Annotated in this window: 81 protein-coding genes, 2 pseudogenes and 1 riboswitch; of the genes and pseudogenes, 57 read left to right on the forward strand and 26 right to left on the reverse strand. The window is 52.7% G+C overall.

Annotated elements, in window-relative coordinates:
* Positions 1–202 precede the first annotated feature (202 nt).
* A complete protein-coding gene (locus E1757_RS29580) occupies positions 203–808 on the reverse strand; it encodes a P-loop nucleotide/nucleoside kinase family protein (protein WP_133235059.1) in 606 nt (201 codons plus the stop codon).
* A gap of 232 nt (positions 809–1,040) precedes the next feature.
* Here E1757_RS29580 and E1757_RS29585 point away from each other — a divergent pair, with 232 nt between their 5' ends.
* The 14 genes and pseudogenes from E1757_RS29585 (at position 1,041) to dmpG (ending at position 15,054) form a co-directional block, all read left to right on the forward strand.
* Complete coding sequence (locus E1757_RS29585) at positions 1,041–2,792, forward strand: sensor histidine kinase (RefSeq protein WP_133235061.1); 1,752 nt, start codon at positions 1,041–1,043, stop codon at positions 2,790–2,792.
* Position 2,793: 1 nt separating this feature from the next.
* Positions 2,794–4,371 (forward strand): response regulator transcription factor, encoded by a 1,578-nt coding sequence (locus E1757_RS29590; protein ID WP_165972348.1) that lies wholly within the window; start codon positions 2,794–2,796, stop codon positions 4,369–4,371.
* A 96-nt stretch (positions 4,372–4,467) separates the two neighbouring features.
* Positions 4,468–5,757, forward strand: a complete 1,290-nt coding sequence (locus E1757_RS29595) for an ABC transporter substrate-binding protein (protein ID WP_133235065.1) — start codon at positions 4,468–4,470, stop codon at positions 5,755–5,757.
* Between the two features lie 96 nt (positions 5,758–5,853).
* On the forward strand, positions 5,854–6,732 hold the full coding sequence (locus tag E1757_RS29600; RefSeq protein WP_133235067.1) for a carbohydrate ABC transporter permease: 879 nt from the start codon (positions 5,854–5,856) through the stop codon (positions 6,730–6,732).
* Positions 6,732–7,565, forward strand: a complete 834-nt coding sequence (locus E1757_RS29605) for a carbohydrate ABC transporter permease (RefSeq protein ID WP_133235069.1) — start codon at positions 6,732–6,734, stop codon at positions 7,563–7,565. The genes E1757_RS29600 and E1757_RS29605 overlap by 1 nt, the downstream gene beginning before the upstream one ends.
* An 82-nt stretch (positions 7,566–7,647) precedes the next feature.
* Positions 7,648–8,640: a 4-hydroxythreonine-4-phosphate dehydrogenase PdxA gene (locus E1757_RS29610; RefSeq protein WP_133235071.1), complete on the forward strand. Its 993-nt coding sequence runs from the start codon at positions 7,648–7,650 to the stop codon at positions 8,638–8,640.
* A 20-nt stretch (positions 8,641–8,660) separates the two neighbouring features.
* The gene (locus E1757_RS29615; RefSeq protein WP_246079634.1) at positions 8,661–9,530 is read left to right on the forward strand and encodes a lactate racemase domain-containing protein; all 870 of its coding nucleotides are present in this window, start codon (positions 8,661–8,663) and stop codon (positions 9,528–9,530) included.
* A complete protein-coding gene (locus E1757_RS36725) occupies positions 9,455–9,916 on the forward strand; it encodes a hypothetical protein (RefSeq protein ID WP_246079635.1) in 462 nt (153 codons plus the stop codon). Before E1757_RS29615 ends, E1757_RS36725 begins: the two co-directional genes overlap by 76 nt.
* Positions 9,917–9,955: 39 nt before the next feature.
* Positions 9,956–10,984: a Gfo/Idh/MocA family protein gene (locus tag E1757_RS29620; protein ID WP_133235073.1), complete on the forward strand. Its 1,029-nt coding sequence runs from the start codon at positions 9,956–9,958 to the stop codon at positions 10,982–10,984.
* Positions 10,981–11,593 (forward strand): annotated as a pseudogene (locus tag E1757_RS29625) (sugar phosphate isomerase/epimerase family protein). Before E1757_RS29620 ends, E1757_RS29625 begins: the two are co-directional and overlap by 4 nt.
* 59 nt (positions 11,594–11,652) lie before the next feature.
* A complete protein-coding gene (locus tag E1757_RS29630; protein WP_246079636.1) occupies positions 11,653–11,955 on the forward strand; it encodes a UxaA family hydrolase in 303 nt (100 codons plus the stop codon).
* Positions 11,945–13,117 (forward strand): UxaA family hydrolase, encoded by a 1,173-nt coding sequence (locus E1757_RS29635; RefSeq protein WP_133235075.1) that lies wholly within the window; start codon positions 11,945–11,947, stop codon positions 13,115–13,117. The genes E1757_RS29630 and E1757_RS29635 overlap by 11 nt, the downstream gene beginning before the upstream one ends.
* 24 nt (positions 13,118–13,141) lie before the next feature.
* Positions 13,142–14,041 (forward strand): acetaldehyde dehydrogenase (acetylating), encoded by a 900-nt coding sequence (locus E1757_RS29640; protein ID WP_133235077.1) that lies wholly within the window; start codon positions 13,142–13,144, stop codon positions 14,039–14,041.
* Positions 14,038–15,054, forward strand: a complete 1,017-nt coding sequence (dmpG, locus tag E1757_RS29645; protein WP_133235079.1) for a 4-hydroxy-2-oxovalerate aldolase — start codon at positions 14,038–14,040, stop codon at positions 15,052–15,054. Before E1757_RS29640 ends, dmpG begins: the two co-directional genes overlap by 4 nt.
* Positions 15,055–15,123: 69 nt before the next feature.
* Here dmpG and E1757_RS29650 read toward each other — a convergent pair whose 3' ends face one another.
* Both E1757_RS29650 and E1757_RS36265 read right to left on the reverse strand, forming a co-directional pair.
* The gene (locus E1757_RS29650; RefSeq protein WP_133235081.1) at positions 15,124–16,224 is read right to left on the reverse strand and encodes a CotH kinase family protein; all 1,101 of its coding nucleotides are present in this window, start codon (positions 16,222–16,224) and stop codon (positions 15,124–15,126) included.
* A 195-nt stretch (positions 16,225–16,419) separates the two neighbouring features.
* A complete protein-coding gene (locus E1757_RS36265; RefSeq protein WP_220446553.1) occupies positions 16,420–17,121 on the reverse strand; it encodes a hypothetical protein in 702 nt (233 codons plus the stop codon).
* Positions 17,122–17,124: 3 nt separating this feature from the next.
* Between E1757_RS36265 and E1757_RS36270 the strand changes: the two genes are divergently transcribed.
* Positions 17,125–17,664 (forward strand): hypothetical protein, encoded by a 540-nt coding sequence (locus E1757_RS36270; RefSeq protein ID WP_220446554.1) that lies wholly within the window; start codon positions 17,125–17,127, stop codon positions 17,662–17,664.
* A gap of 464 nt (positions 17,665–18,128) precedes the next feature.
* Here the strand turns inward: E1757_RS36270 and E1757_RS29660 are convergent, their stop codons facing one another.
* Complete coding sequence (locus E1757_RS29660; RefSeq protein WP_133235083.1) at positions 18,129–18,992, reverse strand: glycosyltransferase family 2 protein; 864 nt, start codon at positions 18,990–18,992, stop codon at positions 18,129–18,131.
* A gap of 215 nt (positions 18,993–19,207) precedes the next feature.
* On the opposite strand from E1757_RS29660, the gene E1757_RS29665 reads away from it, so the two are divergent.
* From E1757_RS29665 to E1757_RS29675, 3 genes are all read left to right on the forward strand, one after another.
* Positions 19,208–20,734 carry a glycosyltransferase gene (locus E1757_RS29665; protein WP_133235085.1) on the forward strand — a complete coding sequence of 509 codons (1,527 nt, stop codon included), beginning with the start codon at positions 19,208–19,210 and terminating at the stop codon, positions 20,732–20,734.
* A 929-nt stretch (positions 20,735–21,663) separates the two neighbouring features.
* Positions 21,664–24,972 (forward strand): hypothetical protein, encoded by a 3,309-nt coding sequence (locus E1757_RS29670; protein ID WP_220446555.1) that lies wholly within the window; start codon positions 21,664–21,666, stop codon positions 24,970–24,972.
* A 499-nt stretch (positions 24,973–25,471) separates the two neighbouring features.
* Complete coding sequence (locus E1757_RS29675; protein ID WP_133235087.1) at positions 25,472–26,548, forward strand: glycosyltransferase; 1,077 nt, start codon at positions 25,472–25,474, stop codon at positions 26,546–26,548.
* A 189-nt stretch (positions 26,549–26,737) separates the two neighbouring features.
* On the opposite strand, the gene E1757_RS29680 is transcribed toward E1757_RS29675, so the two are convergent.
* From E1757_RS29680 to E1757_RS29705, 6 genes are all read right to left on the reverse strand, one after another.
* Positions 26,738–27,697, reverse strand: a complete 960-nt coding sequence (locus tag E1757_RS29680; RefSeq protein WP_133235089.1) for a glycosyltransferase family 4 protein — start codon at positions 27,695–27,697, stop codon at positions 26,738–26,740.
* Positions 27,694–28,557, reverse strand: a complete 864-nt coding sequence (locus E1757_RS29685) for a glycosyltransferase family 2 protein (protein ID WP_133235091.1) — start codon at positions 28,555–28,557, stop codon at positions 27,694–27,696. The genes E1757_RS29680 and E1757_RS29685 overlap by 4 nt, the downstream gene beginning before the upstream one ends.
* Before the next feature lie 53 nt (positions 28,558–28,610).
* Entirely contained in the window at positions 28,611–29,312 is a 702-nt protein-coding gene (locus E1757_RS29690) for a class I SAM-dependent methyltransferase (RefSeq protein WP_133235093.1), read from the reverse strand.
* Positions 29,313–29,432: 120 nt separating this feature from the next.
* Positions 29,433–30,392, reverse strand: coding sequence for an NAD-dependent epimerase/dehydratase family protein (locus tag E1757_RS29695; protein WP_133235095.1), 960 nt, complete (start codon positions 30,390–30,392; stop codon positions 29,433–29,435).
* A gap of 14 nt (positions 30,393–30,406) precedes the next feature.
* Positions 30,407–31,699 (reverse strand): UDP-glucose dehydrogenase family protein, encoded by a 1,293-nt coding sequence (locus E1757_RS29700; protein WP_133235097.1) that lies wholly within the window; start codon positions 31,697–31,699, stop codon positions 30,407–30,409.
* Positions 31,696–32,676 carry a sugar phosphate nucleotidyltransferase gene (locus E1757_RS29705; RefSeq protein ID WP_133235099.1) on the reverse strand — a complete coding sequence of 327 codons (981 nt, stop codon included), beginning with the start codon at positions 32,674–32,676 and terminating at the stop codon, positions 31,696–31,698. Before E1757_RS29705 ends, E1757_RS29700 begins: the two co-directional genes overlap by 4 nt.
* Positions 32,677–32,908: 232 nt before the next feature.
* Between E1757_RS29705 and E1757_RS29710 the strand changes: the two genes are divergently transcribed.
* Positions 32,909–33,229 carry a hypothetical protein gene (locus tag E1757_RS29710; RefSeq protein ID WP_133235101.1) on the forward strand — a complete coding sequence of 107 codons (321 nt, stop codon included), beginning with the start codon at positions 32,909–32,911 and terminating at the stop codon, positions 33,227–33,229.
* A 244-nt stretch (positions 33,230–33,473) separates the two neighbouring features.
* Here E1757_RS29710 and E1757_RS29715 read toward each other — a convergent pair whose 3' ends face one another.
* Genes E1757_RS29715 through E1757_RS29725 form a run of 3 tightly spaced genes read right to left on the reverse strand, consistent with a single transcriptional unit; the run spans position 33,474 to position 37,593 of the window.
* Positions 33,474–34,619, reverse strand: a complete 1,146-nt coding sequence (locus E1757_RS29715; protein WP_133235103.1) for a glycosyltransferase family 4 protein — start codon at positions 34,617–34,619, stop codon at positions 33,474–33,476.
* A 21-nt stretch (positions 34,620–34,640) separates the two neighbouring features.
* Complete coding sequence (locus tag E1757_RS29720; RefSeq protein WP_246079637.1) at positions 34,641–36,251, reverse strand: CotS family spore coat protein; 1,611 nt, start codon at positions 36,249–36,251, stop codon at positions 34,641–34,643.
* 28 nt (positions 36,252–36,279) lie between these two features.
* A complete protein-coding gene (locus E1757_RS29725; protein ID WP_133235105.1) occupies positions 36,280–37,593 on the reverse strand; it encodes a glycosyltransferase in 1,314 nt (437 codons plus the stop codon).
* A gap of 178 nt (positions 37,594–37,771) precedes the next feature.
* Here E1757_RS29725 and E1757_RS29730 point away from each other — a divergent pair, with 178 nt between their 5' ends.
* Both E1757_RS29730 and E1757_RS29735 read left to right on the forward strand, forming a co-directional pair.
* Entirely contained in the window at positions 37,772–38,353 is a 582-nt protein-coding gene (locus tag E1757_RS29730) for a serine/threonine-protein kinase (protein WP_133235107.1), read from the forward strand.
* Positions 38,325–39,338 carry a phosphotransferase gene (locus E1757_RS29735; RefSeq protein WP_133235109.1) on the forward strand — a complete coding sequence of 338 codons (1,014 nt, stop codon included), beginning with the start codon at positions 38,325–38,327 and terminating at the stop codon, positions 39,336–39,338. The genes E1757_RS29730 and E1757_RS29735 overlap by 29 nt, the downstream gene beginning before the upstream one ends.
* A gap of 56 nt (positions 39,339–39,394) precedes the next feature.
* On the opposite strand, the gene E1757_RS29740 is transcribed toward E1757_RS29735, so the two are convergent.
* The gene (locus E1757_RS29740) at positions 39,395–40,243 is read right to left on the reverse strand and encodes an AraC family transcriptional regulator (RefSeq protein ID WP_133235111.1); all 849 of its coding nucleotides are present in this window, start codon (positions 40,241–40,243) and stop codon (positions 39,395–39,397) included.
* 234 nt (positions 40,244–40,477) lie between these two features.
* On the opposite strand from E1757_RS29740, the gene E1757_RS29745 reads away from it, so the two are divergent.
* The 15 genes from E1757_RS29745 (at position 40,478) to wrbA (ending at position 57,158) form a co-directional block, all read left to right on the forward strand.
* A complete protein-coding gene (locus E1757_RS29745; RefSeq protein WP_165972349.1) occupies positions 40,478–41,956 on the forward strand; it encodes a response regulator transcription factor in 1,479 nt (492 codons plus the stop codon).
* Positions 41,953–43,755, forward strand: coding sequence for a sensor histidine kinase (locus E1757_RS29750; RefSeq protein ID WP_165972350.1), 1,803 nt, complete (start codon positions 41,953–41,955; stop codon positions 43,753–43,755). Before E1757_RS29745 ends, E1757_RS29750 begins: the two co-directional genes overlap by 4 nt.
* A 134-nt stretch (positions 43,756–43,889) precedes the next feature.
* Entirely contained in the window at positions 43,890–45,668 is a 1,779-nt protein-coding gene (locus tag E1757_RS29755) for a type 2 periplasmic-binding domain-containing protein (protein ID WP_165972351.1), read from the forward strand.
* Positions 45,669–45,750: 82 nt separating this feature from the next.
* A complete protein-coding gene (locus tag E1757_RS29760) occupies positions 45,751–46,524 on the forward strand; it encodes a helix-turn-helix transcriptional regulator (RefSeq protein ID WP_165972352.1) in 774 nt (257 codons plus the stop codon).
* Positions 46,525–46,689: 165 nt separating this feature from the next.
* The gene (locus E1757_RS29765) at positions 46,690–47,523 is read left to right on the forward strand and encodes a phytanoyl-CoA dioxygenase family protein (protein ID WP_133235121.1); all 834 of its coding nucleotides are present in this window, start codon (positions 46,690–46,692) and stop codon (positions 47,521–47,523) included.
* A gap of 21 nt (positions 47,524–47,544) precedes the next feature.
* Positions 47,545–48,660 carry an amidohydrolase family protein gene (locus E1757_RS29770; RefSeq protein WP_133235123.1) on the forward strand — a complete coding sequence of 372 codons (1,116 nt, stop codon included), beginning with the start codon at positions 47,545–47,547 and terminating at the stop codon, positions 48,658–48,660.
* A 44-nt stretch (positions 48,661–48,704) separates the two neighbouring features.
* Entirely contained in the window at positions 48,705–49,115 is a 411-nt protein-coding gene (locus E1757_RS29775; RefSeq protein ID WP_133235125.1) for a Rieske (2Fe-2S) protein, read from the forward strand.
* Positions 49,116–49,131: 16 nt separating this feature from the next.
* Positions 49,132–50,184 carry an amidohydrolase family protein gene (locus E1757_RS29780; RefSeq protein ID WP_133235127.1) on the forward strand — a complete coding sequence of 351 codons (1,053 nt, stop codon included), beginning with the start codon at positions 49,132–49,134 and terminating at the stop codon, positions 50,182–50,184.
* A 37-nt stretch (positions 50,185–50,221) separates the two neighbouring features.
* Positions 50,222–51,505 carry a hypothetical protein gene (locus tag E1757_RS29785; protein ID WP_133235129.1) on the forward strand — a complete coding sequence of 428 codons (1,284 nt, stop codon included), beginning with the start codon at positions 50,222–50,224 and terminating at the stop codon, positions 51,503–51,505.
* Positions 51,506–51,529: 24 nt separating this feature from the next.
* Positions 51,530–52,561, forward strand: a complete 1,032-nt coding sequence (locus E1757_RS29790; RefSeq protein WP_165972353.1) for an Ldh family oxidoreductase — start codon at positions 51,530–51,532, stop codon at positions 52,559–52,561.
* 27 nt (positions 52,562–52,588) lie between these two features.
* Positions 52,589–54,094: an extracellular solute-binding protein gene (locus E1757_RS29795; RefSeq protein ID WP_165972354.1), complete on the forward strand. Its 1,506-nt coding sequence runs from the start codon at positions 52,589–52,591 to the stop codon at positions 54,092–54,094.
* 117 nt (positions 54,095–54,211) lie between these two features.
* A complete protein-coding gene (locus tag E1757_RS29800) occupies positions 54,212–55,171 on the forward strand; it encodes an ABC transporter permease (protein WP_133235135.1) in 960 nt (319 codons plus the stop codon).
* A gap of 71 nt (positions 55,172–55,242) precedes the next feature.
* Positions 55,243–56,121: a carbohydrate ABC transporter permease gene (locus E1757_RS29805; RefSeq protein ID WP_133235137.1), complete on the forward strand. Its 879-nt coding sequence runs from the start codon at positions 55,243–55,245 to the stop codon at positions 56,119–56,121.
* 84 nt (positions 56,122–56,205) lie between these two features.
* Positions 56,206–56,370 carry a hypothetical protein gene (locus E1757_RS36030; RefSeq protein WP_165972355.1) on the forward strand — a complete coding sequence of 55 codons (165 nt, stop codon included), beginning with the start codon at positions 56,206–56,208 and terminating at the stop codon, positions 56,368–56,370.
* Positions 56,371–56,543: 173 nt separating this feature from the next.
* Positions 56,544–57,158, forward strand: coding sequence for an NAD(P)H:quinone oxidoreductase (gene wrbA / locus E1757_RS29810; RefSeq protein WP_133235139.1), 615 nt, complete (start codon positions 56,544–56,546; stop codon positions 57,156–57,158).
* 174 nt (positions 57,159–57,332) lie between these two features.
* Here wrbA and E1757_RS29815 read toward each other — a convergent pair whose 3' ends face one another.
* On the reverse strand, positions 57,333–58,190 hold the full coding sequence (locus E1757_RS29815) for a LysR family transcriptional regulator (RefSeq protein ID WP_133235141.1): 858 nt from the start codon (positions 58,188–58,190) through the stop codon (positions 57,333–57,335).
* A gap of 132 nt (positions 58,191–58,322) precedes the next feature.
* Here E1757_RS29815 and E1757_RS29820 point away from each other — a divergent pair, with 132 nt between their 5' ends.
* The gene (locus E1757_RS29820; RefSeq protein ID WP_133235143.1) at positions 58,323–58,844 is read left to right on the forward strand and encodes a GNAT family N-acetyltransferase; all 522 of its coding nucleotides are present in this window, start codon (positions 58,323–58,325) and stop codon (positions 58,842–58,844) included.
* Between the two features lie 226 nt (positions 58,845–59,070).
* Here the strand turns inward: E1757_RS29820 and E1757_RS29825 are convergent, their stop codons facing one another.
* On the reverse strand, positions 59,071–59,517 hold the full coding sequence (locus E1757_RS29825; protein WP_133235145.1) for a hypothetical protein: 447 nt from the start codon (positions 59,515–59,517) through the stop codon (positions 59,071–59,073).
* Positions 59,518–59,786: 269 nt separating this feature from the next.
* Here E1757_RS29825 and E1757_RS29830 point away from each other — a divergent pair, with 269 nt between their 5' ends.
* From E1757_RS29830 to E1757_RS29840, 3 genes are all read left to right on the forward strand, one after another.
* On the forward strand, positions 59,787–60,203 hold the full coding sequence (locus E1757_RS29830) for a VOC family protein (protein WP_133235147.1): 417 nt from the start codon (positions 59,787–59,789) through the stop codon (positions 60,201–60,203).
* Between the two features lie 217 nt (positions 60,204–60,420).
* Positions 60,421–60,756: a hypothetical protein gene (locus E1757_RS29835; RefSeq protein WP_133235149.1), complete on the forward strand. Its 336-nt coding sequence runs from the start codon at positions 60,421–60,423 to the stop codon at positions 60,754–60,756.
* Complete coding sequence (locus E1757_RS29840) at positions 60,753–61,169, forward strand: hypothetical protein (RefSeq protein ID WP_165972356.1); 417 nt, start codon at positions 60,753–60,755, stop codon at positions 61,167–61,169. The genes E1757_RS29835 and E1757_RS29840 overlap by 4 nt, the downstream gene beginning before the upstream one ends.
* A 199-nt stretch (positions 61,170–61,368) precedes the next feature.
* Here the strand turns inward: E1757_RS29840 and E1757_RS29845 are convergent, their stop codons facing one another.
* From E1757_RS29845 to E1757_RS29870, 5 genes and pseudogenes are all read right to left on the reverse strand, one after another.
* Positions 61,369–61,794: an SRPBCC family protein gene (locus E1757_RS29845; RefSeq protein ID WP_133235153.1), complete on the reverse strand. Its 426-nt coding sequence runs from the start codon at positions 61,792–61,794 to the stop codon at positions 61,369–61,371.
* A 76-nt stretch (positions 61,795–61,870) separates the two neighbouring features.
* On the reverse strand, positions 61,871–62,827 hold the full coding sequence (locus E1757_RS29850; RefSeq protein WP_133235155.1) for a sigma-70 family RNA polymerase sigma factor: 957 nt from the start codon (positions 62,825–62,827) through the stop codon (positions 61,871–61,873).
* Between the two features lie 993 nt (positions 62,828–63,820).
* Positions 63,821–64,749: pseudogene (locus E1757_RS37350) on the reverse strand (transposase); the annotation flags it as partial.
* Positions 64,750–65,425: 676 nt separating this feature from the next.
* The gene (locus E1757_RS29865) at positions 65,426–66,919 is read right to left on the reverse strand and encodes an oligosaccharide flippase family protein (protein ID WP_133235159.1); all 1,494 of its coding nucleotides are present in this window, start codon (positions 66,917–66,919) and stop codon (positions 65,426–65,428) included.
* A 272-nt stretch (positions 66,920–67,191) separates the two neighbouring features.
* Positions 67,192–68,070, reverse strand: coding sequence for a TetR/AcrR family transcriptional regulator (locus tag E1757_RS29870; RefSeq protein ID WP_133235161.1), 879 nt, complete (start codon positions 68,068–68,070; stop codon positions 67,192–67,194).
* Between the two features lie 231 nt (positions 68,071–68,301).
* On the opposite strand from E1757_RS29870, the gene E1757_RS29875 reads away from it, so the two are divergent.
* Genes E1757_RS29875 through E1757_RS29885 form a run of 3 tightly spaced genes read left to right on the forward strand, consistent with a single transcriptional unit; the run spans position 68,302 to position 73,317 of the window.
* Entirely contained in the window at positions 68,302–68,844 is a 543-nt protein-coding gene (locus tag E1757_RS29875; RefSeq protein ID WP_133235163.1) for a GbsR/MarR family transcriptional regulator, read from the forward strand.
* Between the two features lie 58 nt (positions 68,845–68,902).
* Positions 68,903–72,016 (forward strand): efflux RND transporter permease subunit, encoded by a 3,114-nt coding sequence (locus E1757_RS29880; protein ID WP_133235165.1) that lies wholly within the window; start codon positions 68,903–68,905, stop codon positions 72,014–72,016.
* Positions 72,017–72,066: 50 nt separating this feature from the next.
* Positions 72,067–73,317, forward strand: coding sequence for an efflux RND transporter periplasmic adaptor subunit (locus E1757_RS29885; RefSeq protein ID WP_133235167.1), 1,251 nt, complete (start codon positions 72,067–72,069; stop codon positions 73,315–73,317).
* A 318-nt stretch (positions 73,318–73,635) separates the two neighbouring features.
* Here E1757_RS29885 and E1757_RS29890 read toward each other — a convergent pair whose 3' ends face one another.
* Positions 73,636–74,910 carry an MFS transporter gene (locus E1757_RS29890; RefSeq protein ID WP_133235169.1) on the reverse strand — a complete coding sequence of 425 codons (1,275 nt, stop codon included), beginning with the start codon at positions 74,908–74,910 and terminating at the stop codon, positions 73,636–73,638.
* A gap of 51 nt (positions 74,911–74,961) precedes the next feature.
* Positions 74,962–75,387 (reverse strand): MarR family winged helix-turn-helix transcriptional regulator, encoded by a 426-nt coding sequence (locus tag E1757_RS29895; protein WP_133235171.1) that lies wholly within the window; start codon positions 75,385–75,387, stop codon positions 74,962–74,964.
* Positions 75,388–75,686: 299 nt separating this feature from the next.
* Here E1757_RS29895 and E1757_RS29900 point away from each other — a divergent pair, with 299 nt between their 5' ends.
* The 9 genes from E1757_RS29900 (at position 75,687) to E1757_RS29935 (ending at position 84,002) form a co-directional block, all read left to right on the forward strand.
* A complete protein-coding gene (locus E1757_RS29900; protein WP_133235173.1) occupies positions 75,687–76,490 on the forward strand; it encodes a DeoR/GlpR family DNA-binding transcription regulator in 804 nt (267 codons plus the stop codon).
* The gene (locus E1757_RS36035; protein ID WP_165972357.1) at positions 76,487–76,660 is read left to right on the forward strand and encodes a hypothetical protein; all 174 of its coding nucleotides are present in this window, start codon (positions 76,487–76,489) and stop codon (positions 76,658–76,660) included. The genes E1757_RS29900 and E1757_RS36035 overlap by 4 nt, the downstream gene beginning before the upstream one ends.
* Before the next feature lie 164 nt (positions 76,661–76,824).
* A complete protein-coding gene (locus tag E1757_RS29905; RefSeq protein ID WP_133235175.1) occupies positions 76,825–77,886 on the forward strand; it encodes an SIS domain-containing protein in 1,062 nt (353 codons plus the stop codon).
* A 23-nt stretch (positions 77,887–77,909) separates the two neighbouring features.
* Complete coding sequence (gene fba, locus E1757_RS29910) at positions 77,910–78,770, forward strand: class II fructose-1,6-bisphosphate aldolase (RefSeq protein ID WP_133235177.1); 861 nt, start codon at positions 77,910–77,912, stop codon at positions 78,768–78,770.
* Between the two features lie 54 nt (positions 78,771–78,824).
* The gene (gene pfkB / locus E1757_RS29915) at positions 78,825–79,766 is read left to right on the forward strand and encodes a 1-phosphofructokinase (protein WP_133235179.1); all 942 of its coding nucleotides are present in this window, start codon (positions 78,825–78,827) and stop codon (positions 79,764–79,766) included.
* A 132-nt stretch (positions 79,767–79,898) separates the two neighbouring features.
* The gene (locus tag E1757_RS29920) at positions 79,899–80,345 is read left to right on the forward strand and encodes a DUF1579 family protein (RefSeq protein ID WP_246079639.1); all 447 of its coding nucleotides are present in this window, start codon (positions 79,899–79,901) and stop codon (positions 80,343–80,345) included.
* Between the two features lie 463 nt (positions 80,346–80,808).
* Positions 80,809–82,170, forward strand: coding sequence for an ABC transporter substrate-binding protein (locus E1757_RS29925; protein WP_133235183.1), 1,362 nt, complete (start codon positions 80,809–80,811; stop codon positions 82,168–82,170).
* Positions 82,171–82,276: 106 nt separating this feature from the next.
* Positions 82,277–83,158 carry a carbohydrate ABC transporter permease gene (locus E1757_RS29930; RefSeq protein ID WP_133235185.1) on the forward strand — a complete coding sequence of 294 codons (882 nt, stop codon included), beginning with the start codon at positions 82,277–82,279 and terminating at the stop codon, positions 83,156–83,158.
* Between the two features lie 16 nt (positions 83,159–83,174).
* A complete protein-coding gene (locus E1757_RS29935) occupies positions 83,175–84,002 on the forward strand; it encodes a carbohydrate ABC transporter permease (RefSeq protein WP_133235187.1) in 828 nt (275 codons plus the stop codon).
* Between the two features lie 281 nt (positions 84,003–84,283).
* Here the strand turns inward: E1757_RS29935 and E1757_RS29940 are convergent, their stop codons facing one another.
* A complete protein-coding gene (locus tag E1757_RS29940; protein WP_133235189.1) occupies positions 84,284–85,111 on the reverse strand; it encodes a helix-turn-helix domain-containing protein in 828 nt (275 codons plus the stop codon).
* A 52-nt stretch (positions 85,112–85,163) separates the two neighbouring features.
* Positions 85,164–85,922 carry a phytanoyl-CoA dioxygenase family protein gene (locus tag E1757_RS29945; protein WP_133235191.1) on the reverse strand — a complete coding sequence of 253 codons (759 nt, stop codon included), beginning with the start codon at positions 85,920–85,922 and terminating at the stop codon, positions 85,164–85,166.
* Positions 85,923–86,211: 289 nt separating this feature from the next.
* Positions 86,212–86,372: riboswitch (guanidine-I (ykkC/yxkD leader) on the forward strand.
* A gap of 132 nt (positions 86,373–86,504) precedes the next feature.
* On the opposite strand from E1757_RS29945, the gene E1757_RS29950 reads away from it, so the two are divergent.
* The 4 genes from E1757_RS29950 to E1757_RS29965 all read left to right on the forward strand — a co-directional run bounded on the left by E1757_RS29950 (position 86,505) and on the right by E1757_RS29965 (position 93,727).
* Positions 86,505–87,224: an urea amidolyase associated protein UAAP1 gene (locus E1757_RS29950; RefSeq protein WP_133235193.1), complete on the forward strand. Its 720-nt coding sequence runs from the start codon at positions 86,505–86,507 to the stop codon at positions 87,222–87,224.
* 90 nt (positions 87,225–87,314) lie between these two features.
* On the forward strand, positions 87,315–87,965 hold the full coding sequence (locus E1757_RS29955) for an urea amidolyase associated protein UAAP2 (RefSeq protein ID WP_133235195.1): 651 nt from the start codon (positions 87,315–87,317) through the stop codon (positions 87,963–87,965).
* Between the two features lie 38 nt (positions 87,966–88,003).
* Positions 88,004–91,711, forward strand: coding sequence for an urea carboxylase (uca, locus tag E1757_RS29960; RefSeq protein WP_133235197.1), 3,708 nt, complete (start codon positions 88,004–88,006; stop codon positions 91,709–91,711).
* A 24-nt stretch (positions 91,712–91,735) separates the two neighbouring features.
* Positions 91,736–93,727: an allophanate hydrolase gene (locus tag E1757_RS29965; protein ID WP_133235199.1), complete on the forward strand. Its 1,992-nt coding sequence runs from the start codon at positions 91,736–91,738 to the stop codon at positions 93,725–93,727.
* Positions 93,728–93,892: 165 nt separating this feature from the next.
* Here the strand turns inward: E1757_RS29965 and E1757_RS29970 are convergent, their stop codons facing one another.
* On the reverse strand, positions 93,893–94,312 hold the full coding sequence (locus E1757_RS29970; protein ID WP_133235201.1) for an APC family permease: 420 nt from the start codon (positions 94,310–94,312) through the stop codon (positions 93,893–93,895).
* A gap of 241 nt (positions 94,313–94,553) precedes the next feature.
* On the opposite strand from E1757_RS29970, the gene E1757_RS29975 reads away from it, so the two are divergent.
* Positions 94,554–94,739 (forward strand): transposase (locus tag E1757_RS29975; RefSeq protein ID WP_484217467.1); only part of this gene is annotated, 186 nt, incomplete at its 3' end.

Consider the following 94,739-nt stretch of genomic DNA (forward strand, 5'->3'; position numbering starts at 1 on the left):
CACAGACAGAGCCGAGCAGTAAGCAGCAGTCAGATGCTTTACTTTCTCAATCGGGAAAAATTTACCACACGTAACCCTCCTTTCGGTTGAATCAAGTCTAGCACGGACGACTACTGATTGCAACCGATGAACTTTCGCCCGCTGCCGTTCACGCCTTTCACACCGCACTCCCTCGGGCTCAGACCCCCTGTCCACGATAAGCTTATACCGGCTCCGGTATATCGCCCCCGTACACAAATTGCTCCAGCCGCCCCAGCTTGTCGTTGGACAGCGGTCCCGAGTTGTCGAAATAAACCATCGAGGCCGTGGGAAGCTTCCATTTAATGTCCCGACGAGCAAGCGTTTTGCGGAATACGCTCCAATTGTCCAGCTTCCACACATCCATCTCAAAGCCGCGTTTCCGGATGCGCTGGCGATAAAGCTCCTCCTCGGGCAAATAGACGAAAGCCGCTTTGACATCGACATTGTCGACCGATGCGCCGATTCGCGCAAGCTCCCTTTCGAGCCATGCCGGGTCGGCCGATTCCTTCGTAAACGGCCCGACCACGACGGCGTCGTTGCCCAGCTCCACGTTTTCCAGCGCGGCGTCCATCGTGACCCGGTATCCCAGATCGCGGCAGCGCGTTTTGTATACCGGCGAATCGCGGTCGTTCGGATCGAGCCCGGAGAGCGTCATGATCGCTTCCGCCGCCGGCCTCAGCAGCGTATCCATATCGAAGAAAGCGGCACGGCGCTTGTGGGCCAGCGCTTTGGCGAGTGTCGTTTTGCCGGCTCCGGCGGGACCTATGAAAAATACAAGCTTGCGCATGTCGAACCTCCAATCAATCGTGTCTTTATATGATGCGGGATACAACCATTTACCCCATTGTAGCAAATCGGAAGGAAAATATTCCACTTTTGGCTTGCGTTCGCCGGCAGCAGCTCCCAACAGATTAAAAAAATCCTTATATGCTTATAGATTTTTCATTATCTCCGCCATGGAAATTTGATATAATGATCAAACTTTCAACATTATCATTTTTCGGGGCGTGTGAACTTACATGTATAAGCGAAGCTTATTCGTAAAATTGCTGGTTTGGATGCTGTTGGCGACTGCGATTCCTTTTCTAAGCTCCAACCTGATCGCATACCGGTCGACCTCGGCCACATTGCAGTCGAATATGATTGAAATGAACCGCAATACGATGAACATCGGGATGGAAAACATGAAGAAATATTTGCAGGAGCTTAATCAATTGTCGGTGTCCTGGTATTACGACCAAAATCTGATCGGCAATCTTTGGCTGGACAAGCCTAATTTTGACCAGGACAACTATATTGACCGTCAATTGGCTTATTTGTATTACAGCAGACCCGACATAAGATTAGTCAACTTTTACAGCGGAATGAGCGGTCAAAAGTATGTGAAATTCAACTACTCGGTGTTGAACAATCCGCAGCAGCTGCACCTTCCTCCGGAGCGCAAAGAACAATGGAACAGCGTGCCGGGCTATGAAATGAATTCGTTTAACGGCAGCCGGTTTTTAACGATCCACAAGAAGGTCATCGATTATCCGAAGCCTAATGTTTTGGGACTGCTGTCGATGTATTTTTCAACGGATGAGATTGAGCGCTTGTGCAGGCAGCTGTTTAATCCCGCCCATGAAACCGTTTTTATGTATATGAATGCGGATCGCCAGCTGATGTATGCGTCTAGCGGAGCCGCGGAGAGCCTTTCCGTCCAACATTTGAAAAAGCCTGATCCGGATAAGGGTGCGGGGCAGCAGGAATATGTGTTCGGCGAATATAACGGGAAACAAGGGGTTTTCATCATAGTCAACGACCGATTTAATGAGACGCCTTTGACGATGGTCAAATTCATCCCGTCTGACTTCATTAATCAAGCGGCCAAGCAGACGCTGGACCGATCGTTGGTCATCCAGTTTATCGCGCTGGCCTTCATCCTATTGTTTACGTTTGCGCTTTCCTTTTCCACTATCGCTCCTATCAAAAGGCTTATCCGCAATATGACGCGGGTCGAGATCGGCCAGTTTGACGTAGAGCAGTTTAAAACCCGGGAGGATGAGATCGGCATTTTGGAGCTGCGTTTTCAAACGATGGTCCGGAATTTGAAGGATATGATTATCCGGGAATACGAGCAGCGCATCGAGCTGTCGACGGCCCAGTTAAAAATGCTGCAGGCGCAGATCAACCCGCATTTTTTATATAATACCTTGCAATCGATCGGGACTATAGCGCTTCGCCACCGGGTCGAGGAAATCAGCGATAAAATATCGCAGCTCGGCGCGATTTTAAGATACAGCATGGATTTGGACACGGAAACCGTTTATTTGCAAAAAGAGATCGAGCATATCGAACATTACTTGTCGCTTCAAGAAAACCGGTTCAAGCACAAGCTGTCGTACACGATCAATTGCGAGCCGGAAGCGTTAAAGGTAATGGTGCCCAAAATGATTTTGCAGCCGCTGGTGGAAAACAGTATTATTCACGGCATTGAAAGCGGAACGGGCACGGGCGCCATTTATCTGGATATTGCCAAGGTTCAGGATACGCTGCACTTATGTATATCGGATAACGGAAAAGGGATGGATTATAACGAAATCGAGCAGGTGAGCCTCCGGTTTAACGAGCCGAACATTCATAGGCAGGATGAAGGCGGCATTGGACTTATCAATGTGCTGCAGCGTCTGCGCCTCAAATACGGGGACCGGTTCAGCTGGGAAATCAGCAGTACGCCCTATGAGAAGACTGCCATTCGATTCATTATACCGATCCGGGAGGAGGAGCTTTAGTATGAACGTACTTATTGTTGACGATGAAGAGCATGTGAGAGAAGGAATCGATTTATCGATCGACTGGGAGACGTTCGGCGTCACCGGCAGATATATGGCTGAAAACGGCCTGGAGGCGCTCGAAATGATGAAGACTCACAGGCCGGCTGTCATGTTCTGCGACATGAAGATGCCGGTCATGAACGGAATCGAGCTGCTTCAGAAAATTAGGGAGGAAGGCTTCGATACGCATGTTATCGTGATCAGCGGCTACGACGATTTCGAATATACCCGCGCTACGATCAAGGCCAATGGCGTCGATTATATATTGAAGCCGTTTCGCCGCAAGGACGTCGAAGAAGCGCTGCATAAAGCGCTGCAGGTCTGGAAGCAGCGGTCGGATTCGAAGCAATCCGAAGCGGAGCGCGAATATGTAGTCCGTAAAGCGGATGCGCTGCTGGATGGAAAAAAGCTCGCTTCCTATGTTCAGGGGGATATTCCGTTAACGGCAGCCGTGCGAAAAATATTCGACAAAATCGGATTATCCGGCCAAATGCTTAAAATCGCGCTGATTCTCCCGAAAAACCGGATCAACATAGTCGAGCGGCGCTTTATGATGGATGACGATCTATTTTCGTTTTCGGTTGAAAATATCGCTCAGTACGCGCTTGGCAATCAATTTTCCCACTATTTCTGCAAGCTGGACGATTACCAATGGCTGCTGCTCATGGGAAGCGGTCATTCCGGGATGAACGGCGGCAATTACAATTTTCATCTGGAGCGGTTGAAGCGCGCTTGGCAGCAAACGCTCCAGCTTGACGTCCTGATCGGGGAAAGCAAAGCGCTTTCCGATCTGGCGCATATTCACGACGTTATCGGAGAAGCGAAGAATGCGCTGCTTAACGGCAATGTCATCGCCGGGGCGCCCGAAAGGGCCGGCAGCGTCGTATCCGATTTGCCTGCGTTAACGGATCAGCAGTTTCTGCTGAAGAAGGCGATTGAGGCGGGCAATAAATCGTTCGCAGCGGAAATTTTGCGGAAGCATGTGAATGCGATTCGGCAGAGAGGCACATTGCAGCTGAAGGAGCTCCAGGTTTGCACGATGGAAGCTAATTTGCTGCTCAGCCGCTGGAAGCAGTCGGCAGCGAGTCCGGCAGGCGACGCGCAAGCGCCGTCTCTCCCGCTATGGATTAACAATATTGATGAATGGGAGCAGGTGCTGGTAAACCAGGTTCAATTATTGATCGAGAGCTTGAACCCGCAAGCATCGGCCGGCCGCGGCATGGAGGAGATTAAAGATTATTTGGACAACCATTTTCACGAGGAGATTTCGCTGACGTTGTTGGCGGAGCATTTTCATTTCAGTCCGCAATATATTTCCAAAAAATTTAAGGATACGTACCAAATTACGATCGTCGCTTATTTGACGGATATCCGGATGGAAAGGGCCAAAGCGCTGCTTGCCAATACGACACAATCCGTATCGGATATTGCGAACCAGCTTGGATATGAGGACGAAAATTATTTCAGCAAAGTATTCAAAAAACAGTTCGGCGTATCCCCGTATCCGTACCGTAAACAAGTACATGAGATTAAATAATTCCTTGTTTCGGCGAATTTATTCCATGCCAATGAAAGCGAATTATAACTAAAATAAGGCTATCAAACCAGTATATATCAATTAGGAGGAGTCGAAATGAAGAAATGGTTGTCAACGGTAACTGCAGCAGCGCTAACCGTGTCTCTTATGGCCGGATGCGCCGGCGGACCCGAAGCTCCAAAGTCGGGCAGTGCCCCAGCGCCTCAAGGAAGCGGCACTAAAGCCGCACCCCCGATTACTTTAAAGCTGATCCAAAACAAAGTCGAGGTCACCGAGCAGGTCAAGCAAATGGCCGCCGACTATACGAAGGAAAATCCGAATGTGACGATCGACGCCCAAGTGGTACGGGATCTGGATACGCTGCTCAAAACGAGATTTGCCTCCGGGGATGAGCCGGATATCTTTTTCGCCAAAAGCTACAGCGGGGTTAAAGATTGGAGCGAGCGGCTGCTCGATCTGTCCAATGAGCCGTGGATGAGCCAGGTCGTTGCTTCCGCAGTGCCCGGCATGACCGTCAACGGCAAAAAATACGGCTTCCCTTCGGCGTTGGAAGGATATGGGTTTATTTACAACAAAGATTTGTTCGCCAAAGCGGGCATCGACAAAGTTCCGACTACATTGACCGAATTGAAGCAGCTGAATGAAAAGCTGAAAGCCGCCGGCATCGCTTCTTACGCCGAAGGCTATAAAGAAGGCTTTATATTGGGACGCAATCTGTTCAATCTGCCCTTCGCCTACTCGCCGAATCCGGACGAGCTGATCGGTAAAATCAGCGGCGGTACCGCCAAGGTTCAGGACATCGCACATATGAAAAGCTTCTTTGAAGTGCTTGATATGACCGTCAAATACGGAAAAGGCGTTGAGTCCGTCGGCATCAGCTACGATAATCAGGTTGCCGAGTTCTCGTCGGGCAAAACGGCGATGATGCAGCAAGGGGTTTGGACGATCGATCTGATCAAGAAGGTCAACCCGAATATCAAGATCGGCATGTTCGCAATTCCATTAACCGACAATCCGGACGATACGAAACTTCCGGTAGGGATTCCGGCTTACTATGTCATCAACAAAAATTCCAAAAATGTCGAGGAAGCGAAGAAATTCCTTGCCTGGATGCATAAGAACGGACAAAAATATTTGGTCGATTCGATGCATTTGATTCCGGGCTTTAAAGATTTGAAAGCGACCGACGATTTGGGACCGCTGGCTGCCGATATGAACACATACCTGGAAAAAAACAAGACGATACCATGGGCTTACCTGTTATGGCCGGCCGGTATGGACGTACAATTCACGAAACCGCTGCAGGCTTACATCGGCGGGCAAATCAACAAAGACCAGGCGCTTGAAGAAGTACAGAAGCTGTGGAACACCGCTGTAAAAAAATAAAGGTTTTGTTTGGATCAGCCATTGCGTCGATTCCGCCATATACCGGGGGTTGCGTACTGGCTGATCGTTTATAACGGGAGAAGAGGAGAAGTCTTCATGCTGACCAACAGATCCAGAAAAATATTGATTTACATCGTCTTCGTCTCCCCGGCTGTTCTTTTTTTCACTCTGTTCATTTTGTTGCCTTTTTTCAGAGCGATCGTCTTTTCATTTCAAGATTGGAACGGGATCAGCAGCGAAATCAAGTGGGCCGGTTGGAGCAATTACAAGCGTCTCTTGCATGATACGGAACATATGAAATCTTTTGCTTTTACGTTGAAATATGTGGTTGTCACGACCGTATTCGTTAATTTGGCAGGCTTTGGCCTCGCTTTTGTATTGAATATGGCACTGAAAACGAGAAATGCGTTAAGAACGGCGTTCTTTCTTCCGCATGTCATCGGATCGCTCGTCATCGGATTTATTTGGCAGTTCATTATTACGCAGGGCTTTCCCCAAATTGCGAGCTTGACGGGCCTTGCGGTTTTTTCGAAAAATTGGCTCAGCATTCCCGGCTACGCTTTCTGGTCGCTTGTTCTGGTGAGCGTCTGGCATTATGCGGGTTATTTGATGGTCATCTATCTTGCGGCGCTTCAAGGCATTCCGAAAGATTTGCTGGAGGCTGCCCAGATTGACGGCGCGAACCGTTGGAACCGGATGCGGACGATTATTATTCCGCTAATCATGCCGGCCATTACCGTCTGTTTGTTTTTGGCCATTTCACACGGCTTTAAGCTGTTCGATCTGAATTTCGCGCTGACGAAGGGAGGGCCCTTCGGAACAACGGAGTCGCTGGCTCTGCATATTTATTTGGATGCTTTTACGAAGAATGAGTATACTTACGCGTCGGCCAAATCCGTTGTGTTCTTTCTGGTATTGGCCTCCGTTACGGTCGTCCAGGTGTTCGTGCTGAAGCGCAAGGAGGTGGAAATGTAATGAATGATGACCGTTATAGTTCCGGTAAGCTCGTGATCGAGCTGATCATGATCGTTTTGGCCGTATTATTCTTTTTCCCGCTGTATTTGACGTTTATCAATGCTTTTAAACGATATGACGAGGTACTGGCATCCACATCGTCGCTCCCGCAAGTATGGCAGCTCGCCAATTTCGCAACGGTGTGGCAGCAAATTCAGTTTCCCGGCGTATTCGCGAATTCATTGATTATTACGGTAGGCAGCGTGGTCGGCATCCTGCTGATCAGCTCGGCTGCAGCTTACCAGCTGGTGCGCAATCCGGGCGTGTGGAGCAACATCATTTTTATGACGATCCTGTCTTCGCTCGTGATCCCTTTTCAGACGATGATGATTCCGCTCGTGAAGGTCGCCAAAGATTTTCACCTGATCAATACACTGCACGGGATGATTATTATGTACTGGGGATTCGGTATTCCGCTGGCGTTGTTCCTATATCACGGCTTTGTGAAAGGGATACCGGTTGAGCTGGAGGAAGCGGCAACCATCGACGGAAGCGGTACAGTCGGTGTTTATTTCCGGATCCTGCTGCCGCTGCTTGCTCCGATCACAACAACGATTGCTATTTTGCACACCTTATGGATTTGGAACGACTTTCTGCTGCCGTTTATTATGCTGAGCGCGAAAGCGAACCGGACGATCCCGTTGGCCACCTTCGTGTACTTCGGCGAATATATGAATCAGTGGCATTTGGCGCTGGCCGCATTGACGCTGGCGGTTATTCCGATCATTGTGTTTTTTTTGCTCATGCAAAGATATATTATTCAAGGCATTACGGCCGGCGCTGTAAAAGGTTAACAAGGCGCGGCGGTATAGCCCGGCTGTGTCCAAGCATACATCTAATAGAAGATAAAATGAAAATTGAAAAGGAGCAACTACAATGACAACAAAACCGTTAATGGGTTTAACGCTCGGCGATGCGGCGGGCATCGGCTCCGAGCTGGTGGTAAAGGCGCTGCAAGCTGCGGATATCCGCCAATTGGCGACCTGGGTGCTGATTGGAGACGAGCGCGTCCTGAAGCAGGGAGAATCCGCTGCAGGCCAAACACTGTCTTACCGTAAGGTGCAGAACGTCGACGAGATCAACGGCGAGGACGGGCTTTACTTCATCGACCTGCACAATTTATCGCCGGACGATTACACGCTCGGCCAAGTGTCAAGCAAGTCCGGCAAGGCGACGGCCGAAACGTTTACCTACGCGCTCGGGCTGGCTAATCAGAAAAAGCTCGCCGGCGTCGTATTCGCGCCGATTAATAAGGAAGCGCTGCATAGCGGTGGCGTGCCTCACCGGGATGAGCTGCATTTCTTTGCAGATTTGCTCGATTGCAAGGAAGGCTTCAGCGAAATTAATGTGATGGGCGATCTTTGGGTCACACGGGTAACTTCCCACATCCCTTTGAAGGAAGTCAGTGAGCTTATTACCAAGGAGCGCGTCGGCGGCATCATCCGCTTTGCCCATCGGACATTAACGAAAGTCGGTATCGCCAACCCGAAAATCGCGGTAGCTGCGCTCAATCCGCATGCAGGCGACGGCGGCCTTATGGGAATGGAAGAAATCGACGAAATCCGACCGGCGGTTCAGGAAGCTTTAACGCAGGGCATTAACGTGGAAGGACCTTATCCGGCCGATACGATTTTCCTGAGGTTAAAAACAAATCCGTTCGATTGCTTGGTCGGCATGTATCACGATCAGGCGCAAACCGGGATGAAGCTGATGGGCTTCAACCGAGGCGTCACAGTCAGCGGCGGGCTGCCTGTTGTCATTACGACGCCGGCGCACGGCACTGCTTTTGACATCGCAGGACAAGGCGTCGCCGATCCGGGGGCAACGGAGCAAGCGATGAAGCTGGCCGTCAAATTGGCGGGGATCTGATCCGGAGAGGAGTTTGGGTTATGAAACTGCCACGGTTGGCATTGGTGCGCCAGCGTTTTACCGGGCCCGCGGTAACCGATATTGAAGCGGAAGTAGCGGAGCAGCTGACCCTGCTCGGGCTGGCGGGATCGGTCAAGCCGGGCATGCGGATCGCATTGACGGCCGGAAGCCGGGGTATCGCCAATATCGCCGCGATTATCAAGGCGGCGGTTAAGCAGCTTAAGGCGCTGGGTGCGGAACCTTACATTATTCCCGCCATGGGCAGCCACGGCGGGGCTACGGCAGAGGGCCAGATCAAGGTGCTGGAAAGCCTGGGCGTGACCGAATCGTACTGCGGAGCGCCGGTGCTCTCCTCGATGGAAGCGGTGCAGATCGGCGCCACGGAGCGGGGTATCCCGGTCTATGTGGATCGTCACGCCTGCGAAGGCGACGGGATCATCCTGATCGGGCGGGTCAAGGTGCATACCGATTTCAAATCCCCGATCGGGATAGAAAGCGGCATTATGAAAATGGCCGCTATCGGCTTGGGCAAGCATAAGCAGGCGTTGGCGCTGCACAACTACGGCATTCAGGGAATCCGCGATTTCATGCCGGAGGTTTCGCGCGTCGTGTTTGAAAAAGCCAAAATTTTGTGCGGGATCGCCATTGTCGAAAACGCTTATGAACAAACCGCCAAAATCGAGGCGATCCCGGTACCGCATATTGAGGAGCGTGAGCGCGAGCTGCTCAAGCTGTCGGCGTCCTTGATGCCCAAGCTGCCCGTTCAGACGCTTGACGTGCTTCATGTCGATCAAATAATTTTAGCGGTACCGGGATGGATACGAACATCATCGGCAGAATGCGGATCATCGGCGTCGACGAGCCGGCGACTCCGAATATCCGTTATGTGATTGCCGGGGATTTAAGCGACGATTGCCAGGGCAATGCGCTTGGCATCGGCTTGGCCGATTTAACGACGAGACGATTGTTTGACAAAATCGATTTTCATAAAACGAACGAGAATGTGATCACCAGCACATTTCTTCACCGCGCGATGATTCCGATCATATTAGACAACGATTTGGAGGCAATGCGGACTGCGCTGCGCTGCAGCTGGGGAGTCGTCCCGGAGCAGGCTCGCATCATCCGCATCGCCAATACGCTTCATTTGGAGTATTTGTATGTTTCAGAGTCGCTGCTGCCGGAAATTCGGACGCTCGATGATGTGGAAGTGGTTGGAAGGCCGGAAGCGATGCAGTTTGACTCGCAAGGTGTTCTTCATCCGTTTCATAAATAAATGCAATAAGAAGCCAGATTATGATTGGAGGCAGGCGGAATGGAAAAAATCAGGGTGATTCAGATTGGTGCCGGGAGATTCGGGGCGTCCTGGATGAAGGTAGTGTGTGAATCGGATCAGGCGGAACTGGCGGCGGTTGTCGATGTCGTTCCGGAAAATTTACAGAATGCAAGCTCAATCGCCAATTTACCGGCAAGTAAGCTGTTCACCAGTTTGGAAAGTGCGGTTCAAGCGGTGGACGCAGATATGGTGTTGATCGTTACGCCTCCCAAAACCCACAAATCGATCGCGCTGCAGGCGCTGCGGACAGGCTTGCACGTTGTTCTGGAAAAACCGGTAACCCACTCCCTCGAGGAAGCGGTTGAGCTGCGGCAAGCCGGTATCCAATACGGTAAAAAAGTGATGGTCAGCCAAAATTACCGGTGGAGGCCTTCGATCCAGACGTTAAAGCGGCTATTGCGCGAGGAAGCTGTAGGCCGAATCGGCTACATCGAATACGCCTTTCGAAGAGCGGTCAAAATCGGCGGTTGGCGGGACGAGATGAACGAAGTGCTGCTGGAGGACATGTCGCTTCATCATTTTGATCTATTGAGATATTTGCTGGACAAAGAGGCCGTCGAGGTGTATGCCCAAAGCTTCCGGCCTCACTGGAGCTGGTTCAGCGGCAACCCGACGGCCAGTGTAAATATCCGGTTTGAAGACGATATCCGCGTTCATTATTTCGGCAGCTGGGTGAACAAAGGAGCGGAAACGACCTGGAACGGCGATATCCGGATTGTCGGAGATCAGGGGACGATCGAGATGAGTCAGGATCAAATTAGGATCTGGAAGGACGAGGAGAATGCCGCGCCGATAGCGGTGAAGCTGGACGAGCTCCCGTATGGGGGCGACCGGCTGGCTTCTCTGCACGACTTTGTACAAGCGATCCGCGAAGACCGGACGCCGCTGACCTCGATATCGGATAATATCCATACGTTCGGACTTACCTGTGCGGCCATTCACTCGGCGCAATCCGACGAAAAGATCAGGCTGAACGATTTTTACGGAAAAATGGGAGTGACACTATGAAATTGGGCGTCTTCATTAAACTATTCCGTACGCAACCGTTGGATCAGGCTATCGCTTTTGCGGCTTCGCAAGGGATTCAAACGATTGAGATTGCGACGGGCGGATATGTGGGCAACCATCATTTGAAGCCGAAGGAAGCGCTGGGCAACCCGCAGGCAATCGATAAAATCAAGCAAGTATTGGAGCAGAATGAGGTTGCCATCAGCGCGCTGAGCTGTCATGGCAATCCGCTTCATCCGAATCGGACTATCGCAGGTCAGCATCATGAAGATTTTATCGATACGATCTTGCTGGCGAAGGAACTGGGCGTCGATACGGTCGTCAATTTTTCCGGATGTCCCGGGGAATCCGAGGGGCGTGCTGGATACGAAGTCGTACCGCGATATCGCGAATCGTTCGTGGACCTTCCGCACCGTGGGCTACGGCAACGGACCGGATGTTTGGAAGGATATAATTAGCGCGCTGCGCACGGTAGGCTACACCGGAGCTATAAGCATTGAGCATGAGGATGGGCTTATGTCCACGCAGGAAGGCTTCGGCAAGGCGGTTCATTTTCTAAAAGAAATATTGATCACTGAAACTTCGGGCGAGATGTATTGGGCCACCTAAGCTGCCTTGATCGCTGCGGTTGACGGATAAATGCTCGTTTAACGGGAGGATGAGAAGGTTTGAAAGCGGATTTTCGCGCGCTTATCATGAAGGATAAAGATAATGTGGCCACGGCATTGGACGATATTCCTGCAGGTGCAGCGGTCGTTTTGCGTACCGAAGGAGCCGATTTGACAGTTATTTTGCGCGAAGCGATTGCTTTCGGTCACAAATTTGCGGTTCGGCCGATAGCTTCATCCGAAGACATTATCAAGTACGGCGAAGTCATCGGCATGGCCAATCAGCCCATTGAGGCCGGCCGGCATGTTCATGTGCATAATTTAGACGGAAAACGGGGCCGGGGGGATCAATTTGGAGCATAGTACGAAATTTTGGGGATACCGTCGTAAAGACGGAAGAGTGGGCGTCCGAAATCATGTGTTGATTTTACCTACGATCGTGTGCGCTACTCAAACCGCTAACCGCATTACCGAGCTGGTGCAAGGTACCGTTTCGTTCATTCACCAGCACGGCTGCGCTCAGGTCGGCGTAGATTATGAGCAGACGTTCCGCACTTACGTAGGGATCGGCAGCAATCCGAACGTATATGGTGTTGTCGTTCTCGGCCTCGGCTGCGAGACGCATCAAGGCCGCAGCGTTGCCGACGAAATTGCCAGGCAGACGGGGAAGCCGGTCGAGCTTGTCTCGATACAGGACCATGGCGGGACCTTAATGACAATAGCTATAGGGGCGCAAATCGCAGCGCGAATGGTCCAGGAGGCGACGATGCAGCGCAGGGTAGAGTGCGATGTCAGGGAGTTGATTGTAGCGACGGAATGCGGCGGCTCGGATGCTTGCTCGGGCTTGTCCGCCAATCCGGCCGTGGGCGTCGTCAGCGATATGCTCGTCGATCGGGGCGGAACGGCGATGCTGGCCGAAACGTCGGAAATTATCGGGGCGGAGCATCTGCTGGCGAACCGCGCGGTGGATGACAGAGTAGCCAAGCGGGTATATGAAGTCATCGAAGCGATGGAGAAAAAAGCGATCCTGATGGGCGTCGATATCCGTACGGGCAATCCTACTCCCGGCAACATTAAGGGAGGCCTCAGCTCGCTGGAGGAAAAATCGCTCGGCGCCGCTGCCAAAGCGGGTACGCGGCCGCTGCAGGAGCTTATTAATTATGCCGAGCGCCCGACCAAGAACGGCCTTGTCTGGATGGATACGCCGGGACAAGATATTGAACAGCTGACGGGTATGGTCGCCGGCGGGGCTCAGATCGTGCTGTTCACCAGCGGCCGCGGAACGCCGACAGGCTCTCCGATTGCTCCGGTCATTAAGATTGCGACAAATACGCGGATGTTTGAAAACATGTCCGATAACATCGACATGAATGCCGGGACGATCATCGAAGGCAAAGAAACGATCCAGCAGGTCGGCAGCCGCATGTACGACGAAGTGCTGCAGGTGGCGGACGGAAAATGGACGAAATCGGAAATTTTGAAGCAGTACGATTTCGGGATTAATCGAATCGGGCCAACGTTTTAATGACGGTTGAAGAGGAGTGATGTCATGAATAAAATCAAGGCGGCCATCCTCGGCTCAGGTAACATCGGTACGGACTTGATGTATAAGCTGGAGCGAAGCGAAGTGCTGGAGCTGACCGCTATGATCGGCATCGATCCGGCGTCGGAAGGCTTGCAGCGAGCTCGATCGAGAGGTTATGCAGCTTACGATAACGGTATTCAGGCTTTCGCCGATCATTCGGACATCGCGGATATTGTGTTCGATGCAACTTCGGCCAAAGCGCATGTCAGGCATGCCAAGCTGTTTAAGGAATTGGGCATAACCGCAATCGATCTGACGCCGGCGGCTCGCGGGCCGTTTGTATGCCCCGTCGTGAATCTCGGCGAGCATATGGATACTTCGAATGTAAATCTGATCACCTGCGGCGGTCAAGCGACAATTCCTATCGTTCACGCCGTGAACCGTACAGCCGACGTATACTATGCGGAAATCGTAGCGACGGTGTCCAGCCGAAGCGCCGGACCCGGCACGCGCGCCAACATCGACGAATTTACAAGCACAACCCGCCGCGGGCTTGAGGAAGTGGGAGGAGCCGACCGCGGCAAGGCCATCATCATTTTAAATCCGGCAGACCCGCCCATTATGATACGGAACACAGTCTACTGCCAAGTGAGAAACATGAATCGGCAGGCGATAGATCTTGCAGTCCGCGATATGGTTGCTCAAGTGCAGGCCTACGTCCCAGGTTACAAGCTGAGACAAGAATTGCTGTTCGATGGCGATCAAGTTACGGTCTTTCTCGAAGTCGAAGGCGCCGGCGATTATTTCGAGCCTTATGCCGGCAACCTGGATATTATGACCGCTGCAGCGGTACGGACCGGTGAAGCGTTCGCCCGTTATCGGCTGTCGGCAGCCCGGACAGGGAAAGGGGGGAGCGCAATTTGAAGCGGAACAGTACGGAACCGATCCAAATCACGGAGGTTTGCCTTAGAGACGGAAGCCATGCGGTCGCGCATCAATTCACGGTCGAGCAGGTTCGTGCGGTGACGCGCGCATTGGATGAAGCGGGAATGCACTACATTGAAGTGAGCCACGGCGACGGGCTCGGCGGCTCTACGCTGCAGTACGGCCGCTCGCTCGTTGACGAGATGAAGCTGATTGAGGCGGCCGTGGAGCAGTGCAGCCAATCGCGTATTGCGGTGCTGCTAATTCCCGGAATCGGTACCGTCCATGAGCTGAAGCAGGCGCATTCGCTCGGGGCGAAGCTCGTAAGGGTGGCCACGCACGTTACCGAGGCCGACGTTTCCGCGCAGCATATTCATTTTGCCCGGGAGCTCGGGATGGAAGCATTGGGCTTTCTGATGATGGCGCATTCCGCCCCTATCGATGTGCTTGTGGAGCAGGCGAAGCTGATGGAAAGCTATGGCGCCCAGGCGGTTTACGTGACCGATTCGGCCGGAACGCTGCTTCCTGAAGAAGTTCGCGCGCGAGTGAGGGCGCTGAGAAGCTCCTTATCGTGCGAAATCGGCTTCCATGCTCACAACAATCTCTCGCTCGCTATGGCCAATACGCTCGTCGCCATCGAGGAAGGCGCTACCCGGATCGACGGCAGCGTCCGCTGCCTCGGTGCGGGTGCCGGCAATACCCAGACCGAGGCGCTGATTGCCGTGCTGCAGCGAATGGATATGCACCTCGGCATCGATCTATACAAGCTGATGGATTTGGCTGAAGAGGTTGTGGCGCCGATTATGCATCGCGTGCCGGAGATCAACAAAGGAAGCTTATCCATGGGCTATGCCGGCGTGTACTCCAGCTTTCTTCTGCATGCGGAAAGAGCCGGCAAACGCTTCGGCATCGATCCGAGGGACATCCTGATGGAGCTGGGCCGCCGCAAAGCGGTTGGCGGGCAAGAGGACATGATTCTCGACGTGGCTGCCAGCTTGCACAAAAATCAGTAAATTGTCCATATAACAAAGAGAGCACCGGGATTGCGATTGCCCCCGGTGCTTTTTTGCGTTTTGATGCGGTTAATTGATTTTTTTAAACGACTCCAGCTGCTCCTGCAAAAACGCATTCCGTTTGCCGATGAACGATAAAATAAACGCAGGTTCCGAGGCAAATTCTTCGGCAAGCGCTTTTTTATAAGGGTCAAGCCCGATGAAAGGCTCCAGACACTCATGCAGGGCAGTTATCATCGGTTCCAATTTATGCTCGGTAAATTGAGTTTGAAGAATGTTTTCCAATATTTCGCAATAATACTGACGGAATTTGGGAATGTCTAAAATCCGGGCGGACAGCGTGTTACGGCCGTCGATCGCCAAGCGGTTGGGATGCAGTATGCGTCCGTTCACATTTCTTCCCCAGGTTGCGTCGTAATCCCACGGAATAATTGCAAAGCAGCCGGTCTGGCTGTTTTGATATAAGGCGTAGTTATGAATAAAGCCGTCCAAGTTTTGTGTGCAGACAGCTCCGGCCAGCCAGCGTAGATAGCTGTCGACATCCAGCAGCTTTTCGATTGCTTCTTCAAATTGCGCGACGGGAGTTATATTGATCGTGTAAATGAATGCCCGCAACCGTTGATCGTCGTCATCCGTGCCGTATTTCCGTACATACCCCGCCTCCAAAGCATCCTTAACCTCATCGGTTCTGGACTGAAGCAGCGAGAAATTCGCATCCGAATTGACTGCATAGTAGATCGGCCCGACCGGCAGCTCCCTCCTTTGCAAAAAAAGCTCGTCTACCGCTTCCAGCTTCAAGTAAATGCCGGCAAACGCCTCATTTATATACAGCAGCACGTAATGGGTTTGCGGCGACAATACGCCGATACCGGCAAAAAACTCAAAAGACAGCTTGTTTCGGATTAGCGACGGGTCCGCATATTCAGCGTTTAAATGGATTTCCCGTTGTCCTTCATATAATTCGGGATAAGTGAATTGAATCTGGAACGATTTTTTTGGAAATTTACGCGTATGAGCACCTCTAAAGGCAAGCTTGATTTGATATTCATCCCGGTCAAGTCTTAAAACCGCAGGTATCCACAGCTCGGCGCTCACATTCACGTTTAAACTCGCAAATGGCTCCGGATCAACCGTAATATAGTATGTCGTGATGCTGCTACAATCGTACATGCGGTCGGTCACCTCTTGATGGTTGTTTATTATTATTTATATTAGTAACTCATAGAGTTTGACACAGGTTAGGGACAGATTGAACCCGCCTGCGGAGGCTTGCAGCTAGAAGCCGTAAATCGGTACTGTTCGCCGCTGGGGATTCGTTGATTTTGCTAGCTGCCTATAGCAGAAGTTGTTCAAGCTCATATCCTATTAAAAGCTGGATAAGGAGGTGTATAAAAGTGAAGCATTTAAATAAGAATGAGCTGAAAGATGTGGTAGAGTCGATATCTGATCCGAAGCTTCATATTTATATGAAAAACCATCATAAGAAACATTCCAGTCATCATTCGTGTCACGATCATTCAACGTCTTCTTCATCCTCGACGTCATCAACGACCACAACAACGACCACAACAACGACCACAACAACGACCACAGGCGTGCAAGGCCCGCAAGGTCCGCAAGGCCCGCAAGGCCCTCAAGGCCCGCAAGGTCCGCAAGGTCCGCAAGGCCCGCAAGGTCCGCAAGGCCCGCAAGGCCCGCAAGGTCCGCAAGGTCCGCAAGGCCCGCAAGGCCCGCAAGGTCCGCAAGGTCCGCAAGGCCCGCAAGGTCCGCAAGGCCCGCAAGGTCCGCAAGGCCCGCAAGGCCCGCAAGGCCCGCAAGGCCCGCAAGGCCCGCAAGGCCCGCAAGGCCCGCAAGGTCCGCAAGGCCCGCAAGGTCCGCAAGGCCCGCAAGGCCCGCAAGGCCCGCAAGGTCCGCAAGGCCCGCAAGGCCCGCAAGGTCCGCAAGGCCCGCAAGGCCCGCAAGGTCCGCAAGGTCCGCAAGGCCCGCAAGGTCCGCAAGGTCCGCAAGGCCCGCAAGGTCCGCAAGGCCCGCAAGGTCCGCAAGGTCCGCAAGGTCCGCAAGGCCCACAAGGTGACCAAGGCCCGCAAGGTCCGCAAGGCCCGCAAGGTCCKCAAGGCCCGCAAGGTGMCCAAGGCCCGCAAGGCCCACAAGGCCCGCAAGGTCCGCAAGGCCCACAAGGTCCKCAAGGTCCGCAAGGCCCACAAGGTCCGCAAGGCCCGCAAGGTCCKCAAGGCCCGCAAGGTGACCAAGGCCCGCAAGGTCCTCAAGGCCCGCAAGGTGACCAAGGCCCGCAAGGCCCGCAAGGCCCGCAAGGTGACCAAGGCCCCCAAGGTCCGCAAGGCCCACAAGGTCCGCAAGGCCCGCAAGGTCCTCAAGGCCCGCAAGGCCCGCAAGGTGACCAAGGCCCGCAAGGCCCGCAAGGTCCGCAAGGTCCGCAAGGCCCACAAGGCCCACAAGGCCCGCAAGGCCCGCAAGGTGACCAAGGCCCGCAAGGCCCGCAAGGCCCACAAGGTCCGCAAGGTCCGCAAGGTCCGCAAGGACCCGAAGGACCGGATACTGGCACTATTGCTCTCTTTATTGCTACAAACCCGGCAGCACAAGCTGGTTTAACTGCGGGTACTCCAGTCACTTTTCCACTTAATGTAGTTCCGGATGGAAGTGCTATTACACGTACCGGGATTAGTACTTCTAGTTTCGACCTGAATACTGTTGGAACCTATGAAGTAACAATAAACTTATCAACTACGGCTGGCAGCACAGGTGATGCAGCTGTAGTAGTTAACGGCGCCCCAGTAGCAGTGTTTGCACCGCTTGGCGCTCCTCCTAACCCTATAGTCGGTACAATTATTTTTTCGATAGTTGCTGCTTCCACCTTGGAAATACAAGCTATAAACGGTACTTTGGAGCTTGGTCCGGCCGCAAGTATCGTGATACAACTATTGGCATAATCACTGGCAGAAATAAGCCATTCAATTAACTGCACAAGAGAATGAAGGCCGCAAAGTATTTCTAACGAGATGCTTTGCGGCTCTTTTCTTGTTTCTAAATTTTTGTCATTTTACAAATCCGGATGCTTACTCCAATGATGTTAGTATCCTATCAATCCGCATGATATCTTCTACAAATTGATGATAATTCCTTACACGTTCACGGTAAGAGTGAAGAGCTGTTTTGAATAACGCGTTCGTATCAAGAAATCCATCTTCCCGTGAGGCAATCATAATATCTAACCATTCACTAAATGCTTTTAGACCGAGTGTATTGTTATTTTGATTCGGATGTCTTCGAAAATAACTAAGAGCTTCCGGAATATAGACAGCTTTGCCTTTGGATAGCAAAGACAACCAGGCAGCTAGATCATTGATGAGAGAATACTGTTTCCCTTTGTATACTCCATATAGTTCGGTAAGATCTTTTTTTCTAAATAACACAGTTGTCGGTTCACCGATGACATTGAGACAACGGGTTAAAGCAACGTTCCCCAGCATTTTGCCGTCTAGGATCCTTGTTTCTTCATATAACCTGGCTGTAGCACCGATAGGCGGGAGAAACTGACCTGATTCATCGATGGTTTGTCGATAAGAAGTGACAAGCGTAATATTTTCAAATTCATTAAAAAAAAAGATCATTTTCGCGATTTTTTCTTTATGAAGAGTATCATCATCCATCAAGTAATTGATATATTCCCCTGTTGCCAGATCAAAGCATTTGTGCCAATTTTCAAGAAATAAATTCCGTTCGTTTTTATGATACTTGATCTGAGGAAATGAATGTAAATAAGGAACAAGCATTTCTTGTACTCGATCATCTGTACTATCATCACATATGATGATTTCGATATTCGGGTAGGTTTGTTCCAATACACTGTCGATGGCTATTTCTAGAGTATGCGGCCGGTTATACGCAGGTATGACTATACTAACTAATGGAAGTCCCACTTTAACTCCTCCTATCTCCAGTATCTACATTAGACTCCAACTGAGTTGTTCAACATGAACGTCCGGGATTGTCTTTGAGATTGCATGAAGTAACATTTGCTGCTTTTCCCCATATATATGTATATGTCGATGTAAAAGATTGTGATGATTAAGAGTAAATTTACTTATGGATCATCACGAATCTATTTTGTCGGATATCATAAAGGGGGATGGATATGCCATCAGATCATACTCCACTATTGACAACTCATTTATTTGTTTCCACGAAGATTTCACGGGATGGATTAGAAGAAATGTTTAAGATGTTGGCTGAAAGTGGCATCACAGTGAAGTTGTATGGATCTGATGATGCATTGGATATAAATCCTAAAGATCCTCGCGTCTATGTTTCACTGGGAGCGGGATGGGAAGAATTTAGAACACTGAATACATTACCTGCTCACGAGAGAAAGAGGTGGTTACATTTCAATTCTCCAACAGAAATTCAACCATCCAAATTATTTTACTGCTGGCTCAACCGGACCGATCCTCTCCCTGAAAATAAAACCGTACTTTCGGCCCGTTTTTCTTCAGATACTCCGCTAGTGTCCGTGTTCACAGCTAGTTACAAGTCCAAAGAAAAAATTCAGCGGCCTTATCACTCCCTACTAAATCAGACATACTCGAATTGGGAATGGGTTATTGTAGATGACTCCGGTGATGAGGATGAGACATACAACCAAGACTTGCTCCCTCTAGACGACCCCCGTGTGAGGAGGTATCGCCAAGATTCCCGCAATGGCTACATAGGGGCAATCAAACGGTATGCAGCAGGTCTATGTACAGGGGAAATTTTAGTAGAAGTAGATCATGATGATGAGCTAACTCCTTACTGTCTAGAGAAGATGGTTGATACATTTCAACAAAACCCCGAATGTGGCTTTGCTTATGGGGATTGTGCAGAGGTGTACGTAGGGAGCCACCATGCTCATTGGTATGGTTGGGATTGTGGTTTTGGATACAGTATGTATTATCGAGTTTGGGTACATGCGATGAATCGATGGCAAAATGTGCAGAAGCACACTACCATCAATGGGAATACCATCCGTCACTTGGTAGGTTTACCGAATCATCCTCGTGCGTGGACGAAGGATATTTATCATCTGATTGGGGGCCACCGCGAAGAGCTATTGGTTGCAGACGATTATGATATGCTGGTTCGGACGTTTCTTTATACTAAATATGCAGCAATTCCCGATTTACTCTATATTCAATATCGGAATGAAAATGGAGATAACTCTACTTTTCATAGAAATAAGCAGATTCAGATTCTCGTAAAAGAACTTAACAGTTATTATCATCCGAGAATCCTCACAAGATTGCAAGAACTGGGTTTACCCGAGGATTTGCCATATAGTCGTATATGGGATACTAATACAGATAACCCTGCGCGGAAATCTGCTCATATCATTCATGAAAAATTATCCGGAGTTTCAATCCTGTTTCCTATTCCCCACTCCTGTCCTACAAATGAGCATTCAGAATTATTTAAAACTATTCAAAAGGGCATAGAATCTAACTTTAAAGAGATCGAAGTAGTTGTTGTAGGTCGTATTCCTGCTGAAATCGAGACCTTTGCGTCGAAGGCGCCCATGGGAGCCATACGATGGTGGCCAATGGAGCCGAATGATTCATTAGAAACGTGTATCCAATATGCCAAGTTCTGCTCTTCATGTACAGAGAAAATAGTAGTGTTGCCGTGAGCCTCTACAGAGCCAGGTTATGCTAACGTAATAGCCGTTTCCCGGATGAATTAAATGTTGGACAACTGTATTATTATGCCAACGAGCTGTTCGAACATCAAAAGTATGCGAAAGCGATAACCTACTACAACAAATTTTTGGCAACCGGCAAAGGCTGGGTCGAGAGGATGAAATCTCGTCCTGCAGCAAGCTGGCCGAATGCTACCATGCAGCTATGCGTCTGCTACGACCGGTTGGGGCAGCATGAAGCGGCGTATGACGACCAAATAGTTAAAAAGCCAGACGATTGCTCCATTATGCCTATTGAAAGAACTCAATAGGCCTTTTTTGTTTTTCTGCATGCCATCTATAAGAAATTTCAACAAATGATTTCTTTCATTCGTCCAAGCGCATTAATGTTCGAAATCATAAGCTACAAAATGAGACTTTAATAGTTTCAAATTTACTATGAGACTGAGGTGAAATCATTTAATAGCTTTAGAAAGAATTGAAAGTCTCTCTTTTAAGGCTTTGAGTTTGCAAAATCGAATCTTGGTTTGAACTCAATAATAATGATACACATCACGTTCCTAGTAAGAAATGAAACATAATGTTCAAATGCGTACAGGTTCGAAAGCAGCGGAAGCGGTCGAATTTGACGGCTGAAAGAGAGTGAAGCTTTTGAAAGAAAGAGTTTGAACAGGGTCATTTACTCAAGTAAAACGGAGGTGTCTAATTCCTTGGAAGAAGAAAAAGCTACGATATCTCATCACCCCAAACCACCTAAACCGCCTAAACCGCCTAAACCGCCTGATCCGCCAAAACCAGGACCACCGGGGCCTCCAGGACCAAGAGGCGCAACAGGACCAACAGGACCAACAGGACCAACAGGAGCGACAGGTGCCACGGGTCCTGCAGGAGGTCCTCCAGGAGAAACCGGTGCCACAGGTGTGACCGGAGCCACAGGAGCCACGGGAGCGATAGGAGCGACAGGAGCCACAGGAGCGACAGGAGCAACGGGAGCGACAGGAGCACCGGGAGCCACAGGTGCCACAGGAGCAACGGGAGCCACAGGTGCCACGGGAGCGACAGGCGACCCAGGAGCAACGGGAGCCACAGGGGCGACAGGAGCAACTGGAGCAACTGGAGCAGCTGGAGCGACAGGGGCGACAGGAGCAACAGGCGATCCAGGAGCCACAGGAGCGACCGGAGCAGCTGGAGCAGCTGGAGCGACAGGAGCAACAGGCGATCCAGGAGCCACGGGGGCCACGGGAGCGACAGGAGCAACGGGAGCCACGGGAGCCACGGGAGAGACAGGAGCGACAGGAGCCACAGGAGCAACTGGAGCCACAGGTGCCACGGGAGCGACTGGAGCAGTTGGAGCGACAGGGGCTACAGGAGCAACAGGCGATCCAGGAGCCACGGGGGCCACGGGAGCGACAGGAGCAACGGGAGCAACGGGAGCCACGGGAGCCAGGGGAGCGACAGGCGACCCAGGAGCAACGGGAGCCACAGGGGCGACAGGAGCAACTGGAGCCACGGGAGCGACAGGCGACCCAGGTGCCACGGGAGCCACCGGAGCGACAGGCGCGACAGGCGACCCAGGAGCCACAGGAGCACCGGGAGCCACGGGAGCCACAGGCGCGACAGGAGCCACCGGAGCAACAGGCGACCCAGGAGCCACAGGAGCTACCGGAGCGACAGGCGACACAGGTGCCACGGGAGCTACCGGAGCCACGGGAGCCACAGGAGCGACAGGTGCTACAGGAGCCACGGGAGCGACAGGAGCCACGGGAGCGTCAGGAGCCACGGGAGCGACAGGAGCAACGGGAGCGACAGGTGCTACAGGAGCAACAGGTGCCACAGGAGCCACAGGTGTGACCGGAGCCACAGGAGCCACGGGAGCGATAGGAGCGACAGGGGCTACAGGAGCTACGGGAGCGACTGGAGCAGCTGGAGCGACAGGGGCGACAGGAGCAACAGGCGATCCAGGAGCCACGGGGGCCACGGGAGCAGCTGGAGCAGCTGGAGCGACAGGGGCGACAGGAGCAACAGGCGATCCAGGAGCAACGGGAGCGACAGGAGCACCGGGAGCCACAGGTGCCACGGGAGCGACTGGAGCCACGGGAGCCACGGGAGCCACGGGAGCGACAGGCGACCCAGGAGCAACGGGAGCCACAGGAGCAACGGGAGCCACAGGAGCAACAGGAGCGACAGGAGCACCGGGAGCCACAGGTGCCACAGGAGCAACGGGAGCCACAGGTGCCACGGGAGCGACAGGCGACCCAGGAGCAACGGGAGCCACAGGGGCTACAGGAGCAACAGGCGATCCAGGAGCCACAGGAGCGACCGGAGCAGCTGGAGCAGCTGGAGCAGCTGGAGCGACAGGGGCGACAGGAGCAACAGGCGATCCAGGAGCCACAGGTGCCACAGGAGCCACAGGAGCACCGGGAGCCACAGGTGCCACAGGTGCCACAGGAGCCACAGGAGCAACGGGAGCGACAGGAGCGACAGGGGCTACAGGAGCAACAGGCGATCCAGGAGCCACGGGGGCCACGGGAGCAGCTGGAGCAGCTGGAGCGACAGGGGCGACAGGAGCAACAGGAGCAACAGGCGATCCAGGAGCAACGGGAGCGACAGGAGCACCGGGAGCCACAGGTGCCACGGGAGCCACTGGAGCCACGGGAGCCACGGGGGCCACGGGAGCGACAGGAGCAACGGGAGCCACGGGAGCCACGGGAGCCACGGGAGCGACAGGCGACCCAGGAGCACCGGGAGCCACAGGGGCGACAGGTGAAACCGGAGCGCCAGGAGCCACAGGAGCGACAGGAACGACAGGAGCGACCGGAGCCACGGGAGCCACGGGAACGACAGGAGCAACTGGAGCCACAGGAGCTACGGGAGCTACGGGAGCGACAGGCGACCCAGGAGCACCGGGAGCCACAGGGGCGACAGGTGAAACCGGAGCGCCAGGAGCCACAGGAGCGCCAGGAGTAACGGGAGCCACAGGAGCAGCGGGAGCCACAGGGGCGACAGGTGAAACCGGAGCGAYCGGAGYCACGGGAGCGACAGGAGCAACTGGAGCGACTGGCGACCCGGGAGCCACAGGAGCGACAGGAGTAACGGGAGCCACAGGAGCTACAGGAGCAACGGGAGCCACAGGAGCTACAGGAGCAACGGGAGCCACAGGAGCAACTGGAGCGACAGGCGACCCGGGAGCCACGGGAGCCACCGGAGCGACAGGAGCGACAGGAACGACAGGAGCCACGGGGGCCACAGGTGAAACTGGAGCGAYAGGAGCCACGGGGGCCACAGGTGAAACTGGAGCGACAGGAGCCACGGGAGCCACCGGAGCAACGGGAGCCACCGGAGCTACGGGAGCGACAGGCGACCCAGGAACAACGGGAGCCACAGGGGCGACAGGGGAAACCGGAGCGCCAGGGGCGACAGGGGAAACCGGAGCGCCAGGAGCCACAGGAGCCACGGGGGCCACGGGAGCCACAGGAGCAACTGGAGCAACAGGCGATCCAGGAGCCACAGGAGCGACCGGAGCCACGGGAGCCACCGGAACGACAGGAGCGACAGGAGCGACAGGAGCCACGGGTGCCACAGGTGAAACTGGAGCGACAGGAGCGACAGGAGCCACGGGTGCCACAGGTGAAACTGGAGCGACAGGAGCGACAGGAGCCACGGGGGCCACAGGTGAAACTGGAGCGACAGGAGCCACGGGAGCCACAGGAGCCACGGGAGCCACCGGAGCCACAGGAGCGACAGGAGCCACGGGTGCCACAGGTGAAACTGGAGCTACAGGAGTGACAGGAGCCACAGGAGCCACAGGAGCAACGGGAGCAACGGGAGCCACGGGAGCAGGAGCTGCAGGTGTTCTATCTTCTTTGGCTGCTACGAATCCTGCCGCTCAAACTGTTGCAGTGGGTAGTCCAATTGCATTTCCAACGACCATTTCTGCATTAGGTACTGATATTACCCCGAATGGTACTGGTACAGTCTTTACATTAACTGCAGCGGATGATTATCGTGTACGGTTTAATTTACCTACAACAGTAGCCAATACGGGTAGCGCACAAGTATTTCTTAATGCAGCAGCTGTCGGACCGGTATTTAGTTCCACACCTGGTACTCCGATAATTGGCGATGTAACAATTTCAGCACCAGCGGCATCTACATTGGAAATACGAGCTGTTACTGCAGCATTGGATCTAGATACGGGCGCCATAATATTAATTGAACGATTATTATAATTTATACCATTAAACATGTGGAGTCAGTCTATTCAAATGTCGTAAGGATTTTCCCTGATGAACTACATTTAACAACAGTCCCTTTCTACTCATTTGTAGAAAGGGAAGCATCAGGTCTTCCAATTTTGCCAGCAACCATTGCAGGTGTTCAGGTTTGGTAGCTCGGGTCTTACTGTTACGCTAAAAGGTTGAGTATCTCGCTCAACCTTTTTTTAACGATAAAGAAAATATAATTTTCAGCGGATCTGAATAGTTGCTTTATCACAAGAAAACCTACCACGAAGCTGTTTGGAGCTTGGAGCGACAGCTAAGAATCCTACGGCATATGGCGTTCGACAGACCTTCACTCTAGCTGTCAGTGGCAATCTGCAGTACCGTACGCTTCGTCTACGGAGAAACAAGTGGAATAGCGTACGTTCACACAAGACGTTTCGCCGCCATATCATATCATAATAGAAGGCTTGAAACGTATACCCGAAACGTTGGGAGTGACCATCTGGTGGTAACTGTCAGTTTGTGTATGATCGTCAAAAATGAGGAGGATACGATCGGCCAATGCCTTTCCTCGGTTGCCGAAGCGGTCGATGAAATCGTCATCGTTGACACCGGATCGACGGATCGGACGGAATCGATTGTCAGAACGTTCACCGACAACGTGTTCCATTTTAAATGGATCGACCATTTTGCCGCTGCTCGCAACTTCGCATTCCGGCAGGCGACGAAGGATTATATCTTATGGCTTGATGCGGACGATATTTTGAAAGAAGAAGACTGCAGCAAGCTGATTGCCCTGAAGCAGGAGCTCGACCCGAGCGTCGATTCGGTATCGATGTTTTACAATTATGCATTTGACGAGTTCGGCAATCCGATTACGAGATTCAGGCGCAACCGGCTTGTGAAAAGAGAGAAGCAGTTTCAGTGGTTCGGGGCTATCCATGAATATTTGGACGTCAGCGGCCATATTATCAATAGCGATATTACTGTTACCCACTGCCGGATTCATAATAAGAGCGACAGGAATTTAAAAATATTCCAAAGCATGCTTTTGCGCGGAGAAAAATTTTCGCCCCGGGACCTGTATTATTATGCCAACGAGCTGTTCGACCATCAAAAGTATGCGAAAGCGATAACCTACTACAACAAATTTTTGGCGACCGGCAAAGGCTGGGTCGAGGATGAAATCTCGTCCTGCAGCAAGCTGGCCGAATGCTACCATTGTCTGGGCAATCCGGATATGGAGCTCGACTCGATATTCCGCTCGTTTCGATACGATAGCCCGCGCGCCGAGTTTTGCTGTCGGCTCGGTTATTATTTCCTTAATCGCAGCCAGTACGAAGCGGCCGTGTTCTGGTACAAATTGGCCACGCAGCTGCACCGTTCCGATGATCAGTGGGGATTTACGAATCCCACCTGTTCGACCTGGCTGCCGCATCTTCAGCTATGCGTCTGCTACGATCGGTTAGGTCAGCATGAAGTGGCCTATGAGCATAACGAGAAAGCCCGCAGCTATCGACCGAACGACCCTAGCATACTGCAAAACAAAGCGTATTTGGAATCGGTGCTGAACAAGTCCTAACAGGACACAGATTCTTAATAAAACAACTAAGCTTCCGCATCCACAGAAAGTAGTGGGCGCGGAAGCTTGTTTTAGTTGTGAAAATATAAGTTTTAATCTTTGCTGTGCAACCGTGACAAACTCACTCGTCCTTTAAGGACGGCGAAGCCGTTTATCCTGCGATCCGGGAAAGGGGCGGCAGCCGTAAATTTACAGTTTGTCTTCGATCACGCTTTTATAAATAGTCAAGTAGTTATCAGCCATGATGCTTGTCGTAAAATGACGCAGTACATAGTCGCGCAGCTCTTGAGGCTGCGGCAGCGGCTCATGCATGGCTTTATCGGCCATTTGGTCGACGGAGTGGCAAATAAGTCCGGGGAATCCGCTCATAACCTCCGGAACCGAGCCGTTAGCCAAGCCCAGCACCGGGGTGCCGCAGGCAAAAGCTTCAATCATGACGAGGCCGAACGGTTCCTCGCATAGTGTCGGAAACAGCATGCACCGGGCATGCTTCAGCAAATTTTGACGTTCCTGCCCGCCGACCTCCCCGACATATTGGATTTGCGGGTTCAGCATCACTTTGGCTACGATCTCTTTGTGAAAATAAGACTGGTCATAGACAGGACCGGCAATAATTAATTTTTGTTTCGTCCGCTCCGCCACTTCAATTGCGTGGTGAACCCCTTTGTAGTCAAGAATTGCCCCGATGTAGAGCAAATAGTCGCCCTTCTGATCGGAAAATTGATATTCCTCAGGGTTCAAACCGTTGTACACGAACGTACCGCGGTTGCCGCCGAATAATTCCAGATGGCGTTGGCTTAAATAAACCGCATTCTCCACCGGATTGGTCAACGGATTATGAATCGTGCAGACGGTCGGCACGGATAACCGTTTCCGGCCGACGACGGAAAGCTGTGTATGATCATGGATCACATCGACGCCCTTCGGCAGCGTCAGCTTGACGAAACCGGGAATTTGCCACATATCGTACCCATGGTGCAAATAAGGAATCAGCCTTGCGCTTGTTTGGCTCCCGATCGGGGCATACAAAATAACGTCATGCCCTCTGGAAACAAGCTCTTCCGTCAACGTATGGACGACGCGCTCGATGCCGCCGTATTTGACAGGGGGGACAGGAAGATAATCCGGGCTGATCAAGGCAATTCTCATTCGGACAGTCCTCCTTTGCTTGAGCTTGGCTGAGTCGGGATATAGTGCCGACGCGGCCGGAACGGCTTTTCGCGTTCAACCAGGTCTGACGGGTTATAGCCGTAATGGTCAAGCTCGAATCCGGAAATGCCCAGCGACCATTTTTTGGCGAACCGCTCCGCATTACCCAAGGCGCTGGCCGAGTAATTCGTCCGATTGGCGACAAAGGTGCTCCCGCCGTAGTGATGAATGTACACATCATTGGCGACCCAAAGAATGTGGCCGTATATGCGGGCGCGCAAACAGAAATCGTCATCCTCGTAGTTGCCGGGGAAAAATCGTTCGTCCAGCCCGCCGATCTGTTCAACCAACCGCTTCGAAAAAAGCATGCAGTGGCCGATCAGCTTATGCGGGAAAAAGCCTTGCCCTTGATGCAGCAGCGACCAATTCATCGCAAATGCTTGCAATCCTTCGGCAGACTGATAGTGAATAGGGGAAACCCGCTGCGACCAGGCGACATTATTGGAGCGCGGACCGACGATGCCGATTGAAGGATCCTTGTTCAACCAGGCAAGCAGACGGGCAAGCCAGCCCTCGGTAACTACCGTATCGTTGTTCAGCAGGCAAATATAATCGCCGCCGGAAGCGGCGATGCCTTGATTGTTGCCGCCTGCAAAGCCGCGGTTGACCTGATTGCAAATCAGCTTTGACGAAGGGATCGTCCGCAAAAAGTCCAGCGTACCGTCGGTCGAGCCGTTATCGACAAACACCAGTTCGAGCTCGATGTCTTCGTGGGCATGCTTTAGTATGCTTTCAACGCATTCCTGCGTATACTTCAAGCCGTTCAATGTCAGTATGACAATAGAAACGAGTGAGGGCATATCGATTCCCCTTCAGTTCGATTGTTCGGGATCGCTCATCCAATCCCGCTGCGTTACAAACCGGACGTGTCAACGATATACTCCATGACGGCAAGCTCGTCGCCGCTGGCCGGACATACGATGCCGAGCCCGTTATTCGAATCGAGGCGATAAAGGCGAAGCTCGAACGCCGATTCTTGCAAAAAATCTTCAATCGCCGTAAGCACCCCGTTCTGCTCGCCGTTTTCATAGAGCGCATTATTCTGGTCGACATTCAGTCCGCCGGATTCGACCAGCTCAATGGAATCAGGTGCGATCCCTTTTTTGGCATAAGGCTTCAGGAATGGCTGCGGAATCAGCTGCGGGTCGTAATACGAATCGCGCCGGCCGTACGGCCACTCGGTATCGTGAACGATAACAATCGGGAAGCTGCCGGTCCGTGCCGCAAGCTGCTCGATAAACAACAGTTCGTGGTAGACGGTATACCAGTTATGATCGCCGTCCAGCAAAACGATATCAGCCGAGCGGATATCCGGCAGCGCCTGCAAGCTGTTGTTCCGGCGGATAACCAATTCCTCGGGAAAAACAGCCTCGAATGCGGATGTATCGAAATCCGGCGCAGGATCGATGACCGTCAGCTTGCTGTCCATCATTTTACAGTATTCCAGCAATTTAATGGTGGTGCGCCCGTTCAGCCGTATACCGACTTCAATAATTTGCTTTGGATTCTGCTTAATGAGGATCGGTTTGATCACATTATCCCAAAATCGAATCATAAGGGCCTCCTTTTGTTGAAATGATGCCGCTCCACAAAGGAATGAAGCGCATTTCAGGCATGCGGCCGGCCGGGCAGCCGTGCAGGCAGAAATGCGCTTTGCAAGCGGATCGGATGAGTTCTAAGGCTGCCGCAGGAACGGATTGCAGAGGATCGAGGCGATTTCCGCCTGCAGCCCTTGAGTCAAATCAGTTTTGGGCGCATAGCCCAGCAGCCGCCCGGCTTTACGGATGTCGGCCCAAGTATGTCTGGGCTCGCCGTACGTTTTGCCGATGAACTGCCGCTCTACGGGGCTTCCGAACAACTGCTCGAGAATCGAGATGCATTCCAGCACCGTGGCTCTCTCTTTGCCGCCGATATTGATCGTTTCTCCAATGACGCCTTCGGCGTGCAAGGTCGCCGCTATGGCGGCCACGCAATCGTCCACATACGTAAAGTCCCGGGATTGATGGCCGTCGCCGTATATCGGAATCGGTTTATGTTGAAGAATATGTTGAATAAACCGGTGAAATGCCATATCCGGGCGCTGTCTTGGACCGTAGACGGTAAAAAATCGCAGGATGACGATAGGAACGCCGTCGTTATGGGCGTATACGCTGCACAGCTGCTCGCCGGTCAATTTGCTGACGCCATATGGCGAGAGCGGTTGTGTGCGGGCGTCTTCGTTTACTTGTCCCGTTTGCTCCCCATAGACCGAAGAGGTGGAGGCATAGACGAACTTCTGCACCGGAAACCGGCGGCAGCCCTCCAGCAGCCGTTGGGTCGCCTCGATATTGTGGGCGATGTAAGCTTTAAAGTCATCCCCCCAGCTTGACCGCACGCCGGGCATTCCGGCCAGATGATAGACGGCATCGACATGCGGCAGCAGATGCTCCCACGCAACGCCGAGCAAATTTTGAACAAGCAGAGTGAAGCGCGGATGGCCGAGAAGCGGATGAATATTGAACTTTCTCGCATGGACCGGTGTTGATGACGGAACAAACCCGTCCAGACCGATCACCTCGACGCCTTCATCCTGCAGCAGCCGTTCGCAAAGATGGGAGCCGATAAAGCCGGCTGCGCCTGTAACCAATATTCTCAATGATGGAGCACCTCCTAGTGATTGCCGGTACCATGATAGAAGTAGCCAAGCTCTGCCATTCGATTGCCGTCCAGCACATTTCTGCCGTCAAAGACGGTACAGCCGCTCATGAGCGTTTTCAGCCGGGCCCAGTCTGCGGCTCGATACTGTTCCCACTCCGAACAGAGAATGACGGCATCACAGCCGTACACCGCTTCCTCCAACGTATTAACCTGCTGCAGCCGCTCGGACTGCATGCCGGCGGGCAGCTTGGCAATCGGGTCATGCACCTTGAGTTCGGCTTCCTTGTCCAGCAGCGTTTTCATAATCGCAATCGAAGGCGCCTCCCGGATATCATCCGTTTCCGGCTTAAATGAAATGCCCAGAATGGCCACTTTTTTTCCAAAAAACGATGAAAGCTTGTGTTCCCATATCCCGATAAAATGCGGAATTTGGGTTTGATTCACTTGGTTGACCTGTTCAAGAATCGACAGCGACGTTTCGTACTCCGAGGCCATATGCAGCAGCGCATGAATATCTTTGGGAAAGCAGGAACCGCCATAGCCGATGCCCGCCTTTAAAAAATGATGCCCGATCCGGCGGTCCATTCCCATACCCTCGGTAACATCGCTAATGTTCACGCCGATTTTATCGCACAGTCTGGCAAGCTCGTTGACGTAAGAAATTTTGGTCGCGAGAAAAGCGTTGGACGCATATTTGATCAATTCCGCCGTTTTTGGCTCGGTAATGAAATACGGGCTGTTCAATTGGGCATACAAAGCTTTCATCTGTTTAATCGCAAGGCTGTTATGGCCGCCGATAATGATCCGGTCCGGATGCAGAGCATCCTGAAGCGCGCTGCCCTCTCTTAGAAATTCGGGATTGGATACGAGATCGAACGAGACGGGAGACGGCTGTGCGGCTTGAATCCATTGGGCTAATTTTTGGTTCGTCTCGACGGGAACCGTGCTTTTGACTGCGATCAGCTTGTACTCCCGCATCAGCTTGCCGATGTTTTCCGCCGCCTGCCGGATATACTGAAGATTGGCACTGCCGTCTTCGTTGGAAGGAGTGCCCACACAAAGAAATATGACCCGGTTTTCGCGTATGGCTATCCCGGGTTTGGCCGTGAAACGGATGTTCCCGGCAGCCAGATGTTTGTCTAATAAAGTGTCCAATCCCGGTTCGTAGAAAGTAAGCGCTCCTTGTGACAACGATTCCACCTTCTGACGGTCGGGATCGTAACCGGTCACCTTCCATCCCAATTCGGCAAATACGAGTCCGGTCGTGACGCCGACATAGCCTAATCCCATGATTAAAATATTCATTCATACAACCCTCCGGTCTTAAGAACGAAAACGGATTGAGTGCTCATGATCGAGTTCATCACGGTGTATGGACCTGATTGCAGGTTGACGCTTTCGAGCAGAATGCTGTTTTCGATTGTACATTGTTGCAGCTTGACGTTAGGGCCGATGGATACGTAAGGCCCGATAACGCAGTCTTTAAGCTCACTGCTCGGATCGATGAGAACAGGAGGAATAAGAGTGCATCCATCAAGCTTGCGGCCGTCGGGCAATCCTGTCTTCTCCATCAGCTGGAGCATCCAGCAGTTCGCTTCCAGCCACCGTTCCATGGTACCGACATCGGAGAAATGTTCTGCGGTCTCAAGATACACAACGCTGCAGCCTGTATCAATCAGCCATTGGATAGCGTCGGTAATTTCATATTCGCCTCTGGGGGACGGGGCAATGGCATGAATCGCTTTAAATATGACGGAAGTAAATGCATACGCACCCAGGACAGCCAGATTGGATTTGGGAAAAGCGGGTTTTTCCTCCAGGCCGACGATCCGATTCCCGGCTACCTCGGCAATGCCAAAATCCGCAGGATTGGATACTTGACCTAATAGAATTGCGGCTTCATGCTTCTCTTGAATTACGGCATGGCATAAAGGTTTCAAAGATTGCATCATTAAATTATCTCCGAGCAGCAGCATAAACGGGTCATTGTCGATAAAAGCTTCGGCCTGCCCGACAGCATCGGCGATCCCCAGCGCATGATATTGGAAAATGAAGGTGATTTGGGCCCCCCATTGTTCCCCGGTGCCGACTTCTTCCATAAACAGGGCCAGATGGTCCGGGCGGATGACGATGCCAATCTCGTAAATGTCCAGCTCGACCAGTTTTTCGATACAATAGTAAATAATAGGTTTATTCGCTACGGGAAGCAGCACTTTCGGTTTGGCATTGGAAAAGGGTTGCAGCCGGGTGCCCTTGCCAGCACAGAGAATTAATCCCTTCATAAGACGTTAACCTCCTGTCTGAAGACATTATTAATTTATGATGAACTTGACAAGGAGGTAAGGGCGATTACCAGCTAATAGAGAAATAATCCATAGATATACAATTCTACCAGGACATTTATATTTCCGCTGCTATACTCTATCAAATGCCTATAGCAGGATGCTTTGAAGCTAATAAGATAAAGAGAACCGCCGCATTTCAAAACTATAACAGGGAAAGGAATGGTATGAATTGAGTATTATGGGCAAGGTTAAAAATATGCTGAAAAGCCATGACGTGGAGGAAATGCAAATCGAATACGCCAATGGGGATAAGAAGGATTATGTTTTGGAGGAAGAAGACGTCGACAGCCTGCTGGACGAAATCGATTGGGATAAAGTGGAGGAGATTGAGGTTGAGTTAGTGGATGGCTCCAAAGCCGAACTCGATCTGGAAGGCGATGGAGGTCTTGTATTTGATGACGACGATGAAGATGACAATGACGATGACGATGATGACGACGATGACAATGACGACGATGATGATGACGATGATGACGACGACAATAGCTAAAAGGAATGGGATGTTTTAAACCGGCATCTAGATTAACCGCCGGTAAGCTGAATCCGGTATCCGGGTAACCGGTAACCGGTTCAGCCACAACCGGGCGGCCGAAAGCGGCCGTCACATTTTTCAATGGGACAAGCCCTGCACAAGCTTCGGCGTGCCCGCGAACATGCAAGCAAGGGTCTGACAAGCGGCGGAACTGCTTGCAGACCCATGACTTGAAAGCTGATGAGAGTACCGCAACGATAAATTAAGCTCTTTGCTCCCACACGGCTACGATATCGTTGGCTACGCGCGGCCAGGTGAAATTGAGCTCGGCGATTCGCCGTCCGTTCAGACCCATCTGGCGGGCAAGCTTCAGATTTGACAGCAATTCGTTCAGCCGCTTCGCATATTCCGAAGGATTTTCCGGATCGTTGATTAAGATGCCGTTATTGCCCGTCACGATTTCCGGATTGCCGCCTCTGGCTGTTGTCAAAAACGGCAGACCGGCAGCCATTGCTTCGTAGTGAACCCGGGCCAACGGCTCCTGCCAAATGGACGTGCAGACAAAAATATCGCCGGCGCAGAACCAATGGTGCACCTCATGGGCCTGCACATACCCGGTTGTGATCACCGGAATCGGAGCGCGGTTGGCCATCGCGCGAACGTAGGCCATGTAGTCGCTGATGGAATTGTCGCTGAACCAGGCGCCGCCGACAATGACGAGTACCGCGTCCGGATGGCGCAGCTCGGACATCGCCCGGACGAGGACATGCGGCCCTTTATTGCGCGATAACCGGCCGACGAACAGGATGACTTTTTTGGAAGCGATATTATATTGCGCCCGGATGCTATCCCGCGACTGTCGTGCGCTTTTCGACTCCGTCCAGGGGGCGAATCGGGACAAATCGACCCCCGAATAAATCGTACGCAGCTTCCCGGCAGCCTGCGGGAAAAAATCGCAGATTCTTCTGCCGATATAATTGCTGATAGTAATGATCCGCTCGGTCTGTTCCATGACCGCATTGCCTTCCGCCTGGCTGATTTTCTCGGGGTTGAACATGTCGTTATGCATCGATAACATGATCCTCGAGGAAGGGGCCGCTCGCCGTACGGGAAGCACCAGCTTGGGGCGGTTGAAAATATGAATGATATCATACTGCGCCCGGGAATGCTGCAAAAATTCGACGACGCCGCGGGTATAGACGTCCAGCAGGCCGTCCGAATCGACACGCACATACCGGATACCGTTAGCCATATTTTCCAGCGGCAGATCCGGGTCGGTCCGGCCGAGAATCGTAAGCTTATGATGTTGGCTTAATAACGTATCGACTCCGGATATATAGGTTTGTATTGCGCCACCCCTAATATTGGGGACCGGCAGCTTTTCGGTGCAAATCATTAAAATATTCATGGTTTACCTCCTCCCTTACTGTCAGGCTGTTTTTTTCCTGAGGCCAAGCGGCCTTTTCTTTGTAAGGCGTGCCGCCTTTTTGACAAGCTTTCTTTTTCGCAGCTTGAAGGACGCTTCGGACGTTTTCTTCAGGCGCGTTTTTTTAGAAGAGCGTACAATCCGCAAGCGCGTTTTTTTAGAAGAGCGTACAATCCGCAAGCGCGTTTTTTTAGAGGAGCCTACAATCCGCAAGCCCGATCGGGTTTTCCTCCGGGAAACGGCTTTGGAGCTTCTTTTTTTTCGTTTGCTTCGCTTTTTCGGAATGCGCATGAAGATTTTATCGCCGGCTCGCGGCAGCGGAATAACTGTGGCAGGAGCCTTCTGCGGCGCTCTTGGCGGATCGGCGATAACCGGGGCTGTAACGGGCTGAGTCGGTTGTCCCGGGTCCGGTAAAATGAGAGGCGGAACGATCAGCTTATCGCCCGGCAGCGCATCCGACAGCGGGAAGCTGAAAGGCACATCGGACAGCTCTTTGGTATAGTTGCCTGATTTGTAATTCCATTTGTCCTCTTCAAGATCGCTTAAAGCTGCCCACTTGCTGGATTCCGTAGCCGTCACTCTGGCCAGAATCGGATCCAGCTGGTTCTGCATAAACGTTTGCGGGTCGAATACAATTTCTTTCACATGCTTATAAAATTCATTGGGGAATGCCATATCCAGCCATAAAATTTCAAATGTTTCCTGATCGATCGGGTTGGCGTGGTGATAAGCTTCGATCATGCCGCGAATCCAGGTCGTATCCCAGACGCCTCTGTCATCCATCGTGCTTGTAATTAATTTGCGCAAATCCCGGATAGGCAGGTCATATGCGACACCGTCCAGGTCGATAACCCAGATGCCTTCGGGTCCCATCTGGCCGTTCGACCAGCCGTAATCCTGGTGGACCAGACCCCAGAAGGGCTCGCCCTCGGCGATCATGCGCGAGTATGGCGAATCGTGAAAGCGGGATGCAATATCGCGGGCTTGCTTTTCGAACAGCTCGACGGCCGACAGCAGGTTTGCACTTGACGGCATGTGGGAGTAAAGCTTGGCGATATCGCGAAACCAGCCGATTTTGGCAATGATTTTCTCATAATATTTGGGCCAGCGGAACAAGCGCGACGATTTGCTTGCGCCGTACGGCGGCACGTAGCCTTTGGAATGGCGGTGGAATTCACCCAACCCGTAGCAAAGCGCTATGGCGCCTTCCAGATCGATCTTGGATACCGGCACCATCGGCTCGACCCACTCGGTTACGATCCATGATTTGTCTCCGGCCTCGACATACAGATTGCCGTCTTTCGTAGGAATCAATGCGGGGACTCTGGCGCCTGCGTTGACGAGATAGTCCTGGGCGCCGATGCTGTAGAGGCTTCTTTGCGGCGTGCGGTGCAGCACTTTAAGGCTCCGGTTGCCTTTATTGGTGCCGATTTTCCAAATGGCACCGCCTTTGTCGGGCTTGGAGGTGATAAGCGTCTTATCATAGACTTCCATATCATACTGCGCTATGACCTGTTGGGCGATCGCGTCCACCTCAGGCGGGACATACTGCTCATGAACGACGCCGGCCGGCAATATCTGGTCCGCCCAAGGAACTATTCGAACATCACTCACTTTTATTCACCCCATAACATGTTAATAGTTAATCACTGCTTTTACGTAACGCATCCTGGCCGTTTTGCGCTGTTCTATGGCTCATGGAACTGTAATAAACGTCCAATAGCGGCTCAACAGTGTCATGAATCGGAAACCGGTTTATGATGAATTTTTTTCCTTTCCTAACGAGCTTTAGCCTGGCCTGCGGGTCCATGAGCAACACTGCTTTCAAATGGTCGGCCAGCAGGGCGCGGGTCAGCTTCTGGTCTGCATCATGGTCGGCGAACCAGCTGTCCCATGCTTTCTCGTAGTTGTCGGGATTCACGATTCCGAGAAATCCTCTGCTCCCTACCGCAATCAGCGGCCGTTCGCACGACATCGCTTCCAGCGCGACCCTTCCGGTGCCGATCACACAATCGCTCACCGAATAGTATAAGGCCATATTCAGTACTTCGCCCGTACAGTGAATGAACGGCGCATCCGACAACAGCCGCTTCTCTTGAGCCAATTGGAACAGGGCGGCCTGTTTGCTGCCTCCTCCCGCAATGATCAAATGCAGCTTCGCATAACCGCTGCTGCGCATGGCCGATACGGTATGAATGATTTCCTCGCAGATGTCCCCCTTTTCCCACGAAAGCCGGCCTGCATATAATACAACGGCCGCATCCGCGGGAATTCCGAGTTTTGAACGGAAATGATCGAGATAAGCTTGATCGTAAGCATGATATTCCCGGTCATCAAGCCCGTTGGCGATCAGCTTGGCGTTGATTCCCTTTGCTTGCAGCAGCCGTTGGATGGATGGACTTACACAAGTGAGAGCGGCTCCCGCCTGCAGCAGCTGCTGCAAAAAATCCCGGTCGTAGTAAGTGCCGTGAGCCGTAAACACGAAGGGAACGTGCAATTGCGCGGCAGCTCGCAGAGCCAGGCGTCCGGACGGAATTTGATGGCAGTGGACAAGATCGATGCGTTCGGTCAACATCACGGATGTCAACAAATTCAAATGGGGAATCAAATTTTTGTGATCGGCTTGATGATTATCAAGCACAAAATCGATCTCGTAGTAAGGACAGCCGAGTCCAAGAAAATGGTCGAGCAGCTTGCCTCTTTTACCGGCGATTACAACGGTGGCGCCCTTTCTGACGAGCTCTCTGGCTATGGAAAGTGAATAGGTTTCCGTACCGCCAATATTGAATTGGTCTATAACCATCAAGATACGCATAGGAACGGAACGGCTTATAATAATAGGGGCTTCCAAATGGATGGGGGTAAGGTCGTGGAGCTTGTTCAGCATCATCGAGGCGGGCTTTTTCTTTACGGGCAATGAGCCGCTTTTCGATGTGTTCCGTTTTTTTTTCGGCACGGAATCACCTCCATTCGTTTGCATCTCATTGTTAAGCATATGTGATTAGGTGAATGGATGATATGTACATTCGTGGAATTTCGCCAAATGACGATGAAATCCCGTAATACCCCGTATTCTTTTCGGTTTTGATCGAATAAGGTATAAGATAGGACGAAGCGAAGAGGTGGTGGCTTGCTTGGATATGCATCATGTACCTTCAGACGCTGATTTGATAGGGCGCGGCAAGCAGGGAGCGGTATACAAGCTTTCCTCGGACCGCTGTTTAAAATGGTACGTCAACGAGCGCCACGCGCGGTTGGAATGCCGTTCGTACCATATGGCCGCTGGCTCGCCGCTGATTCCGAAGCTGTACGGCTGCGGGCCGCAATATATCGTCATGGAATATATTCAGGGGGAGTGCCTGCAAAAGGTGCTGCGCCAAAAACGAGCCTTGACTATGCAGCAGTCCGGACATATTTTATATATAATTGATGAAATGACTCGTTTGGGGTTTACGCGGATTGATATTGCGCTGGCTCACATTTTTATTCAGGAGACGCAAACGAAGCAGGTATGCAAAATCATCGATTTGGTTCATGCCTACAGCAGAGTGTACGATATTCCGAAGGTGCTGTTCAAAGGCTTGTTCAAGCTTGGCTTGCTGGCCGTGTTTCTGGAGCATGCGAAGGAGCTGGACCGTGAAAAGTATGAGAAGTGGATCGACCATGTGAGGACAAGGAGCGATCGGTATGGCAGCTTTCGGACATATATCGACTGATGTTCTGTATGTTGTACAACATGTCTGCGAAAGCTTTCCGATCGGCAAGCTTAAAGGCTTGAGTCGCAAGCTCGGAGGCTCCTTCAATCTGAATGTCAAAATTGAGACGACCGAAGGCGAATTTGCCGTCCGGATTTTGGGCCGAGCGAATACGGAGGAGCATTTGCGATATGTTCAACTTGCGCTTGCGGCGCTGAACCGGTATGGCGTCCCGGCGTTAACGCCCATATTGGCTGTCGACGGCGAGCCGTATTGCCGGATTTACGAGAAGCTGGTGCAGGTAACGCCGTTTATTCATGGGGGGGATTTCAAAAATTTCCCAAATCAGGCATATAGCAGCGCGGCTATGCTCAGCCGGTTTCATCGAACGTTGCAAGCGGCCGGACGGGAACTGGTGCAGAGGCCGGGACAAGGTCCGATGCCGGCATGGTCGTTTTATGCTGCGCCCGATTATTACGCGAGGGCATTGGACCGGCTGAAAGAGCTGCCGGAAATTCCGGTCTATGAGCTTTACAAAGCGGAGAAGCTGGCCTTGCGGATCGGCGAGCTGTGGGAGCAGTCGCAGGACAGGCTGCCGGATGCGATTTTGCACGGCGACTGGCATCTGTGGAACCAATTGTATGCGCCGGAAACCGGTGATGTGGCGTGCGTGCTGGATTTCGACTGTATTCAGACGGGCAAGCGCATTCTTGATATCGCCTATACATTGTGGTCCGTTTATATACTGCTGCCCCGGCACGCCAGCCGATTGGAGCGGCCGATCGTCAACGGGTATTCGGGTATGACGGATGAGGAGCTCCGGATGCTTCCCGTCGCTATTGCCAAGATCTCATTATTTTTTCTGTGTCATGCCGCATACGCGGAGAAGCCGGATGAGAAATGGCGTAGGCAGTACCGGAAACAGCTGCCTTTGATCGAATGGCTGCTTGCGGATGGGGAACGCAGGTTTGCGGAGCTGGCTACCGCGGACGAAGCAGGGACCTGACTGCAGCAATTGCTTGCGGGCAAACGATCAACCTTATGTCACGGGTGCCGCCGCCTCTACGGCTTTTGTACCTGAAGCCGGTACTGGTGCGGCGTCGTTCCCATCGCTTCGCGGAATACTTTGCAAAAATACGACGGGTTGGCAATGCCGGTCCTTGCGCCGATTTCCGGGATCGTCAAGGAGGTCCGGGTAAGCAGTACGCATGCATGACGGATGCGGGTCGCCTGGACGTAAGCCAAAATGGTCGTCCCCGTCGCTTCCTTGAACAAATGGGCGATATGGTAGCGGGACAGGTGCAACTCGTCGGCCATTTGCTCCAGCCGGAAAGGCTCGTGATAATGGCGCTCGATCCATTGCATCGCTTCTTCCGCCCGATGGCGGTATCTCAAAGGCTCCGAAAGCTGTTCATGGGCCGCCTGACCGATGCGCCGGAATTGGCGCAAAAAGCTCAGCAGAAAAAACATGTATTCCTCATGAATTTCATTCGAAACGTGGTGCTGCCGGGCATCGTCAAATTGCTCCAGCAGCGCCAGGATCGGATCGCCCTCGGCTACGGAACGGACGGGCCTGCTGCTGCCGGGCTGCTGCTTGAGCGTCTGGAAAAAGCCCTTTAATGCCGGGAAGCTGTCCCAATAAGGCTTAAGCATAGCGGGATCGAACATGATCAGGCTTCTTACAAAACCGGATGCGGCCCGGATCTGTACGCGGTGCAGCTGAAACGGCTGAAACATCAGCAGCGCGCCGGGCTCTATGGAATAGGTGGTCCCATCGATAATCAGCAGTCCTTCGCCTTCGTGAATGTAAGTGAACTCCATCTCAAGATGTGCATGAAACACTTCGCGGAAGGCGCCGGCAGCAGATGTGCGCCGGTAATCGAATAAGAAAGGAGCACAGCCTTGACGCATCGTTCCTCCACCACATTTCCTCGTTAATGCCATACCCGTCCATTATACCATCTCCTTGCCCATAAACTGAACCGCGCAGCGTCAGGCGTTTGTACGCTTGTCTTTGCAAAATAACCGGTAATCGCTATAATCTATACACGACGGGACTTGCTGATACATACTGGAATGTGAAACGCCCGAAGTGAACAGGCGCACTAATCATCAAATCATTCATACATGAAATGGGGATGCGGCATGTATCGTGTATTGATCGTCGATGACGAGCCTTGGGTCTTGAAAGGAATTCGCAGCACGTTCAAATGGGAGGAGCTCGGATTCCAGGTTGTGGCGGAAACGACGGATTCGCTGGAGGCGTACGAAATCATTATCCGGGACAAGCCGGATGTCGTAATGACCGATATACGCATGCCGGAATGCTCGGGTATCGACTTGATGAAACGCTGCAGAGAGCGGGGCATTCAATCGGAATTCGTCATCATAAGCGGCGCATCCGATTTTCATTATGCGCAGGAATCGATCCGGCTCGGCTGCTTCGATTATTTATTGAAACCGCTTCAATTCGAAGAAGCGGACGCTTTGCTGGAGCGGCTTCTGCGTCATCTGAACAGGGGCGGCCACCAGCAGGAACTGGATCTGCTGGAATCGCTTCAGCATGCGGATGCCGCTGCAATCCGGCAGCTGCTCCGGAGCAGGGGGATAACGGCGGAGCGCTATCAGGCTGTCTACATGTCGGGACGGGAAGGGGAACAGCTTGCCGAGGCGTCCGAGTGGTTCGGCGGGATGGAGCACATTGTCATCCACGCCGATCCCAACAAGCGGATCGTAATATTAGGCTGTACGGACAGCCGGTACCCGCTGCTTGCCGCCTCTTACGAACAGGCCGCGCCGCAGACGAAGGAAGGACTGCACATCGGCGTGAGCGAAGTGTCCGCCTCCTGCGATTACATCCCGAAGCTGATCGGCGAGGCGCATACGGCGATGCATGATTCGTTTGTTTATCCGGCTGGCGGGACGTTTTTGCAGAGCAAGGAAATGCCCGCCGCCGTACGCAAGACGGTACAAGCCGTTTGCACCGCAATCCATCAACGTTCGGACGAGCAGGTCGGCGCATTGCTCGGCGGGCTGCCGGAGCTGTTCCGGGCGGAGAGGGCCGGGATGAAGGATGTGGTCTTTTTGTGGAACCAGATCGTTTCCACGATTAACCATACGTATAACGGCGGATCGGTTCATTCGAACGAGGAGCTCAGCTTCATGGATTACGGCGCGCTTGTTCATAAATTCAGCAATCTGGAGGAGCTGTGTTCATGTCTGAGCCATTTTATACGGACGGAGGCAGGCGCCGCTGCGCCGGAGCCGGATCCTTTCGTCAATGAAAATTTCAAGGAACTGCTGGAATATGTGAACGACCATTTCGAGCAGGAGCTGCATTTGAGAGAGCTGTCCGCCAAATTTTTCATCAATTACACGTACTGCTGCGACTTGTTCCAGAAGACGGCGAAGGTTACTTTCACCGACTATGTCACCAGGCTGCGGCTGAATAAAGCGGGTCGGCTGCTGAAGGACAGCGACATGTCGATTTCGGAAATATGCCGGGAGGCCGGCTACAAGGATTATCACTATTTCAACAAGGTGTTCAAGAAGTGGTACGGCGTTACGCCATCGCATTACCGGAAGAGCCAGACGGCCCCATATTATGGAGAAGGCAGAGGATGAGAAGGATGCGAATTATCGCCCGTTTGAACCTGCGAAAGCAGCTGCTGCTGTTGATCGGTATTTCCACCCTCATGATCTTTTCGCTGCAGCTCTATTATTATAGTAAATTTTACGGTTTGGCTGAAGACAAGGAAAACGTACATACCGCAAAAATGATTCGGCAGGTAGAAGAAAATGTGACCTCCTTTTCCCAGGACATTAAAGACGCCGCTCTGGCCGCCTCCTACAACACTGTGATCCACGACTATATGGGCTCGGACGATCCGATTTACAGGCTGAAGCTGAACAAAAATGTGCTGGAAATTACATCCGGAATCAAGTCGTCCAACAAAAATATCGAATCGATCGTACTGGTCGATAAGGAGCGCAATATTACAGGCGCATCGAGTCCGTTCGATTACATGATTTTGGAGGAGCTGGAGAAAAAGTACCGTCCCGATATGCGTCGCCCCGAATCGCAGTTTTTCGGCAAAATTTACAATTCGGAGAAAATGGAGAAGGCGGCCTATCTGTACGCCCATCCCGTCTTCTCATCGTTGAACGATACGGCCGATTTTGCTGAGCTGGGCATGGTGATCGTCGTATACAAAACGGAAATTTTGGACCGCATTTTAACCGACATTAAAGCGACGCCCAGCTCGCTCCTGCTTATTTTGGATAACGAGCAAAGGATCGTGGCGGCGGACGAACGCGCGATGAAGGGCAGCTTGTTCGATACCGCCCTGCTGGACGGAATCGGCAGCGACAGCAAGGATCACAAGATCGATTACAATCAAAAGCTGACCCATGTTCAGGTGAAAGAGATGGCGCTGCTCAACTGGAAGATCGTCAGCCTCATTCCGGTGAACGAAATGACGGATGAGCTTCGCTGGATCCGCAACGTCGGGCTGATGATCGGAGCTGCAATGACGCTGCTTATTTTCATCATGGGGCTGCTGTTTATCCGCAGTGTCACCATTCCGTTTGGCCGGATCGTGCGGTTCGTCAATTTCATCGGCAACAACGGGGGCAAGCAGCGGCTGAAGCTTCCGGTTCAAAACGAAATGGGCATTTTGTCTGCGGAAATCAATAAAATGCTCGACAAGCTCGATGAGACGAACGAAAAATTTATTCAAGCCAAAACCTCGCTGTACCAGATGGAAATTGCCAAAAAGCAGGCCGAGCTGTCGTTTCTGCAAAGCCAGATCAATCCTCATTTTTTGTACAATACGTTGGAATGCATCCGCAGCATCGGGCTGGCGAGCCGGGTGATGGAGATTGTTGAAATATCGACGTCCATGGCCCAAATATTCAGGTACAGCATAAAGGAGGATAATTTTGTCCGCATTCGCAACGAGCTGGAGTGCATCCAGGACTACTTGCGCATCATGTCGATCCGGTTTATGGATAAATTCAGCGTGAACATCCGTATCGACGAGCAAATATTGGATAAGCGGATGCCTAAAATGATTCTACAGCCGGTCGTCGAAAACGCCGTCTATCACGGACTTGAACGGAAAAACGGGAAGGGCGTCCTGACCGTGACCGGAATCATAACCGAAAGCCGGACGATCCGTTTCGAAATTGCCGACAGCGGCAAAGGCATGAAGGCGGAGGAGCTGATGCAGCTGCGCCAATCGCTTCAGGCGTCCGATCCGAATGAAGGCGACATGGCCTCGCGGGGACTCGGCCTGCTGAATATACATCAGCGAATTCGGCTGGCCTTCGGAGAGCCTTACGGCATCGAAATCAACAGCATCGACAATGAGGGGACGCAGGTTTTCGTGCACATTCCGATCCTGGAGAACGGTGCGGAATAATTTCCGAAAATAGTACCACATGTTCCGAAACGAGGCAGTAGCACAATTTCGGAAAGCGGTTACAATTAAAATATACGCATTTCGCAATTCTTTTGTAAAAAGCTTTCTCGGTATCAAAAGGAGGGGTTATGTGTATGGAAGACAAGCGAGGTAATTGCGGACAAAGCGATATGACCGGCGAATGTGTCGAGCGGTCCGGGTACGGTCAAAGCTTCAGGCGAAGCGAGCACGGTTCAAGCGTCCAGCGATACCGGTACGGTCAAGCCGGTGAAAGCATCAGTCCAGGTGAACGGAGTGAAGCCGACTATTGCAGCGTATGCGGTGACCGCATCAAGCCGGGCGGAAGCATCAGGTCCGGCGCGAGCAGGAAGCCGGGCAAACGCACCATGCCCGGCCGGCTGGCCGCCGTGTCGCTCGCCTTGATGCTTGCCGCCATGGCGGGCTGCAGTTCGACCGGACAGCCGTACGTACAGCAGACGGTTCCCGCCGCCCAACTCGAGGCGAACCCGGATGAAGCCGACAATCCGGCTGCGGCAAGCGCGAATGAGCCGTTTACGCTGCGCGTCTTGTCCAACACGCCGCTGGAGGTGCCGGATTTGAACAACCGGTTCTGGACCCGCATCCAGCAAATGTTCAAGGTCAGGCTGCAGGCCGAATTCGTTCCGCTGGATGACTATGACCGGAGATTGCGGCTGGTGCTCGCCTCAGGCGATTTGCCGGAAGCGATGGTGCTGAACTCGGTCAATGACAGTGTGTTCAACAAGGCGGTCAAGCAGGGGATGTTCTGGGACTTGAACGAGTTGGCGGGAGATTTGAGCCAGTTTCCGAATTTGAAGTATAACATCTCTGCAACCGCCTGGAACTATACGAAAATCGAGGGCAGACATTACGTCATTCCCCGGGCTCGTCCGCTGCTCGACGGAGGGCTCCATTGGCGGCCCGATTTGTTCCTCAAGCACGGGCTGTCCCAGCCCGGAACACTGGATGAATACGTCGGAGCTTTGAAGCAAATCGTCGACGCCAATCCGAATAAGCATTATATCGGACTTCATTTTGAGGAATCGTTTTACACCGCATTCGGCGGGTTCGAGCCTGTGTATAACAGCGAAGGCGGACTCGTCCACAAATATTTGACCGACAGCTATACCGAATTTGTCAGATGGTACCGTCATGTATACGGCATGGGCTTGATGTCCAAGGAGTTTGCCATATTGAAAGGCAGCGACAAAGAAAATATGTTCCGTTCGGATAAGGCGCTTACCTATGAGCGGAATATGTACCACAGCTATACATACGATCAGGAATTGAAAAAAATCGACCCCGGCTACGAGGCCGGCGTGATCACTTATTTGACCGGCCCCAGGGGACACTCCGGCGAATACGGAATTGCATTCACGGGGGGCTTTGTCATTGCCCGGAGCGTCCCGAAGGACAAAGCGCTGCGCATTCTCCACATGTACGACCAGGCTGCGGATCCGCGCGTGACCGACCAGCTGCTGCGAGGCTTTGAAGGCATTCATTTCGACATGGTGAACGGAAAAAGGGTGCCGACGCAGCTTGCCGGAAAGGAAATCAGCAACGCGGTCATGCAAATTTTTCCGAACGCCGATGACGAATGGCAGAAGGTTGTGAACTTTGCCGCACCCGCAGCGTGGAACGAGAAGATGAAAGCAACCGCCTCCACGCTGTATGAAGCGGAGCGTGCGGTCGACCCGTTCCGCGTCATTCGCTCGGCGGCATGGCTGAAGGAATGGCCGAAGGTGGAGGACGATTATATCGCCATTCGCACCCAGGCGGTCATGGGTTTGATTCCGATGAGCGAGTATGAGGAATTTGTCAGGAAGTACAGGGAAAAGCCCGAATTCAAGCTTGCTTTCAAACAGTTTGCGGACAGCTATAAGCTCATGTTTTAGACGGTGCCGGCGGACATTCGGCAGTGGTTGCTGCGGGGATACGGCCGGCGAAAACGATCAAGCCTGGAAGGGACGGTTGCATATGTTGGAGCTTCAAACAAGCTATGTAAAAGACTTGGACAGCAAGTGGACCATCAGCCATTTGTCCAGCCCGTACCATCTGCTGGTGCTCATCACAAGCGGACGGCTGATTTATTGGGTGGACGGCAGGACCATCCCGCTGCAAAAAGGCGATGTGCTGTTTGTGCCGGCGGGCTCCGTGCGCAGCGCAAGCGCCATTGAGGTTCATCAGCGGTATGCGACGTTTTTCGGCGTGCGCGGCGACGATCCGGTTCCGCTGCCGATTCTGGAAAAAAAGCAGACGTTCAAGCTGAAAATCCAAAACTTCCCTTACTTTAAACAACGATTTTCGCTGCTTAATCACCACTGGCTGATGAAAGGCGCTTATCTCGACACGATGTGCCACGCCATCCTGTTGGAAATGCTCGGCATGGTCAATTACGATCTCGACGCCGAGGAGGTCGGCTCTAAAAAAATGAAGCTCGTGAAGGAAATGAAAAACTACATTCTCAAGCATTACAACCGGCCGATCAAGCTGCAGGAGCTGTCCGAATATGCGGGAAAAACGCCGAACTACATCTCCAGCATTTTTAAAGAGGTGACAGGCTTTACGCCGATCGAATATTTGCATGACGTGCGAATTTCGATGGCCAAGGACATGATGTTGTCCAAAGGCATGTCGATCCGTGAAATATCCGAGGAAACAGGCTTTTGCGATCAGGCCTATTTCAACCGGGTGTTCCGCAAGCTGAGCGGCTGCTCTCCTACCGACTTTTTAAGCGAGCAATCGGGCTGAAACGCAAGAGAGCCCAAAAATGTTCCGATTTTTCGTAGGATTATACAAATGGCCGGAGATCGTTAATGGCTGCGAGCGGAAAATTCAATTATGCTAAGGCTGCAGGGATGAACAAGGGATCCCCGGCCGGGCCCGCTGCCATTTTGATAACGGAGGGAATGCCGTATGGAACAAACATGCTTGCAATACGCTTTGACTGAGGAAGAACGCAAAGCTTTTGACGAAACCGGATATTTAATTATGGAAAATGTGTTGTCTCCCGAGCATGTCGCGGCTTTAACGGCGGAGGTCGACCGAATTTTCGGCGAACATGTAAAAGCGGGACACGATCCGAGCAAGGCGATGTTTCACCCGAACTTTATTCCGGATCACGAGCTGTTTCTCGATCTGGTCGATTATGAAAAAGTACTGCCGAAGGTGTGGGGCATTCTCGGCTGGAATATTTATTTGTACCATGCTCACATGATTGTGACCCCGCCGAGCGGCCAACAGCCGTCGGATAAAACGTTCGGTTGGCATCAGGACAGCGGCCGGATGAACGTGGAGATGGAGACCGAGCCACGTCCGCGGATGTCGCTCAAGGTAGCTTATTTCCTGTCGGACTTGGCTGAGCCGGGACGCGGCAACTTCTGGATCGTGCCGAACAGCCACTTGAACAATACGATGCAGCGTCCGGAAGGCGGCTTCGGCCAGCTGGAAGGGGCCATCCCGGTATGCGTGAAGCCCGGCACCGTCGTATTTTTCGACCGCCGTCTCTGGCATGCGGCCAGCCCGAACTGGTCGGAGCTTACGTGCAAGGTGCTGTTTTACGGCTATGGCTATCGCTGGATTCGGACGAAGGACGATATGACGGTGCAGAGCCTCTGGTCCAAATCCGACCCGATCCGCCGCCAGCTGCTCGGAGCGGGAACGAATTGCAACGGCTATTATACGCCGACGGACGAGGATGTGCCGCTGCGCGAATGGCTGAAAGAATATGCTGCGGCAGAAGTGAAATAACTGAAGGGAGGTCCAAGCGGTATGTCCGTTAACGAAGAAGCGGTGATGCAGACTTCGGCCGGCGGGAAGCCGGAACGGAAACGGGTGAAGCCGGGCATCATCGATTGCGATGTACATCCGATTCCGAAAAGTCTGGATCAAATCAAGCAGTATATGCCCAAATATTGGCGGGACCGGTTCCGCGGAGGCGGGCGCGGGTTGTTCTACAACAACCCGTTCCACGGCATGCGTCAGGATTCGCATCCGCCCGGCGGCGGACCGGCGGGGTCCGATCCGGATTTTGTACGGAAACAGCTGATCGAACCGAACAACATTAAAACCGCGATTCTTATTCCGCGCGAAAACAGCTGCCAGTTCCCGGATCTCGATTATGGCAACGCGATTGCCTCCGCTCATAACGAGTGGATCGCGGATACGTGGATCGGCCCGGATAATCCGGACGGGGTTTTTAAGTCCTCGATCGTGATCAATCACAGCGATCCGGTTTATGCGGCCCAGGAGATCGACCGCTGGGCGCATCATAAACACAACATCCAGGTGACGACGGATTCGGGAGCGAGATTTTTGCTCGGGCACCGCAATTTCCATCCGATCTATGAGGCGTGCTGCCGTCATAATCTGCCGCTCGCGATTCATCCCGGCCTCGACGGGATCGGCATCAACATTTTGCCGTCGCCCGGCAATCCGAGCCATTATATCGAATGGCATACGTGCATGTCGCTCAGCTTCCAGGCGCATCTGGTCAGCCTCTTGACGGAAGGCACGTTCGAGCGTTACCCCGACCTGCGGATAGTGCTGGTCGAGGGCAGCTCCACCTGGCTCGTTCCTTTAATGTGGCGGCTCGATATGGAATACAAGGCGCTGCGGGTCGAGATTCCGTGGGTGAAGAAACGGCCGAGCGAATATTTGCGCGACCATGTACGCCTCACGTCGCAGCCGCTCGAACGGCCGGAAAACGACGAAGACCTGCTGCAAATGCTGCGGATGATGGATGCCGAGCATCTGCTGATGTTTTCGAGCGACTACCCGCATTGGGATTTCGACAATCCGAAGCTCGCTTTTCCGAAGCTTCCGGAGAAGCTGTACAACCGCATCTTTTTTGAAAATGCGGAGCAATTTTACGGCTTGCAGCAATAATTGCAGATCAAAAGCCGATCCGGCGTTCGGAAGGAGTTTGCAAAATGGCTAAACATATCATTGGAAGCACACGGGAGCTTATACCCGGGCAAAAAAAGATTGTGTCGTTGGAAGGAATTTCCATAGGGGTCTTTAATGTGAACGGCAGCTACTATGCCGTCAAAAACAGCTGCCCGCATCAGCAGGCGCCGTTATGCGTGGGCAAGGTGTCGGGAACGACGCTTCCGACCAAGCCCGGCGAATTCAAGTACGGTCGGGAAGGCGAAATTATACGCTGCCCGTGGCATGGCTGGGAGTTCGATCTGACGAACGGGCATTCGCTGTTCGACCCGAACCGCTGCTGGGTGAAAACGTACGAGGTGGAGGTAGGTCAGGCAGAGGAGGAAGCGCCCAAGCTGGAGACGTTTCCGGTCGACGTGGAGGAAGAGCGCGTCATTGTAACGATCAACCGATAAAGGAGGGCGACAACCATTGGCACGGTCAAAACCGGGAATTATCGATTGCGACGTACATCCGTATCCGAAATCGAAAGATGAAATCAAAGCTTATTTGGAGCAGCCGTGGAAGGACCGTTACAACGGAAGCGGCAGAGGCTTCTACGGAAACCCGGTACACGGCGAACGGCTGGATTCGAGTCCGCCCGGAGGTGGTCCCGGCGGCTCCGACCCCGATTTTTTAAGAGAGCAGCACATCGACAAATACGGGATCGATCACTGCATTTTAATGCCCCGCGCCTTTTGCAATCTGCTGCCCGATCCTGATTTCGGGACGGCCGTAGCGGCGGCTTACAACGAATGGCTGGCCGCCACCTGGCTCGGCGAATACAACCGCGACGGCGTCTTCAAAGGCTCGATTACGATCGCCCACCAGGACCCGTCGGCGGCTGCGGCCGAGATCGATCGTTGGGCAGGTCATCCCCATTTTGTCCAGGTGATGACGGACTCCGGCGCGCGGGCGCCGTTCGGTCAGCGCCAATATTACCCGATTTATGCCGCCTGCGAGCGGCATGGGCTGCCGTTTGCGATTCATCCGGGCACGGACGGGATGGGGATCAACGTCCAGCCTACGCCCGGTTACCCGACGCATTATATTGAATGGCATACATGCTTGTCGCTGAGCTTTCAGGCGCATCTGGTCAGCTTGTTGACCGAGGGTGTATTCGAACGGTTTCCCGGGCTGAAAATCGTGCTCGTCGAGGGCGGCGTCGCTTGGCTGCCGGCTTTGATGTGGCGGCTGGATGCCGAGTACAAGGCGCTTCGCTTCGAGGTGCCGTGGCTGAAAAAGCGGCCGAGCGAATATTTGCGCGACCATGTGCGCATCACCTCCCAGCCGTTGGAGCGTCCGGACCAGGACAAATTTTTGCTCCACACGCTGGAGGCGATGGATGCGGAGCATATTTTGATGTTTTCCAGCGATTATCCGCATTGGGATTTCGATTCGCCGCAATTTGCGTTTCCGAAATTGCCGGAAGAGCTGCATCGGCGCATTTTTTCCGGCAATGCGAGAGAGCTGTACGGGCTGTAGCCTTCGGTTCAGAGCTGACAGGAAAGGAGCGGAAAATATGTTGATTAAAGAAGTAGCGGCCAGCTTATATCCGTGGGATCTTCACGACGAGGGCGTCGACCATTGCGTGGATACGTTGGCGGAGCATGCGAATGTGAACAGCGTTTATTTGGTCGGGATCATGCACAAGGAGAAGCGGCCGCTCAGGGAATTGTATTACCCGCATAATCCGAAGCGCAAGTTTTACATGCCGGAAGACAGCTGCGTATATTACAGGCTGGATCAGGCCGATTTTACGAATACGCCGCTCAAGCCGATTTACAGCTCGGTCGATTTTTTGAAAGAAACGGATTGGCTCGATACGCTGATCGCCAGCGCTCGCAGCAGGAAGAAGAAGGTCGGCGTCGAGATTTCCCATACGATTTTCGATGCGAAGATTGCCCGGCGGGATTTTCCGTATTTGATGCAGCGCAAAATCGACGGCACGATGCTGAGCCTGCTTTGTCCGAATCACGACCATGTCCGCGAATACATCCGTGGGCTGTTCCACAGCTCGGTCAAGACGCATGATGTCGATTTTATCCAGAGCTGTCTCATCCTGTTTGCCGAAGGCGGTAAAATGGGCTGGCATAATCATGCCGTAGCCGACGAGAAAGAGCTGCACGTGCTGCTGAACACGGTTGACGGCGGCTGCTTCTGCGAAGCGTGCAGGGCAAAAGCGATAGCGATGGGATATGATTGGGAGCGGATCGTCTCCGATCTGCGGCAGTTGAACCAAATCCGCAGCGGCGCGGAATTAACCGACGCGATGGGGAAAAAGCTGCTGGAGCAAAGCAGCCTGCCGGCGACCGCATTGCTGCTGCGGGTGCCGTCGTTGTACCAGTGGCTTGAATTCCGGCAAAAGAGCATCACCTCGTTGTTCCGCGACATTTACGAGGCGGTGAAATCGGCCAACCCGCTGGCGGAATTCCGCTATAACACCTATTTAAAGTATCCGGAGCTGTCCGGTCTCGATTTTGCCGCCATCCGCCCGTATATCGATTCGATCCGCGAATCCGACTATTCGGAAATGTGGGGAAATCCGGATCAGCTTGCCGCCAAGAGACAGAAAATTCTGAAAATACGCAGCGGCATCGGCTACGAAAAAGATGTGATAGCCGCGATCGACGTCAGGCCGAACGTGAGAGGCGAAAGCAACGAGGACATTATTAAGCAAAGCGTCAAGCTGATCAGCAATCTGGGGGTCGACGGTTTATCGTTAGGGCATTATGACGAGGCTACGCTTTCCCGCTTGCAAGCGGTCAAATCAGCGATGGAACAATCCGAAATGAGGCTGTACTGAGTCATATTTGAAGGAGGGCTGGACTTGTCTGGTGCTGCTGTACGCGTCGCGTTGCCGGAGCTGCAACGATTGACGAATGAACTGCTGCGGGCTTCCGGTTTACAGGTTGACCATGCCGCGATTGTAACCGACGTTTTCATGAGGGCCACCTATCGTGGCGTCAGTCATCACGATATTTACGAGCTTCCGGGAAGACTTGCCGCGCTTGCCGCCGGCAAAGTGAATCCGAATCCGAACATGACGATAATCAACAAGTATGCGGCGTTGGAAAATTATGAAGGGGATAACGGTCTGGGCGAGCTGGGCGGCATGTTCATCATGAGACGGGCGGAGCAGCTTGCCGACGAGCACGGGATCGGGCTTTGCGCGATCCGCAATTCAAACCATATTTTAGCCTCGACACCGTATGTAGAGACAGCTGCGGAGCGCGGCTATATCGGCTATATCGTGACGCGGGGCGCGCCTACGATGGGGGCGCCCGGCCGAAAGGAAAAAGTGATCGGTACGAGTCCGATGGGCTATGCGGTGCCGACCGAAAACGATTGCCACATTATGTTCGACGCCTGTCTTGCGTACGCCTCGAACGGCGTACTCGCCGAAAAGGCGGAAGCCGGCGAAAGCGTCCCCGCCCACTGGGGACTGGACTCGGAAGGAAGGCCGACCGGCGACCCGGCCGCTATTGCCAAAGGAACCCGGCAGCCGATCGGCGCCCACAAAGGATTCGGATTGACGATCCTGGGCGAGATCATCACCGGCATATTGGCCGACGGCCAAATCATCGACGAGCCGCAGGACGGCACCGGACTTGTCGGCATGCCGTCGCATACCGCCATCTGCATCAAGGCGGACGGCCTGCTCGGAGCGCGGCGGTTCCGGCGCCGGACGACCGAGCTGGCGGAGCGGATGGAAGCGAGAGCATCCGGCCTGCAGCTGCCCGGTCAACGTTCGGCGCGCAGCCGGAACGAAATGATCGGCGCCGGAGCCATCGAGCTGAAGGAGCCGCTGCTCGCCCGGCTGAACGAATGGTCCGCCAAGCTTGGGGTTCAGCCGCTCTAATTCGATAATGAGAAGGGGATGAAGAGGATGAAGCGTTACGGGTTTCGCAAAGCGGCTCCATTGCTGGCGGTTGCGTTCATGACATCCGCCCTGTCCGCCTGTTCCGGCTCGCAGCCGGCCAGCGACGGGAAAGTCAGCGGAGATTCGCCGGCTGCGGCCAACAAGCCTTTTAAATACAGTACGATGGTGTCTACCTTCGCCGAAGTGCCGGATATGAAAAATCAATTTTGGACGCGCTTTCAAAAGGAAAACAACCTGGAAATGGACGTTCAATGGATTCCCGATCCGGAGTTCCAGACAAAGCTGAATTTGGCGCTGGCTTCCGGGCAGCTGCCTGACGTCGTATCGGCTCAAAACCCGCATGACGTGAATACGATGAATGCCGTGGACAAAGGGGTTTTCTGGGATTTGGGCCCGTTCCTGGGCGATCTGAGCAAATATCCGAACCTGAAAAAAAATGTGCCGGAAGCGGCCTGGAAATTCGCCAAGTACAAAGGCACATATTACTTTATTCCGCGCTCGAGAGCCCAGATCAATACCGGCTACTTGATCCGCAAAGATTTGCTGGACGAGGTCGGACTGCCGCTGCCGAAGACGACGGATGAGCTGTACAACGCCCTGAAGCAGATCAAAGCGAAGGATACAAGCGGCAAGCTGATCGGCACGCTGTTTTTCGATAATATGGCTTCGGCGTTCGGCTCCTCCAACCCGCAGTATAACGCGGAGGGCGGGCTTTACCGCAATATTTTGTCCGATGCGTATACCGACATGGTGGATTGGTACCGCAAATTGTTTAAAGACGGTCTGATGTCGCCCGAGTTTTCCGCTGTCAAAGGCGCGGAGCCGGACAATTTCTTTTCAGCCGGCAAAACCGTACTCCATACGAAAAACTTCTGGCATCAATACCGGATGGATCAGGAAAACAAAAAGCTGAAGCCGACGGCGCAGGTGGAAATCGTGCCTTACATAAAAGGACCGGGGGGCGCCGCAGCTTATTTGGAGCCGGGATTTACCGGCGGCCTGTTTATACCGAAAAGCGTGCCTGAAGAAAAAGTGAAGAAAATTTTGGACGTGTTCAACACCGCCGCGAGCGACGAAAATTCCAAAGCGCTGTTTTACGGCTACGAAGGGGTCCACCATAAAGTCGAGAACGGCAAATACGTGATGACCGACGTCGGCTTGAAGGAAATCCAGAGCTTTACGAACGATCCGTTCACGATCAAGCGCAACGAATGGGATAAAGTCGACAGCCCGCTGGCGCCGATCGAGGTCGATTTGGCGAACCGCGAAAAAGTCAAGGTCACCTACGATGCGCTGATGGTCGACCCGTTCCGGATTATCCGCTCCTCCACCTGGACGGCGGAATGGCCAAAGTATGCGGATGAATTCGAGAAGAAAAGAACGGAAGCGATCATGGGCAAAATCAGTATGGACGATTACAAAAAATATATCGACGGGCTGAGAAACAATCCGGCTTTGAAAAAAGCGTTCATAGAGCAAGCGCAAAGCTACAAGGAATACTTCGGCAAATAGACCGAATGCGAGATTGCCAGCGCCAGTCAACCGGTTCGAGCGCCGCTGCGCCATGCCGGTTGACCGTCGCTGTTTGGCATAGCATGCCGAGAGCCGTGTATGGGAAGGAGCATCGGAATGAAAACACAGGAGGCCGTATTGGATAGCAATGTCGTAAAAGCGCGTGTCCGCCCGCGCTCAATCTGGTCCGATTATGTCAAGTACCGCTATATGTACCTGCTGGTCGTGCCGGGATTTTTATTTTTCGTCGTTTTTAAGCTTGTGCCGATGTGGGGATTGCTGGTCGCCTTTAAGGACTATAACCCGGTCGTCGGATTTTTCGACAGCCCTTGGGTCGGCTTGAAATTTTTTAACGAGATGTTCGCCGACGAGCATTTCTATATTATGCTGCGAAATACGCTGCTGATCAATATTTTCGGACTCGTGTTCTTTTTCCCGCTGCCGATTTTGCTGGCGATTATGCTTAATGAGGTGCGCCATGAAGTTTTCAAACGGATCAACCAGTCGCTGGTTTATATGCCGCATTTTTTATCGTGGGTCGTCATTGCCAGCTTGACGTTTTTTATGCTGTCGGTCGATGTCGGGCTGGTCAACAAGCTCGTCCGGCTTGTCGGTCTGGAGCCGTATTCGTTTTTAAACGATGTCAATTTGTTCTGGGCGATGCTGACGGCGCAGAGCATCTGGAAAGATGCGGGCTGGGGAACGATTATTTTCCTGGCGGCGATTGCCGGAGTCAATACGGAGCGCTATGAGGCTGCAGTGGTGGACGGAGCGAACCGTTTCAGGCAAATATGGCATGTTACGCTGCCGGCGATCCGGCCGACGATTGTCATCCTGCTTATACTCCGGCTCGGGCACATGACCGACGTTAACTTCGAGCAGGTACTGCTGATGATGAATCCGCTGGTGCGCGATGTCGGAGACGTGTTCGATACGTATGTGTATAACAACGGCATACTCCGCGGGATGTACAGCGTCGGCGTAGCTGTCGGCTTCTTCAAAGGGCTCGTCGGCTTGGCGCTCGTGATGGCGTCGAATTATGTGGTCAAAAAGATGGGCCACGAGGGCATCTATTGAGAGCTTGCGAAACGGAGTAAGTGCTTACGAAGTAAGTTTCGCTAAAGCGAAACTCTGAGGAGTGAATTCAAATGAGCTTTATCCACAGGAAAAAATTAACCGTCTTCGACGCGGTCAATTATACGCTGCTGACGATCATTTCGGCCATGTGCCTGTTTCCGTTTCTGTATGTGCTGAGCGTGTCGTTGACGCACCGGTCCGTTTACGTTCCTTACGCGCTGCAGCTCATTCCCGCAAAATGGTCGCTTGGCGCCTACTCGTACATTTTGTCCTCCAACAGCTTTGAAAACGCGCTGCAGAGCACCATTTTCATTACGGCCGCAGGCACGCTGCTGAATATTGTATTCACGTTCACAATGGCTTACGGGCTGACGGAGCGGAGACTGCCCCATCGCAGATGGATTTACGGGCTTGTCGTATTTTCGCTCGTGTTCAGTGCGGGCATCATTCCGAGCTTCATGCTCGTCAAGCAGCTTGGGCTGATGAACTCATACTGGGCGCTTATCCTTCCCTCGCTTACGAATGCCTGGAGCTTGATCGTCGTAAAAAGCTTTATGGATTCGCTGCCCACCGAAGTGATCGAGTCGGCCAAAATCGACGGCTGTACCGATCTCGGCGTCTTTTTCAAAATCATTATTCCGCTGTCCAAGCCGGCGCTGGCCGCTTTTGTGCTGTTTTTTGCGGTATCGCATTGGAATACGTATTTTAATGCGCTGCTGTATTTGACGGACTCTAAAAAATGGACGCTCCAGGTGCTCGTCAAATCGCTGGTGCTAGACAATAGCGCTAAAACCGCGGGGATGGAGGCGTCGCTCGGGGATGCTTCGCCCCCGTCCGAAACGGTTCGTTCGGCTTCCATCATCTTGTCGATCCTGCCGATCCTCGTCGTTTATCCGTTTTTACAAAAGCATTTTGCCAAAGGCGTCATGATCGGCTCGGTCAAAGGCTAGCAAGCCTCCGACGGCCCGGTACATAAATATGGCAGCCGGGGCTGAAACTAACCGGGTAACGAAATACGGGCAGGAGGTAAAATCATGGTCGCAAAACGTAAAAAGCCCGATCGGGCTCCGGTCAACGCCGAGATGACCGATGTCGAACAGTGGATGCAGCAGCAGGCGCATGCCGCCGATTTCGTCCGGACCTTGTTTCCGGATCAGATGGACGGACTCGAAGACCGCAAAGATCTCGATACGAAATGAACGATAAGCAGCGGACTCCCGCTGTTTATTTTTTTTATTATTTCTCGGGAAATGATGCGCGGCTCATATATGAGGATCACGTTGACTTTTATATATGCATAATTGTGGAATTGCTCTCAAATAATAAAGCGGAATGAAAATTATGGGATACGTTCCCGATAGGAGAGCCAACAATGTCCAACGTTAATTTGGCAATTATTTATTACAGCGCCACGGGCTCCAATTACCAGCTTGCCCAATGGGCGGCCGAGGGCGGAAAAAACGCCGGTGCGCAGGTTAGATTACTTAAGGTTCCGGAGCATGCGCCCCAGGCGGCGATCGATTCCAACCCGGTATGGAAGGCGCATGTAGAGGCGACCCAAAACGTTCCGGTTGTGTCTTTGGCGGATGTGGAGTGGGCCGATGCGATCATTTTCAGCGTGCCGACCCGTTTCGGCAATATGGCCGCACAAATGAAGCAGTTTTTCGATACGACCGGGGGGTTGTGGTTCCAGGGTAAGCTGGTCGATAAAGTGGTCAGTGCCATGACATCGGCGCAAAATCCGCATGGCGGACAAGAACAAACGATCCTTTCGCTCTATACTACGATGTATCATTGGGGAGCCATCATTGCATCTCCGGGCTATACGGATCCGGTCACCTTCGCAGCCGGCGGCAATCCGTACGGTACGAGCGTTACGATCGGGCAGGACGGCAAGATGATCGAGGACGTGAAGGGCGCGGTTATGCACCAGGCCAAGCGCACGGTAACCGTAGCCGGATGGGTGAAGAGCGGAAAGGGCAGCTGACGGAACACGTCCGCCCCACAAAGAATAAGTTTCAGAGTGTCACGATAAAAGTAGCGGCGATAGGCCAGAATCGTAAGTCTTAAACTGCCGCTGCTTTTGTTGTATTGTGTTATCCGTTGCCAACGCAATACAGAATAATCTAATAACAATTGAAATGATATCACCAAGTCGAGATCAAGTTGCATCGGCCCCGAGCAGTTCCAACGCCATCCTAACGTGGAGTTGCTCGCGCTTCTCGGTCAAATAACAGGCATATCCCTTGATAATTGGTGACTCGACAGGCAGCGGGATTCGATGCAGCCTGTTCGATTGGAGATACGGATCGGCAATCGATTTTGGCAAAAAACCGAAAACAGCGTTGCTCAACAGCATCGTCAGCATAATGGACGAATGGTCGGTTTGAAGAGCTGGAATAAAACCCGGCTTAACAAGGGAGGCGAACCATTCCGTGAAGGGTTTGCCCCAATCGATGTGACAATAGGTCGGCTCGGAAAAATCGGGCTCGCGAAGCTCGGTCGATCCGTCAGCAGATACAAGGATAAATTCGTCTTCGAAAAGCAACCGTTTCGAGATACCTGGATGATCGGACGGATCAAGCTTGATCGCAAGGTTGACAGTCCCGTCAAGCAGCAAATCACGAATCATATAACTTGGGTCGAGATAGCTTAAAAATTTGACGGCGACATGCGGATTTTTGCTTCTGAAGTCAAGAATCCGATTCAAGTAACGGTAGTGCCATACGGAGCCAGGGCCGCTCACCACGATATGTTCCCGATATTGTTCGGACAGCGACAGTTTACTCTCCTGAAAGAGCTGGAGCATACGTTCAGCGTAGGGTAGAAAAGCGATGCCAGATCGCGTCAGCCTGACGGTTCGATTGTCGCGATCAAACAGTCGCTTACCAACGGTTTGTTCCAACGCCTGAATTCTCGCCGTCATAGCGGATTGGGAGATGTGCATATGTTTGGCGGCCGTGGTGAAGTTGAGGGTTTGGCAAACCGCAATAAACGCCTCCAAATGAGACAGGTCCATTCGCATTCCTCGATTCGATTTATTTATTACTGTAACGCTTAAGATTTGTTATACAAATCATTCTAGGCAAACTATACTATTCTTGCAATATATTTATTGCCAGGGAAACTTGGGTATGGGGGGTCATAATTAATGAAGGATGAGTTGTTACAAATTGAACAAGTGAACACCATTGACGATTATATCGAGGATCTTGCAGACCTACTCGTACAGCTGGTAGAAGACGAAGCTTCACTCGGCTTCTTACCGCCGCTCTTGCATCGTGAGGCTCAGGACTATTGGGCTAACCTCTTGAATCCGGACATAAGGTTATGGATTGCCGTGCTGCATGAACGCGTGGTAGGTACTGTGCAGCTCCATCTCTGCGGTAAGCCGAACGGCAGCCATCGCGCGGAAATTGCCAAATTGATGACGCGGCCACAAAACAGGAGAACGGGAGTTGGTCGTGTGCTTATGCATACGGCGGAAGCGGCAGCATGGAGCGAAGGCCGTACATTGCTCGTGCTCGATACGCGGGAAGGAGACCCGTCAAACTCGTTGTATCGTTCTATCGGATATCAACAGGCGGGAACAATCCCGTTCTACGCGAGATCGGCAAACGGAAATCTGGATGCGACGGTTCTTTATTACAAGCTACTTGAACCGAACGGCTGAGGATGGACGAAGAACTAAGCTACCCGGGAACGATAGTGGAACAAGAAAAAGGGGATTCACATATCAGTCATGACTAATACGCGAATCCCCTTTTTTTATCTGATTTTTATATTTAGATCTTGATATCCAGTCTACAATGTAGTGTAGTTCTTAAGATCAAAGATAACAAATGCTAGCATGCCGTTTAAAGCTATATGATTTCCAATTTTTCAAATAAACGTTCTAATTAAAACATACATAAGAACATGTAAAGTTTCTTAGAATTTCCGAAATCAACAATGCATGCTGCCACTAATTTTGCGGCAGCATGCATTGTTGTTAAACTATCGATTTCCGTTAGCTGAACAGCCTGCAGGATCTCGCCAGCAGGCTGTGTAATTAACCGGGTTGTCGCGATCTGATCGAGAATGGCTTGCTGCGCGGTGAGCTTCATGTCGCCGACGATCCGGCTCATGCTGTCGACTTGATAGGATTTATAACCGTTAAGCCCCCGCATCTCCTTCTGATACATCAACTCGATTCCGTCGTAGCCGACCTCCTCGGAATCCAAATACTTAAGCGTGGGATCCGATTGTCCGCGTTGATTTCTATGTAAAAGTCCAGATTCTCCTTCTGAAATGGCGACGGTTTCGAACTTTTTCTTTCGTACTTCGGTTTTACCATTAATTTCCATACCGTTCCCTCATTCCGTCACTCGATACCCACCCTTTAATTGTCATATATTCAGACGAATTCCTTTTTAGAGAGGTTCAATCTTTATCCCTGCGCAATAAGAATAAGCAACCTTACGGGAATGGCGGGTATCCGAACTCAATACCAAGTTATTTTTCAAAATTTACGCTTCCGAATCCATGAGACCGATGAACTCCCGGATCGGCTGTCGTCTATATAAACGAAGGCATAAATGAACACAAACTAATTTGACGAAGAGGTGTTTTGAAAATGGCATTAACGTCCGCATTCACGAGCTTCAACCTGCCTGTAAAAAACGTAGAACAATCGAAAGCGTTCTTCACCGGACTCGGATTCGAGCTCAACCCGCAATTCCCCGAGAACGAGAATTCGGTAGCCATCGTGATCGGCGACAACCTGCAGGTCATGCTGATTAATCAAGCATTCTTTAATACGCTCACGGAGAAGGAATCCGTCGATACGAGCAAGTATGCGCAGATGACGATCGCATTGGCCTTCGAGAGCCGGGAAAAGGTCGATGAAATCGTGAATACCGCGGTCTCCTTGGGCGGGAAATTGCACGCAGAACCTGAATATCATGGGTTCATGTATCATTGGGGCTTCGTGGACTTGGACGGCCATCTGTGGGCCATTAACTACATGAACATGGATGCGGCACAAGGTTAGGGCTAACGGAGAGCACGCTCGTACTAGGGTTCAAAAAGAAAGACGCCGGGCATCTTCCCCAATGTCATTAAGTTAAGGTGCGTGGCTTAAAATCAAGTACAAGAGCAGGTTATCGAAAAGATAGCCCGCTCTTTTTTTGTGCGAAAAAGTGAAAAAGACTTGACAAGTAGGTGGAAATGTGTGGTGAAGCCCCTTGAAAAACGAGGAGGTTTTGCCAATGAATGAATTCGCAAGCTCACTAAAACAAAAGCTGACATCCCTCATACGAGAAATGTCAGCCGAACCAGCTCATTATGTTAAAAACCCGGGGAAAGATTTTACCCGGGAGAGAAAACTGCCCTTTGAAACAGTTATGCAACTCCTGGTCTCGATGGGCGGCAACAGCATATTCAAGGAGCTCCTGGACTCGCAGGGCTATGACGTAAACACCGCAACCACGTCTGCTTTTATCCAACAAACGGTTCGGATTTGCATTTCGCAACTGACCCTGCGGACACGGATACCTATTTTCAAACGCAACCGAACACAAAAGGATATAACCTTACGCATTTGAACGCAGCTTATGATTTGTGCAATAGAATTTACGTGGATGCCATGGTTCAGCCACTAAGGTTATGCAGCGAGGGAAGGGCACTGGCAGCAATGGTTGACCGTTCCCCCATCAAAAGCAAAACCATTGTTATTGCCGATCGAGGGTATGAAGGTTACAACAATTTCGCTGAAATGATTACCTCGCACGTAGTCATTTCCCAAATGGATAAACGACACCAATACCAAGTCAACTTCACGGTTACCGTTCACGTTTGTAGACATTTTCTGCGCTCACGGGACGATGAACCCCCGCCCGATGTTGAAGCGCTGATTCGTAAAAATATTTTGCCGATTCGACCCATTCGCCAGGGGCAGAAGAACACGCGAAAAATTCGCTATAAATCAGCTGTTAGCTTCGTCTACAGAGTAGTATAAATCGGTTCAAATGAACTTTTTTAAAACGGGTACTCCATCTGTTTTGTTTGCTGTACCCTTTTTTCCTTGAATGCAGAAAAAACAAACGGCACAGAGGCTTTTCCCCATGCCGTTTCGCATTCCATTATTATTCCCGGTCTTGCTATTAAACTAAACTTAATGACGCCGGGCATCTTCCCTGGCGTCTTCTTCGCGATGATTAGTTTTGTTCGGTATAGGCTTTGAAATTGTCCATGATCGCTTGCCAGCCTGCTTGCTGGAACTCGACGGGATTGGTGCTTTCCGCGTCGAACGTTTCAATGACCTTCGTCTCATTCCCTTGATCGACGAAAGCAACATCCACTCTTCTTCCGTCTTCCATGGTGTAGCCGATCGCCTCATGCCGATTCACGACATCGTAGACGCCGCCAAAATCAAAGCCCATGCTGCCATCCTTCGCTTCCATCCGTGTCTGAAACTTGCCGCCGACCCGCAGATCGTTTTCGGCTCTCGGCGCATGCCAGTCCTCGGACGCTTGATTCCACTTCGTGATGTGATCCGGCTCGGTCCAATAGCGCCATACCTTCTCGACTGGGGCTTGAATAACGGCTTGCACGGTTACTTTCGTCGGTTGACTCATTTCCATTTTAAATAGACACCTCTCTCATGATATTCGTCGTTTGGTTATTCTCAATAATATAGACGTAAGCCAATGACGAAATTCATCGGTCAATTCGCTCAGGCAGCCCAAATCGCGAAAATAATGGCGCATGAATGAAGTTTTGAACGTGCAGGATTTGATTTTCTTTGGTTTCGATGACGTGGATGCCCCAGGGTACCAGGCCAGAGTCCTCTTTGCCCGGCATATACTGGGCCAACGCCGGATAACCGCCATTCACCGTAATGGGCACAAATCGCGAACCTTCGCAATGCCAACGAGTAAGCGAATAGAAGGCGGACAAATCTTCCTTGCCGCGGATCCACATCTCGAAGGGCGGCATCGACATGCAGCCTTCCTCGTGGAACAACGCGACGAGCGCAGCAATATCGAATTGCTCGAAGGCCTCCACATACCGGGACAGCAGCAGCTGCTCCGGTTGAACGTCCATGCTGCTGAGCTCATCCGAGCGAAGCTGCGCCCGGTCCATCGTCTCTCGGGCTCTTTGCAAGGCGCTGTTCACCGCTGCCGGCGACATCGCCAACGTTTCCGCGATCTGTTTGGAGGACCATTCAAATACATCCTTCAAAATGAGTACCGCGCGCTGCCGCGGAGGCAAGGTCTGCAGGAGAGCGATGAAGCACAGTCGAAGGGTATCTCTGCGGACGAGCCGATCCTCCGGATTGCCCCCAAAGTCGGGAGACGGCCAGATCCAGGCAGAGTCCGGCAGCGTGTCGCGCGGCTCGACGATGGCGACGGCCGGATCGAACAGGTCAACGGGAAGCGCGCGGCGTTTGGATTGTCTCAGCTTGTCCAAGCACAGGTTGGAGGCAATCCGATAGACCCAAGTTTTGAACGAGGAATCCTGTCTGAACGTGCTCCAACTCTGCCAGACCCGAATACTCGTCTCCTGAACGGCATCGTCCGCATCGTCCATGGAGCCTAGCATTCGGTAACAGAACGAGGTTAAGCCCGGCTTCAAGCTTGCAAATAATGGTTCGTCAAATGCGGTCTCGTTCATCGCGGCCTCCCTTAACAATCTCCCCGAAGGGTGGTACCTTCATTATATGCAATGAAGCGGACAGCCTCAATCCGAATAAATAGGCAGGATTTGGTACTCATGGATAAAAATTAGCACGATCGTACTAATAATTCAATAACCAATAAATTAACCCTTGTCTATACTTTAGAAATAATTCGCAATACCTCAAGCCAGGTTCTGAATACTGGAGCTATCCTGCTTGTTAGTTGAGAAAACTGTATCCGAGTAGTATCCGGTATGCCGTCTTCTTGTTGTAAAGTTTACACAATTTCTTCAGAAAACTCGGCTGCTTTAGATTCTAATTCATCAACGTTTTGGGCATTCTTATGTCCAAGCATTTTTCATCCCAAGGGACACCCAGATGTTTGGCATGTAAGACTGGATCATACATTTGATTATTTTTCAAACAAGATACATCACCTGTGCGATTTTACCACATACATGACCAATAGCTTTTCGTTTACTCATTCCCCGGCCTTTAACCAAACGATCATAATAATGTTTAAATAGGTTTGATTTTGTATTAGGCGATATGAGCACCAGTACCATTAAAAATAGAATTCGACGAGTATCCCTTACACCTTCATATGTTTGTCTATATATGTTGAACTAATGGTTTCGTTTCATTGGAAAGGATTTATTCCAAAGCAACGATTGTGAAAGGATGATAGGAAAAACTGCCATTGTACATCTTTTCTTCTGCTCATCAATTCGCGTGATTAAATTCCTGAGAAACTGCATGTTTTCTCCGCTTCCGCTTCTTATTGGTCCCTAATCCGTGAGAACACCTGCATATTTGCAGGAATTTCCTTATTAACAAGTCATTTCGATAAAAAAGCCTGCATTATTGTAGGAATTTCGTTTCGCTGGAGCAGGATCATCTGCTGGATAATGTATGTTCTGCTGCTTTACACGCACGCGGGTTTCTTTCGTTCAACTTATATAGATTTTGAGACGGAAATTCCTGATGTTTTTATTTTCAGCAGCGACGCCTAAGTACTTTTTAAATTCAAGATAATTTGAAAACCGTTCAACATCACCAATAGCACCAATTAATGAACAAGCCATTACATCACTCATAATTGGAAACGACTTAAGTAAAGCAGTGTAGGGATGAGGAGGGATCTGTGTATCCTTATCTCCATGTAATAAAACCGAAATTTGTTTATCGATGCTTCCGATTGCTTCTTCAATTCGAAGGGCTTCCTCGATAAAGCCATGTTTGTCTCTCAATTAAATGTGGTACTTGGACGGCTAAGGTGTGCGGTAAATATTCACTTAAAGTTGCTGAAGCCTTCGTCGCTATCGTTTTGGCTCCAACAGAAATAAGAGCTTTCAGTAGCTCTTCTTGTGTTGCTTGAGACATGTCTTTTGCTGATGGGTACTGCAAAACTAATTTCATAACAGTTGTTGAGCCAGGCTTTTTAAATGTTCGCTTTAGCTCAGGATTCGTAACTGAAAAAAGCTGTTGTATCTGGTTCTTCCTTCTAGTTAATTGAGTAGAAAGAAGCCATCTATCCCTCGTTAAAGTTCGAAAAAGAATCTGTGTAGGGGTCGCAGGTTTTACTAATCGTATACCCTTCATCCAAAAGAACTTTCATCACTAAATACGAGTAATGACCACCAGTGGGCTCTAACAAAATAAAAAAGTCCGATGGATCTAATCCAAAACCTTCTCGTATGTTCCCTAACTGTGTTAGGAAATCAATAATTCCTTTATCATCGGAGTAAAACTTCATAGTCTTTTGCCGTTTCCATTCCTTTTCATTACGGAATTTTTCAAAGGGAATACAAGCAGCAACATGAAAATCTGCACCGATGTCTAAACCCACATAAAATTGATACCATTTATTAATTTCTGATTTGTGCTTTTCAACTTCAATGGAAATTTGATTGTTCATAAATCCTTCAAAGATTGTTGCAGTTAAGCACTATCTATCCAAGTTTTCTTTAGAGCTCCTAAGGGCCCAATGTAGCATGTCAGGATTTAACGATAGTGCAGTAAAACCCACATTATACAAAGAGGTCATGATATGCCCCAATTATTTCAAGGGTTACTGCATTTTCTTCTATAAAGATTCTTTGTTTCGACAAAATGGTCTATTTTTCCTCCTATAAGGTTCTTAATAAAAAATAAAACTTGCCTGGTCATGGCAAGTTTGGTTTGAAAATTGGGGTAAGGGTGCAGTGCCATTAAATGGAATGCCCCAAATCTATAATAGAAGTCCAGGTATTTAATTAGCCGGCTCCATACCTAAGACGGTGGCTTCCCTAGAGGTCACTGCACAAATTATAGTTCAACATCTATACTATGATTTCCTGCACTACATACATAGGAAATTGAACCAGTTTTCCGTAAACTTTATTCAGAAGTCCTTTGAGGCTACACGTTGTAGACAGGGGTAAAACTGGTTCATTTATATTAAACCATAAACAATTAGAAAATTAAATTTCCATTATTCAATCTAGGCTCCTACGATAGTAGCATGTAGTTTTTAGTTTGAACTATGAAGCACTAAGATGCTGTACATAGTAAATTTTGGTATGAACTAACTGCGTAAGCAGTCCTGTCCCATGTCACATGTCCCGCTGCTTATGCCGAGAGGGCCGGAGGCCGGCAATACCGGACGGCTTGGCCTCTATGAGAACCGTCAACGCCAGCAGGGCGGCTATACCGATGATGACGAAGCAGGCCATAAACGGCCCGGTATAGCGGCCGATTCCAATCAGCAGCCCCATGGCCAGCGTTGGCAGCAGCGGCTCCCCGTAAGCCTTCCACCAATCGAGCGGAAACTGCTCCAAATAAAAGAACCAGATCATGGAAACCGCAGAAAGCGCCCAGCCGCCGGTATAGATCCATACCGACAAGACGGGATTTTGCGATGCAATAAAGGGCACGACGGTAACGACGAAAATGCCGGCAACGACCATTACCCAGAAATTCGCTTTCGTTCTGCCGATTCCCGCCAAAATATTACCGCCCAGCCGTCCGACCGACGAGAAAAATACCCCTAGCGCGAGCAGCCGGATATAAGCGGCCGAATCGTCCGCCGTATAGCTGTCCCCGAACAAGTAGCTATTTATTTGGTTCGGGAACAAGCAAATGATCAAAGTGAGCGGATATAAGATCAGGTTGTTATAACGGATGCAGAGCGTGCCCCGTCGCTTGCTTTCCTCCAAATCCCGCGAGCTTTCCGCGACGAACGGAAACGTAACGATCATGAATGCCCATGTGACGATGCCGATAAATCCGGTAATGCGGATCGCATTGGCCAAATACCCGACGGCAATGACCGAGCTGGAGCCGATCATCATGACCATGAAGGGCTGCTGGAACGCCTTCGCGATGCTGCCCGCCCAGAGCGGGACGCCGTAGCGCATCATTTCCCACAGTACGTCGAATGAGAAAGGGCCGAACCAGCGGGGCCGGTGCACGCGCTGCACCTTCCACCCGATAAAAAGCGCCGCCAGCACCGCACCGATTCCCATCCAGAAGGACACGCCCCACAGGAAAGCGCGCGGTCCCAATGGCCACATGACGCCGACAATCGTTCCCAGCGTGGAAAAAGCCGTCGAGATGACCATAAAAAAAGCCTGCGTCCTGAATTCGCGGTTTCCGGAGAAGCAGGCCACTCCAATATTAATGATCGAATTGAACACGAGCATGATCGAGCTTATGATCAGGGCGCCTTTTAATTCCGGCAGCTTGTATGCATTCGACAGGAAAGGCGCCAGAGCCGCAAGCAGCAAGCTCAGGACAACCGCAAAAAACACGCTGCCCGCCAACGCCAACCGGAATTTCATCCGGATCGCTTCCTCCGCATTTGTCGAAAATGTATACACGAGCGAGGAGGTAAAGCCGACGTTGAGAAACAGCGTGACCATCCCGAACACCTGCAGCAGCAAATTTACCTCGCCGAATTTGCCGGGATCGTTCAAGACGCGGGCAAGGACGATGCTTCCTGCAGTTTGCAGCAGCTGATTGACAAAGAGGCCGAGCACAATGATCGAAACGCTTCGCAGCAGGAAACGTTTCGTTTGCTTCAGACTGAGCGGTCCGGCCAACTGCATGGTACGATCACCTTCTTCGTTGAAATCACCGCTTTATCGTAACAAGCCCGCTGCGGATTTTCAATGAACTTATTTTGTTGTTGTATGTGCATATCTGCAACATCGGCTGTCCCATACGGGGATCAACCGGTGATACAGTCCCCCAAAATATGCAAGCCGCCTCCAACACCACTATAGAAGTGGAGATAGAAGCGGCTTTTTACAGCAAATTCATATCAGAGTGGAAAATCCAAAAATGACCTTTGGGAGGATAGTCTCCCTCAGACTAAAGCCTATACCGCTCCCTGTTCGTTGAACAAAGCTTCCAGCCTCGCCGTAATGTCAGGATCGCATTGGGCCAATGAAATCATGTAACTATGCATGCCTTTAATGATAATATCGTTCGGCTGCTCCTTGTTTACTTCCTGAATGACGGCGTCGAGCGATTGCAGCATCACTTCGGCCGCTTTCGAATCGCCGGCATGAGCTTCAATCCAGTCGCGGATGGAATGGGCTTTTTCAATCCATGTTTCTTTGGTTAAAACCGGATTTTGATCCGGAAATACGAACGATGAAGTCAGGATCGGAATCGTCGGCCGGCTCATGATGCCGTGGACGATATCGTCCAGCCGGTTCATCAAATATTCCGAAAGCTGCCGAATTTCGATGGGCAATCCGTAGATGACAAAATAAAAAAAATATTCCCGCAGCATACCGTTAAGCAGATTGGCGCAATCAAACGAATGCTCCTCGATGGCCGGCCCGTAAAGCTCGAGAATCCGCTGCTCCATCCAGCGGGTCGATTCCATCGAATTGGCGATCATAAGCTCTTTCACCGAGCTGTTCAGGAAAGAAAAGCCTTTCAAATGCATGGAGAGAAAGTCCTGATCTCCCATAATATATTGGTAGTTGAACTCAACAGCTTTGATGAGCTTCTCCCGCGCCGTAAGCGCCTGATCCGATTGCGTCTTGCTCAACTGGCTGCGCAGCCAGTCCATATAATGGGTGAATACCGCAATCAGCAGCTCTTCCTTGGAATGAAAATGAAGGTAGAAGGCACCCTTGGACACCCCGGCCAAACTGACAATATCTTGAACCGAGGTCGTGTGATAATCGCGGGCTCCGAACAGCTTGATGGCGGCCCTGATGATTTGCAGTTTTTTATCGTTCATACCGGCACACCCCGTGTCTTCTAGGTCCGTTCCTTGGACAACGGCCGTTTTACAGCCATTGTAACCTCGGAATTCGTTTATGTCAATTATGTGACTGACTGGTCAAAAATGACAAATGAAACTTATTTATAATAAAAAAATATGTTGATTTAGAATGAAGAATTGCTTATATTACTTTTAGAATGACCAGTCAGTCAGAACGCTTTAGATGCAAGTTTAAGGTAGTTATTAATGATGGCGATGAGATTAATGGGGGGAGATTTCGATGCATCCATGTATAACTCGCTAAACGAAATGAAGCTGTTTATAAGCAACTTTTTTTCTCTTCACCTGGAAAGTGAAGGGTTTAGCCCTCTTGTCGGCAAAATTTACACATTGCTGCTGTTTTCTCCGGAACCGCTCAGCCTGCAGGAGATGGCCGAGGCGCTATCTGTTTCCAAGGCGGCCGTCAGCGTTCAAATCCGCACTATGGAGCTGCGGCATCTATGCTATAAAGTTCCCGTCCAGAACGACAGGAAAGATTACTACTACATATCCGATGCATTCGGCGATAACGTAGTAAGCGCATATGCGGGCAAAATGAAATCTTTGCAGCAGGCAATCGACGGTGCATTGGCGGGATTTCCGGAAGTATGCGAAGTATCGCCCAAGGACGAGGAAGCTTATTCGCTCGTGCTGCAGCGGTTTAAAGAAATCTCTTTGCTGTGTGAATTGTTCATCTCCCGGATGAGCGACTTGAATGAAGAGTGGCAGATGAAACGGCATGTGATGTGAGTCGCGCCTCTGTCGAACAGAAAATTCCCCTGGAGTCATGGTTTGGAGGAGTAGAGAGATGAATAAGTTTACTGATTTTTCGTTGAAGAACGCCGCGGCGATTATTATTATCAGCGTTATTTTATTCCTTGCCGGCACCTTCTCCGCATCGACGCTGAAGCAAGAGAGCATGCCGGATATATCGCTGCCTGTCGTATTTGTCAGCACGGTCTATCCCGCGCCTCCGAAAGATGTGACCGAAAATGTGACGAAGGTTCTGGAGAAGCGGATTGTCGGGATCGAAGGGATGAAGAAAGTTACGTCCACCTCGAACGACAGCTTCTCTTCGATTGTCGTGGAGCTGGTTAACGGGCGAAGCCCGGACGATGCGAAGCGCGACATCGAAAGCGCGATTAAAGACATCAAGCTTCCTGTCGGCGCCAGCGAGCCGAAAGTTTCCAAATTCGGCAGCAGCGACTTCCCGGTTTATTTTGCGGCCATACACGGCAACAACAATATGAATCAGGAAGAGCTGAACCGGATTTATAAGGATGTCATTGAGCCTACGCTCAGCGCGATGGACGGAATCGATCATGTCGATTCGGTCGGACAGCAGGAAGCGACCTTGAAGCTGAAGCTGAACATTAGCGCGATCAACAGCTACGGGCTGACACCGGCGCTCGTATCGCAGAGCATCCAGGCGGCGCTTGCGACGAGTCCCGCCGGCAAGGTTGATTTCAACGGAAGCTCCCAATCGGTGCGGATCGAGAGCGATCTGAATACGATCTACAACCTGGAAAATATGAAGATCACCTCGCCCAAGGGAGATACGGTGCTGCTAAAGGAGATATCCAGGGTCGAAGCCATTTCGGATTCGAAATATATCGCCCGTCTGAACAGCAGTCCGGCGATCGGCCTCACGCTTTTTAAAGCCAAGGATTCGAATACGGTGCGGTTTGCCGATTCGGTCGACAAATTGTTCGCTTCATGGCAAAAGGAATATCCGGATATTCAATTTACGCCGGTCTATAACGCCGCCAACGATGTGAAAAAGTCGATCAACGGTATGCTGAAGGAAGGGATGATGGGGGCGCTTCTCGCGTCGGTTATGATCCTGCTGTTCCTCCGCAATGTGCGGATGACGCTGATCGTACTTGTGTCGATCCCGTTGTCCATTTTAACGACGCTATGCGTAATGGCTTCGCTGAACATTACATTGAACATCATGACGCTGGGCGGCTTGACGATCGCCGTCGGGCGGGTTGTGGACGATTCGATCGTTGTCATCGAGAATATATACAGCGAGCTGCAGCAAGCGCGCGAGCGCAATGAATCAGTCATCAAGCTGGCGACCTCACGGGTAGCCTCCGCGATTACGTCGTCGACGATTACGACGGCCGGCGTATTTTTGCCGATCGCGTTTGTAGGCGGGATCATGGGCGATATTTTCCGTCCTTTTGCGATTACGCTTGTCGTGGCGCTGCTGTCCTCGCTGATTGTCGCATTGACCGTTATTCCGATGCTGGCCAAGCTGCTTGTATTGAATAATAACAAGATCAAGCATCATGACGAAGAACATGTAGGCAAGATGGCCGGCAAGTACAAAGGAATTTTGAACTGGTCGCTGAACAATCCGAAAAAAACGATTTTGGTCTCATTCTTGGTATTTATTATTTCGATCGGCGGCACGGTTCCTTTTCTGCCTTTCGCGTTTATGCCCGATAGCGAGTCCAACAAGCAGGTGCAGTATACGATGAAGCTGCCGCAGGAAACGTCGATCGAATCGATGGATTTGAAAGTGAAGGAAATCGAGGCACTGTTCCGCGATGCAAAGGATCCTGCCGGTCAACCGGCGTTCGACTATTTTGAGTCGATGGTCGGCTACGATATGCAAAGCACGAGCGGCGAGCGGATTCCGTACCGGGCAAGCATTATCGCCTCCGTCTCGAAGGCGTCCGACGCCAAAGCGATGGCAGAACAATATAAGGACATTATACTGACCATGGTTCCGCAAGGATCGGAGGTCACGGGAGCGCTGCTGTCCGGCGATATGGGCGGCTCCTCCGAGGATTTCGCTTATTTATTGAAAGGCGACGATCTGAACCAGCTGGTCGCCGGTGCCGAGCTTGTGAAGCAGAAGATGAAGGAATTCCCCGAGCTCAAGGATGTTAAAGACAGCTTGAACGAGAAGAAAATACAGGTTGTCGTCAGCGTCGATCAGAACAAAGCGCGCGTCTACGGACTGTCGTCGGCGCAAATATCGGAAACCGTCCGGCTATGGCTCGCGGAAGCGGCAATCGGCGATATCAAGTTCGATAACGTGACCTTTACGACGAAAGTCATGGTCGACGACGAATTCAAAAACTCCATGGATAAGCTGGGGCGCATTAACATGACGACGTCAACCGGCGCCGTGGTCGCCTTGAACGATATTGCAAAAATACGGCAGGTGGAAGCTCCGGCGGCCATTACCCGCGAAATGCAGGAGCAATACGTGAAAGTTACCGCCAAAATCGACAGCAAGGATAAAGGCGGAGTGAGCACCAAGGTAACCGAAGCGTTGAAGAGCGTCGAAATCCCGGGCGGCATCCGGACGCAGGTGCAGGGCGTCAATGAAGACATTCAGGAAAGCTTCGGCCAAATGGTGGTCGCGATGGGCGCTGCAATCTTCATTGTTTATCTGGTTATGGTTATCGCTTTCGGCAATGCAAGCGCGCCTTTCGTTATTTTGTTCTCCTTGCCGCTTGCCGCCATCGGCGGATTTCTCGGATTGCTCGTGGCGAGAGAGTCGATCAATATTACGTCGCTGATCGGGTTCCTGATGCTGATCGGGGTTGTGGTAACGAACGCGATCGTCTTGATCGACCGGGTGCAGCAGCTTCGCAACGACGGCGTGGAAGTCAGAGAAGCTTTAATGAAAGCGGGCATGACAAGGCTGCGTCCGATCATCATGACAGCCGGCGCTACCGTGTTGTCGCTGCTGCCTCTGGGGCTTGGCTTTTCCGAAGGCTCGCTGATCTCCAAAGGTCTGGCGGTCGTCGTTATCGGCGGTCTGATCACATCGACTGTGCTGACGCTGGTTGTTGTGCCGGTCGTTTACGAAATTATCGAGCGGATGAAGGTACGGATATCCCGGCTCCTTCATAAAAAGGCTGTAACACCGGGCGGCAAAACGGCGAATCCCGTGAATTAACGTTTGGAGCGGCGAATAGAGACTTCAACAGGTAAAAGGAGAATAATCCAATGAAACCGTATATGGCAAATATGGCATCCAAAGGCGTGAAGGCAGCGGGCGCGATCGTGCTTAGCGCGGCACTTATGGCCGGTTGTTCGTCGGCCCCTAAAGCGGAGCCGGCACAAGCCGGCGAGGCGCAGCTGAAACAGGTAAAAGTATCGAAAATCGAAAAGAAAAAAATAAGCGAGCCGTTGGAGCAGGTGGCCGATATCGTATCTTCCATTCAGCTGGACGTACCGGTCAAGGTCAGCGGCGACGTACAGGAGATATTGAAGAAGCGCGGTGATATGGTAGAAAAAGGAGACATCATTTTCAAGATGGATCCGACCGATGTGCTGATTTCGAAAGAAAAAGCTCAAATCAATATTTCGGGCACCCAGCAGCAGCTATCCAAAGCGCGCCAGGATTTGGCGGACAGCAAGCAGGAGCTGCAGAACGGCATCGCCAAGCTGGAATCGGCCATCAAGGAAGCGGAAAAAAGCTACAACAAGCTGCGCAATGACTATGATCAGGGTCTCGTCACGAAAACGCAGCTGGAACAGGCGGGGACGCAGCTGAACAATCAGCGGCTAGATCTGGAGAGCAGCCGCAGCAAGCTGAAGACGCTGGAGACGACGAATTCGTTGTCGCAGCTGGAGCAGGGCCTGCAAAGCTCCCAGGTATCGATCCGCGAAGCGGACCGGACGCTGGAGCATATGGACGTCAAGGCCAGCGTAAGCGGCGTGCTGACGGACCTGCCGATTGAAGTCGGCATGACGCTATCGGCGGGCTCCCGCGCCGCACAAATTCAGCAGCTCGATCCGATCAAAATTAAAGCGGAGCTGACGGAGGAGGCGGCGAAACTGGTACGTGGCAAGCAGGAGCTGTCTTTTTACGTCTCCGGCTCGACCGAGAAATTGAATGGGAAAATCAGCTATTTGGCCGACGTCGTGAGCGCCCAGTCGAAGTCATATTCGTTGGAGCTGGAGGTGCCGAATCCGGACCGCAAGCTGAAGCCGGGCATGAAGGCTCAGGTGCTGCTGACGGGGGATCAGGATCAGATCGTCGTAACCGTTCCGACGCTAAGCGTCGTCAGGGAAGGCGGAGAGACGTACGCGTTTATATTGACGGGCGATACCGTGGAAAAACGGAAGATCGTGCTCGGCCGGTTAAACGAAACGTATCAGGAAGTGCTGAGCGGCGTGAAAGAGGGCGAGCAGCTCATCACCTCCGGGCAGCATCAATTGAGAGATAAAGAGAAGGTACAGCTGGCGCAATAAGCGTGCCGCTTCTGAAGAGGAGAGAAAAGCTGCACGGACAGAAGGGCCGCAGGCGTATGCCGCGGCTTCTTCTTTTTTTTGCAGTTTTTTCGGATAAGCCCGTCCAACGGCTTCGACATCGAGCGATCGGATTCCTCATATGCCGATTTGCTGCACATTATGACTTATATCGATAAAAAAAGTTGTCATTTTTCGACAAAAGATTCGGCGAGCGCAATGTGTAATACAAAGATAGAACGCGTTCGATCCTATCCGGATATGAGGAAGATGCTATGGCGAATCGACTGATTCGGCCCAACCAAGCCCCAAAGGCTGGCTTTATGCCTGGACCTGCTGCACGGCAGCGCCGGCCTTGGCTATCCGGATCGCCATCAGGGCGGCGAACAAGCATACGAATCCTGCCGCAATGAACGGAACCGTATAGCTTCCGAGCGTTTCCCTGAGAACGCCCGCTCCGTAAGCGGCGGTGGAAGCGCCGGCTTGATGAGCCACGACAACCCAACCGAATATCATCCCCGACTTTTCTTTTCCGAATTGTTGGGCGGCGAGCTTGACGGTGGGCGGAACCGTTGCGATCCAGTCCAGACCGTAAAACACGGAAAAAATAATGAGCATCATCGGAGTTGCCTCAAGCGCAAAAGGCAGGAACAGCAGCGAAAGCCCGCGAAGCCCGTAATACCAGAACAGCAGCCAGCGGTTGTCGAACCGGTCGGAGAGCCAGCCCGAAAGGGTCGTGCCGACAAGATCAAACAGTCCCATAAAAGCCAGCAATCCGGCAGCCATGACCTCGACAATTCCGTAATCGCCGCAGGCGGCGATGAGATGGGTGCCGATCAGACCGTTCGTGGAAAAGCCGCAGAAAAAGAATGTGCCGGCCAACAACCAGAAGGTGGTGCTCTTCAGCGAGGAACGAAGGGCAATCAGCGGCGCGGTGAAGATGTTCCCCGTAAATGCGGCAGGCCGTACAACCTCTTTCGTCCCGTATGGCGCCAAGCCGACATCATACGGATGGTTGCGCATCCAGATCGCCACCGCGAACAGCACGATAACAATGATGGCGACCGCGGTATAAATCGAATACCTCCAGCCCGCATCCGTCGTAATTTTCGCCAGCATAGGCAGAAACAGCAGCTGACCTGTGGCCGCGCTGGCAGTAAGCAATCCTACCACCAGTCCTTTCCGTTCGACGAACCATTGATTGCTGACGGTTACGCCGAGCACATTCGCCATCATGCCCGTCGCGAGCCCGGAAACAAGCCCCCACAGCAGCTCAAACTGCCATAATGCAGTCATCATGGGCGTAAGGAGCATACTGACGGCCAATACCGCAAGCGAGGCGACGACGACTTTGCGAATCCCGAACTTTTGCAGAATGGCGGCGGAGAAAGGCCCCATTAATCCGTACAAGAAAATGCCGATCGAGATAACATGGGAAATCCCTCCGCGGCTCCAGCCGAATTCGCGTTCAAACGGGACCATCAGAATGCTCGGCATGGAACGGACTCCCGCGGATACAAGCAGTGTAACAAACGTAATAAGAACGACCACCCATCCGTAATAAAAACGTGACGACGTGCTGCTGTTCGCATTCATGCGCGTTCTCTCCAATCAATTTTGTTTGTACATACAATAGAAATCTTAAAATTATTTTTTCTCCAGCTGTTCGCTGGTCGTTTCAAGCAGCACGGTGAGCCTGTCGGAAGCATCGACTCCGAGAATAGCCTGATAGCGGTCATGCAAATTTTTCGATGCGCGGCGAATCGATTGCTCCAATTCTTTTCCCTTGTCCGTCGGATAGACGAGCACCGTCTTCCCTTGAACTTCACGCTTCACCAGCTGCCGGTTTTCCAATTTATCAATGAAACGGGTAAGCGTGGACGGCGTGACGGACAGCTTTTCAGACAAATCCTTTTGCGCAATGCCGGGTGTTCCAATGACAAGACGGATCAAGTAACCGTACATCGGCGTTAATCCGGTCATGGCGAATTCTTCCTCGGCCATTTTCGTAATCGCGCGGCCTAAGCGGTTTGCCGTGAAAAATAAGCAGTTATGCAAAAAGCTCTCATCCATGTGATAGCCTCCGTCCTTTATTTTGTATGTACAACAAATATAAAACGTGCCAGCCGCACTGTCAACCATTTTTTCCCGCAATTAATAAAGCATAACTGCCCCTCGTTGAATGAATTAGGGGAGGTAAAAATTTAGCAGATCGCTAGCGGTCCATGGATCAGGTAAATGGCCAAAATGAAACATTCATGCAAAAAAATGATCGTTTTACGATTGCTTATGATTGAACCGATCGTTGTGATTTTATACAATAAAACCAGGGACGGAAACGAGACTGTCGGACGAAAAGGATGTGGCTTTTGATGGAGCAAGATACAGGACTGTCCAAGGGGGAAAGACGCCGCCAGCTTATTGTCAATACGTTAAAGCGGCAAGGAAAGCTTTCGATTCAGGAAATCGTCGAGCTGTTCGATTGCTCGGAGGCTACGGCGCGGCGCGATCTGGACCTGCTGGAGAAAAAAGGAGCGCTCATCCGCAATTTGGGCGGCGCTCTGCTGGATCCGTCGATGATGGGAGGCGAGCAGTCGTTTATCGAGAAAAAAGAGCTGCTCTTGTACGAAAAAGAAGCGGTTGCCATGAAGGCGGCGTCACTGGTCGAGGAAGGGGACAGCATCGGCTTGACGGGCGGCACGACGACGTATTTGATCGCACGGGCGTTGAAAGAATTCGAGGGTATAACGGTCGTAACCAATGCGGTCAATATCGCGATGGAGCTGGCCGATTGCGACGGGGTTCAGGTGCTGCTGACAGGCGGCGTGATGCGCCGCAAAAGCTACGAGCTGTGCGGTCCGTTGGCGGAGAAGGTGCTGGAAAGCATCAACATCAACAAAATGTTTATGGGCATCGACGGTATCGCCGCGGAGCGGGGGGTGACGACCTATTCCGAGCTGGAGGCGGAAATCGCCAGGCTCATGATGCGGCGCTCCCTGCAGACGTACGCCGTATTCGATTATACGAAGCTGGGGAAAACGTCGTTGTTCCCGATTGCGCCGCTGTCGTCGCTGCACGGCTGCATCACGAATGAAGGCGCGCATAATCAGCCGCTGCTGGAGCGGATGCGGAAGCAGGGCATGGAGCTGCATCTGGCGGGGGAAGAGCGTACGTGACTAACGGCTCCGGCGGCGGAGCTGTCTCAACCGATCACGGCAGCGATCATCCGCTGGACCGGACGATTTTTTGGTACTGTGCCGGACCGGGCATCGCGCCCGGTGCGCAGGTGCCCGCCGGGCTCGGACCGCTCGATACGGCCGCCGTCATTGCCATTCGCTCGGCTTGACGCCGCCTACGTCGTGGGAGGCGAAGCTGCAGGCGTGGTTGCTTGCATAAAAAAAGATCGAAACAGTCAAAATAATGATTGAAATAATCATTTATTCGGGTTATGATTTTGTTATCTGGTTTTAAATGATTGAAACCATCATCTTTTTATATGGAGGTTATTCTATGTCATCAGCATCAGGCAGCAAAACGTATGTCGAAATTGCCGCCCAACCGGCTGCGCTAGCGGCCGCCGCCCTGCAGCTGAAGCAGCAGAGCGATTGGGTCGACCGCTATTTGAAGTCGGGGCGGTTTGACGAGGTCATTTTTATCGGCTCGGGCTCCTCTTATTACCAGGCGCAAACGATGGCCGCCACCTACCGCAAATGGCTGGGAAAAAGCGCTTTGGCGCTGCCTTCCTCCGAGCTTTATTTGTTCCGCGGGCAGCATACCGCCTTAAACCGCAATTATTTGGTCGTCGGAGTTTCGCGCTCCGGAGAATCGACGGAGGTCGTATTGGCGCTTGAATCCGTGCAAAACCTAAGCGGATATACGATTTGCGGCATTACGTGCTACGAGCAAAGCACGATGGCACGGCTGGCGGAATGTCTCGTTTCGCCGCTCGGGAAAGAAGAAAGCACGGTCATGACCAAATCGTTCAGCAGCATGACCTGGATGATGCAGGCGGCAATCGCATCCGCCTCGGCACATGCATTGCAGCACCAGGCGGACCTTGAAGCGGTCGTTGCGGCCGACAGCGATGTGGTGCAGCGTGCGGATGCGTTCATCCAAGGCTTAGTACAGTCGGAGAAGCTGAACAAATACATTTACCTTGGGATGGGAGCCTATTTTGGCATCGCCCAGGAAGCTTGCCTGAAAATTAAAGAAATGTCCTACGTGTGGACGGAAAGCTACGGTACGCTGGAGTTCCGGCACGGCCCGAAATCCGTTGTCGAGCCGGGCACGCTCGTATGCGTGCTGCTGTCCGAGCAGGCGCGGGCTTATGAATTGAAGGTCGCTCAGGAAATGCAGCAGTACGGAGCCTATGTGCTGATCGTTACGGCCGAAGCGGGAGACGATACCGCTTTCGCCAATGGCGTTTTTGAAGTCGGCGGCAGACAGCTGTCCGATGAAGCCCGGGCTGTCCTGTATTTGCCCGGGCTGCAGTATCTTGGCTATTATACGGCGCTGGCCAAGGGAGTCGATCCCGATTCGCCGCGCAATTTGACCCAGGTTGTGAAAATCTGATCGTAAGCAAAGGAGCTGTCGTTATGCCACTTGTTTCATCAACCTCCATGCTGCGGCAGGCGCGGCGGCATGGCTATGCGGTTGTCGCCTTCAACGTGCATACGCTGGAAATGCTTCAAGGCGTCGTGGAAGCGGCCGAGGAAGCGGAAGCTCCGATTATTTTGCAGTCCACCGTAGGTACGGTCAAGCATCTCGGAGCCGATTATATCGCCGCGGCGGCGGGTGTAGCGGCGAACCGCGCATCCGTTCCGATCGCGCTCCATCTCGATCATTGCTCGGATTTCGAGCTGATCGTGCAATGCATCCGCGCCGGCTATACCTCGGTCATGATCGACGCCTCCCACCATCCGTTTGAAGACAATGTCAGACAAACGGCCAAAGTGGCGGAAATCGCCAAAGCGGCCGGCGTCAATGTGGAAGCCGAGCTTGGAAAAGTCGGCGGCGTGGAGGACGAGATCGTCGTCGCCGAGCATGAGGCGCTGATGGCCGATCCGGACGATTGCGCCCGGTTTGTCGAACGGACCGGCGTGGATACGCTCGCGCCGGCCATCGGTACGGCCCACGGTATTTATAAAGGCGAGCCGAAGATTGATTTTGACCGGATCGAACGGATTGCGGCCAAGGTGGACGTACCCCTGGTGCTGCACGGCGGCTCCGGCATTCCGGAGGCGCAGGTCAGACGCTGCGTTTCGCTCGGCATGGCCAAAATGAATGTGGCTACCGAATTGCGGATTGTGTTTTCGGATGCGATCAAAGCCGTGTTTGCGGCAAATCCTGAGGAAAACGATCCGCGGAAGTATATGATCCCGGCCAAACGGGCGCTGCGTGAAGCAGCGATCGAAAAGATGCGGCTATGCGGCTGCATAGGCCGTGCCCGGCATTAACCGGTTGGAAGCGGCTCGAATTTTCGGCTTGCATCATGTATGGGGGGAAAAGCAGTGATCACAACGGTTACGCTTAACGCGGCGATAGACAAAACCTATTATGTGCCCCGGTTGTCCCCGGAGAGCGTCATGCGCGTCCGCCGGGTATTCGCAGAGCCCGGTGGAAAGGGCATCAACGTGGCGCGCGTGGCGCATCAGCTTGGCCACGAGGTCCAGGCTGCAGGTTTTATCGGCGGCCATAACGGCCGCTTCATCCGGCAGGAGCTGGACCGCCAGGGACTTCGCCATGATTTCATCGAGATTGAAGGCGAATCGCGAATATGCCTGAACATTATCGATGAATCGGATGGAAGCTCCACGGAGCTGTTGGAGCCCGGTCCGGTCGTTGACGCGGAAGCCATGGAGCGGTTGACCGTCAAGCTGAGGCGGCTCGCCGCGCAGTCGCGCGTCGTTTGCCTGTCCGGCAGTCTGCCCGCCGGAGTGCCTGCGGGCTTCTACGCCGAGCTTATCGGCCTGGCGAAGCGGGAAGGCGCGGCCGTGTTTCTGGACACAAGCGGCGAAGCGCTGCTGCGCGGAGCCGAAGCCGCCCCGCAGCTGATCAAGCCGAACGAGGCGGAGCTCGCACAGCTTATCGGCAGGCCGATCGGACAAAGCCCCGCGGATATTGCCGAACAGCTGGCCTCATTATCTCCGGAACGGATGAGCGCAGCCTGCATTACGGTTTCGCTCGGCGCGGACGGCAGCCTGACCTATTATGGCGGCGCTTATTACCGTACGTACGCCCCGCGGATCGAGGCGGTCAACACGGTCGGCTGCGGCGATGCGTTTATCGCCGGAATGGCGGTCTGCATGGCCGAAGACCTGCCGATCGAGGAGGCGCTGCGCCTGGCGACTGCGGCCGGAAGCGCCAACGCTTTGAACGAGAAGGCCGGATACGTCAATCCGGAGCAAGTCCGTGAGCTGCTGACGCAGGTCGCGGTTGAACGTTTACAGTAAATTTTGCCGCAGCAAAGCAGCCTTTCCCGGAAGTTGAAGAGAATAACGAATAAATAAAATCGCAAGCGAGAAGAAACGCGATATTCGGAAGCATGTTATTCTGGAGCTACCCTGATGGAAAGGAAGATGCGAATGGATGACAAACGGTTGACCGCCCAATTAGCGATGGAACGTCTGCAGCCGTTCATCGGCAAGTGGAAAACGAAAGGCACGATCGTGTTGCCGACGGGAGCGGAAGTGAGATTGGATGCCGACGATACTTACGAGTGGCTTCCAGGGGGGTATTTCCTTATCCACCATGTGAACGGCCTCATGGGTGAAGACGAAGTGAAAGCAATCGAAATCATCGGCTTTCACGAAGACGATGACATGTATGTGACGACATCATACGACAATCGCGGGGTCGTCGCAAACTACAAGGCGCAGCTGCACGAACGGGATTGGACCATAATCGGATCAACCGAACGTTTCCGGGGAAGTTTCGGGGAAGACGGACGAACCTTGGCGGGGGTTTGGGAACTTGCGGGAGACGGTGCCGAGTGGAAAAAGTGGATGGATATTGTGCTGACGAAATACTAAACGGCTCCATATTCAACGCTGCCCAAAATCAATCAATGAAAAACGCACGGTATTGACCGATCAACGAATTGCGACATATCCATTGTTCAGAGTACGTAAGCATAAAATAGTCCCCTCCTGATGAACAGGAGGGGACTATTTTACGCTTGCCTTCCTTTCCACATCAGTCCTTCCGGTGCCGGATCGGGACAATATGATCCACTGTTCGGGTTTCCTGAAAAAGGAGCAGGTGTAAAACGAACATGTTGCGGAACTGTCCGCAAAGTCTGCTTAAGCCGATGTGGATTGAAGACATTGCCGCGCAAGCGAATGTTTCCCCCTTTCAATTTCGGCGCATTCTAATAAATCAATTATAGACACAAAAAAATCAACTTTCGTGCATTCCCAATTGTAAACGCATACATTATATTTTGATTGCAGACAAATTTATGATGAAACCAAACTACGAAAGGAATGTTTAGTGATGAAAAAATGGTCAGCGGCATCTGCATGTATCGCGTTAACGATAGGACTGACAGCCTGCACGCCCAATGTCGGCGATCCGGAACCGGCAGCGGAAGGCGGTAAGAAAGCGGAGCAGACGGCTCCGGGGAATGCTGCTGGGAAGAAACTGACGTTATGGGTGTTTGCCGAGCCGCACAAACGTTTTTTTGAGGCGGTCAAAGAGGAGTTTAAGACGAAGCAGCCGGATGTGAACGTCGAGATCAATTTGATGGAGGGTACAGCGCTGGTGGACAAATACCTGGTCATATCCAAATCGGGCGGGGACGGCGCTCCGGATCTTATCGATATCGAGCAGGGTCAATTTCCGAAATTTATTCGCGGGGATATCCCGTTTGTTCCACTGAATGATTATTTGAAACAAGACAACTTGACGGAAGCGATGTCCAAAGGCAGGCAGGCTCTTTATACGATCGGCGACAAGCAATACGGAATCGAGCATGCCGCAACCGCATCCGCTCTGTATTACCGTAAAGATTTGTTCGACAAAGCGGGAATTAATGTGGCTGAGCTAAAAACGTGGGATCAATTTACCGAGCAGGCGAAGAAATTGGTCGGCGATAAAAAATATATTTTTCCCGGAAACTCCACAACGAAAACCGGCGGCGACCAGACGTATTTCGAGCTGTTTATCAAGCAGGAGGGCGGGGACATCGTAACGAAGGACGGCCAGCCCGGCTTTAATTCGCCGGAGGGCCAGACAGCCTTGAAGCGGATGTACAACTGGAAGAAGGACGGCGTTATGGACAAAAACTACTACGACGGCCCCGCGTATTGGGAGCATTTTAAAAAGGGCGATTACATAGCGGCCTTCGGTCCGGACTGGTGGGTTAACCTGCTGGCCGACAACGCGCCGGAGCTGGAAGGCAAATGGGCGGCGCTGCCGATGCCGCTGGGCGGGCCGAAGTCGGTTCCGACAACCGTTTGGGGAGGGACGGGGCTTATGATCTCGAAATTTTCGAAAAATAAAGATTTGGCTTGGGAGTTCATGAAGCTGGCCCAATTGACACCGGCCAATTCGGTGAAACGGTTCCAGATCGTGAATCTGTTTCCTGCGCTGCTCACCTCCGTCAATGAAAAGGGACTGCATGAGCAAAGCAAATATACGAAATATTTCGGCGGCCAGGATTTGGGCGAGCTGTACGGCAAGCTGGTAGCGGTCGCTCCGAATCAGAATCAGGCATGGTGGCGCCCCTTGTTTACCGATGCATGGGATAAATACAAGTTCGAGTACGCAGACGGCAAGCTGACGCCGGAGCAGTTTCTGCAAAAGGTGGACGATGAGCTGAAGCAGCTGATCAAGAAAAACGAAGCCGCAAGCTGACGCGCTGATCGTGTCATACGATTTGCGCCGCCTTGCAGTACGGCCGAGATCGGGCTTTGAAGGCGGCGGCATAAGTGCAGCCTGACATTTTCGAAAGGAGAATCCGATGCGGATTAAATCATCAGCGTGGATCAAGCTGGCGCCATTTTTGTTTATTTGCCCGTTTTTCGTTCATTTCGCCGTATTCCAGCTGTATCCGATCGTTTACGGTTTCTGGCTCAGCCTATATCGAGGGATCGGCAAATTGACCTTCGCCGGTCTTAAAAATTATTCGCTTGTCATACAGGACGACGTCTTTTGGAAATCGATGTGGAACGGTTTGAAGGCGACCGGCGGCAGCGTTTTCATCATTTTGCCGATTGCCCTCGGCGTTGCCTTGCTGATCAACCAACCCTTTATCGAAAAAAAGAAGGGTTGGTTTGCGACGTTCTTTTTTACTCCGAACATTACGTCGGCCGTTGCGGTCGCGATCATTTTCGGCCTTATTTTCAACAGGTCGTTCGGCATTTTGAACCAAATCATCGGCTTGCTCGGAATCGATCCGATCGCCTGGCTGGAAAACCCGAAATGGACGATCCCGGCGCTCATCCTTTTATTGACATGGCGGTATTTGGGCATTAATATTTTATACTTTTTGGCCGGTTTGCAAAATATTCCGCAGGAGCTGTCGGAGGCGGCGAGAATCGACGGGGCCAATCCGCTGCAAAGGCTATGGTATGTGACGCTTCCGCTGCTGAGACCGATCATGACCTTCATCGTGTTCCAGGCCATTATCGGATCGTTCACGATGTTTGCGGAACCGTTTGTGCTTGCCGGCCCGGGACAATCCGGGCCCGAGCAGTCGCTGCTGTTCCCGACGATGTATTTGTACCAGCAGGCGTTCCGCCTGCAAAACTTTGGCTATTCGTCCGCGCTCGGCTACGTATTTACGCTAATTTTACTGTTCGTCGGCATGATCCAAATCAGACTGTTTCAAGAAAAAAAGTAAGGGGGGACTACTTGCAATGACTGCGAACCGAATCCACCGGGCGGTCGTATATGCGGCTTTGACGGTGTTGAGCCTTTTGTTCAGCCTCCCCTTCCTTTTTATGATCGGGACGTCGTTTAAAAGCTATGACGATATTGTCGCCTCGCCGTTGAATCCGATTCCGCTCCGGCCGACTTTGTCGAACTTTACGCTGTTGTTTGAGAAGATTCCGTTCTGGACACAATTTTTTAACGGCGTCTTTATTGCTGTATCGGTTTCCATCCTGGCCATGGTGTGCAACGCTTTGGTCGCCTACGGATTTTCGAGATACGAGTTTAAGGGGAAACAGGCGCTGTTCACGGTCGTAATTGCGACCATTCTGATTCCATCGCAAATGACGCTCGTTCCGAGCTTCATTATGTTCAAGCAGTGGGGCTGGCTCGATACGTTCATGCCGCTTATTTTGCCCGGCGCCGTTTCGGCGATGAACATATTTCTGTGCCGCCAGGTGATGACGGCGATTCCGAAGGAGCTGTACGAAAGCGCGCGCGTCGACGGCAGCTCGGAATGGGGCACGTTTCTCCGGATCGCGGTGCCTCTCTCGATGAGCGGCATCGGTATTGTCGGGCTGCTGAACTTCATGAACGCCTGGAACGATTATTTGAGTCCGCTCATTTTTTTGGTATCCGAACATAAAATGACGCTTTCGGTCGGCATTTCGACGATGAACAATCCTTACAAGGAAGACTATGCGACGCCGATTACGGGCGCATTCCTGATGGCGGTTCCCGTACTTGTGTTGCTGAGCGTCGTCGGGCGTAAATATTTTATAAGCGGGGTTGCCGCAGGCGCTGTAAAAGGCTGAACGCCGGCAGGCCGAAGCGGCGGACGGCAGCTGGCGTACAGTTAAGAGATATATCTGTTCGAGCAGTCACTCCAGCCGTCGTTCCTCTCCGATCCAGCCTGGCGCATGCAAACATAACGAAATAGCCTGAGGCGCAGCCTCAGGCTTTGTCTTTGTTAGTTGTAAGGAAAGTATAAGTTTTATACTTTGCTTTGCACAATCTTGTCAAACGCGCACGTCCCCTTAAGACGGTGTAGCCGTTATCCTTGTACCGAGCCCGTCAACATCCGGCTACATGACCTTCAGGACGTAACCGGCTTGTTGTAATGCTCCTTGCGAATGTCGCTCGGCGTTAAGCCGGTATGGCGTTTAATGGTCCGGGCAAAATGGTACGACGTTTTAAAACCGGCCTGCTCGGCGATTTCCCCGATATTGAGCCCGGTGCTGCGCAGCAGCTCCAGCCCCTTCTTTACCCGGTATTTCCATAAATATTGAATCGGCGTCATACCTTCGTCGCGGTGAAACAGCCGGATCAGATGCTCCGGCGTTTTGCCGGTGATGCGGGATAAATCGCTCAGGCCAAGATCGTCACCGTAGCGCTCGTGAATATGATCGAGCGCCGCCAGTATGGCCGGATGCTTCCGGCGGTTCAGGCCCATCTGCAAATATTCGTTGATGTACATCCAGACCGCGGATTGCCCCAAAGCTTTGACGACGCCGTCCTTCCGGTCGCATCCGTCGTTTTGCAGCGACTGCATCATATCCGTCAGCTGATTCATCCGCCGGGTCAAAGGGATATAAAGCGGAAGCGAATTGAAATAAGCTTCTGCGTCGGGTTCGAGCGGCTCGGCGGCTACCGCGATCCAGCGGTGCCACGTTTCCCGCTTTTCACTGAAGTAAAAATGCTCCTCATGGCCCGGTTTCAGCAGCGCGATATGCTCGGAAGGGACGGTATGGGAAATGCCGTCAATTTCGACCGTCATGGACCCGGTATGGACGAGGACAAGCTGCAGGTCGGGCTGAATCCGCGGGCCGAACTTGCCGCCCGGACCGTATACGACGGTTCCCGCATATGCGGATGTAACAACGAAAGAAGGCGGAGCAGCGTCCGTCTTGAATTGATCGTCCATCGAGCATTCATCCCTCCCGGGCGCATTCGCCGTCCCGTATCGTTTATTCCCATTATATAAGAGAGATTTTCTTTTTTAAATCATCCCTTTCGATCGTTGAGTCGTGACGGATATAGTGACATACGTAGGAGCGCCTCCAGCGCTCGGAACGGTTGCGGGTCGAGGAATGGATCAGATTGCTATCGAAAAACAAAATGTCCCCTTTCTCCATCACCACCGGTATTTCCATGCTTAAGTCGATGTCCTCGACCTCATGAGTCCACGCTTCGTGCTCCTGCAAGTTTTTTACCGCTCCATGGGGCAGTACGCCAAGCTTATGGGTACCGGGAATGACATACAGGCAGCCGTTGTCCTCATTGGTGTACTCCATCGCTACCCAGGCGGCGGTCAGCGTATTCGGGTCGTTTTTGATGTAATAATAATCCTGATGGGCGGCCTGTCCGGGCGAGCCGGGCTCCTTGTAGAAATACATGCTCTGTACGCCGGCAGCCTCATCGCCAAGCAGCTGCGCCAGCGCGCCGCGAACGACGGGCAGCTTCATCATTTGCAGCGAGAAGCCGTCATGCAGATGCGGATTGAACAGCCGGACGGAATAACGGTCCTTGTCGTCAACCGCACTGCCGCCTTTTCGCGGCTTGGCCCAGTCCGGCATCGAATCGGAGGAGCGGATGCTGTGAATGTGCGAATTGAAAGCGTCGATCAGGTCGTCGCTGCAGCCCTTTTTAATAACAAGATAGCCGTCCTCCCGATAGCACCTGATTTGCTCCGGTGTAAGCGGGTTTAATCTTTCAGATTGGACCTGAATGCTCATAAATAAGCCTCCTTATAGTATCAAACTGATATGGAATATGGGTTCACAGCTATATTTTATTAGACAATCAGAGGGAATAAAATGCACCGGTGCTCATTAATTTGTATCCGCAATTGATAATTCGGACAGGCGCTTATGCCCGAATGGCGCACAGCTGTAAACTAACAATCGTCAATGTCATAAAACCTAACAAACATATTGACAATTATTATTTTTGTACACTATACTACCAATATGCGTTAGGTTTCTATGCAACTTCATAAAGGTTCCCGAGGAAAGAGGTTGGGAACGGCAAACTGTCTAGGGTTCCGTTGGCGGCGGCGGGGAGGCGCGAGTAAGCGTCGCAAGCGGCTGCGCAGTCAAGTCTGGTCCAAGAGATAGTGTACGGGAGGCGCTGCGGCGGCATTCGGCGAAGCCCGTATAACACGGAAGGATAAAAGCCTGGGAGATCATTGTATCTCCCAGGCTTTATTTTTTTCGGGGGTTCCCCCAAAAGTAAGGTCAAGAGTTAAATCGGCGGAAGACCGCGTTCTACGATGTGAAGGAAAGCTGACATGATTAAATAATCGGGAGGTTAGCAGGATGAATACGATTTGGAACATGACATTAAACCCCGGAGGAAAATGGTCGGGCTCGATAGGCCGCGGCAAGCTGCTTCGTTTGACGGCACAGGGCGACGGAGCGAATGTTTCGATGCTAATGTACAATGCCAAAGATTTAACGGAGCGCTACAACATGCCTGATACGCTGAAGGCGCAGCATACGTCGTATTTGACGAAAGGCCATGTGATGATGAGCGATAACGGCCGGGTGCTGGCCAGCATCGTGGAGGACGGACTCGGGTGGCACGATACGATCAGCGGGTACACGAACCGGGCGGAGACTGATGCCAAATACGGGGTAACGCGATATCAGGAGCTGCGGAATGATTGGCTGCGCTGCGGTCAGGAAAATTTCGAGGTCGAGCTGGTCCGGAACGGACTCGGCAAGCGGGATCTGGTCCCGGTCGTCAATCTGTTCGCTAAAGTATATTGCGACGCGCTTGGCGACATGCATTTTCAGCAGGATCACTGCAAAAGGGGGGCGGCCGTAACGCTGCGCACGGAGATGGGTGTGCTGCTCTTGCTATCCAATACGCCGAATCCGCTCGACCCGTCCGGCGATTATCCGTCGGTTCCCGTCAAGGTTGAAATACTGTCTGCGGAACCGATGCAATCAGACGACTATTGTGTGAATTTCCGGCCTGAAAATCGTCGGGCGTTCGAGAACACTTGGGAATATTATACGCTGCTTGGCATATAGAAGGCATTGTTAACCGGACTTACAGACGACATTCCGCTGACGATAACAAAGTTGAAACGCAGAGCGATAATTAAAGGGAGGAATCATTACATGGCAATATTCAACAGAGTGGAAAGCGTGCGAAACGAAGAGGACGCCATATATAACGGGATTATTCCCGCCGGAGACGGCTGGATGAATGAGCTGCAGCCGGGTCAAGTGCTGCGGATTGTCGATCTGGAAGGCAATCAGGCGGCAGATACGCTGTTTTTTGATGCGGACCATCCGGACGAACATTACAGTGCGGTCGCCACGATAGCAGGTCAAGCCAATATTTACTTGACGGCAGGCTCGGTGCTCCGCTCCGAATCGGGCAAAGAGCTGCTCAAAATCGTCGCCGATACTTGCGGACGCCATGATACGCTAGGCGGAGCCTGCTCGGCCCAGAGCAATACCGTTCGCTACTCGCATGACAAGCTGCCGATGCACAGCTGCCGCGACACGTTCATGCTGCAGATGTCTCAATATGACGGCCGCTATACAAAACGGGATTTGGCCCCGAACATCAACTTTTTTATGAATGTGCCGGTCACGCCGGAGGGCGGGCTGGAATTCGCCGACGGCGTATCCGCGCCGGGCTGCTATGTGGAGCTGCAATCGTTGTGCCGCACGATGGTGTTGATCAGCAACTGCCCGCAGCTGAATAACCCTTGCAACGCCTACAACCCGACGCCGATCAAGCTTTTGATCTGGAATCATTAATCTTATACGACATTGACTTCATAAAAAGGGGAATCGCTATGTTTACTAAAGTATTGATCGCCAACCGCGGCGCCATCGCGGTCCGGATTGAGCGCACGCTGCGCAAAATGGGCATAGCCTCCGTCGCAGTATATACGCAAGCCGACCAGGACAGTCTGCATGTTGATCAGGCGGATGAGGCGGTGTTGATCGGCGATGGCCCGGCCAAGGAAAGCTATTTGAACGCGGAGCTGATTTTACGGACGGCGGTGGAGACTGGGGCGCAGGCGATTCATCCCGGCTACGGCTTCCTGAGTGAAAATGCGGACTTCGCGCGCGCCTGCAGGGACCGCGGTATCGTATTTATCGGCCCGACGCCGGAGCAGATGGAAATGTTCGGCCTCAAGCATTCGGCCAGAGAAATTGCCGAGCGTGCCGGCGTGCCGATGCTGCCGGGAACCTCGCTTATTACGGAGCTGGAGGAGGCACTGAATGAGGCGCGCGATATCGGCTATCCGGTTATTTTGAAAAGCACGGCGGGCGGAGGCGGTATCGGCATGCGCGTTTGCGATAGCGAAGAAATGCTGCGTTCCGCTTACGAGAGCGTTCGCCATTTGGCCGAAACGAATTTTAAAAACGGCGGCATGTTTTTGGAAAAATATATTGCCAGAGCGCGCCATGTCGAGGTGCAAATATTCGGCAACGGCTACGGCGAGGTCGTTACGCTCGGCGAGCGCGATTGCTCCATACAACGGCGAAATCAGAAGGTGATCGAAGAAAGTCCGGCGCCGAACCTGTCGGAGACCGTACGGACGGAGATGCTGGAATCCGCCAAACGGCTCGCCGCCGAGGCAGGCTACCGCAGCGCCGGCACCGTAGAATTTTTGTATGATCCCGGGACTTGCCGGTTTTATTTCCTGGAAGTGAATACGAGGCTTCAGGTCGAGCATGGCGTGACCGAAGAAGTGCTGGGCATCGACCTGGTCGAATGGATGATCCGGGAGGCGGCGGGCGAGCTGAAGCATTTGCAGTCGCTGGTCAAGCGGCCGTCGGGTCACAGCATTCAAGCGCGGATTTATGCCGAGGACTGTCTGCAAAACTTCCGCCCGAGCGCAGGACAGTTGGACCGCGCCGTTTTTTCGGAGCTGGCGAGAAACGAGACGTGGGTCCGCGACGGCATTACCGTTACGACGCTGTACGACCCAATGCTGGCGAAAATTATTGTCCGCGGCGAAAATCGGGCGGATGCAATCGGCAAATTGGTCGAAGCGCTGGAACAAACGAGGATGTACGGCATTACGACCAATTTGCAATATGTGCAGGCGCTGCTGTTGGAGGAGGACTTCCGGCAAGGAGATGTATTTACGCAGCTGCTGAACGGCTTCGCGCCTGCGGAGCATGCGCTGGAGGTCGTGGACGGGGGCGTACAGACGACGGTTCAGGATTGGCCCGGACGTACCGGCCACTGGGACGTGGGCGTCCCGCCATGCGGACCGATGGACCCGTATTCCTTCCGCATCGGCAACAAGCTGCTCGGCAACGACGACGGCGCGAGCGGCCTCGAATTGACTCTGCGCGGCGGCATTTACAAGTTCCGCAGCGATATGTGGTTTTGTTTGACCGGAGCGGATATGCGGGCCGAGCTGGACGGAAATTCTGTCCCGCTTTATATGCCGGTCAGGGCGCTTCGCGGACAAGTGTTAAGCTTCGGCGAAACGCAGGCGGGCATGCGCGCCTATCTGCTGGTGGCGGGCGGATTCGATATGCCGCATATTCTCGGCAGCGCCTCGACCTTTACGCTGGGCGGCTTCGGCGGCCACGGCGGTCGCGCCTTGCGGGTCGGCGATGTGCTGGGCGTTTGTAAAACGGTCCGCGAGCCGGCTGTGGCGGGCGAACTGGCAATACCGGACCGGCCGGCTTTGTCCCGCGAGTGGACGATCGGCGTTATTCCCGGTCCGCACTGCACGGAGGAATTTTTGCGGCCGGATTATTTGCGGCAGCTGACGGAGACGAAATGGGAGGTGCATTTCAACAGCTCGCGTACCGGCGTTCGCCTTATCGGCCCCGCGCCGTTATGGACGCGCGAGGACGGCGGCGAAGCGGGCTTGCATCCGTCCAATATTCACGATAATGCGTATGCGGTCGGAACGCTGGATTTGACCGGCGACATGCCGATTTTGCTCGGACCTGATGGGCCCAGTCTTGGCGGTTTCGTATGCCCGGTGACGACAGCTTCCGCCGAGTTTTGGAAAATCGGCCAGCTGCATCCGGGCGATTCGATCCGCTTCCGATTGTTGACGCTGCAGGAAGCGGATGTTCTGAGAGCGGCTCAGGAGGAGCGGCTCGCCGCCATCGGCCAAGGCATGCGCAGCGGATTGGCGGCGAGTGTGCCCCTGATTGGCGATTCCCGGATTGCTGAGGCCTTGGCTGACGAATCCCGGGTTGCTGCTCCCCGGACCGATGAGCCAGGCTTCTCCTCGGCCGAGCCGAACGCCGGACGCGGGCTGACGCCGGAATACCCGCTGCTGGCCGACGAAGAGCGCGGCCGCCGGTTCCCGATTGCGATCCGCTGCGCCGGGGATGAAAATCTGCTTGTGGAATACGGCAGCATGGAGCTCGATCTGCTGCTCCGCTTCCAGGTGCACGCGCTGATGCAGGCGATCAAGGACAGCGGCAAAATCGCGGTGCTGGATTTGACGCCGGGCATCCGCTCGCTGCAAATTCATCTTGACCGTTCGCGCATTACAATCGAGGAAGCCTGCCGTCGCGTGTTGGAGCTGGACAGTCGGCTGCCTCCGCTTGAATCGATCCGGGTTCCGTCGCGGATTGTGCGGCTGCCGCTCTCCTGGGACGATCCGGCCGCGCAGCTGGCTATTCAGCGGTATCAAAAGACGGTGCGTCCCGATGCGCCCTGGTGTCCGAGCAATATCGAATTTATTCGGCGCATCAACGGACTCGATAGCGAGGAGGACGTGAAACGCATCGTGTTTGACGCCAATTATTTGGTCATGGGCCTTGGCGACGTTTACCTGGGAGCGCCGGTGGCGACGCCGATCGATCCGCGCCACCGGCTAGTGACGACCAAATATAACCCGGCTCGGACCTGGACGCCAGAAAATGCGGTGGGCATCGGCGGCGCCTATATGTGTGTCTACGGAATGGAGGGCCCGGGCGGCTATCAGTTTGTCGGCCGTACCATTCAAATGTGGAACCGGCTGCGCAGTACGGAGAGCTTTGAAGAAGGCAGGCCGTGGCTGCTCCGCTTCTTCGATCAAATCCGGTTTTACCCGGTGGAAGCGGATGAGCTGTTGCGCATGCGCGAAGATTTTTTGCGTGGACGGTTTGAAGCGGATATTACGGAGACGACATTCGATTTGGGCGAATATTTATCGTTTTTGACGTCGATTGAGGAAAGCGCGGACGTTTTCCGCAAGCGGCAGCAGGCCGCGTTCATGGCGGAGCGGGAAAGCTGGAAAACGCTCGGGCTGGCGGAGTACGTTTCGGAAAACGAATCGGCGAAAAGCTCCGAGGAGGAAGAGCTGCCCGAGGGCGCTGCCGCCGTGCGCTGCACGATGCCGGGGAGCGTATGGAAGGTGCTCGTTGCGCCGGGGCAGCAGGTTAAAAAAGGCGAGACGCTCATTATCGAGGAAAGTATGAAAATGGAATTTCCGCAGCAGGCGCCATGCGACGGCATCGTCTCGAATGTGTACGTAAATCCGGGTGACGAGGTGCACGCCGGACAGCTGATCGCAAGCATTATGAATTAAGCCGAAGGAGAGGTGCTTCTTATTATGAAAACAGTCGAGCTTCCAAGGATACTGACCCTGCAAGGGCTTCGCAATCTATATGCGGAAGGCATGGCGACGCCCGAGGACGTCGTCGAGCAGCTGATTCGCCGCGCACATGAAGACCGCGAGATGAGTATTTGGATTACACCGCCGACGTTGGAACGGGCGGGGCCTTATTTGGAGCGTCTGAGCAGCCTCGATCCGGAGGGCTTTCCCTTGTGGGGCATCCCGTTCGCCATCAAGGACAATATCGATTTGGCCGGAGTTCCTACAACCGCGGGCTGCGAGGAATATGCATATACGCCGGAAGCGCATGCCGCCGTGGTCGACCGGCTCGTCGCCGCAGGCGCCATTCCGCTGGGCAAAACGAATCTCGACCAGTTCGCGACCGGGCTTGTCGGGACGAGAAGTCCATACGGCGAAACGCATAACGCTTTGCGGCCGGAGCTTATAAGCGGCGGCTCCAGCTCGGGCTCCGCCGCAGCTGTGGCGCGCGGTCATGCCGTATTCGCGCTGGGCACGGATACGGCCGGCTCGGGCCGCGTGCCGGCGGCGCTGAACCGGCTTGTCGGCTACAAGCCGAGCCTTGGCGCCTGGCCGACCGAAGGCGTCGTGCCGGCCTGCGCGAGTCTCGATTGCGTGACCGTGTTCACGCACAGCCTGGAGGAGGCGCTCGTCGTCGACAGCGCCGTCCGCGGCGCCCGCGATACGGACCCGTGGTCCAGAAGCTTGCCGCAGCCTGCGCCGGCGCTGCCTGTGAAAATATGTTTGCCGAACGCGCCGCTTTCATTTTTCGGTCCATATGCGGATGAATACCGTGCCGCATGGCAGGCTGCCGTCGAACGCGCAGAAAGCTTGAATATCGATATTTCATATATCGACTATTCGATATTTGCGGAGGCTGCGGCCATTTTATACGGCGGCCCATTGGTGGCTGAACGTTGGGCGGCCTTGGGCAGCTTCATCGAAGCTCATCCGGCTGCGGCCTTCCCTGTGACGGAGCAGGTGCTGCGCACAGGATCGGCGGCAGAGTACGACGCGGCTTCCGTATTCCGGGCCCAGCATAAGCTGCAGGCGTTCAAGCTGGAGGCGAGAAAGCTGCTGAAGGACGCCGTGCTGATCATGCCTACGGCAGGCGGAACGTGGACCCGCGACCAGGTGCGGGCCAATCCGATCGGCGCCAATAGCGATATGGGGCGCTATACGAACCATTGCAACCTGCTCGATCTGTGCGCGGTGGCCGTCCCGGCCGGCGATGCGGCGCCCGATACGCCGTTCGGCATTACGTTGTTCGCGCTCGCGGAGAACGAGAGCTTGATCTGCGGCGCAGCCGATGCTTTCACGCATGGTGCGGCCGCAGCCGGGGCGTTCTCGGAAACGGGCGTCACCGGGGCTTCCGTGAAGCAAGCGGCGGCCGCCGGGCTTGCGGCGCAGGCTGTTAGCGGCAAGCTGGCTGACGGCGCTGTCAAGGAAGCCGGCCCGACAACTAGCGGCAGGCAAGCCGTGGACGCCGCCGTGGAAGCGGGTCTGGCAGTTAGCGACAAGCATACCGATGGCACTGCCGCGGAAGCCGTGCCGGCAGCCGGCGACCCGCCTGTGGCGGTGACTGTCCCGGTCCCGAAGGCAACGACATTAGTTGCCGTATGCGGGCTCCATATGCGGGGCTATCCGCTGGAGAAGCAGATGATGGCGAGCGGCGCCGTATTTGTCCGCGAAACGACGACGGCGGCCCGTTATCAGCTGGTGAGGCTGCCGACCGTGCCGGCAAAGCCGGGCCTGATCAAGCGGCCGACAGGCGGGGCGGCGATTGCGCTGGAGGTGTGGGAGATGCCGCTTGAGACGTTCGGTTCGTTCGCCGCATCCATTCCCGCTCCGCTGGGCATCGGTAAAGTCGAGCTGGCGGACGGTTCGGAAGTTCCGGGCTTCGTCTGCGAAGCTTATGCGGTCGAAGGCGCGGAGGATGTGACAGCCTCAGGCGGTTGGCGGTACTTGTAATTTCTTATAAAAGTTGAAAGCAGCCTCCTGCGCGGGGCTGCTTATTTGGCTTTTTTTGCATGACTGGTAAATTGGGAATAAGAATAGGGGAGGGGATGAACCCGAAAGCGCCGGCCGGGGACCGGCATCCGGCAACCTATGCCTTGGCGCTCCGGGTAAGAGGAATTACGATTCCACATTATTGATTTTGCTCATTCCGAGCGGGGAACCCGACACGATTTTGCGGGATGCTTCCATGGTGGCCGACTTATGTGTAAGCTTTTTACAATAATGATACGCCATTCCGAACAGAAGCCACAGCAGTCCGACGAATAAAGCATTTTTATCGAGCAGCGACAGGAGCCACCCGATGAAACCGGCTCCGGTCAGCGGAAAGATGAGGTAAACGATCGTTTGCGGCAGCGAACGCTGTTTGTCTCTGATGTAGCGCTGCGCGATGACACATAAGTTGACAAAGATAAAAGCGATCAATGCACCGAAGCTGACAAATTTGACGGCCGTTTCCAGACTGACCGCCAATGCGAGCATGGAAAACGCGCTGATGATAATAATGTTAATGACCGGCGTGTGAAACCGGGTGTGCAATGAGCCGAAAATCCGCTTCGGCAGCCCGGAATCGCTTATTGCGATGGTGCCGGCGGCGGCCGTCGAACTTAAATTAACGTCCTAAAATCGGAGCGGATGCGAACAAAAAGCCTCCCGGCAATAACAGTAGGCCACTGAAAAAGTCCGCATCATCTATAAGAGGTACAGTCCCTCAAGAAAATTGAGCAGGCTGTGCCTCTTTTCGCTTATAATTAAAGCATCATGAAGAGCGGGTGATCGAATGATTCGGCAACAACAATCAATGGTTTTAAGTCCATATGCAGGGTTATATGACATCGTCGTGCCAAAGGACAATATGTTGCGCCAAATCAACGATCTGGTGGACTTTACTTTCATATACGATGAATTGAAAGATAAATACTGTTTAGACAACGGTCGCAATGCGATCGATCCGATCCGCATGTTC

It is taken from the genome of Paenibacillus piri (assembly GCF_004354045.1).
Taxonomy (GTDB): domain Bacteria; phylum Bacillota; class Bacilli; order Paenibacillales; family NBRC-103111; genus Paenibacillus_S; species Paenibacillus_S piri.

Bases quoted from the DNA above. Each gene is read 5' to 3' on its own strand.
- E1757_RS29580 (WP_133235059.1), bottom strand. From the start codon at position 808: ATGCGCAAGCTTGTATTTTTCATAGGTCCCGCCGGAGCCGGCAAAACG.
- E1757_RS29585 (WP_133235061.1), top strand. From the start codon at position 1,041: ATGTATAAGCGAAGCTTATTCGTAAAATTGCTGGTTTGGATGCTGTTG.
- E1757_RS29590 (WP_165972348.1), top strand. From the start codon at position 2,794: ATGAACGTACTTATTGTTGACGATGAAGAGCATGTGAGAGAAGGAATC.
- E1757_RS29595 (WP_133235065.1), top strand. From the start codon at position 4,468: ATGAAGAAATGGTTGTCAACGGTAACTGCAGCAGCGCTAACCGTGTCT.
- E1757_RS29600 (WP_133235067.1), top strand. From the start codon at position 5,854: ATGCTGACCAACAGATCCAGAAAAATATTGATTTACATCGTCTTCGTC.
- E1757_RS29605 (WP_133235069.1), top strand. From the start codon at position 6,732: ATGAATGATGACCGTTATAGTTCCGGTAAGCTCGTGATCGAGCTGATC.
- E1757_RS29610 (WP_133235071.1), top strand. From the start codon at position 7,648: ATGACAACAAAACCGTTAATGGGTTTAACGCTCGGCGATGCGGCGGGC.
- E1757_RS29615 (WP_246079634.1), top strand. From the start codon at position 8,661: ATGAAACTGCCACGGTTGGCATTGGTGCGCCAGCGTTTTACCGGGCCC.
- E1757_RS36725 (WP_246079635.1), top strand. From the start codon at position 9,455: ATGGATACGAACATCATCGGCAGAATGCGGATCATCGGCGTCGACGAG.
- E1757_RS29620 (WP_133235073.1), top strand. From the start codon at position 9,956: ATGGAAAAAATCAGGGTGATTCAGATTGGTGCCGGGAGATTCGGGGCG.
- E1757_RS29640 (WP_133235077.1), top strand. From the start codon at position 13,142: ATGAATAAAATCAAGGCGGCCATCCTCGGCTCAGGTAACATCGGTACG.
- E1757_RS29650 (WP_133235081.1), bottom strand. From the start codon at position 16,224: ATGTACGATTGTAGCAGCATCACGACATACTATATTACGGTTGATCCG.
- E1757_RS29665 (WP_133235085.1), top strand. From the start codon at position 19,208: ATGCCATCAGATCATACTCCACTATTGACAACTCATTTATTTGTTTCC.
- E1757_RS29680 (WP_133235089.1), bottom strand. From the start codon at position 27,697: ATGAGAATTGCCTTGATCAGCCCGGATTATCTTCCTGTCCCCCCTGTC.
- E1757_RS29685 (WP_133235091.1), bottom strand. From the start codon at position 28,557: ATGCCCTCACTCGTTTCTATTGTCATACTGACATTGAACGGCTTGAAG.
- E1757_RS29690 (WP_133235093.1), bottom strand. From the start codon at position 29,312: ATGATTCGATTTTGGGATAATGTGATCAAACCGATCCTCATTAAGCAG.
- E1757_RS29700 (WP_133235097.1), bottom strand. From the start codon at position 31,699: ATGAATATTTTAATCATGGGATTAGGCTATGTCGGCGTCACGACCGGA.
- E1757_RS29705 (WP_133235099.1), bottom strand. From the start codon at position 32,676: ATGAAGGGATTAATTCTCTGTGCTGGCAAGGGCACCCGGCTGCAACCC.
- E1757_RS29715 (WP_133235103.1), bottom strand. From the start codon at position 34,619: ATGAATATTTTAATGATTTGCACCGAAAAGCTGCCGGTCCCCAATATT.
- E1757_RS29735 (WP_133235109.1), top strand. From the start codon at position 38,325: ATGGCAGCTTTCGGACATATATCGACTGATGTTCTGTATGTTGTACAA.
- E1757_RS29740 (WP_133235111.1), bottom strand. From the start codon at position 40,243: ATGCGTCAAGGCTGTGCTCCTTTCTTATTCGATTACCGGCGCACATCT.
- E1757_RS29745 (WP_165972349.1), top strand. From the start codon at position 40,478: ATGTATCGTGTATTGATCGTCGATGACGAGCCTTGGGTCTTGAAAGGA.
- E1757_RS29750 (WP_165972350.1), top strand. From the start codon at position 41,953: ATGAGAAGGATGCGAATTATCGCCCGTTTGAACCTGCGAAAGCAGCTG.
- E1757_RS29755 (WP_165972351.1), top strand. From the start codon at position 43,890: ATGGAAGACAAGCGAGGTAATTGCGGACAAAGCGATATGACCGGCGAA.
- E1757_RS29760 (WP_165972352.1), top strand. From the start codon at position 45,751: ATGTTGGAGCTTCAAACAAGCTATGTAAAAGACTTGGACAGCAAGTGG.
- E1757_RS29765 (WP_133235121.1), top strand. From the start codon at position 46,690: ATGGAACAAACATGCTTGCAATACGCTTTGACTGAGGAAGAACGCAAA.
- E1757_RS29770 (WP_133235123.1), top strand. From the start codon at position 47,545: ATGTCCGTTAACGAAGAAGCGGTGATGCAGACTTCGGCCGGCGGGAAG.
- E1757_RS29775 (WP_133235125.1), top strand. From the start codon at position 48,705: ATGGCTAAACATATCATTGGAAGCACACGGGAGCTTATACCCGGGCAA.
- E1757_RS29785 (WP_133235129.1), top strand. From the start codon at position 50,222: ATGTTGATTAAAGAAGTAGCGGCCAGCTTATATCCGTGGGATCTTCAC.
- E1757_RS29795 (WP_165972354.1), top strand. From the start codon at position 52,589: ATGAAGCGTTACGGGTTTCGCAAAGCGGCTCCATTGCTGGCGGTTGCG.
- E1757_RS29800 (WP_133235135.1), top strand. From the start codon at position 54,212: ATGAAAACACAGGAGGCCGTATTGGATAGCAATGTCGTAAAAGCGCGT.
- E1757_RS29805 (WP_133235137.1), top strand. From the start codon at position 55,243: ATGAGCTTTATCCACAGGAAAAAATTAACCGTCTTCGACGCGGTCAAT.
- E1757_RS36030 (WP_165972355.1), top strand. From the start codon at position 56,206: ATGGTCGCAAAACGTAAAAAGCCCGATCGGGCTCCGGTCAACGCCGAG.
- wrbA (WP_133235139.1), top strand. From the start codon at position 56,544: ATGTCCAACGTTAATTTGGCAATTATTTATTACAGCGCCACGGGCTCC.
- E1757_RS29815 (WP_133235141.1), bottom strand. From the start codon at position 58,190: ATGGACCTGTCTCATTTGGAGGCGTTTATTGCGGTTTGCCAAACCCTC.
- E1757_RS29820 (WP_133235143.1), top strand. From the start codon at position 58,323: ATGAAGGATGAGTTGTTACAAATTGAACAAGTGAACACCATTGACGAT.
- E1757_RS29825 (WP_133235145.1), bottom strand. From the start codon at position 59,517: ATGGAAATTAATGGTAAAACCGAAGTACGAAAGAAAAAGTTCGAAACC.
- E1757_RS29830 (WP_133235147.1), top strand. From the start codon at position 59,787: ATGGCATTAACGTCCGCATTCACGAGCTTCAACCTGCCTGTAAAAAAC.
- E1757_RS29835 (WP_133235149.1), top strand. From the start codon at position 60,421: ATGAATGAATTCGCAAGCTCACTAAAACAAAAGCTGACATCCCTCATA.
- E1757_RS29845 (WP_133235153.1), bottom strand. From the start codon at position 61,794: ATGGAAATGAGTCAACCGACGAAAGTAACCGTGCAAGCCGTTATTCAA.
- E1757_RS29850 (WP_133235155.1), bottom strand. From the start codon at position 62,827: ATGAACGAGACCGCATTTGACGAACCATTATTTGCAAGCTTGAAGCCG.
- E1757_RS29865 (WP_133235159.1), bottom strand. From the start codon at position 66,919: ATGCAGTTGGCCGGACCGCTCAGTCTGAAGCAAACGAAACGTTTCCTG.
- E1757_RS29870 (WP_133235161.1), bottom strand. From the start codon at position 68,070: ATGAACGATAAAAAACTGCAAATCATCAGGGCCGCCATCAAGCTGTTC.
- E1757_RS29875 (WP_133235163.1), top strand. From the start codon at position 68,302: ATGATGGCGATGAGATTAATGGGGGGAGATTTCGATGCATCCATGTAT.
- E1757_RS29880 (WP_133235165.1), top strand. From the start codon at position 68,903: ATGAATAAGTTTACTGATTTTTCGTTGAAGAACGCCGCGGCGATTATT.
- E1757_RS29885 (WP_133235167.1), top strand. From the start codon at position 72,067: ATGAAACCGTATATGGCAAATATGGCATCCAAAGGCGTGAAGGCAGCG.
- E1757_RS29890 (WP_133235169.1), bottom strand. From the start codon at position 74,910: ATGAATGCGAACAGCAGCACGTCGTCACGTTTTTATTACGGATGGGTG.
- E1757_RS29895 (WP_133235171.1), bottom strand. From the start codon at position 75,387: ATGGATGAGAGCTTTTTGCATAACTGCTTATTTTTCACGGCAAACCGC.
- E1757_RS29900 (WP_133235173.1), top strand. From the start codon at position 75,687: ATGGAGCAAGATACAGGACTGTCCAAGGGGGAAAGACGCCGCCAGCTT.
- E1757_RS29905 (WP_133235175.1), top strand. From the start codon at position 76,825: ATGTCATCAGCATCAGGCAGCAAAACGTATGTCGAAATTGCCGCCCAA.
- fba (WP_133235177.1), top strand. From the start codon at position 77,910: ATGCCACTTGTTTCATCAACCTCCATGCTGCGGCAGGCGCGGCGGCAT.
- E1757_RS29920 (WP_246079639.1), top strand. From the start codon at position 79,899: ATGGATGACAAACGGTTGACCGCCCAATTAGCGATGGAACGTCTGCAG.
- E1757_RS29925 (WP_133235183.1), top strand. From the start codon at position 80,809: ATGAAAAAATGGTCAGCGGCATCTGCATGTATCGCGTTAACGATAGGA.
- E1757_RS29930 (WP_133235185.1), top strand. From the start codon at position 82,277: ATGCGGATTAAATCATCAGCGTGGATCAAGCTGGCGCCATTTTTGTTT.
- E1757_RS29935 (WP_133235187.1), top strand. From the start codon at position 83,175: ATGACTGCGAACCGAATCCACCGGGCGGTCGTATATGCGGCTTTGACG.
- E1757_RS29940 (WP_133235189.1), bottom strand. From the start codon at position 85,111: ATGGACGATCAATTCAAGACGGACGCTGCTCCGCCTTCTTTCGTTGTT.
- E1757_RS29945 (WP_133235191.1), bottom strand. From the start codon at position 85,922: ATGAGCATTCAGGTCCAATCTGAAAGATTAAACCCGCTTACACCGGAG.
- E1757_RS29950 (WP_133235193.1), top strand. From the start codon at position 86,505: ATGAATACGATTTGGAACATGACATTAAACCCCGGAGGAAAATGGTCG.
- E1757_RS29955 (WP_133235195.1), top strand. From the start codon at position 87,315: ATGGCAATATTCAACAGAGTGGAAAGCGTGCGAAACGAAGAGGACGCC.
- uca (WP_133235197.1), top strand. From the start codon at position 88,004: ATGTTTACTAAAGTATTGATCGCCAACCGCGGCGCCATCGCGGTCCGG.
- E1757_RS29965 (WP_133235199.1), top strand. From the start codon at position 91,736: ATGAAAACAGTCGAGCTTCCAAGGATACTGACCCTGCAAGGGCTTCGC.